The organism is Streptomyces sp. HP-A2021 (assembly GCF_022807935.1).
Lineage (GTDB): Bacteria > Actinomycetota > Actinomycetes > Streptomycetales > Streptomycetaceae > Streptomyces > Streptomyces afghaniensis.
Window position 1 is genome coordinate 1,304,875 of record NZ_CP094344.1, and the last position, 115,343, is coordinate 1,420,217.

At 69.9% G+C, this 115,343-nt stretch carries 75 protein-coding genes and 4 pseudogenes (2 of these 79 only partly in view); 33 read left to right on the forward strand and 46 right to left on the reverse strand.

What is annotated here, in order from left to right; genetic code table 11:
- Positions 1–196, forward strand: partial view of a PP2C family protein-serine/threonine phosphatase gene (locus tag MQE23_RS06095; protein ID WP_243378474.1) — the 3' portion only. The gene continues 986 nt to the left of window position 1, outside the view; the window shows 196 of its 1,182 coding nt (coding positions 987–1,182); the start codon falls outside the window, past its left edge; its stop codon occupies positions 194–196.
- A gap of 13 nt (positions 197–209) precedes the next feature.
- Here MQE23_RS06095 and MQE23_RS06100 read toward each other — a convergent pair whose 3' ends face one another.
- From MQE23_RS06100 to MQE23_RS06110, 3 genes are all read right to left on the reverse strand, one after another.
- Positions 210–1,073 (reverse strand): DNA-formamidopyrimidine glycosylase family protein, encoded by an 864-nt coding sequence (locus tag MQE23_RS06100; protein ID WP_020275823.1) that lies wholly within the window; start codon positions 1,071–1,073, stop codon positions 210–212.
- A 22-nt stretch (positions 1,074–1,095) separates the two neighbouring features.
- Positions 1,096–3,183: a SpoIIE family protein phosphatase gene (locus MQE23_RS06105; protein ID WP_243378475.1), complete on the reverse strand. Its 2,088-nt coding sequence runs from the start codon at positions 3,181–3,183 to the stop codon at positions 1,096–1,098.
- Between the two features lie 77 nt (positions 3,184–3,260).
- The gene (locus tag MQE23_RS06110; protein WP_243378476.1) at positions 3,261–4,406 is read right to left on the reverse strand and encodes a DUF6777 domain-containing protein; all 1,146 of its coding nucleotides are present in this window, start codon (positions 4,404–4,406) and stop codon (positions 3,261–3,263) included.
- A gap of 140 nt (positions 4,407–4,546) precedes the next feature.
- Between MQE23_RS06110 and MQE23_RS06115 the strand changes: the two genes are divergently transcribed.
- On the forward strand, positions 4,547–5,968 hold the full coding sequence (locus tag MQE23_RS06115; protein ID WP_243378477.1) for a lipase maturation factor family protein: 1,422 nt from the start codon (positions 4,547–4,549) through the stop codon (positions 5,966–5,968).
- Here the strand turns inward: MQE23_RS06115 and MQE23_RS06120 are convergent.
- The 8 genes from MQE23_RS06120 to MQE23_RS06155 are packed head-to-tail and all read right to left on the reverse strand — an operon-like array spanning position 5,956 to position 13,823.
- A complete protein-coding gene (locus MQE23_RS06120; RefSeq protein WP_243378478.1) occupies positions 5,956–6,783 on the reverse strand; it encodes an amidohydrolase family protein in 828 nt (275 codons plus the stop codon). The genes MQE23_RS06115 and MQE23_RS06120 overlap by 13 nt on opposite strands.
- The gene (locus MQE23_RS06125) at positions 6,780–7,097 is read right to left on the reverse strand and encodes an L-rhamnose mutarotase (RefSeq protein ID WP_020275818.1); all 318 of its coding nucleotides are present in this window, start codon (positions 7,095–7,097) and stop codon (positions 6,780–6,782) included. Before MQE23_RS06125 ends, MQE23_RS06120 begins: the two co-directional genes overlap by 4 nt.
- On the reverse strand, positions 7,094–8,113 hold the full coding sequence (locus MQE23_RS06130; RefSeq protein WP_243378479.1) for an aldo/keto reductase: 1,020 nt from the start codon (positions 8,111–8,113) through the stop codon (positions 7,094–7,096). The genes MQE23_RS06125 and MQE23_RS06130 overlap by 4 nt, the downstream gene beginning before the upstream one ends.
- The gene (locus MQE23_RS06135) at positions 8,110–8,865 is read right to left on the reverse strand and encodes an SDR family oxidoreductase (RefSeq protein ID WP_243378480.1); all 756 of its coding nucleotides are present in this window, start codon (positions 8,863–8,865) and stop codon (positions 8,110–8,112) included. Before MQE23_RS06135 ends, MQE23_RS06130 begins: the two co-directional genes overlap by 4 nt.
- The gene (locus MQE23_RS06140; RefSeq protein ID WP_020275815.1) at positions 8,862–10,205 is read right to left on the reverse strand and encodes an L-fuconate dehydratase; all 1,344 of its coding nucleotides are present in this window, start codon (positions 10,203–10,205) and stop codon (positions 8,862–8,864) included. Before MQE23_RS06140 ends, MQE23_RS06135 begins: the two co-directional genes overlap by 4 nt.
- A 36-nt stretch (positions 10,206–10,241) precedes the next feature.
- Positions 10,242–11,270, reverse strand: coding sequence for an ABC transporter permease (locus MQE23_RS06145; RefSeq protein WP_020275814.1), 1,029 nt, complete (start codon positions 11,268–11,270; stop codon positions 10,242–10,244).
- Entirely contained in the window at positions 11,263–12,753 is a 1,491-nt protein-coding gene (locus MQE23_RS06150) for a sugar ABC transporter ATP-binding protein (RefSeq protein WP_243378481.1), read from the reverse strand. Before MQE23_RS06150 ends, MQE23_RS06145 begins: the two co-directional genes overlap by 8 nt.
- Positions 12,750–13,823 (reverse strand): sugar ABC transporter substrate-binding protein, encoded by a 1,074-nt coding sequence (locus MQE23_RS06155; RefSeq protein WP_020275812.1) that lies wholly within the window; start codon positions 13,821–13,823, stop codon positions 12,750–12,752. Before MQE23_RS06155 ends, MQE23_RS06150 begins: the two co-directional genes overlap by 4 nt.
- A gap of 165 nt (positions 13,824–13,988) precedes the next feature.
- Between MQE23_RS06155 and MQE23_RS06160 the strand changes: the two genes are divergently transcribed.
- Positions 13,989–14,693 (forward strand): FadR/GntR family transcriptional regulator, encoded by a 705-nt coding sequence (locus MQE23_RS06160; protein WP_243378482.1) that lies wholly within the window; start codon positions 13,989–13,991, stop codon positions 14,691–14,693.
- Positions 14,694–14,724: 31 nt separating this feature from the next.
- On the opposite strand, the gene MQE23_RS06165 is transcribed toward MQE23_RS06160, so the two are convergent.
- Positions 14,725–15,198: a carboxymuconolactone decarboxylase family protein gene (locus tag MQE23_RS06165; protein WP_243378483.1), complete on the reverse strand. Its 474-nt coding sequence runs from the start codon at positions 15,196–15,198 to the stop codon at positions 14,725–14,727.
- A gap of 111 nt (positions 15,199–15,309) precedes the next feature.
- On the opposite strand from MQE23_RS06165, the gene MQE23_RS06170 reads away from it, so the two are divergent.
- From MQE23_RS06170 to MQE23_RS06180, 3 genes are all read left to right on the forward strand, one after another.
- The gene (locus tag MQE23_RS06170; RefSeq protein WP_243378484.1) at positions 15,310–16,335 is read left to right on the forward strand and encodes an alpha/beta fold hydrolase; all 1,026 of its coding nucleotides are present in this window, start codon (positions 15,310–15,312) and stop codon (positions 16,333–16,335) included.
- Between the two features lie 86 nt (positions 16,336–16,421).
- Positions 16,422–17,765 carry an amidase family protein gene (locus MQE23_RS06175; protein ID WP_243378485.1) on the forward strand — a complete coding sequence of 448 codons (1,344 nt, stop codon included), beginning with the start codon at positions 16,422–16,424 and terminating at the stop codon, positions 17,763–17,765.
- A gap of 210 nt (positions 17,766–17,975) precedes the next feature.
- A complete protein-coding gene (locus MQE23_RS06180) occupies positions 17,976–18,395 on the forward strand; it encodes a VOC family protein (RefSeq protein WP_243378486.1) in 420 nt (139 codons plus the stop codon).
- On the opposite strand, the gene MQE23_RS06185 is transcribed toward MQE23_RS06180, so the two are convergent.
- From MQE23_RS06185 to MQE23_RS06230, 10 genes are all read right to left on the reverse strand, one after another.
- On the reverse strand, positions 18,367–18,972 hold the full coding sequence (locus MQE23_RS06185) for a GNAT family N-acetyltransferase (RefSeq protein ID WP_243378487.1): 606 nt from the start codon (positions 18,970–18,972) through the stop codon (positions 18,367–18,369). The genes MQE23_RS06180 and MQE23_RS06185 overlap by 29 nt on opposite strands.
- Positions 18,973–18,996: 24 nt before the next feature.
- Positions 18,997–19,479, reverse strand: coding sequence for a GNAT family N-acetyltransferase (locus tag MQE23_RS06190; RefSeq protein WP_020275805.1), 483 nt, complete (start codon positions 19,477–19,479; stop codon positions 18,997–18,999).
- Positions 19,480–19,534: 55 nt separating this feature from the next.
- The gene (locus MQE23_RS06195) at positions 19,535–19,708 is read right to left on the reverse strand and encodes a hypothetical protein (RefSeq protein ID WP_010037330.1); all 174 of its coding nucleotides are present in this window, start codon (positions 19,706–19,708) and stop codon (positions 19,535–19,537) included.
- 409 nt (positions 19,709–20,117) lie between these two features.
- Positions 20,118–20,876, reverse strand: a complete 759-nt coding sequence (locus MQE23_RS06200; RefSeq protein ID WP_020275804.1) for a DUF899 family protein — start codon at positions 20,874–20,876, stop codon at positions 20,118–20,120.
- An 83-nt stretch (positions 20,877–20,959) separates the two neighbouring features.
- Positions 20,960–22,462, reverse strand: a complete 1,503-nt coding sequence (locus MQE23_RS06205) for an SDR family NAD(P)-dependent oxidoreductase (protein ID WP_020275803.1) — start codon at positions 22,460–22,462, stop codon at positions 20,960–20,962.
- Positions 22,463–22,567: 105 nt separating this feature from the next.
- Positions 22,568–23,911: a wax ester/triacylglycerol synthase family O-acyltransferase gene (locus tag MQE23_RS06210; RefSeq protein ID WP_243378488.1), complete on the reverse strand. Its 1,344-nt coding sequence runs from the start codon at positions 23,909–23,911 to the stop codon at positions 22,568–22,570.
- Positions 23,912–24,055: 144 nt separating this feature from the next.
- On the reverse strand, positions 24,056–26,668 hold the full coding sequence (locus tag MQE23_RS06215) for a PA14 domain-containing protein (protein WP_243378489.1): 2,613 nt from the start codon (positions 26,666–26,668) through the stop codon (positions 24,056–24,058).
- A gap of 103 nt (positions 26,669–26,771) precedes the next feature.
- Positions 26,772–27,992, reverse strand: a complete 1,221-nt coding sequence (gene glgC, locus MQE23_RS06220; RefSeq protein WP_243378490.1) for a glucose-1-phosphate adenylyltransferase — start codon at positions 27,990–27,992, stop codon at positions 26,772–26,774.
- Between the two features lie 51 nt (positions 27,993–28,043).
- A complete protein-coding gene (glgA, locus tag MQE23_RS06225) occupies positions 28,044–29,195 on the reverse strand; it encodes a glycogen synthase (protein ID WP_243378491.1) in 1,152 nt (383 codons plus the stop codon).
- Between the two features lie 39 nt (positions 29,196–29,234).
- Positions 29,235–29,972, reverse strand: a complete 738-nt coding sequence (locus tag MQE23_RS06230) for a (2Fe-2S)-binding protein (RefSeq protein ID WP_243378492.1) — start codon at positions 29,970–29,972, stop codon at positions 29,235–29,237.
- Between the two features lie 228 nt (positions 29,973–30,200).
- Here MQE23_RS06230 and MQE23_RS06235 point away from each other — a divergent pair, with 228 nt between their 5' ends.
- Positions 30,201–31,718 carry a DMT family transporter gene (locus tag MQE23_RS06235; protein ID WP_243378493.1) on the forward strand — a complete coding sequence of 506 codons (1,518 nt, stop codon included), beginning with the start codon at positions 30,201–30,203 and terminating at the stop codon, positions 31,716–31,718.
- On the opposite strand, the gene MQE23_RS06240 is transcribed toward MQE23_RS06235, so the two are convergent.
- Positions 31,708–32,973, reverse strand: coding sequence for a transglycosylase family protein (locus tag MQE23_RS06240; RefSeq protein ID WP_243378494.1), 1,266 nt, complete (start codon positions 32,971–32,973; stop codon positions 31,708–31,710). The two genes, MQE23_RS06235 and MQE23_RS06240, sit on opposite strands and share 11 nt — an antisense overlap.
- A 348-nt stretch (positions 32,974–33,321) precedes the next feature.
- Between MQE23_RS06240 and gndA the strand changes: the two genes are divergently transcribed.
- Positions 33,322–34,761 carry an NADP-dependent phosphogluconate dehydrogenase gene (gene gndA, locus MQE23_RS06245; protein WP_020270078.1) on the forward strand — a complete coding sequence of 480 codons (1,440 nt, stop codon included), beginning with the start codon at positions 33,322–33,324 and terminating at the stop codon, positions 34,759–34,761.
- A gap of 519 nt (positions 34,762–35,280) precedes the next feature.
- Here gndA and MQE23_RS06250 read toward each other — a convergent pair.
- The 10 genes from MQE23_RS06250 to brxD form a co-directional block, all read right to left on the reverse strand.
- Entirely contained in the window at positions 35,281–35,625 is a 345-nt protein-coding gene (locus MQE23_RS06250) for a GNAT family N-acetyltransferase (protein ID WP_020270080.1), read from the reverse strand.
- Positions 35,626–35,663: 38 nt separating this feature from the next.
- Positions 35,664–36,083, reverse strand: coding sequence for an aspartate 1-decarboxylase (gene panD, locus MQE23_RS06255; protein ID WP_037666997.1), 420 nt, complete (start codon positions 36,081–36,083; stop codon positions 35,664–35,666).
- 270 nt (positions 36,084–36,353) lie between these two features.
- Positions 36,354–38,114 (reverse strand): Hsp70 family protein, encoded by a 1,761-nt coding sequence (locus MQE23_RS06260; protein ID WP_243378495.1) that lies wholly within the window; start codon positions 38,112–38,114, stop codon positions 36,354–36,356.
- Positions 38,111–38,944: a hypothetical protein gene (locus MQE23_RS06265; RefSeq protein WP_243378496.1), complete on the reverse strand. Its 834-nt coding sequence runs from the start codon at positions 38,942–38,944 to the stop codon at positions 38,111–38,113. The genes MQE23_RS06260 and MQE23_RS06265 overlap by 4 nt, the downstream gene beginning before the upstream one ends.
- Positions 38,941–40,689: a hypothetical protein gene (locus MQE23_RS06270; RefSeq protein ID WP_243378497.1), complete on the reverse strand. Its 1,749-nt coding sequence runs from the start codon at positions 40,687–40,689 to the stop codon at positions 38,941–38,943. Before MQE23_RS06270 ends, MQE23_RS06265 begins: the two co-directional genes overlap by 4 nt.
- Positions 40,689–46,154, reverse strand: a complete 5,466-nt coding sequence (locus MQE23_RS06275) for a DEAD/DEAH box helicase (protein WP_243378498.1) — start codon at positions 46,152–46,154, stop codon at positions 40,689–40,691. Before MQE23_RS06275 ends, MQE23_RS06270 begins: the two co-directional genes overlap by 1 nt.
- Positions 46,151–47,131: a hypothetical protein gene (locus MQE23_RS06280; protein WP_243378499.1), complete on the reverse strand. Its 981-nt coding sequence runs from the start codon at positions 47,129–47,131 to the stop codon at positions 46,151–46,153. Before MQE23_RS06280 ends, MQE23_RS06275 begins: the two co-directional genes overlap by 4 nt.
- Positions 47,128–49,164, reverse strand: coding sequence for a hypothetical protein (locus MQE23_RS06285; protein ID WP_243378500.1), 2,037 nt, complete (start codon positions 49,162–49,164; stop codon positions 47,128–47,130). The genes MQE23_RS06280 and MQE23_RS06285 overlap by 4 nt, the downstream gene beginning before the upstream one ends.
- A gap of 443 nt (positions 49,165–49,607) precedes the next feature.
- Positions 49,608–51,821 (reverse strand): DEAD/DEAH box helicase, encoded by a 2,214-nt coding sequence (locus MQE23_RS06290; protein ID WP_243378501.1) that lies wholly within the window; start codon positions 51,819–51,821, stop codon positions 49,608–49,610.
- Positions 51,821–53,170, reverse strand: a complete 1,350-nt coding sequence (gene brxD / locus MQE23_RS06295; protein ID WP_243378502.1) for a BREX system ATP-binding protein BrxD — start codon at positions 53,168–53,170, stop codon at positions 51,821–51,823. The genes MQE23_RS06290 and brxD overlap by 1 nt, the downstream gene beginning before the upstream one ends.
- A 464-nt stretch (positions 53,171–53,634) precedes the next feature.
- On the opposite strand from brxD, the gene MQE23_RS06300 reads away from it, so the two are divergent.
- On the forward strand, positions 53,635–55,752 hold the full coding sequence (locus tag MQE23_RS06300) for an RNA-directed DNA polymerase (protein ID WP_243378503.1): 2,118 nt from the start codon (positions 53,635–53,637) through the stop codon (positions 55,750–55,752).
- A 151-nt stretch (positions 55,753–55,903) separates the two neighbouring features.
- On the opposite strand, the gene MQE23_RS06305 is transcribed toward MQE23_RS06300, so the two are convergent.
- Positions 55,904–56,875, reverse strand: coding sequence for an EcsC family protein (locus MQE23_RS06305; RefSeq protein WP_243378504.1), 972 nt, complete (start codon positions 56,873–56,875; stop codon positions 55,904–55,906).
- 612 nt (positions 56,876–57,487) lie between these two features.
- On the opposite strand from MQE23_RS06305, the gene MQE23_RS06310 reads away from it, so the two are divergent.
- The 3 genes from MQE23_RS06310 to MQE23_RS06320 all read left to right on the forward strand — a co-directional run bounded on the left by MQE23_RS06310 (position 57,488) and on the right by MQE23_RS06320 (position 60,782).
- Positions 57,488–57,703 (forward strand): hypothetical protein, encoded by a 216-nt coding sequence (locus tag MQE23_RS06310; protein ID WP_243378505.1) that lies wholly within the window; start codon positions 57,488–57,490, stop codon positions 57,701–57,703.
- A 221-nt stretch (positions 57,704–57,924) separates the two neighbouring features.
- On the forward strand, positions 57,925–59,742 hold the full coding sequence (locus tag MQE23_RS06315; RefSeq protein ID WP_243378506.1) for a DUF262 domain-containing protein: 1,818 nt from the start codon (positions 57,925–57,927) through the stop codon (positions 59,740–59,742).
- Entirely contained in the window at positions 59,739–60,782 is a 1,044-nt protein-coding gene (locus MQE23_RS06320) for a CBS domain-containing protein (RefSeq protein WP_243378507.1), read from the forward strand. The genes MQE23_RS06315 and MQE23_RS06320 overlap by 4 nt, the downstream gene beginning before the upstream one ends.
- A 27-nt stretch (positions 60,783–60,809) precedes the next feature.
- Here the strand turns inward: MQE23_RS06320 and MQE23_RS06325 are convergent, their stop codons facing one another.
- Positions 60,810–61,265 (reverse strand): ATP-binding protein, encoded by a 456-nt coding sequence (locus MQE23_RS06325; protein ID WP_243378508.1) that lies wholly within the window; start codon positions 61,263–61,265, stop codon positions 60,810–60,812.
- Positions 61,266–61,510: 245 nt separating this feature from the next.
- On the opposite strand from MQE23_RS06325, the gene MQE23_RS06330 reads away from it, so the two are divergent.
- Together MQE23_RS06330 and MQE23_RS06335 are read left to right on the forward strand one after the other, a co-directional pair.
- Positions 61,511–62,302 (forward strand): helix-turn-helix transcriptional regulator, encoded by a 792-nt coding sequence (locus tag MQE23_RS06330; protein WP_347710126.1) that lies wholly within the window; start codon positions 61,511–61,513, stop codon positions 62,300–62,302.
- Positions 62,299–62,508 (forward strand): DUF397 domain-containing protein, encoded by a 210-nt coding sequence (locus MQE23_RS06335; RefSeq protein WP_243378510.1) that lies wholly within the window; start codon positions 62,299–62,301, stop codon positions 62,506–62,508. Before MQE23_RS06330 ends, MQE23_RS06335 begins: the two co-directional genes overlap by 4 nt.
- Before the next feature lie 20 nt (positions 62,509–62,528).
- Here the strand turns inward: MQE23_RS06335 and pglZ are convergent, their stop codons facing one another.
- The 5 genes from pglZ to MQE23_RS06360 all read right to left on the reverse strand — a co-directional run bounded on the left by pglZ (position 62,529) and on the right by MQE23_RS06360 (position 78,531).
- Positions 62,529–65,453: a BREX-2 system phosphatase PglZ gene (pglZ, locus tag MQE23_RS06340; protein WP_243378511.1), complete on the reverse strand. Its 2,925-nt coding sequence runs from the start codon at positions 65,451–65,453 to the stop codon at positions 62,529–62,531.
- Complete coding sequence (locus MQE23_RS06345) at positions 65,453–69,352, reverse strand: phage resistance protein (RefSeq protein WP_243378512.1); 3,900 nt, start codon at positions 69,350–69,352, stop codon at positions 65,453–65,455. Before MQE23_RS06345 ends, pglZ begins: the two co-directional genes overlap by 1 nt.
- A 102-nt stretch (positions 69,353–69,454) precedes the next feature.
- A complete protein-coding gene (pglX, locus tag MQE23_RS06350) occupies positions 69,455–73,066 on the reverse strand; it encodes a BREX-2 system adenine-specific DNA-methyltransferase PglX (protein ID WP_243378513.1) in 3,612 nt (1,203 codons plus the stop codon).
- Positions 73,063–77,730 carry a BREX system serine/threonine kinase PglW gene (gene pglW / locus MQE23_RS06355; protein ID WP_243378514.1) on the reverse strand — a complete coding sequence of 1,556 codons (4,668 nt, stop codon included), beginning with the start codon at positions 77,728–77,730 and terminating at the stop codon, positions 73,063–73,065. The genes pglX and pglW overlap by 4 nt, the downstream gene beginning before the upstream one ends.
- Before the next feature lie 213 nt (positions 77,731–77,943).
- Positions 77,944–78,531 (reverse strand): hypothetical protein, encoded by a 588-nt coding sequence (locus MQE23_RS06360; RefSeq protein ID WP_243378515.1) that lies wholly within the window; start codon positions 78,529–78,531, stop codon positions 77,944–77,946.
- A 205-nt stretch (positions 78,532–78,736) separates the two neighbouring features.
- On the opposite strand from MQE23_RS06360, the gene MQE23_RS06365 reads away from it, so the two are divergent.
- Positions 78,737–81,769 carry an AAA domain-containing protein gene (locus MQE23_RS06365; protein WP_243378516.1) on the forward strand — a complete coding sequence of 1,011 codons (3,033 nt, stop codon included), beginning with the start codon at positions 78,737–78,739 and terminating at the stop codon, positions 81,767–81,769.
- A gap of 300 nt (positions 81,770–82,069) precedes the next feature.
- The gene (locus MQE23_RS06370) at positions 82,070–82,198 is read left to right on the forward strand and encodes a DUF6408 family protein (protein WP_243378517.1); all 129 of its coding nucleotides are present in this window, start codon (positions 82,070–82,072) and stop codon (positions 82,196–82,198) included.
- Between the two features lie 52 nt (positions 82,199–82,250).
- Here MQE23_RS06370 and MQE23_RS06375 read toward each other — a convergent pair whose 3' ends face one another.
- From MQE23_RS06375 to MQE23_RS06395, 5 genes and pseudogenes are all read right to left on the reverse strand, one after another.
- Positions 82,251–84,362, reverse strand: a complete 2,112-nt coding sequence (locus MQE23_RS06375) for a DUF2075 domain-containing protein (RefSeq protein WP_243382517.1) — start codon at positions 84,360–84,362, stop codon at positions 82,251–82,253.
- Between the two features lie 205 nt (positions 84,363–84,567).
- Positions 84,568–86,454 (reverse strand): DUF2075 domain-containing protein, encoded by a 1,887-nt coding sequence (locus MQE23_RS06380; RefSeq protein ID WP_243378518.1) that lies wholly within the window; start codon positions 86,452–86,454, stop codon positions 84,568–84,570.
- Positions 86,455–88,637: 2,183 nt separating this feature from the next.
- Positions 88,638–88,790, reverse strand: a pseudogene (locus MQE23_RS06385) (carboxylesterase family protein); the annotation flags it as partial.
- A gap of 412 nt (positions 88,791–89,202) precedes the next feature.
- Positions 89,203–90,065 (reverse strand): annotated as a pseudogene (locus MQE23_RS06390) (aldo/keto reductase); the annotation flags it as partial.
- Between the two features lie 436 nt (positions 90,066–90,501).
- Positions 90,502–91,155, reverse strand: a complete 654-nt coding sequence (locus tag MQE23_RS06395) for a TetR/AcrR family transcriptional regulator (protein ID WP_243378519.1) — start codon at positions 91,153–91,155, stop codon at positions 90,502–90,504.
- 155 nt (positions 91,156–91,310) lie between these two features.
- Between MQE23_RS06395 and MQE23_RS06400 the strand changes: the two genes are divergently transcribed.
- From MQE23_RS06400 to MQE23_RS06475, 16 genes and pseudogenes are all read left to right on the forward strand, one after another.
- The gene (locus MQE23_RS06400; protein WP_243378520.1) at positions 91,311–92,384 is read left to right on the forward strand and encodes an alpha/beta fold hydrolase; all 1,074 of its coding nucleotides are present in this window, start codon (positions 91,311–91,313) and stop codon (positions 92,382–92,384) included.
- Between the two features lie 1,295 nt (positions 92,385–93,679).
- Complete coding sequence (locus tag MQE23_RS06405) at positions 93,680–97,060, forward strand: S8 family serine peptidase (protein ID WP_243378521.1); 3,381 nt, start codon at positions 93,680–93,682, stop codon at positions 97,058–97,060.
- A 99-nt stretch (positions 97,061–97,159) separates the two neighbouring features.
- Positions 97,160–98,572, forward strand: a pseudogene (locus MQE23_RS06410) (rhamnogalacturonan lyase B N-terminal domain-containing protein); the annotation flags it as partial.
- Between the two features lie 16 nt (positions 98,573–98,588).
- Positions 98,589–99,409 (forward strand): annotated as a pseudogene (locus MQE23_RS06415) (helix-turn-helix domain-containing protein); the annotation flags it as partial.
- Between the two features lie 818 nt (positions 99,410–100,227).
- Complete coding sequence (locus MQE23_RS06420) at positions 100,228–101,319, forward strand: sigma-70 family RNA polymerase sigma factor (protein ID WP_243378522.1); 1,092 nt, start codon at positions 100,228–100,230, stop codon at positions 101,317–101,319.
- Positions 101,320–101,438: 119 nt separating this feature from the next.
- Positions 101,439–102,371 (forward strand): ABC transporter ATP-binding protein, encoded by a 933-nt coding sequence (locus tag MQE23_RS06425; protein WP_243378523.1) that lies wholly within the window; start codon positions 101,439–101,441, stop codon positions 102,369–102,371.
- Between the two features lie 47 nt (positions 102,372–102,418).
- A complete protein-coding gene (locus MQE23_RS06430; RefSeq protein ID WP_202458026.1) occupies positions 102,419–103,138 on the forward strand; it encodes an ABC transporter permease in 720 nt (239 codons plus the stop codon).
- 3 nt (positions 103,139–103,141) lie between these two features.
- Complete coding sequence (locus MQE23_RS06435; protein WP_020270085.1) at positions 103,142–103,957, forward strand: ABC transporter permease; 816 nt, start codon at positions 103,142–103,144, stop codon at positions 103,955–103,957.
- Between the two features lie 8 nt (positions 103,958–103,965).
- The gene (locus MQE23_RS06440) at positions 103,966–105,207 is read left to right on the forward strand and encodes an MCE family protein (protein ID WP_243378524.1); all 1,242 of its coding nucleotides are present in this window, start codon (positions 103,966–103,968) and stop codon (positions 105,205–105,207) included.
- Positions 105,204–106,241 carry an MlaD family protein gene (locus MQE23_RS06445; RefSeq protein ID WP_243378525.1) on the forward strand — a complete coding sequence of 346 codons (1,038 nt, stop codon included), beginning with the start codon at positions 105,204–105,206 and terminating at the stop codon, positions 106,239–106,241. The genes MQE23_RS06440 and MQE23_RS06445 overlap by 4 nt, the downstream gene beginning before the upstream one ends.
- Positions 106,238–107,404, forward strand: a complete 1,167-nt coding sequence (locus MQE23_RS06450; protein ID WP_020270088.1) for an MCE family protein — start codon at positions 106,238–106,240, stop codon at positions 107,402–107,404. Before MQE23_RS06445 ends, MQE23_RS06450 begins: the two co-directional genes overlap by 4 nt.
- On the forward strand, positions 107,401–108,516 hold the full coding sequence (locus tag MQE23_RS06455) for an MCE family protein (protein ID WP_243378526.1): 1,116 nt from the start codon (positions 107,401–107,403) through the stop codon (positions 108,514–108,516). Before MQE23_RS06450 ends, MQE23_RS06455 begins: the two co-directional genes overlap by 4 nt.
- Positions 108,513–109,817 (forward strand): MCE family protein, encoded by a 1,305-nt coding sequence (locus tag MQE23_RS06460; protein WP_243378527.1) that lies wholly within the window; start codon positions 108,513–108,515, stop codon positions 109,815–109,817. Before MQE23_RS06455 ends, MQE23_RS06460 begins: the two co-directional genes overlap by 4 nt.
- A complete protein-coding gene (locus tag MQE23_RS06465; protein ID WP_020270091.1) occupies positions 109,814–111,091 on the forward strand; it encodes an MlaD family protein in 1,278 nt (425 codons plus the stop codon). Before MQE23_RS06460 ends, MQE23_RS06465 begins: the two co-directional genes overlap by 4 nt.
- A gap of 20 nt (positions 111,092–111,111) precedes the next feature.
- Positions 111,112–111,576: a hypothetical protein gene (locus MQE23_RS06470; protein ID WP_082319732.1), complete on the forward strand. Its 465-nt coding sequence runs from the start codon at positions 111,112–111,114 to the stop codon at positions 111,574–111,576.
- Between the two features lie 57 nt (positions 111,577–111,633).
- Entirely contained in the window at positions 111,634–112,416 is a 783-nt protein-coding gene (locus MQE23_RS06475; protein ID WP_243378528.1) for a hypothetical protein, read from the forward strand.
- 80 nt (positions 112,417–112,496) lie between these two features.
- Here the strand turns inward: MQE23_RS06475 and MQE23_RS06480 are convergent, their stop codons facing one another.
- On the reverse strand, positions 112,497–114,398 hold the full coding sequence (locus MQE23_RS06480) for an NAD-binding protein (protein WP_243378529.1): 1,902 nt from the start codon (positions 114,396–114,398) through the stop codon (positions 112,497–112,499).
- Between the two features lie 291 nt (positions 114,399–114,689).
- On the opposite strand from MQE23_RS06480, the gene MQE23_RS06485 reads away from it, so the two are divergent.
- A protein-coding gene (locus MQE23_RS06485) for an FAD-dependent oxidoreductase (protein ID WP_243378530.1) crosses the window boundary here: on the forward strand, positions 114,690–115,343 show its start. The gene runs 1,341 nt beyond the window's last position; the window shows 654 of its 1,995 coding nt (coding positions 1–654); its start codon is at positions 114,690–114,692; its stop codon lies beyond the right edge, outside the window.

Genomic DNA, 115,343 nt, shown 5'->3' on the forward strand with positions numbered 1-115,343 from the left:
CGAGGCCAGGGGCGCCGACGGCGCGGAGTTCGGGCTGGAGCAGTTCGCGGACTACATCATCCGGGCGACGGCCGCGGGAGAGCTGGCGCCCGAGACGCTGCGGCGCCTCATCCACTCCATCCTCGACTCGTCCACCAGCCGGCTGCGGGACGACGCGACCATCCTCATGTTCGAGTGGTCGCGCCCGCCCCGCTGAGGGCGGGGCGGGGTCACTTCAGCAGCCGCGACATCCTGCGGTCCGCCAGCGGCTTGCCGCCCGTCTGGCAGGTCGGGCAGTACTGGAGCGAGGAGTCGCTGAAGGACACCTCGCGGATGGTGTCCCCGCACACCGGGCAGGGCTCGCCGGTGCGGCCGTGCACGCGCAGGCCGCTCTTCTTCTCGGCCTTCAGCCGGCCGGCCGCCACGCCCCGGGAGCGTTCGACCGCCTCGGTGAGCGTGTCGCGCAAGGCCGCGTACAGCCGCCCGGTCTCCTCCTCGCTCAAGGACGCGGCCAGCTTGAAGGGCGACATCTTCGCCGCGTGCAGGATCTCGTCGCTGTAGGCGTTGCCCACGCCCGCGATCAGCCCCTGGTCGCGCAACGCGCCCTTGAGCTGCCGCCGTTCACCGGCCAGGAGTTCCGTGAAGCGCCGCTCGTCGAAGTCGTCGGCCAGTGGGTCCGGGCCGAGCCGGGCGATGCCCTGGACCTCCTGCGGGTCCGCCACGACGTACACCGCGAGCCGCTTCTGGGTGCCCGCCTCGGTCAGGTCGAAGCCGGCGCCGGTCTCCAGGGCCACGCGCAGGGCGAGGGGGCCCTTGCCGGGGCGGGGCGGGCCGTCGGGCAGGCGGTCCTTCCAGTGCAGCCAGCCGGCGCGGGCCAGATGCGTCACGAAGTGCGGCCCGTCCGCGGTCCCGACGTCGAGGAACTTGCCGTACCGGCGCACGGCGGCGACCTCGTGGCCCTCCAGCGCGGACAGGGGCGGGTCGTACGTCTTCAGGACGCTGATCGCGACGGGCAGCACCCGTACGATCTCGTGGCCGACGAGGTGCTCGGTGAGGAAGTCCTTGAGCGCCTCGACCTCGGGGAGTTCCGGCATAGGTCCAGAGTGCCACGTGGGGTCATTCGTGGTCGGGCACCACGAACTCGCACCACACGGCCTTGCCGCCGCCGCGTGCCTCCACGCCCCACACGTCGGTGAGCAGCTCCACCAGCAGCAGGCCCCGTCCGGAGACGCCCGACTCGCCGGCCTCGCGGCGGCGTGGCAGGGCGCTGGAGGAGTCCTCGACCTCGACGCGCAGCCGGCGCTCGGAGCCGGTGAGGACCCGCAGGGTGACGATCGCGGAGCCCTCGGTGTGCATCAGGGCGTTGGTGATCAGCTCGTCGGCGACCAGTTCGATGTCGTCGGCGCGCTCCCGGGCTCCCCAGACGCCGACCGCGGTGCGGATCATGTGCCGGGCGTCGACGAGGGCCGCCGGGTCGCCGGGGGCGACGTGCCGCTGGAGCCGCCGGCCGGACCGCGGGCTGTCCGGGCCGCGCCGGCGCAGCAGGAGCAGCGCCACGTCGTCGTCGCCGCCGCGCTCGGCGGCCACGTCGATGAGCCGGTCCGCGAGGTCCCTTACGTCGTCGGGGCCGGTGGCGACGAGTGCGGTGAGGGTGCGCATCCCGTCGTCGAGGTCGGCGCCGGGCTGCTCCACCAGGCCGTCGGTGCACAGCAGCAGCGTCTCGCCCGGGTCCAGCTCCACGGTGCTCACCGGGTAGTCGAGGCGGCCGAACTCGGCGGACAGGCCGAGCGGCAGGCCGCCCGGGACGGTGACGCGGCGGCAGGAGCCGTCGGTGTGCCGCACGAGCGGATCGATGTGGCCGGCCCGGACCATCTGGAGCACGCCGGTGGACAGGTCGGCCTCCGCGTACAGGCAGGTCGCGGAGCGGTCGGTGTCGAGTTCGTGCAGGAAGACGGAGGCGCGGGCCATCACGGTCGCCGGGGTGTGCCCCTCGGCGGCGTAGGCGCGCAGCACGATGCGCAACTGGCCCATGACGGCCGCCGCGTGCGTGTCGTGGCCCTGGACGTCGCCGATGACGGCGCCGACCCGGCCGCCGGGCAGCGGGATCAGGTCGTACCAGTCGCCGCCGATGTCCCGGCCGACGGAGCCGCCGATGGTGGCGGCGCGGTAGCGGACGGCGACGTCGGCCCCGGGCACGCTCGGGATGGTCCGGGGCAGCATGGCCTGCTGGAGGCCCTGCGCCAGGTCCATCTCCTGCTCGTAGAACATGGCCCGCTGCAGGCTCTGCGCGATGCTGCTGCCGAGGGCGACGAGGATGTTGCGCTCCTCGGGGGTGAAGCCGCGCCGGTCGCTGTAGAGCAGCCCGATGGCGCCGATCGGCCGTGCCTGGACGATGAGCGGCAGATAGGCGGCCGAGGTGATGTTCAGGCCGGTGATGTGCGGCCAGAGGATCGGGTAGCGCTCGGCGAACTCCTCCGGCGACTCGATGAAGCAGGGGCTGAGGGTCCGTACGGCCTCGCTCATCGGGTAGGGCTCGTCGATCCGGGTGATGCGGGTGCCGGGCACGAAGCTGTCCGAGGGCCCCTCGGCGACCAGGCGGATGCGGCCGGCCTCGACCAGACCCATGACGAGGCTGGTGGCACCCAGGTGGGTGAGGCCGTGGGTGTCCTTGAGGACGTCGATGACGTCCTGGACGGTGCGTGCGTGGGCGAGGGCGGCCGTGGTGAGTTCGACGACGCTGGTCTGCTGCCGTCGGGCCTCGTCCTGGGCGGCCTCGTCGCTGCGGGCGTCGCTCTCGGCGAGTTCCCGGGTGGCGTCCCGGACGATGCCGATGATGCGGCGGGGCCGTCCGGTGTGGTCGCGGCGGATGTAGCCCTGGGTGTGGGTCCAGCGCAGGGAGCCGTCTCGGCGCCGGATGCGGAAGTAGGCGCCGTAGTTCTCGCTGCCGTCCTTCAGGGCCTGGGAGACCGCGGTGTCCAAGCGCCGGGCCTCGCCGGGCGGGACGCGCTTGGCGAGCGTCTCGGGGTGGTCGTCGTACTCGTCGGGGCGCACGTCGAAGATGTCGTGGGCCTGGGCGTCCATGTGCATCAGGCCGGTGTCCAGATCCCAGTCGAAGCTGCCCATCCGGTTGAGCGCGAGGATCGGGTCCGGGTGGGCGGGCCAGTCGTCCGGGAGGGACAGGGCGCTCGCTCCCCGATCAGCCATGGGCCCACCTTGCCAGGATTCGTCCGATTCTTCGACCGGATGTGCTGAGTTTACGGGCCACTCCGCCGAACCGGCCCTCAGTTACCGAAGACGTCCGTGGGGCTGCCGAGGATGCTCTCGACGGCCCGGTCGTCGGGAATCAGCCCGGCTCCGTCGGGCGGATCGGGACTGTCCGGCACGGCGTCGGGGCCGAACTCGTCGACCTCGTCGGCGTCGGGGCCGGCGATGTCCTCGGGGGACGGTTCGTCGGGCAGCGGGCCGGTGCCGTCGGCCGGTGGTGCGTCCGTGGCGGTGGCCTGGGGGCTCATGTCACTCGGGGAGCTCGTGTCCCAGGAGGATGTGCCTGCCGGGTCCGGTGGAGCGCTTGACTCGCGTGGGAGCCCGGACGGCACCGGCGCCGGCGGTGGCGGGTCCGACGCCCAGACCGGTGGCGGCAGGGCCCGGTCGTGGCGTACGTCGTGGCCGGTGCGCCGTTCGATCCAGGTGCGGGTGGTGACGTCGACGATCGTGAAGGTGGTGATCACCTGCGGGGCGGGGGTCACGACGATGACCCGGCCGGGCCGGTAGCCGGGCCAGGGGGTGCCCTTGGTGTCCGGCGTGCCGCGCAGCGCCACCGGCGGGCGGAGCGGGTTGCCGCAGGCGCACCGCACGCGCGGCACGCCCCGGTCGTCGACCAGGACGGCGGTGCCCGCCTGGAGGACGGCCTGGTGGCCGAGGGCCCGGCCGGCGCGGAAGCCGTGGCCGGTGACGCGGGTGTCGGCGCGCAGCACCACCGGGGTCAGTGCGCGCAGGTGGTCCGGGACGGACGCCGGGGAGACGCCGGCGACCCGGGCGAAGGCGTGCGTCCTGGCCCGGTCGCGGGTGAGGTGGCCGATCTGCCGGGCGACGTCACAGCTGCCGGTCCGCTCGATGCCGCCGTACAGGCCGGGTGTTCCGCCGGAGAGCGAGCGCAGGCCGTTCAGGCCGGCGGAGACCCGGGCTGCGTCGCCCGGGGGGACCGACTCCGGCGTTCGGGGGGTGGGGGACGGGGTAACCGTCGTGGTGGCCGTGGAGTCCGTGAAGGGGTTCGGCCCCGGGGCCGCGGCCGGCTGGAGGAAGAGTGCCCCGCCGGCGCCCGCGGCGTCGCCATCGCCGTCGCCGCCGCTGTCGCCCTCGCAGCCCGAGAGGAGGAGCGCCGCAAAGAGCGCGCAGGCCGTGACGAAGGTCCCGGTAGGTCTCCGCACCTCACCCTCCAGCCCACTTCGTCACGTATGTCACAGTCATCACTATTGTTTGCTTCACTCACTCGGGTCACGCAACCGGAACGGTGGCACACGGAGCGTGACAGCGAGGTCCGGCGCCGCACTGGGAGGAACGCACGGCCGTGGACTGGTTCACAGCATCCGACTACTGGCTGACCCGGCTGGTCTTCCAGCGGGCGCTGGCCGCCGTGTACCTGGTCGGGTTCCTGACGGCGGCGCTGCAGTTCCGCGCGCTGATCGGGCAGCGCGGCATGCTGCCGGTGCCGCGGTTCGTCGAGCGGGTGCCGTTCAAGCGGGCGCCGAGCCTGTTCCAGCTGCACTACTCGGACCCCTTCTTCGCCGTCTGCGCGTGGGCGGGCTGCGCGGTGTCGGCGGGGCTGCTGGCGGGTCTCGACTCGCTGCTGCCCCTGTGGGGCGGCATGCTGCTGTGGCTGGTGCCGTGGGTGCTGTACCTGTCGATCGTCAACGTCGGGCAGACCTGGTACTCGTTCGGCTGGGAGTCGCTGCTGCTGGAGGTCGGCTTCCTCGCCGTGTTCCTCGGCAACGACGAGGTGGCGCCGCCCGTCGTGGTGCTGTTCCTGCTGCGGTGGATCCTGTTCCGTGTGGAGTTCGGCGCGGGGCTGATCAAGATGCGCGGCGACGAGTGCTGGCGGAAGCTGACGTGCCTGGATCACCATCACGAGACGCAGCCGATGCCGGGCCCGCTGAGCTGGTTCTTCCACCATCTGCCCCGGCCCCTGCACCGGGTCGAGGTGGCCGCGAACCACGTCACACAACTCGTGGTGCCCTTCCTGCTGTTCACCCCGCAGCCGGTCGCGACGGCCGCCGCCGCGCTGATGATCGTCACCCAGTTGTGGCTGGTGCTGTCGGGCAACTTCTCCTGGCTGAACTGGATCACGATCGTGCTCGCCCTGTCGGCGGTGGAGTTCCCGAGCGATCCGCCGTCGGTGCCCGGCGCGCCGCTCTGGTACGAGGTCGTGGTCCTCGCGGTCGCCGCGCTGCTGGTGGGTCTCAGCTACCAGCCGGTCCGCAACATGATCTCCCGCCGGCAGGTCATGAACCGCTCGTTCGACCCGCTCCATCTGGTCAACACCTACGGCGCGTTCGGCAGCGTCAGCCGGGTCCGCTACGAGGTGGTCGTGGAGGGCACGGCCGACGACGTGCCCCGCGAGGACTCCGACTGGCGGGAGTACGAGTTCAAGGGCAAGCCGGGTGATCCCCGGCGCTGGCCGCGCCAGTTCGCGCCGTACCATCTGCGCCTCGACTGGATGATGTGGTTCGCGGCCCTCTCCCCCGCGTACGCCGGGTCGTGGTTCGGCGCCCTGGTGGAACGGCTGCTGGAGAACGACCGCGACACGCTGAAGCTGCTGCGCCGCTCCCCGTTCCCGCCCGACGCGCCGCCCCGTTTCGTCCGCGCCCGCCTCTTCCGCTACCGGTACACGACCTGGCGCGAGTTGCGGGAGACGGGCGCGTGCTGGGAGCGGACGTACGTACGGGAGTATCTGCCGCCGACGCGGCTGACCGGGGTGGCTCAGAGGTCGTAGACGCGGGTGGCGGTGCCCCCGAAGATCCAGGCGTGTTCGGAGGGGCCGGTCAGCCGGCGTGCGGTGTCGAGCACGTCGCTGAAGGTCGCCGCGAGGGTGCACACCGGCCAGTCCGAGCCGAACATCAGACGGTCCGGGCCGAAGGCTTCCAGTACGACGTCGGCGTACGGGCGCAGGTCGTCGATCGTCCAGGACACGAGGTCGGCCTCGGTGACCATGCCGGAGAGCTTGCAGACGGTGTGGGGCAGCGCGGCGAGGGCCCGGAGGTCGGACGCCCAGGGTTCGAGGGCGCCGGAGGCGATGGGCGGCTTGCCCAAGTGGTCGAGGACGAAGGTGAGCTGCGGGAGGGCGGCGGCCGCCTCGGTACAGGCCGGGAGCTGGTGGGGCAGCACGACCAGGTCGTACACCAGCCCCGCGTCGGCCACGGCGGTCAGGCCGCGGCGTACGTCCGGGCGCAGCAGCCACTGTGGATCCGGCTCGCCCTGGACCTGGTGCCGGATGCCCTTGAGGTACCGCCCGCCGGGCAGTTCGCGCAGCCGGGCCAGCTCGTCGGCGACGTCGGGGCGGGTGAGGTCGGTCCAGCCGACGACCCCGGCGATCAGCTCGTGCTCGTCGGCGAGGGCCAGGAACTCCGGGGTCTCCTCGGGGACGGTGACGGTCTGGACGAGGACGGTGCTGTCGACGCCCGCCGCGCGGGCCTCGGGTGCGAGATCCCGCACGGTGAAGTCGCGTCGGATCGGGCTGCCTTCCGCGATCCAGTCCTGGTCCCGCACGGACAGGTCCCACACGTGATGGTGCGCGTCGACCACGGTCATGACGGCAGCTCCCAGACGACGGGCAGACCGGCGTCCGCGCCCTCGCCGGAGTAGTCGTGCACCACGTCCAGCAGTTCGGCCATCCGCGCCTGCCAGGCGACGTTGACCGGCAGTTTCTCCAGCTCGGCGAGGAGACGGGCGTAGTCCTCGCACTCCAGGACGTGGAACAGGTCGGTGCCGCTGCGCCAGATCGTCCAGGAGGTGGCGCCGGCGGCGCGGATGGCGTCGGTGAGCTCCGCGGGCACCTCGCGGTGTGCGGCCTCGTAGTCGGCGATCCGGTCGGCGCGGACCTTGGTGTGCAGGGCGACTCTCATGACGGCTCCTTGGCCGAGGCCGTCGTCGAAGAGGACGGCTCCTCGCCGGGGACGGGGGCGTCGGCGGGCAGCAGGCCCTTGGCGCGCAGCTCCTGCCAGAACCCGGCGGGCACCCGGGCGGCGAACTGGTGGGCGCAGTCGCGCACTTCGTGCGCCGAGCGGGCTCCGACGAGGACGCTCGCGACGGCCGGGTGGGCGGCGCAGAAGGCCAGGGCGGCGGCACGCAGCGTGGTGCCGTGGCGGTGGGCGACGGACTTCAGGCGCAGCGCCCGCTGGACCAGGTCGGAGGGTGCGACGGTGTAGTTGTACTTCGCGCCGGGCTGCGGGTTCGCCAGCAGGCCGGAGTTGAAGGCGCCGCCGATGACGACGGACTTCCCGCGTTCGTGGGCGGCGGGCAGCAGGCCGGTGAGGGCGCTCTGGTCGAGCAGCGTGTAGCGGCCGGCGCACAGCACCACGTCGACGTCGGTGTCGCGGACGAAGCGGGTGAGCATCTCCGCCTGGTTCATGCCGGCGCCGATCGCCCCGACCACGCCCTGGGAGCGGAGCCTCTCCAGCGCCGGGTAGCCCTCGCGGAAGGCCCACTCGGCGTGCTCGTCCGGGTCGTGGAGGTAGACGACGTCGACCCGGTCGAGACCGAGGCGTTCCAGGCTGGACTCCAGGGTGCGGCGGATGCCGTCGGCGCTGAAGTCCCAGACGCGCCGGTGGGTGGCGGGCACGGCGAAGCCGCCGGCGAGGTCGTCGCCGGTGCCGTCCGAGGGCTCCAGGCGGCGGCCCACCTTGGTGGAGATCGTGTACTGCTCACGGGGGTGACCGCGCAGGGCGGCGCCGAGGCGGCGTTCGGACAGGCCGAGGCCGTAGTGCGGGGCGGTGTCGAAGTAGCGGATGCCGCGCTGCCAGGCGGCCTCCACGGCCTCGTGGGCCTGCTCCTCGCCGACCTCGGTGTACAGGTTGCCGATCGCGGCCGCGCCGAAGGACAGGGCGCTGACCTCGACGCCGCTGCCGCCGAGCCGGTTCACCGGGTCACCGGGCGCAGCCGCAGGCCCTGCATGCCGCCGTCGACGGCGAGCGAGGTGCCCGTGGTGGCGCCGGACAGGGGGCTCGCCAGGTAGGCGATGGCGCCCGCGACCTCGCCGGCGCCGACCAGGCGGCCGGTGGGCTGGCGGGCCTCCAGGGCGGCGCGTTCGGCGGCCGGGTCGGGGGCCGCGTCGAGGAGGCGGCCGACCCAGGGCGTGTCGACCGTGCCCGGGTTGACGCAGTTGACGCGGATGCCCTCGCGGACGTGGTCGGCGGCCATGGCGAGGGTCAGCGAGTACACGGCGCCCTTGGTGGCGCTGTACAGGGCGCGCTGCGGCAGGCCCGCGGTGGCCGCGATGGAGCAGGTGTTGACGATCGCCGCGTGCGCGGAGGCGCGCAGGTGGGGCAGGCAGGCGCGGGTGGTGCGGACCATGCCGACGACGTTGACGTCGTAGACGCGGTGCCAGTCGTCGTCGGAGTTGTCCTCGACGGTGCCCTGGGCGCCGATGCCCGCGTTGTTGACCAGGACGTCCAGTCCGCCGAGGTCGGCGACCGCCGCCGCGACGGCCTCGCGCACGGACGCGTCGTCGGTGACGTCCGCGCGGTAGGCCAGCAGGGGCTTGTCGACCGGCGACGGGTCCAGGTCGAGGACGGCGACCTGGGCGCCGCGCTCGGCCAGGAGTTCCGCGGTCGCCCGGCCGATGCCGGAGGCGCCGCCCGTCACCAGGGCCCTGATGCCCTCGAAGTCGCTCATGCAGCCCGACCCTTCTTCTGCTTGTCGAGGTCGGCGGCCCAGAACTCGCCGCCCGGGTAGGTGTACCGCGCCAGCGACTCGGGCCGCATGGCGGCCGAGAAGCCCGGCGCGGTGGGTGCCGTGTAACGACCTTCGCTGATGACGACCGGGTCGAGGAAGTGGGCGTGCAGATGGTCGACGTATTCGATGACCCGGTCCTCGGTGGTTCCGGTCAGGGCCACGTAGTCGAACATCGACAGGTGCTGGACGAGTTCGCACAGGCCGACGCCGCCCGCGTGCGGGCAGACCGGGACGCCGAACTTGGCCGCGAGCAGCAGGATCGCGAGGTTCTCCGGGACGCCGCCGACGCGGGCCGCGTCGATCTGCACGACGTCCAGCGCGCCGGCCTGGAGGAGCTGTTTGAAGACGATCCGGTTGTGCACGTGCTCGCCGGTGGCGACCTTCACGGGGGCGACGGCCCGGCGGATCGCCGCGTGGCCGAGGATGTCGTCGGGGCTGGTGGGCTCCTCGATCCAGTACGGGTCGAACTCGGCGAGGGCCTTGGTCCAGCGGATCGCCTCGTCGACGTCCCAGCGCTGGTTGGCGTCGACGGCCATGCGGACGTCCGGGCCGATGACGGACCGGGCGACCCGGCAGCGGCGGATGTCGTCGTCGAGGTCGGCGCCGACCTTGAGCTTGATCTGCCGGAAGCCGTCGGCGACGGCACGGGCCGCGAGCCGCGTGAGTTTCTCGTCGTCGTAGCCGAGCCAGCCGGGCGAGGTGGTGTAGGCCGGGTAGCCGCGCTCCAGCAGCCGGGCCGTGCGCTCCTCGGCGCCCTGTCTGCCCCGGCGCAGGAGAGTCAGGGCCTCCTCGGGGGTGAGGGCGTCGGTGAGGTAGCGGAAGTCGACCTGGCGGACCAGCCATTCGGGGTCGGCCTCGGCGAGCAGCCGCCACAGCGGCAGGCCGGCGCGCTTGGCGGCCAGGTCCCACACGGCGTTGACGACCGCGCCGATCGCCATGTGCATCACGCCCTTCTCGGGGCCGAGCCAGCGCAGCTGGCTGTCGCCGATCAGGTCGCGGTTCAGGGTGGACGGGTCCGCGCACAGGTCGTCGACGGAGCGGTCGATCAGGTGTCCGCGCAGCGCGTCGATCGCGGCGACCTGCACCTCGTTGCCCCGCCCGATGGTGAAGGCGAATCCGTGCCCCTCGTGCCCGTCGGCCGCGTCGGTGCGCAGGACGACGTAGGCCGCCGAGTAGTCGGGGTCCGGGTTCATCGCGTCGGAGCCGTCGAGCTCACGCGAGGTGGGGAAGCGGATGTCGTGGGTGTCGACCGCGATGATGCGGGCGGGCGTCGGGGACACAGGGGGCCTTTCGGGTCGGTTGCGGAGTCGGGCGGGTCAGTCCTGGGCGCGGCCCGTGGTGACCCGGGCGATCATGAGGGCGACCAGGATGATCCCGCCGTAGATGGCCTGGATCCAGAACGACGGCACCTGGGCCAGGGTGAGCAGGTTCTGGACGACGCCCAGAAGGAGTACGCCGGTCAGGGCGCCGAACATGGTGCCTTTGCCGCCGTCGAGGGCGATGCCGCCGATCACCGCGGCCGCGAACACGGTGAAGATCATGTTCTGGCCCTGGTTGGCGCTGATCGCGCCGACGTACCCGGTCTGCATGATGCCGCCGACGGCGGCGAGGACACCCGCGACGACGAACACGCCGAGCATGACGCGCTCCACGCGGATGCCCGCCGCCCGGGCCGCGTCCGCGTTGCCGCCGATGGCGTACAGGGCGCGGCCGACGCGGTGGTACTTCAGGACCAGCCCGGCGACGGCGAAGGAGATCGCGGCGAGCCACACGGACAGCGGCACGGTGAGGAAGGTGGTGGTCGCCAGCGAGTAGAAGCTGTCGGGCATCCCGAACAGCGTCTTGCCCTTGGTCGCGCCGACCAGCAGGCCGCGCAGCACGATCAGCATGGCGAGCGTCACGATGAACGCGTTGAGTTTGAACTTCACGACCAGGACGCCGTTGAAGGCACCGACGGCCGCGCCCGCGACCAGGATCGCCAACAGGGCGAGGGCGGCGGGGAGTTCGGTGCCCCAGCCGGACTGGGCGGCGGGCAGGACGAGCAGGGCGCCCACGGCGGGTGCGATGCCGACGACCGATTCCAGGGACAGGTCGAACTTGCCGGTGATGAGCACGAGGGACTCGGCGAGCACGACCATCGCGAGGGCGGCCGAGGCGCCGAGGATCGAGACGATGTTCCGCTCGGTGAGGAACGAGTCGTTGACCACCGCGCCGAGCACGAGGAGCAGCAACAGGGCGGGCACGAGGGCGAGTTCGCGGGCGCGGCGGAGGAGGACGGCCTTGGCGGCGCGCGGGTCGGTGACTCGCGCGGGCGCGAGCGGCGGGGCCGCCTTGGTCTCAGCCATGGTCCACTCCTTCGATGGAGGCGATGAGCTCGTGGTCGCGCCAGCCCGCCGGGTGCTCGGCGACGACACGGCCGTGGAAGAGGACGAGGACCCGGTCGCAGCGCCTGAGGTCGTCGAGTTCGTCGGAGACCACTAGCACGGCGGTGCCGTCCTCGCGGGCGCTGTCCACCCGGGCGAGCAGGGACTCCTTGGACTTCACGTCGACGCCCGCGGTCGGGTTGACGAGGACGAGGAGCCGTGGGTCGGAGGCGAGGGCCCGGGCCATGACGACCTTCTGCGCGTTGCCGCCGGACAGGTCCGAGACGGGCTGGTCGGGGCCCTGAGCGTGGATGTCGAGGCGTTCGATCAGCGCCGTGGCGACACCGCGCTTGCGGTCGGTGCCGACGAAACCGAACCGGCCGAGCCGGTCCAGGACGCTGAGGGTGGCGTTGTCGCCGATGGACATGCCGAAGACCAGGCCCTCGTCGTGCCGGTCGCGGGGGACGAAGCCGACACCGGCCTTCAGCGCCGCCTGGACGTCGCCGAACGGCAGCGGGGCGCCGTCGATCCGGGCCGTACCGCCGGTGGGGGTGTGCAGTCCGGTGAACGACTCGGCGAGTTCGATCTTGCCGCTGGCGCTGGATCCGGCGAGTCCGACGACCTCGCCGCGGCGGACGGTGAGGTCGACGTTCTCGTACGCGGGCGAGGTGAGGCCGCGGACGTCGAGGAGGACGGGCCCGGCGGCCGCTACGGTCCGCAGCCGCTCGGCCTGTTCGGCGATCGTCTCCCCCGCCATGGCCTCCACCAGGGCCTGGCGGGGCAGGTCGGCGACCGGCGCGGTCGTGATCCAGCGGGCGTCGCGCAGGACCGTGACGGTCTGGCAGACCTCGTACACCTCCTGGAGGTGGTGGGAGATGAACAGGAAGGTGACGCCCGAGTCCTGCAGGGCGCGCATGCGCGTGAACAGCCGCTCGATCTCGCGGTTGTCGAGCTGGGCGGTGGGTTCGTCGAGGATGATGAAGCGGGCGCCGAAGCTGAGGGCCCGGGCGATCTCCACCATCTGCCGGTCCTCGACCTTGAGGTCGGCGGTGCGGGCGCCGGGGTCGACGCGCACGTCCCAGGTGTCGAGGAGCCGGGACGCCTCGGTCTGCAGGCGCCGCCAGCTGATGAACCCGCGCCGGAGCGGCTGCCGGTTGATGAACAGGTTCTCGGCGACGGTCAGTTCGGGGACGACCGTCGGGTGCTGGTAGACGCAGGCGACCTTGCGGCGCCAGGCGTCGCGGTCGGTGAGCGGGGGCGCGGGGTCGCCGTCGAAGCGGACGGTGCCCTCGTCGGGGGCCTGAAGGCCGGTGAGGATCCTGACGAGGGTCGACTTGCCGGCGCCGTTGCGCCCGACGAGGGCGTGGGACTCGCCCGGCAGCACGGTGAGCTGCCCGTCGGCGAGGGCGGTGGTGGGGCCGTACCGCTTGACGACGCCCCGCGCTTCAGCCAGTGGGGTGCTCATTCGACCGTGTTGCCCCAGAGCTTGGGGTCGTCGACGTTGTCCTTCGTCACCAGCGGCGCGGGCAGCTGGTCCTCCAGGATGCCGCTGGGCAGCTTCACGATGGTCGAGTCGTGGTCCGTCGGGCCCGGCTTGAACGTCTTCCCCTGCATCGCCGCCTTGATGTAGTACATGCCGTACTTGGCGTAGGCGTCGGCGGGCTGCGAGACGGTCGCGTCGATCTCGCCCTTGCGGATCGCGTCGAACTCCTGCGGGATGCCGTCGTTGGAGACGATGGCGATGTGGCCCGGCTGCCCGGCCTTCTTCAGCATTCCCTTGGACTTGAGGGTCTGGAGGGTGGGCGCGAGGTAGACGCCGCCCGCCTGCATGTAGATGCCCTTGAGGTCGGGGTTGGCGTTGAGGAGGGTGTCGAGTTTCGAGGCCGCCGCGTCGGACTCCCACTTGGCGGGGATCTCCAGGACCTTCAGCTTCGGGAAGTTCTTCTTCACGCAGGCGCGGAACGCCTCGGAGCGGTCGCGGCCGTTGACCGAGGCGAGGTCGCCCATGATCTGCACGACCTTGCCGGAGGTGATGTGCTCGCCGAGGTACCGGCAGGCCTTCTCGCCGTACGCCACGTTGTTCGCCCGGACCACCATCGCGACCTTGCCCTTGTCGGGCGCCACGTCCACGGCGACGACCGGCACGCCCTTGCGCTCGGCCTGGTCGAGTCCCGCCTCGATGGCGGCGCTGTCCAGCGGCGCGACGACCAGGCCCTTGACGCCCTGGTTGAGCTGGTTGTTGATGTCGGTGATCTGCTGCGAGGGGTCGCTGTTGGAGTTGACGGTCTTCATCGCGTCCACGCCCTCGGACTTCGCCATCTTCGGCACGTAGTCGTTGTACGACTGCCAGAACGGCGAGGTCAGCAGGGGCAGGACGACCCCGACCTTGCCGCTGCCGTCGCCGCCGCCGGCGCTGGAGGCGCCGGTGTCCTTGGTGCTGCCGCACGCGGCGAGCAGGAGGGAGGCGCCGGCGGCCAGGGCCACCGTGCCGAGGATCCGGGACCTGTTCCGCTTGCGGGCTGTGCTTCCGGGCATCTGAGGCCCTCCCATCGACCGGTCTTCCAGCAGATGCCCGCATACTTATCAGACCACTCGCCCACCGGAACACCCTACGACGCCAGTTTTTCGCGCTTCTGGCGCATAGTGGTCCGACCACATCGGCGATTAGACTGCGCCGCAGCCGGTGATCGGAGGAATGGCGTGGACGACGAGACAGCCCCGCAGAAGGGCACCGTGACGCAGCGCGCCATCGAGCGGATCAAGGCGATGATCGGTGAGGGCCGGCTGGAGCCGGGCCAGCGGCTGCCGACCGAACGTGATCTGGCCGCCCAGCTCGGCATGTCCCGCAGCTCGATGCGGGAGGCGATCCGCGCGCTCACGGTGCTGGGCGTGCTGGAGGCGCGGCACGGATCGGGCATCTACGTCACGCAGTTGGAGGCCGGCGACCTGCTGGAGACCTTCGGGGTCGTGGCGGACCTGTCGCGCGGCCCGCGTCTGGTGGAGCTGCTGGAGATCCGGCGGATCCTGGAGTCGACGGCGACGGCACTGGCCGCCGCCCGGATCACCGCGGACCAGCTGGCCGAGGTCGAGAAGCACCTGGCGGCGATGAACGCCACGGACGATCCGGAGGAGATCCTCGCCCACGACCTGGCCTTCCACCGCGAGATCGCGCTGGCCGCGGGCAACGAGACCATGGCCGCGATCCTGGAGGGGCTGTCGTCGCGGACGTTCCGCGCCCGTGTCTGGCGCGGCTACCAGGAGGAGGGCGCCTTCGCCCGCACCCGCCGCGAACACGCCGCGATCCACCGCGCCCTGGCCGCCCACGACCCGGAGGCGGCCCGCACGGCGGCGGCCGCGCACGTGGGCGAGGTGGAGGAGTGGCTGCGGGCACAGCTCGGGCCCTGAGGAACAGTCCCCAGGGCCCGAGGTGGCGCCGCTACTTGAACTGACCGGGCTGGTAGTCGCCCGCCGGCTGCTGGAGGACGACGTTCAGCCGGTTCGCCGTGTTCATGAAGGCGATCAGGGTCACCAGCGCGACGAGCTGCTCCTCGTCGTAGTGCTTGGCGGCCCGTTCCCACACCTCGTCCGGCACCCCGCCGGCGCCGTCCGCGATCCGGGTCGCCTGCTCGGCCAGCTCGAGCGCGGCCCGCTCGGCGTCGGTGTAGACCGTGGCCTCCCGCCACGCGGCGACCAGGTTGATGCGCACGGAGGTCTCACCCGCCGCCGCGGCCTCCTTGGTGTGCATGTCGATGCAGACCGCGCAGCCGTTGATCTGGCTCACCCGGAGCGAGACCAGCTCCCGGGTGGCGGCCGGCAGCGGAGACTCCACGACCAGCCGCCCCAGGGACATGAACTGCTTCATGACCTTGCCGGCGCTCGGGATGGCGAAGACGTCCAGACGCGCGTTCATGGTGAACTCCTGTGTCGTTGTCGATGCTTACGCCCTTATGAGTCGGCGGCCCGGCCCGATGTGACATCGCGGAATGTGACGTGCGTCTCCCGCAGGGCGAGAATGGGCCGTATGCGGCTGCGGGGCACGGCCTGGGTCACCGCCGGACTGCTGGCGGCCGTCGCGATCGGCTGTACCGGCGGCGGGGTCGAAAGCGCGCCCGAGGTCTCTCCGACGTCCACCCGGGCCACGAGCGAGCGCCCCCGCACCACGCCCTCCCCCGCCCCGGCCGACCCCGTCTCCCTCCCCGCGCTGATGCGGCGCGAGCACACCGGATCCGGGCTGCGGCTCGGGAACGTGCTCGACCGGACCCCGGCCTACACGCGGTACGCGGTGACCTACGAGGCGAACGGTCTGACCGTCTCCGGGATCATGAACATCCCGGAGGGCAAGGGCCCGTTCCCGGCGCTCGTGCTGGCGCACGGGTACATCGCCCCGGACGTCTACGTCAGCGGCCAGGGCATGCCCCGGGAGCAGGACCGCCTGGCCCGCGGCGGCTACGTCGTCCTGCACACCGACTACCGCAACCACGCCCGCTCCGACGACGACCCGGACAACGACGTCGACCTCCGCCTCGGCTACACCGAGGACGTCATCGGCGCGGCCCTGGCTCTGCGGGACTCCGGGCGCCCGGAGATCGACGGCGACCGGATCGGCCTGTTCGGCCGGTCGATGGGCGGCGGGGTCGTGTACAACACGCTGGTCGTGGCGCCCGGCCTGTTCGACGCCGCGGTGGCGTACGCGCCGGTGAGCGCCCGACCGGAGGAGAACATCGACCACTTCCAGCGGCCCGACGGCGATCCCGTCGTGGCCCAGATCGAGGAGAGGCACGGCACACCCGAGAAGAACCCGGCGTTCTGGCGCGCCGTGTCGCCCCTGACGTACGTCGACCGTGTCACCGAACCGCTGCTGATCCAGCACGGCACGGCGGACGACACCTGCCCTCCCCGCTGGTCACAGCAGGTCGCCGCCGCGTTCGAGAAGGCGGGCAAGGACGTGGAACTGCGCACCCACGCCGGTGAGGGACACACCTTCGGGCCGAGGTGGCCGGCCTCGATGGACCTCACCGAGGCCTTCTTCGCACGCCACCTGCGCTGAGGGCCTCGACGTGCGCCTCCGGCCGGTGCACAGTTCTCCCTACGTACTCGCCAGTAAGCCCGTCCCTTCCATGCCGAGGAGCCTCCGTGACCAGCTGGGCCGGCCGCACCGCCGCCGAGATATCCGCCGCCGTACGCGAGAAGCGGGTCACCCCGCGCGAGGTGGCCGCCGAGCACCTCGCGCGGATCGAGCGGCTCGACGGCCGTGTCGGGGCTTTCCGCGCCGTGCGCGCCGAGGCGGCGCTCGCCGAGGCCGACGAGGTGGCCGCACGCGGCTACTTCGACCGTCTGCCCCTGGCCGGTGTGCCCGTGGCCGTCAAGGACAACCTCGCCGTGCGCGGCGAGTCCACCCGCGTCGGCTCGGCCGCGACACCGGACACCCCGGCCGACCGGGACCATGTGACGGTGGCCAGACTGCGGGCGGCGGGCGCGGTGGTCGTGGGGCTGACGAACGTGCCCGAGCTGTGTGTCTTCGGCACGACGGACGGTGTGCTGGGCACCGCCCGCAACCCCTGGGACCCGACGCGCTCGGCGGGCGGTTCGTCGGGCGGCAGCGCCGCCGCGGTCGCCGCCGGGATGGTGCCGATCGCGCTCGGCAACGACGGCATGGGTTCCCTGCGCATACCGGCCGCCAACTGCGGCCTCGTCACCATCAAGCCGGGACACGGAGTGGTCCCGACGGGTGCCGGGGACAGCGACTGGTTCGGTATGTCGGAGAACGGACCGCTCGCCACGACCGTCGAGGACGCCCGCCTGATGCTCTCGGTGCTCGCCGGCGACGAGCCCGCCCTCCGCTCCGAGGCCGGCCCCCTGAGGGTCGCCGTGTCGCTGCGCAGTCCGCTGGCCGGCGTCACCGTCAGCCGGCCGTACACGGCGGCCGCGCGGGAGGCGGCCGGGGTGCTGATGAAGGCGGGTCACCAGGTCCGGCGCGCCGACCCGCCCTACCCGATGTCGCTCGCCGTGACCTCACTCGTCCACTGGACGGCGGGCACCGCCGCGGACGCCCGGCACCTCGACGCACATCTGCTGACCCGGCGTACCCGGGTCCACGCCGGACTCGGCCGGCTCTTCCTGGACAGGGCGCGCTCCGGGGCTGCCCGGGAGCAGCTGCGCCGGCGACTGGAGCCGTTCTTCGCCGACCACGACGTGCTGCTCACGCCCGCGCTCGCCCGCCGCTCCCCGAAGGCCGGGCCCTGGCACGAGCGGGGCTGGCTGAGCAATGTCCTGGCGAACACGAACTACTCGCCCCTGACGCCCCCGTGGAACCTGACCGGCTGGCCCGCGATGTCGGTCCCCTGCGGAACCCTCCCCTCCGGCGCCCCCTGTGCCGTACAGCTGGTGGGACGCCCCGGCACGGAGTACCAACTCCTGGAAGTGGCCGAGCAGTTGCAGGAACGCAATCCGTGGCGGCGTACGGCGCCGATGAACTAGAGTCGGCCGGGTGACTGCCGGGTCGGCCGTAGGCCATGCACGAGTGAGGCGCCCGGCCTCGGCGTGAGCGCGGCGGGGGCGACCCCGCGCGGGCCCCGCCGAGAGCCGGAGAGGGTACGAGCCCCGCCTCCCGTCTCCGTGTTTCCTCATCCCCCTTGCGCCACTGCGGCGTTTCATCAAGGACCCGAGAACCGGAGACGTTTCACACTCATGTCCCACGCACCGCACGCACCCGAACCGCCGGCCACTGTCGCCCGCCTCGACCACACCGCCGTCTACGCCTCGGACCGCCGGCTGTCGGCGGAGTTCCTGGCGGCGGTCCTGGGCTTGGAGGTGGGCGCCCCCTTCGGGCCGTTCCTGCCCGTCGACCTGGGCAACGGCGTGACCCTCGACTACTACGAGAAGTCCGACGAGCCGATCCAGGGGCAGCACTACGCGTTCCTCGTGCCCGAGGAGCAGTTCGACACCATGATCGCCCGGCTGGAGGCGCTGGGGGTCACCTACTACGCCGACCCGAGCCACACCGAGCCGGGCAGGGTCAACGACCTCTTCGGCGGCCGGGGCGCCTACTTCGACGACCCGGACGGCCACAACATGGAGATCATGACGCGGCCGTACGTCCGTCCCTGACCTCCGCCCGGGGGACCGTCCTGCCGACCACCCAGTGGTGCTTGCCGAGGCGCCGGTTCCGCTCGAAGCCGTGGCTCTCGAACAGGGTCACCGTGCCGGTGTAGAGGAACGACGCGGAGACCGACCGGCCCTCGGCGTCCTCGGGGTAGCCCTCCACGGTTCCGCCGCCGAGGCGTGCGATCTCCTGGAGGGCTCCGTCGAGGGCTGCGGCGGCCACGCCCTGGCGGCGGTGGGCGCGATCGACGAAGAAGCAGGTGATCCGCCAGTCCGGAAGGGCGCCGAGGTCCTTCTCGTAGGCCCGCCGGTGCTTGATGCGGGGCAGTTCGGGCGCCGGCCCGAACTGGCACCAGCCGACGCAGACCCGGCCGTCGTAGACGAGGGCGGCGTGCGCGCCGCCCTCGCGGACCCGGCTCTCCTTCCGGGCGCGGTTCTCTTCGGGATCCTTGGTGCGGCTCAGGCCCTCGGGGTGGAAGGCCATGCACCAGCAGCCGCCCCACACGCCGTTGTGCCGCTCGACCAGACCGGCGAAGTCCGGCCAGCTGCCCGCGTCCAGGGGCCTCACCCGAAACCCGGCCATGGAACCCTCCGATGTCCTGATGCTTTAGAGCGCCCGGTACATGATGTGCAGCCCCACCAGGCCGTGCCGGGGGTGTTCGAACGCGTCGGGCACCGTACCGAGGATCGTGAAGCCGAGGGAGGTCCACAGCTTCACGGCCGGGTTGGTCTCGACGACGGCGTTGAACACCATGCCCCGGTAGCCGGCGGCCCCGGCCTCGGTCAGGAGGTGTTCGGCGAGGGCACGGCCGTAGCCCCGGCCGCCCTGGTCCGGGTCGACCATGAAGCCGGCGTTGGCGATGCGGGCGGCGGGGCCACCGTAGTTCGGGGTGAGGTAAGCGGAGGCGACGACACTGCCGCTGTCGTCCTCGACGACGTAGACGGTTTTCGCCGGATTCATCCACAGGACCCGGGCCTCCTCCTCGGAGGTTCCCGGGTCCCATGCGTAGGTCTCGCCCGCGGCGACGATGCGGTGCCAGAACGGCCAGATGCACGGCCAGTCGTCAGCCGTCGCTTCCCTGATCAGCATGGGCGTGAGTCTGGCACGCCCATGCGCCCGGAGAACGTGGAGGGGCCGCGCCCGCTCAGTCGACGCTGGGCAGGATGTGGGGCTCGGCGAGGTCCTCCTCGTAGCCCGCGAGGCGGATGGGGGCCGAGCGGGCCCACACGTCGAGGCTGCCGAGCTCGTCGGACCGGCGGCCCTTGCGCTCGGTGCGTTCCTTGGGGCGTTGCTCGCGATTCGTCTTCTCCGGTGTCACCGCGCACTCCTTATGTGTCGGTCACCCTCGGGACGTGTGCGCCGTCCTGCTCTGCGCCTGACGCCCGCTCGGGTCTGATGCCAAATGCAGTTCGGACGCGGTGGCGCCGGTAACTCGCGGGAGCGCAGGCCGTGGTGTACCGGCTTGTCCCATGACGGACCGTGGGTGTGGGTCCCGTCCTGCTGCCCGTCCGCCTCAGACTAACCAAATGAGCGGCCCCCCGCTCGATGGGGCTGAAAACAAGCGGTAACGATCGCGCGTCATCCCGTGTTCAGCTCGGGTTTACGCTCCGATTTGCCCGCGGAAGGACGCTTTTACGGATCACCCGAACGGTGTACGTCCGCACCGGCGGTTTCCAGACGGTTGCGCAGACCGCGACCGCCCGCCGACGGGCGGTCGCGGTCCGGCTTCAGGAGCAGCAGCCCGAGCTGCCCGGGCCGGACTGTCCGTCGGTGAGGCCGTCGTCGTGCCCGGCGGCGATCCGTGCCCATTGCGCGGTCGGCCGCCCGTCCTCGCGGAACTGCTGACCGCGGGTCTCGTAGGGCTGCGGCCGGCCCGGCGGGCAGTCCTCCCAGGTCTCCTGCCGCCCGTAGACGGTCATGTCCAGGATGCCGTACGACGGCGCCATGGGTTCGACGCCGCGGCCGGTGGTCCAGTACGTCTCGTAGACACGGTCCCCGTCCCGGAGGTAGCACGCCTTCATCCCGAAGTGGCGACCGGCGACGAGCCGTTCGTGAGACTCGGCGGGTACGGAGTACCAGGGCAGCTCCCAGCCCATGAACCGGCGGTAGCGGTCCGACTCCTCGTAGGGCCCCTGGCAGAAGACGGCGAAAGTGACGTCCCGCTGGTGCAGATAGGACAGTTCACGGACCTGGCCGGTGAAGAAGGTGCACCCCTCACACTGCTCGGCGGCGGGGCGGCCGTCATGCCACATGTGATACGACACGAACAGCTGGGTGCGGCCCTCGAAGACGTCGGTCAAGGGGACGGGCCCCTTGGCTCCGACGAGCGGGGTCGAGGGGTCCACCTCGGTCATGGGCAGGCGGCGCCGGGCGGCGGCGATGGCGTCGCCCTCCCGGGTGTGCGCCTTCTCCCGGGTGCGCAGGGTGTCGATCGCGGCCAGCCACTCCCGACGGGAGACGACAGGCGGCGTGTTCGTTGCAGTCATGTCCGTACTGACCCGGCAGCCCGCAAGAACTCATCGTTCCACCGATCAGGACTGCCGCCCCCCTCAGCCCACAGCCGCAGCCCCTACCACTTCCCCGGCGCGTAGTCCTTCAGGAAGACCCCGTACAGATCCTCCCCGGCCTCACCCCGCACGATCGGGTCGTAGACCCGGGCCGCACCGTCGACCAGATCGAGCGGCGCGTGGAACCCCGCCTCGGCCAGCCGCAGCTTGTCGTAGTGAGGCCGCTCGTCCGTGATCCACCCCGTGTCGACCGAGGTCATCAGGATCCCGTCGGTCTGGAACATCTCCTGCGCGCTGGTCCGCGTCACCATGTTCATCGCGGCCTTCGCGGCGTTCGTGTTCGGGTGCCCCGCGCCCTTGTAGCCGCGGCCGAACACGCCCTCCATCGCCGAGACGTTCACGACGTACGCGCGTCCGCTCGCCGCCTTCTTCGCGGCCTCGGCCATCACCGGACGGAGCCGGCTGATCAGGATGAACGGCGCCGTGTAGTTGCACAGCTGGGTCTCCAGCAGCTCCACCGGGGAGATCTGCTCGATCGTCTGCACCCAGGTGTTGGAGTCGACGACGTCGGGCACCAGCCCGCCCGCGTCGATCGCCGTGCCGTCGAGGTGCCGCTCGACGCTGGCGTTGCCCGCGACCAGGGCGAGATCGGCGACCTGCTGGGCGTCGAGGCCGCTGGTACCGAGGGGCAGCGCGGCCAGGCCGTCGACCGCGCCGGAGTTGAACGCGCCGATGACGTGGTGGGCGGGCAGCTCGCCGGCGGGCAGCGGGGCGCTCTCGCCCTCGACCAGCGCCGCGTAGGCGGAGGGCAGGCGGCGGACGGTCTGGGTCGCGTTGTTGACGAGGATGTCGAGCGGGCCCGCCTCGGCGACCTGCTCCGCGAGGGCCACGGCCTGGGCCGGGTCGCGCAGGTCGATGCCGACGACCTCCAGGCGGTGCATCCAGTCCGCGGAGTCGTCCATCGCCTTGAAGCGGCGGATGGCGTCCTTCGGGAAGCGCGTGGTGATCGTGGTGTGCGCGCCGTCGCGCAGCAGCCGGAGCGCGATGTACATGCCGATCTTGGCGCGGCCGCCGGTGAGCAGGGCGCGCTTGCCGCTGAGGTCGGCCCGGACGTCGCGCTTCTCGCGGTTCACGCGGGCGCAGTCCGGACAGAGCTGGTGGTAGAAGTAGTCGACTTCCACATAGCGGGTCTTACAGGTGTAGCAGGAGCGCGGGCGCTGGAGTATCCCCGCGATCCTGCCTTCCTCCGTGCGCGAGGAGGGCAGCAGGCCCTCGGTCTCGTCGTCGATGCGCTGGGCGGAGCCGGTCGCCGTGGCCTCCGTGACCGCCTTGTCGTGGGCGGTCTTGGCGGCCCGGCGCTCCTGGCGGCGGCGCTGCTTGACCGTGCGGTAGACGCCCGCGGTGGCCCGGCGCACGGCGACGGCGTCCGGGTGGTCGATCTCCAGCTTGTCGAGTTCCTCGAGCACGCTGAGGCAGACGGCCAGCCGCTCCGGGTCGATGCCGGGTCCGTACGAGAGCCCGCTCGCCTCGTCCATGGCCTGCGGGCCGTCCTCTGTCACCGTCATCGCCGCTGTCGTTCCCTGCTCTGCTGTGGTGGCGCGCCGGTCGCGCCCGCTTTCGAAGGGCGAATTTTACGCGAGCGGCGGGCCACACCGCCAAACCCACCCGATTCAGGACCGGCAGGCGGCGATCAGCGTGCGCACCTCCTCCGTGACGGCCGCCGCGAGCCGGTCGAGGTCCGGCACGGCATGGCCGTCGGCGACGAGCCCGTAGTGGACGCTCCCCCGGTACGTGGAGACCGCCACCGCCAGGGAGTGGCCGGGGGCCAGCGGGGCGAACGGGAAGACGGCGGTGAGCGGGTTGCCGCCGAGCTTCAGGCCGAGGCTGGGCAGGGGCACGCTGGTGACCAGGATGTCGAACCAGAGCCGGGCCGCCTGGCCGACCAGGGGCCCGCCCAGCCGGTGGGCCAGGGCCGGGACGTGGTCGGCGAGCAGGGCGACGGCGCCCGCGCCCCGGTTGGGGCCGGCGTCCTTGTTGCGGTCCATGGCGGTGCGGACCGAGGCGAGGCGGGCCAGCGGGTCCGGGTCGTCCACCGGAAGCCGTATCAGGTAACCGGAGAGCCGGTTGCCCTGTGGGTACGCGGTGCGCGGGCGGCGCTTGGAGACGGGGATCAGGGCGCGGGGCGCGACGTGCTCGCTGCCGTCGCCACGCTCGTCCAGCCAGCGGCGCAGCGCGCCCGCGACGACCGCGATCAGGACGTCGTTGACGGTGCCGCCGACGGTCTTGCGGACGCGGTGCACGTCGTCGATGTCGAGCAGCACTCCGGCGGTGCGGCGGGTGCCGCTCGGCTCGCAGGTGAGGGCGGGGGTGGAGCGCACGTCGAGGGAGGAGCGGGCGACGGAGGCGCCGATGTCCAGGGCCCGGCCCACGTCGGACAGGGCGCCGCGCACCATCCCGGGCAGGTCGCGCACGTCCGGCAGCAGGCCGCGCGGGGGCTCGGCGGGGCGGGGCCGGGGCGCGGGCATGTCCATCGGGTCCATGACACCCGCGGCGAGGGTCAGCGCCCGCAGCCCGTCGGCCAGGGCGTGGTGGAACTTGAACAGCACCGCGAAGGAGACCCCGTCCTCGCCGGGCAGCACATGGGCCTCCCACGGCGGCCGGCCCCGCCTCAGCGGACGTCCCATGAGCCGGCCCGCGACGGTGTGGAAGTCGGCGGTCGGGGCGTGCAGTCGCACATGGTTGAGGGGGTCGAAGTCCGGGTCGGGTTCGCGGGCCGCGCCGCCGAAGGCCAGGGGCCGGCGCAGCGCGGAGGGCAGCGGCTGCCACACGTCGCGGATCCTCATCCGCAGTCCGGGCACGCCGGCGGCCCGGGCCGCGAGCAGGTCGGCCGCGTGGGCGCCGGCGGCGGGCGAGTGGGCCGAGAAGATCCCGAGCGCGCCGAGGTGCATCGGGTGGTCCGCGGACTCGATGTTCCAGAACGCCAGGTCGAGAGGAGCGAGCAGGTCAGCAGTCAAGGGCTTGCCTCGCGTCGACGACGGGTGGGCCAGCAGTCAATCGCTCCCAGCCGATTACGGTCAAGTACGATCACGCTACGTACAGTTAACAGCAGATTAAGTCCCGCCCCGGTGAGAGGGGCGGGACTTATGGTGCATGTGAGGTCAGTCCAGCACAGGTTGCGGCGCCGGGCACCCCGCAGGAGTCACCCGGGAGGCGTCATGGATCAGCGCCCGGTGGGCTGCCTTCAGCCGGGCCGTGTCCGGTTTCAGCACGGCCCGGTCGTACGTGAGGAAGCCGTTCAGCTCGCCCTCGACGTCCGCGATCTGGGTGTACACGGCCCCGTTACCGCCCCGGCAGACCAGCGCGCGGACCTCGTCCAGCTTCGCCAGGTAGTCGTCCGTGTAGGTGGCCGGGTCGACGTCGACGTACGACTGCTGGACCGACCAGGCGTGGCCGGGCACCGCGAGGCCCAGGCCGCCGTACTCGCCGCTGACCAGGGCGCGCTCGCCGTCGGGCCGGGGCGGCAGGGCCGGACTCGGGTAGCCGTGCTCGTCCATGATGTCGCCGGTGCCGCCGTCGGCTCCTAGGTTCAGCCCGGACTGGCCGTTGACGAGCCGGGTGGGGTCCCACGCCTTGGCCTGCTCGGCTATCCGGCCCACGTCGTACTGGCCCCAGCCCTCGTTGAAGGTCACCCACATGACGACCGACGGGCTGCTGGCGTGCTCGTCGATCATCTCCTTCAGCTCGCGCTCGTAGCGGGCGCGGGAGGTGGCGCTCGGGTTCACCCCGGCCGTCATCGCGGGCATGTCCTGCCACACCAGCAGCCCGAGCCGGTCGGCCCAGTAGAACCAGCGGTCCGGCTCGACCTTGATGTGCTTGCGGACGGAGTTGAAGCCGAGCCGCTTGTGCGCCTTGAGGTCGTAGGCGAGGGCCTCGTCGGTGGGCGCGGTGTGCAGGCCGTCCGGCCAGAAGCCCTGGTCGAGGGTGGCCATCATGAAGACGGGCTCGCCGTTGAGGACGGTGCGCGGGACGCCGTTCACCTTCTCGACGGCGATGGAGCGCATCCCGAAGTAGCTGCCGACCCGGTCGGCGCCGACCTTCACCTTCAGGCCGTAGAGGAACGGGTCGTCGGGCGACCACAGGTGCGGGTCGCGGACGGTCAGGGTCAGCGGGCTGCCGGTGCGGCCGCTCGCGGTGGCCACCTCGCGCCGGCCGTCGTACGCCGTCGCCGTGATCGGTACGCCGTCCCGCACGCCCCGGGCCTCCACGGTGACCTTCTCGCCGGCCACGTCGGGGATGAGCTTCAGGGAGTCCACGTGGTCGCGGGCCACCGGCTCCATCCAGACCGTCTGCCAGATGCCGGAGGACGGGGTGTACCAGATGCCGCTGGGGTCCAGGCGCTGCTTGCCGAGCGGCGGGTTCTCCCCGGAGGCGGCGTCGGTCGGGTCGTAGACGATCAGCTCCTGGGTGCGGCCGGGCTTGAGCGCGTCGGTGATGTCGGCGCTGAACTTGTCGTAGCCGCCCTCGTGCTCGGCGACCTTCGTGCCGTTGACGTACACCTCGGAGCGCCAGTCGACGGCGCCGAAGTTGAGCTTGAGCCGCTGGCCGGAGCCGATCCGCCAGTCGGAGGGGACGGTGAAGGTGCGGCGGTACCACATGCGGTCCTCGTGCCGTTCGATGCCGGAGAGCTGGGACTCCACCGGGTACGGGACGAGGATGCGCTCCTTCAGGGTCCTGCCGACGGGCGGTTGCTCGCCCGGCTCGGCGGCGGCGAACTGCCAGCGGCCGTTGAGGCCCTGCCAGGCATCCCGGGTCAGCTGCGGGCGCGGGTACTCGGGCAGGGCGTTGCCGGGTCCTACCTCGTCGGCCCAGCGGGTGCGCAGCTGGTAGGTCGAGCGGTTGGGACCGCTGCTCCAGAACTCCTTGACAACGTTGCCGTCGGTGTCGGTGAGGCCGCCCTGCCCGTCGTAGCGGACGTCGGCGCTGCCGCGGGCCGTGCCGGTCTTGTTGCCGACGACCGGTTCGTCGAGGGTCACCAGGAGCGAGGTGGGATCGGACGGGTCCGGCCGTGCCGCGCCCAGGGGCCATGCGGCGCCGCCGATCACCGCGCGCAGGTGGTCGGTGAAGCCCGGCTGGGGTACGGCGAGGGGCTGGGCGAAGTCGAGCTTGAGGGTGCGGCCGGTGGACTGGACCGTGGCCGCGAGGGCGCCGTCGTAGGCGAAGCCGTCGGGGAGGCGGAACGCCGACTGCGGGACGGGTTCCTTGCCGCCGCCGGGCTGCGTCCAGCGCAGGTGCAGGTTGGAGCCGCCGTAGTGCTCGAAGTACTCGACCTTGATGTCGTAGGGCGTGCCTGCGGTCAGGTCGACGGGCTGCGCGGTCTGTTCGCGGTCCCAGTCGTCGATCCAGTGGTCGATGGCGAGCTGCCCGTCGATCCAGAGACGGAAGCCGTTGTCGCCGATGATCGAGAAGGTGTGGGGGCCGGTCTCCTCCGGGACGATCCTGCCGGTCCAGCGGACGCTGACGTCGTCGGACTGTCCGGTGGTGAAGGTCAGGCGCGGCTCCAGGTTGTCGAAGTCGAGGTCCTGGTCGAAGGTCGTCGCCTTGAGGGTGTGGAAGTCGAAGGCGCCGGGGGCGGAGTGCGTGTAGTACTCGCCCTTGAGGCCGTGGATCTCGGCCGGGTCGTCCGCGAGGGCGGGTGCCGCGGTCAGGCCGGTGAGGGCGAGGAGCGCGGCGAGGAGTAACGCGAGTCGGGCTCTGAGGCGTCCGGTACGCACGGAACCTCCATAACAACGTTGTCATGGACAGGAGTTGGCATGACAACATCACGGATTCCGTTCTTCGTCCAGAGGCAGGACAAAGTCCCCCGGGCCCTCCTCGTCAGGTGACGAGCTGCCCCTTCCCGAGGGCGATGACGCCGCCCTTGGACACCGTGTACAGCTCCGCGTCGCGCTCCGGGTTGACGCCGATCGTCGCGCCCGGCGGCACCTCGACGTTCTTGTCCAGCACGGCGCCGCGCACCACCGCGCCCCGGCCGATGTGCACGTTGTCGTGCAGCACCGACCCCTGCACGACGGCCCCCGGGTCGACCACCACACCCGGCGACAGCACGGACCGCGTGACCTGCCCGCGGATGAGGCAGCCGGCGCTGATGATGGACTCGCTGGCGATGCCCCCGGCGTTGAAGCGGGCCGGCGAGAGCTGGTACGAGTGCGTGTAGATGGGCCAGCTGCGGTTGTACAGGTTGAAGGCCGGGCGCTCGGCGATCAGGTCCATGTGGGCCTCGTAGTAGGCGTCCAGCGTGCCGACGTCCCGCCAGTAGCCCTGGTCGCGGGTGGTCTCACCGGGCACGTGGTTGGCGCTGAAGTCGTACAGCGCGGCCTCGCCCCGGTCGGTGAGCTGGGGCAGGATCGAGCCGCCCATGTCGTGCACGGAGTGCTCGTCCTCCGCGTCCCGCTGGAGCGCCTCGATGAGGGCCTTCGTGGTGAAGATGTAGTTGCCCATGGAGGCGAAGACCATCTCGGGATCGTCGGCCAGGCCGGGCGGGTCCGTCGGCTTCTCCAGGAAGCGCTCCACCGTCTGGCCGTCCGAGCCCGGCGTGATCACGCCGAACGCCGAGGACTCGGTGCGCGGCACCCGGATCCCGGCCACCGTGACGCCCGCTCCGCTGTCGATGTGCTGGGTGAGCATCTGGCGGGGGTCCATGCGGTAGACGTGATCGGCGCCGAAGACGGCCACGTACTCGGGGCGCTCGTCGTAGATCAGGTTCAGCGACTGGAGGATCGCGTCGGCGCTGCCCAGGTACCAGCGGGGGCCCAGGCGCTGCTGGGCGGGCACGGGTGTGACGTAGTTGCCGAGCAGGCTGGACATCCGCCAGGTGGTGGTGATGTGCCGGTCCAGCGAGTGCGACTTGTACTGCGTCAGCACGCAGATGCGCAGCACGTCGGCGTTCACCAGGTTGGACAGGACGAAGTCGACCAGGCGGTACGTACCGCCGAAGGTCACCGCGGGTTTCGCCCGGTCCGCGGTCAGGGGCATCAGACGCTTGCCCTCTCCGCCCGCCAGCACGATTCCCAGGACCGAAGGACCACCACGACGCATGGCCGCTCCCCTCACGCAGATTTCCCGATGCCTGCCCCTGAGCAGCTCGTACTAAGCCTGTTTCAGGATCTCCTCGTAGAGCCGGACCGTGCGGCGGGCCACCGCGTCCCAGCCGAACTCGCCGACCGCGCGTTCCCGCCCGGCCTCGCCCATCCGCCGGGCGGCCTCCGGGTCGCCCAGTACGGAGTCCATGGCCCCGGCGAGTCCCGCCTCGAAGCCGTCGCCGGCCGGGACGAGCAGGCCCGTCCTGCCGTCGTCCACGACCTCGGGGATGCCGCCGACCGCCGAGGCCACCACGGGCGTGCCACAGGCCATCGCCTCCAGGTTCACGATGCCGAGCGGCTCGTACACCGAGGGGCAGACGAACAGGGCGGCGTGTGTGAGGAGCTGGATCACCTCCGGGCGCGGCAGCATCCTCGGGATCCAGAAGACGCCGTCGCGGACCCGGCTCAGCTCCCCGAACAGCTCGCGGAACTCCTGGTCGATCTCCGGCGTGTCCGGCGCGCCCGCGCACAGCACGACCTGCGCGGCGGGGTCGATGTCGCGCACCGCGCGCAGCAGGTGGGGCACGCCCTTCTGCCGGGTGATGCGGCCGACGAACAGCACGTACGGACGGGAGCGGTCGAGGCCGATCCGGTCCAGGGCGTCCGTGCCGTGGTCGGGCCGGTACAGGCTCGTGTCGATGCCGTTGTGAATGACGTGGACCTTCTCCGGGTCCAGGGCCGGATAGCAGCCGAGGATGTCCTCGCGCATGGCACCCGACACGGCGATCACCGCGTCGGCGGCCTCGATGGCGGTGCGCTCGGCCCAGCTCGACAGCTCGTAGCCGCCGCCGAGCTGCTCGGCCTTCCAGGGGCGCAGGGGCTCCAGGGAGTGCGCGGTCATCACGTGCGGGATGCCGTAGAGCATCTTGGCGAGGTGGCCACCGAGGTTGGCGTACCAAGTATGGGTGTGGACCAGCTCGCGGCCTTCCAGGGCGGCGGCCATGGCCAGGTCGACGGAGAAGGTGCGCAACGCGTCGTTGGCGCCGTCGAGCGTGGACCAGGGGCGGTGGCGCAGCACGCCGTCGGCGCGGCCCTCGCCCCAGCAGTGCACGTCGAGGTCGACCAGTGGTCTGAGCTCCCGGGCGAGGAACTCCACATGGACACCTGCGCCGCCGTACACATCCGGCGGGTACTCCCGGGTCAGCAGTCCGACGCGCACCCGCAACTCCCTGCTCTCAGCGGCCGTTCCCTTTCATGGTCACCCAGATGGGGCGTGTGGGGAAGAGCGAGGCGGCCGTGTGAAGCAACAGTCACCACACAGGCCCCCGCCGGGCACGCGGTAGTACAGACAGCAGCTGCGGCGCCGGAAGGCCGTACCGGTGAGGGTTCCGGCGCCTTCGAGCAGGGGGTGCGCGAGGAGTTCGGCGGCCAGGGAACGGGCCCGGGCGGCGGTGTCCGTACGGCCGTGCCGCCGGGCCCAGCGGTCGAGTTCCCGGGCGGCGCCCGCCAGGGCGGAGGCGGCGTTGCCCCGCAGCAGGCCCGGGGCGAGGCGGTGGTGGGCGCGCAGGGCCGCCGAGAGGGGTTCGAGGTGGCCGTGGAGGACGGCGTCTGCCAGGGCCGGCGCGTCCCCGGGGAGCGGTCGTACGTCCGACAGCCACAGGTCGTCGGGGGCGGCGGCGTCGGCGTCCCAGTGCAGCAGCCGCGGGTCGAGGTCGGGGACCCGGCCGTAGAGCGCGGCACAGCCGAGCGCCACGGACCAGAGGCGGGCCGCGAGTCCCAGGTGGGCCACCGACGCCGCCACGCGCAACTCCGGGACGCGCAGGGCGTTCGCGACTTTGCCGACACGGAAAATCAGGGGATTTCCGTACACATCCGGTGCCGCGGCGGCGTAGGCCTGTGCGAGAGTGGGAAGAGGCCCCGCCGCCGCTTCTCCCGTGCGCAGTACGAAGTAGCCGCCGAGCGGGCGGAGCGCGGCAAGGCCGGGGTCGAGGTCCACGGAGAGCAGTAGTACCAAGACCCCTAAGGGATGCGACCCGGTGCCCCCCGACCAAGGTCGCCCACCCTGGGGATGATGGGGGTCCCCTCGTACTCCATCGGCAGTAGGACCCAATGAGTGCTCAGGGACGACGACGGGAAGACCCGGACACGGCAGGGTGTTGGTCATGAAAGCCGACCTTTCGCCGCGCCGGGCCGAGCGCCCCCGCCTGACGCTGAGGAGCAGCCGATGAGCGCCCTCGCGTTGTCCGTCCTGCTGTCTCTGGTGTCCGCGTTCGCCTACGCGGGCGGGGCGATCGTGCAGGAGCGGGTGGCGGAGTCCTCGCCGGGCGAGCAGTACGCGCCGCTGCGGCGGCCGGGCTGGTGGGCGGCGGTCGCGCTGAACGGCCTCGGTGGTCTGCTGCACGTGGTGGCGCTGGCGTACGGTCCGCTCAGTCTGGTGCAGCCGCTCGGCGCACTGACCATCGTGGTGGCCCTGCCGATGGCGGCGCTGTTCGTCGGCCGCAAGGCGGGTGCCACGGCGTGGCGGGGCGCGATCATGGCGACGGTGGGGCTCGCCGGTCTGCTGTCCCTGGTCGCCGCGTCCGACGCGCAGTCGCTCGACACGGCGGAGCGGGTGGCCGTGGCCCTGGTCACCGCGAGTGTGGTCGTGGCGCTGATGATCGCCGGCCGGGCCGCGCACCGGCACCCGGCGGTCCGCAGCACGCTGCTGGCGACCGCCTCCGGTATCGCGTTCGGCATGTCCTCGGTGTTCACCAAGACCGTCGCGGTCGACTGGACCGGCGGCGTGTCGGCGGCGGACGTGCCGTCCCTCGCGGTGATCGGCGTCCTCGCCACGGCCGGCATGCTGCTGTCGCAGGCCTCCTACCGGGGCGCCGGCCTCGCGGCGCCGCTGGCCACGCTGACGGTGGTGAACCCGGTGGTGGCGGCCGCGGTCGGCATCACGATGTTCGGTGAAACCTTCCGCTACGGCACGACGGGCACGGCGCTCGCCCTGAGCTGCGGCGTGGTGGCGGCGGGCGGCCTGATCCTGCTGACGACGGAACGGCTCACCCACGCCCAGCCGGAACGTGCGGGAGCCGCCGGGCCGGAGGTCGCCGGGCTGGAGGTCGCCGGGACGGGGCTGGTTCCCGCGGACACGGCGCTCGGGGCGACGGGGATGCTGCCCGGGCCCGCGGGGGAGCCGGCCGGGAGCGTGCGGGGCCCGCTGGAGACGGTGGGTGCCGAGTCGGGGCGCGTGGGCGCCTTGACGGAGACGGTGGGTGCCGAGTCGGGGCGCGTGGGCACCTTGACGGAGACGGTGAGTGCCGGGTCCGGGCGCGTGGGCACCTTGGCCGGGGCTGTGGGCGGCCCGCCCGGAAGCGGAGGCGAGCTGTCCGGGTCGGTGGACTCGCTGCTTCCCGAGACGGTGGAATCGCTGCTTCCCGAGACGGTGGACTCGCTGTTTCCAGAGCCCGTTGGTGCGTCGCTGCCCGAGACCGTGGGTGAGCCGCCCGTCGCCGTGGCGGCGCCGTCCAGGGCGACGGGCGGCGGGGCCGGTGATCCTGGCGGGGCCGGCCGAGGTGCGTCAGGGGACGTGCCGGTGACCGTGCCTGCGGTTGCCGGTGCCGTTGCCGGTGAAGCCGAGGCCGGACCGGACGGCGCGTACGAGAGCGGGGAGCGCCCGCTCTCCTACGCGGCCTTCTACGGCATCCCGTATGTGGCGATGCCCACCGTGGACCGGCACCGCAGGCGCATCAGATCCTGACGCCGCCGGCCCTCAGGTAGGCGATGGGGTCGACGTCCGAGCCGAAACCGGGCCCCGTCCGCACCTCGAAGTGCAGATGCGGGCCCGAGCTGTTCCCCGTGGAGCCGGAGCGGCCGATGCGCTGGCCCGCGCTCACCGTCTGCCCGTCCCGCACGGAGATCGCCGACAGGTGGGCGTACTGGCTGTAGCGACCGTCGCCGTGCCGGATCACGACCTGGTAGCCGAACGAACCGCCCCACCCCGCGCTGACGACGCTGCCCGAGGCGACCGACTTGACGGACGTGCCCGTGGGCACGGGGAAGTCGACGCCGGTGTGGTAGCCCTTCGACCAGGACGAGCCCGCCTTGCGGTAGGGCGTCCCCAGGGAGGCGCTGACGGGGGCGACCAGGCCCTGCCGGGTCGTCGTGGACCGTGCGGCGCGCTCCTTGCTCTGGCCGTCGGACCGGTCCTTGGCACGTTCCTCGGCGCGGTCCGGGGCCTTCGACGACGGTTTCTTCGCCGACGGCTTCTTCGCCGACGGCTTCTTCGTCGACGGCTCGGCCGACGGGGCCCGCTCGGGCGCGGGACGCGTCTTCGTGGCGCCCTCGCCGCGCAGTGCGAGCCGCTGGCCGGGCACGATCAGGTCGGGGTCGCCCCCTATGGCCGAGCGGTTGGCGGCGTACAGGCCTCGCCAGCCGCCCCGCACCTCCCGCTCCTGCGCTATGCCGGAGAGCGTGTCGCCCCGCACCACCGTGTACATCTCGGCGCTGCCCGCCCGGGACTGCGGCGTGGACTGCGGTCGCACGTCCTCGATGGAGGTCTTGGGCCTCTGCTTCCGGTCTGCCTTCTCACTCTTGCGCGTGCTCTCGGAGGCCGGCCGGATGTCGGGCTCGGCTCCGCCCCGGGTCAGTCCGGCCCGTAAGGAGCACACCGGCCAGGCGCCCGGGCCCTGCCCGTCGAGCACCTTCTCGGCGACGGCGATCTGCTGGTTCTTGGTGGCCAGGTCCGCGCGCGCCGCGTAGGCCCGGCCGCCGTACGCCTCCCAGGTGGACTGGGTGAACTGGAGCCCGCCGTAGAAGCCGTTGCCGGTGTTGATGTTCCAGTCGTTGCTCGACTCGCAGGCGGCGACCTTGTTCCAGGTGTCCACGTCCGCCGCCTGGGCGGTTCCGGCGCCCATGAACGGGAGCGCCATGCCCGCGCCGCCCGCCGTGACGGTGAGTGAGGCGCGGTTGATCCTGTTCGGCTGATACCGGCGATGCCGGCCGCGTACGGCCATCGAGAGCCCCCCTAGACATGCGTCAGGAGGGGCAAAAGTAAGCGCTGCGAACCGGCCAGGACAAGGCGGCTATCGGCCGCCCGGTTGCCCAAATGGCCGGGATGAGGCCCCTGTTGCGCGACGTGCGCCACTGCGGTGCACCGCGTACGGCACCCGGTGCGCGTGTGCGGCGCGCGCGGGGACGCGTACGTCGGCTGAGTGCGACGGGGGCTCTTGTGCGTATCTGCCTGCGCGACGTCGTACGACCCGCGCGTGCGGACGAAGTAGCGGCACGTCAGGATGGTCGACGGGGCATGCTGGTGGACAGCACCGCAGCACCGAATACCGAGGTCTTTAGGAGCCAACCGAATGAGCAGTACAGCGCAGATCGGCGTCACGGGTCTCGCGGTCATGGGCCGCAACCTCGCCCGCAACTTCGCCCGCAACGGCTACACGGTGGCGGTGCACAACCGGACCCCCGCGCGCACGCGCGCCCTGGTCGACGAGTTCGGCGGTGAGGGAGAGTTCATCGCGTGCGAGTCCGCGAAGGACTTCGTGGCCGCGCTGGAGCGGCCGCGGCGGCTGGTCGTGATGGTGAAGGCCGGTGAGCCGACGGACGCTGTGATCCAGGAGTTCGCGCCACTGCTGGAGCCCGGCGACATGATCATCGACGGCGGCAACGCGCACTTCGCGGACACCCGGCGCCGGGAGCGCGACCTGCGCGAGCAGGGCATCCACTTCGTCGGCATGGGGGTCTCCGGCGGCGAGGAGGGCGCGCTCAACGGGCCGAGCATCATGCCGGGCGGCCCGAAGGAGTCGTACGACTCGCTGGGCCCGATGCTGGAGAAGATCTCGGCGAAGGCGGCCGACGGTTCGCCGTGCGTCTCGCATGTCGGTCCGGACGGCGCCGGGCACTTCGTGAAGATGGTGCACAACGGCATCGAGTACGCGGACATGCAGCTCATCGGCGAGGCGTACCAGCTGCTGCGCGACGTCGCCGGGTACTCCCCCGCCCAGATCGCGGAGATCTTCCGCACCTGGAACCAGGGCCGCCTGGACTCCTACCTGATCGAGATCACGGCCGAGGTGCTCTCGCACGTGGACGCGGAGACGGGCAAGCCGTTCGTGGACGTGGTGGTGGACCAGGCCGAGCAGAAGGGCACCGGCCGCTGGACCGTGCAGATCGCGCTCGACCTGGGTGTGCCGGTGTCCGGCATCGCCGAGGCGGTCTTCGCCCGTTCGCTGTCGGGGCACGCGGAGCTGCGGGAGGCCTCGCGCGGCCTGGCCGGCCCGAAGGCGCAGCCGATGGGCGAGGCGGAGGCCGCGGCCTTCGCCGACCGGGTGGAGCAGGCGCTGTACGCGTCGAAGATCGTGTCGTACACGCAGGGCTTCCACGAGATCGACGCGGCCCGCGACGAGTACGGCTGGGACATCGACCTCGGCGCGGTCTCCGCGCTGTGGCGGGGCGGCTGCATCATCCGCGCGGCCTTCCTGGACCGGATCCGCTCCGCCTACGACACCCGGCCCGACCTGCCGAGCCTGCTGGCGGACGCGACGTTCGCGCAGGAGATCGCGGACGCCCAGGACGACTGGCGCGAGGTGCTGGTCGCGGCCACCCGCCAGGGCGTGCCGACGCCCGGTTTCGCCGCGGCGCTCGCCTACTACGACGCCCTGCGCGCGGAGCGGCTGCCGGCGGCGCTGACACAGGGGCAGCGGGACTACTTCGGTGCGCACACCTACCGGAGGGTTGACCGGGACGGGGCGTTCCACACGCTGTGGGGCGGGGACCGGTCGGAGGTCTCCGCGTAGGCGCTCCGCGCTGGCGCTGACGCTGACGCTGACGCTGACGGTACGGGGCCGGTGGACGGCTGCGACAGCTGTCCACCGGCCCCGTTTTCGTGCCGCCGTCAGGACAGCGGCGGGCCCGGCTCGGGGTTCGGTACGGGTTCCGGTCCCGGCGGGATCGGGGACGGGTCGGGTCCCGGCACCGGGCCCGGGGGTGCCGGCGGGGTCGGACCCGGGGGCGGGGTCGGGGCCGGGGGCGGCGGGGTCGGCTCCGGGCCCGGCGGCGGCTGCGGATTCGGCACCGGATCGGGGTGCGGCTCCGGGGGCTGTGGCTCGGGGCCCGGTGTCGGCCCCGGTGGCACGGGGTCGGGATACGGATTCGTCATGAGGTCCTCCAGCCAGTCGCTCGACTCCGGCTCTGGACTACTCCCCCGCCTACCCGTCGGCTCCTTCCCCAGTCACCCCCGCGCAGGACGGGGAGGGGCCAGGTGGAGGCAGGGGGCCGGACACCGCGTGTCCCGGCTCGGGAGACAGATCCGGGTGTCAGAAACGGCCGGGGTGTTCGGCCAGCCAGTCCTTCGCCGCCGTCAGCAGGGTCTGGCCGGCCGGTGGGGCCTCGTCGGGGTGGCGTTCGGCCCACTTGACGACGTAGGGACAGAGGGGAGCGACGGCGCTCTGCTCGCGGGCGGCGATGCCGTAGAGCTCTCGTGCCAGCGCGCCCGCGATGCCCTGGCCCTCGTGGGCCGGTTCGACGATCGTGTGCACCGGCACGAGCGCGCGTTCGGGGCTGTCGAGGACGAAGTACTCGATGCGGCCGACGACTTCACCGCCGGACAGCGCCTCCAGCCGGCCCGCCGCACGGTCGTCGCGGATCACCAGGTCCCTCATATGGACACGCTCCTGTCCCCTGTACTTCTGTACGTCGTTCAGGCCCGGACGGCCTGCGGGCTGCGCTGCTGGTCCGAGCCCGGTACCGGCTCGGACGGGTCGGCGCCGAAGCCCACGATCCTGTTGTCGCGGTCCACGTGCACGACCCGCGGGGCGAGTGCCCGGGCCTCGGCGTCCGTCACCTGGGCGTAGCTGATGATGATCACCAGATCGCCGGGGTGGACGAGGTGGGCGGCGGCCCCGTTGATCCCGACGACGCCGGACCCGCGCTCGCCCTCGATGACGTAGGTCTCCAGCCGGGCGCCGTTGGTGATGTCCACGATGTGCACGAGCTCGCCGGGCAGCAGGTCGGCGGCGTCGAGCAGGTCGGCGTCGATGGTCACCGATCCCACGTAGTGCAGGTCGGCCTGGGTGACGGTGGCGCGGTGGATCTTGGACTTGAACATGGTACGAAGCATGGTCAAACTCCCGGTTCGTCTGCTCCCTGCCTGCCTTTGCAGGTCAAGGGCGGTCTCCGGAGACTACAAGGAATCGCATGTTCGGTCAGCTGCCCACAAGTGTCTCAGGACTCACACTGACCCTTCGCTGACTTTCCCGATGACCAATCATGCCGAGATCAAACTGACCCATGCCCTCGGTTCCGAACACAAGAAGGGTCGCAAGGCAAACGCCTGCTTGCCATGCAGTCGCGCTCACGACTGGCGGCGGATGGTTGGGCATAAACACCCCTAAAGTCCCCGCGTCACCACTCCCTGTGGCTCGCCATTGACCGTTACCGCGGGGTCGGCCTCCACCACGCGCACGGACATGTCGATCGGTGCGGGTCGAGTGTTGGCGGTCTCGGCTGCGGAGAGGTGTCGGACATTGGAGGAGCCGTCGGCAAAGGGCCGGATCGTATGGGCCAGGAGACGGGTTAGTTCCCCCTCGAGACCTTGCTGCAGCGGGGTGCCATCGGGGCCAAAGGAGTCAATCTCGCGCTCAGCGAGCACTACGCCGGTGGCCACGTGGGTGGCGGTGAAGTGCAGAATGCCGCTCTCGTTGTAGCGGAACTTAACCTCGATCTTGTTCCGCTGGACGTCCTGCTCCCGCTTAGGGAGCTGCACCTCGATGTTGGCCAGCGGATAGGCCCTGTCGCTGTCGGCCGAGTAGCCAACCTCGCCCTCGATCACCGGGACGCGCACATAGGACGCTCCCGGCTTGCTGGGGTGGAAGGTTTTCGTGCCCTCCGCGGGGAGCGTGGCGTTGCGATAAATGATCGCCTGAAACCCCCTCTGCTCACCTGCAGTCACAGCCGTGCCCAGGTCGTAGCTGGTCACCAGAGAGAAGTCGCTGTCGTCTCCGAGTTCCCCGTCGAGAGAGGCCGCGTAGATGGCCGCACCCCGGGCAACGGCCGTCATGGGCCGACATAGGCCGCCGTCGACGATGCGGTCGTGGCCGAGCAGCTCGCCCAGGGCGTGACGCACTTGGGGGATCTGCGAGGTTCCACCGATCATCAGAACCGAGTCGATGTCGTCCGGGGTGATGGCCACGTCTTCCAGCGCCTGCTGGACCGGCTCCAGGGCACGGATGATGAGCGGGGTAATCGCCTCGGTGTACTCGGCCGCTGTGATCCTGACCTCGCGCTTCGAGATCGAAGGGACGAGCCCGACCGGGAGGTCGAAGAAGAGCGCGCCATCCATCGGCACCGAGGACAGGGCGATCTTCGTCAGCTCGACCGAACGGCGCCACCGGCGTCGCTCGGCCTTGGTGAGGCGGTCTGCGGTCAAGCCGATCTTCTGCTGGATCAGCTTGGCCAGCGCATTGTCGAACTCCAGGCCGCCGAGGGCGGTGATGCCGCGGGAGGTCTGCTCTTCGAAAAGGCCGTCTTCGTATTCGAGGACTGTGACGTCGATGGTTCCACCGCCCCAGTCGAAGACGAGGAAACGGCCGGGGATCGGGACGTCGTGGGCGTACGAGATCGCTGCTGCCGTTGGCTCGTTGAGCAGGGCCCGGACCTTCAAACCACCGAGCGCTGCCGCGGCGCGGGTGCGGTAGCGGGCGCCGCCCGTCGCGTTGGCGGGGACGGTGACGACCGCGTCGGAGAGGTCGAGCAGCTGGGCGGAGACGCCTTCCTTCATGCGGCTGAAGAGAGAGGCGGCCGCGACCGTGCTGTGGAACTTCTCCGAGCCGACCCAGACGTGGTGCTCCTCGAGCTGGGCCGCGACCTCGAGGCCGTCGATATCGCCGTCCTTCTCGGCGCTGGAGCGCGTGCCGAGCATGCGCTTGACGGCGTCGAGCGGCTCGCTGGTGCCGGTCTTCGCCTCCCAGCCGAAGCAAAGTGTGCGTTGCAGGTCTCGGACGGACAGCACGGAGGGGAAGAGCTGCTCGAACTCCGACATCTGCCACTGGGCGGGCACGTTGTCGCCGTCGACCGGCAAAACTTCGGTGGTGTGCCCGTTCCAGTGAGCGACCACGGAGTTGCTGGTGCCGAAGTCAATACCGAAACTCATCGCGTTCCCCTCCGCGTCATTCCGATCCGCCGGCTGACCGCAGCGCGCAGCGTCTGCCTGTAGGTCAGCGCCGGAGCCGTGCTCTCTGTGCTTGCCGCAGCACCGGGATGGTCTGCTTGCTCTGCGCCGGGATCGCTGATCCCCAGCGCAGGAATCTGTTGCCCGGCAACAGCCCTCAGCCAGCCGCGTTCAACGAGCTTCCCTGACTCCTTGTCGACGTAGGCCGGCACCATGAGCTCGAACGTGACCGGGCCTTGCTGCATCACGCCGGACTGATCCTCCACGACATTGAACAGCGACAGGTCGCCCGTGTCGCCGACGATCTGCAGACCTGCCTTCGCCACCTCGTGATCTATGCGGGTCAGCACCACCTTCAAGGTCTTCGCGTCCAACGCCTGCCGGTGCAGGACGACCAGCTGTGCCAGGTGCATCTGGCGCGTGCGGATGCTCTCCAGCACGCCCCTGCGTACCGCTTCAGTGAACTGGGGAAGCACTCGGCGCATCAGTTCGGCCCGGAAGGTAGAGACCAGATCGACCTCGGTCTCTTTGCCGGCCAGAGCGGCGCCCAGCTCCTCCGTCGCCTCCTGCAGCTCCTTCTCCACCACGGGCAGGAGCATCTCGTTGACCGACTTCAGGATCGCGGCCGCGTCCAAGGTTCTCGGAGCAAACTCGGGAATGCCGCTGTCAGCACGCCTCCAAGGCTTCTTCTTCGCAGCCCTGGTCTCGCCGAGGCTCCGTACGCTCCCATCCGTCGATTCATGTTCCTGGTTCTGCTGGGCGTCGCCACGGGGACCAGAACCACTGTCGCCTTCACCGGCTCGGTTGCTCACGATGTGCTGCTCTCTGGGTCTTCAGGGGCTGCGGTGTCTTCAGCAGCCGGGGAAAGGCGTTCTGCCGCCTTGATGATTATTTCTCGGGCAGCCTCGGTGCGAGACCACTCGCGGTCGCTGTCCGTGGGCGGCTTGGTGAGTCTCTGTAGGGGCTCGGGCGGGAGCTCCAGCCGGTAGCTTGTGCCGGTGGATGCTTCCCAGCGGTGCGGGGCGAGCGGTACCACGAACCGGGGCAGTTCCTGCTGCTCCCGCTCGGCCTTCTCGATCATGTCCTTGGCCCGGTTGATCTGGACGCGGCCACCGTCGTCGAGTTCCTTCCTCAGGACTCGCCAGGCCTTCTTCCAGTCGTCCGCCCCGTCGGGTACGTCGAACACAAGGTACGGGTTGAGCGGCTGGTCGCGGTCCCTGAGCGGCCGGTCCTCCAGGAAGCTCCGGTTCGTCCGCAGCGCAGCCACGGTGGCTCCGCCCAGCTGTTCCTTCACCGGGGGACGGCCTTCGGCGTCCTGCCCCAAGAGCTTGAGAGACTCCGTCATCTCTTGGCCGGCGCGCAGATAGGCCTGGATGTTCTGGGCCTCCCAGCGCACCGGCTGTGACTGGTGCCGGAGCCTCGAAGCCACAGTGAGCGCCGTCTTCCTCCGCTGCTCCGCAGTGACGTCGTCCCCACGGAGGAGGGCACGGTGCATCTGCCGCACGGCCCTGATCAGGAGCCGTACGCCGATCCAGCCGTTGAACTTCCTGCTGCTCACGCTGCGCACCTGGGGGTTGATCCGCTCCAGGAGGACCCACAGCCGCTCGTCGCCGATGAGGTCGTCCGGGACCTCCCCGGTCCGCTGCACCTCGCGCAGGGCGTCGAGGAGCTTCTGCGTCGGTGGCAGGAGGTCGGTCCACTCCTCGGCAATGACGCGGGCGTCGTTGGCCTGCAGTCTCACCAGCAGTTGCCAGTCCTGCGGCCAGTGACGGCCAGGTTCCGCTTCCGGGCCGGCCTCCCGGCGCTCTCGCTCCAGGGGCCAGGCCAGCAGGTCCATCTCTTCATCGGTGAGGGATGCCGGGTCCAGGCGGGCACGGAAGTAGGCCGCCCGGGGGGTGCCATCGTGATCGGGGACCGCACCGATCCACTCCTCGTCGATGTAGTCGTCGAGGAGCGGCCGAGGAAGCTTCGCCAGGAGAGCCTTCTGCCGCGGGGCAGGCAGGTTGGTCTCCGTCAGGCGGCGGTCGTCCTGATAGATCTGCCACATACTGCCCGGCTCCCCAGGGAGCGGCAGTGGCTTGTCCTCCAGCAGGGCGCGGGCCCGGTCGTCGAGCTGGCCGTTGAAGACGTCCAGTCCGTGGTCCTGGGCCATGACGAGCAGTGAGACGCCTTCGACCGGGCCGTCCTTCCGGGACGCTGTATCGACCGCGGCCCAGGCCAGTTTCTGTGCGGAGAGCCTTCCTGTCTCCGCCTTCAGTGCGTCAGGCAGCATGAGTTCGGCGAAGGAGCGGGCACGCTCCCAGGCCTCTTGGTCGGCGAATCCTTCGGGAACCGGCTGGGGCACGACCGGTTCGGGCTGCTTCTGCGGCCGAACAACCGGGGCAGGACTGCTTCCAGTTGCCGGGGCTTCCCTAGTGGTGACGGCCTCGACGGGAGCGGTCCGGCCCTTGGTGCGAGCCTGACGGAGGGCGAGGCGGCGGGCGATCTCGCGCTGCCGCAACTCTTCCAGGCGGGGCTGCTCGTCCTGGCCTGCTCCCAGCGGGATTCCCGGCGTCATCAGAAGTCCTCCGCGAAGCTGCGCACCTGCTCGATCACCGCGGCAGGAGTGCGGTCTAAGCCGTGAGAGTCGGCGAAGGCCATCCTGGTGGCGAAGCCACGGGAGCGGACCTCGTCACGCAGGGCCTGGAGGCGTTCGTTCGGGCACTCCTCGTTGACGGACTCCAACGGATGCTTGACGGCGACTGCGACTGGCTCGCCAGTGAAGTCCGAGGTGAAGAGCGCCACCGGTCCGGCTGCTGTCTCCGCCAGGCGGACCGAAGTCTCCTCGTCCGCCCAGCCCTTCAGCAGAACCGCATGCTCATCAGGGTCGATCTGCAGTTTCCGGCCCCGCAGGGCGTCGGTCAGGTCGCGGGCGAGCCGCCAATCGTACAGCGGGTGCAGGCGCATGTTGGAGTAGTCGCGCAAGCAGGCGTAGCAGGAGCTGCGGCAGTTCTGCGCATGGTGGTCGGCCTCCAGGTCGTGCACGTACTGGTCGACCGCCTGGAGGAACTCCTCGATATGTTCTTCCGAGCCGAGGTAGGTGCTGAAGCCTGCGCCGTTGTCGAGAGTGTCCGCCAGATACGCCATGACGGGAGCGGCCACCGGGGCGTCCGAGCCGTGGATGCCGCTGAGGAGTTCCTCCGGCTGCACGTCCAGGTGCGGAGCGGCGGCACGGCGCAGGAGGGCCGCCAGCGAGTACCAGGCGGCACGCCGGCCGTGGTACGGCTCGGGGAAGCCGTCGGTCTGCTGAGACTTCGAGATGTCGAAGCGGAGACCCCGGCTCGTGTCGAAGGCGCCCTTGGCCCCGATGAACAGCATGTCGGTGTGCTGGGTGGCGCCGAGGGCAATCTCCAGGTCGGCTTCCACCCGGGGGCTATCCACGGCTTTGTACCCGCCCCAGGCCCCGTGGTTCTTGACGAACCGGAAGAGCTTGCCGGCGTTGGTGTTGACGATGTAGCGGTCGCCGCTGCCGGTGTGGACGACCATCCAGTCGTCGGCGGCGCGGTGGATGCGCGGGGCGGTCTTCTCCAGGTCGGTGGCAGTCCGTGCGCTGGTGGCGTTGGAGCCGACTTCTCGGTAGCCGTCGTAGTCGCGTGCTTCGGGGGCGGCCCGGAAGCCTGCAGGCTCCCGGAAGGGGACGGCTTTGTAGTACTTGCTCTCCGCACCGCAGGCGGGGCAAGTTCCGGCGCTTCCGGTCTCCGGGTCGACAACGGCCTGCGGGTCCACATGGGAGCAGATCCTGCACATGGCGACCAGCTGTTCCGGGCCGAAGGGATCCTCGGCGGCCTGAACGCCGCGGCCGCTTGGGACGAGGGACACCACGCCCATGGAACGGAGCAGACGGCCGTCCTGCGGACTCTCGCTGCCCGGCGCGAACTTGCTGAGAGCGACGGCCAGATCGCGGCTGACGGAGTCGGCCGGCGGCCAGGGGAAGGTCTTCTGCGGAATGCTCCGATAGAGGAGGCGGGAGCGGGTCGGGAACCCGAACATGGGCAGGAGGCCGGCCTCCGCCAGACGCTGGCTGAAGTCGGAGTGGCCAACGGTTCGGGCTGCCACCTCGTCGACCTGGTCGAGGAGTTCGTCAATGGCGGCCACCGGGTCGATGGCGGAAATGCTCTCCGGCGTCCCGGCCTGGAGGGCGGTGGCAGCGGCCCTGATGCGGCCCGGGTGCTCGGCGATCCAGCGGCGGACGGAACTACGGTGCATCGGCCAATCGGCGGCGAGGCCGAACTGTCCGTGGACGTTCGTCGTCATGTCCGCCCCCTTCCTGGGTTCGTCCGGCTGCAGGGGCTCGAAGGCCTGGCGCAGGACTTCTCCCAGCAGGACCCGCCGGAAGACGGAGACCATGCCGAGGACTAGGTAGGGCGGCGGGGTCGGGTCGTTGGTGATGGCTTCCGGGCGGGCGAAGTAGTGCTCGTCGTGGCTGCGGCCACGGCAGACGGTGAGTGCCACGGCGACCGGGCTGTTGCGTCGGCCTGCGCGGCCCACCCGCTGCTGGTAGTTGAAACGGGTGGGCGGCATGTTGGCCATGATCACGGTGTTGAGGGGGCCGATGTCGACACCGGCCTCCATGGTCGTGGTCACGGAGAGCAGTTCCAAGCTGTCCGCCTGCGGCACGTCGTTGTCGCCTAGGAAGACATCCTGGAAGAGGCTCTGCCGGCGCTGGGCCTCCAGCCGGTCCGTCTGGCCGGTCAGCTCCGCGGTGCGCAGGGGGAAGTCGCCGGTGCTGTGGGCCGCCTTCCAGGCGTAGTAGTCGCCTTCAAGGACGCCGCTGTACTGCTGGGGTATGGCAGGCAGCGGGGTCAGACACTTGGTGCACAACCCCGCACCCGGGTGCAGGTGCGGACGGTGGCAGGAGAGACACGTCCAGGCTTTGTTCTCGCCGGGGCGGAGCGCCACCTTCTCCGGCTTGATCACGTAGTCGACGACGGCGTCCTTCCAGACGCCCAACACCCGGTCCGTGATCGTCTTCAGATCGGTTCCCTGGCCTTCGGCGACCTGCTTCCAGAAACGCTTCAGGGGCGCGGGAGGTCCCTGAAGAGAACCGCGCATCCTGGTAAAGCGCCGCATCAGGCCGAGGATCCGCAGGCTGGCCCGCGCCACGGTCTGATCGCTGTCCGGGCCGATCTGTATCGGTGACCGGTCGTCGCGCAGGCAGAGCCAGCCAAGACCGAGTGATTCGAAGTCTCGGCCTCCGCTGGAAAAGAGGCTGCCCACGGTCTCGAGGCGGAGACGAGAACGGAGACGGTCGAGCAGTTCCTCCTGGGTCTGGGTATCCACCACCGCTTCGCGGTCCCGTTCCCAGTTGTAGAGCGTGGTCCAAGGCTGTCCGGCTGAGGTCTGCTGGAGCGAGGCCGCGGGCCCCGCGGGGTTGGTGCCGTACTTCAGCAGCATGCCTTCGAGGTCGGAGGCGAGGTCGTCCAGCGACGGCAGTTCGGAGAACTTCCGCTCCAGGTCAGGCAGAAGCTCCGGTTCCGCATCGAGGTCATCGGTGAGGAGCGCCTTCAGGCGCCCCCAGTCGGCCGGGTTGCGGCCCCGCAGCCGTCGCATGGCGGCACGGACGCCGTCACGTTCAACCGGTTCCCCCGCGTAATGGGCCTTCACCAGCTGAAGGTCTCCGAACGGATCTCCCTGGCTCTCGACGGCCTGAGCACTAAGCAGACGGAGAAGGTCCTGGTAGTGGCGGAGGGCAAGACCGCTGGCGAGCTCGGAGGCGTCATCGCGGCTGTCGGAGAAGGCGATCGCTTTGCGCTGGCCGTCAGGGAGGTGGCCGAGGGCTTCCGTCACCAGAACCTGGTTGATCTTGTAGAAACCCGTGCGCATCCGCCGGACCGGCGCGTTGCGCAATCGATCAGGGGATTCGAGCGGGATGAAACGGCCGTCCCGGTCACGTTTGATCTCCCAGTCGTCGCCGCAGGCCGGACAACGGGTGGGGAAGGCCTGCAACCGGGCCGGGTCGTAGGCCGGCTTCTTGCTCTCCTTGTCCAGGGGCACGGAGATGTGGAACGACCATCCTGTGTGGTGGACGTCCCGGTTCTCCAGGCGGCCGGTCGCGGGCTGGTAGGCGCTGCGTCGGAACCCGAACTCGACCTGCGGTCCCCCGTCGGACAGGCCCGCGTGCCAGCTGGGGTCGTCAAGGCCGAGGCCCTTGGTACGCGGCCAGTACACGACGTAGTTCGCCGCGGTGGGCACCCCACTGGCCTCGTCTGGAAGCAGGTCCAGGTCCGGGAAGTCGGTGTGTAGGGCACCGGTGAACTTGCGCTTGTGGGTGTCCTTGGGACTGGCGTAGCCGCCGAGCATGAGATCACCACATGCCTGGCAGGAGAGAAGCTCCAGTACACGGGCGCCGCAGGTGCAGCGGGAGGTGGGCTCGGCGAAGAGCCGGCCGACCCGGCGTTCGGAGCCGTGCTCCACGGGGATGTCGGGGCACTGCGGGTCGGAGCAGGCCCAGACGCCCTCGATGTTCCGGAAGAAGAAGTGGGCGCGGAGCTGGGGAAGTTCGGGATCCTGGGCGGAGCCGAGTGTGCGCAGGACCCCATGGAGGGCGTCCTGGCGCTGCTCCTCGGGGACGGCCGGGAAGAGGTTCTTCGCCAGTTCGGGGGCGGGCAGGGCGCGGGGTTTGCCACCGGGGGTGAGCGCGCGCTGGAGCGCCGGACCGAGGCCGGTCTCCCGGGCCAGAGCGACGGCATCGTGCCGGGAGATGGGGGCCTTCGCGGCTCTGACGAGGCGTTCGGTGTGGACGGCCAAGTCGCCCTCGCTGTGATTCTCCTTCGCCCTGCCGGGGATGATCACTCGCCGAGAGCCGGGCAGGGCGAAGAACCCATCGAGGAATTCGTCGTCCCGTCCGGCCTCCAGGGAGGCGGAGGCGGCGAACACACGGAACTTTTCAGGGCTCTTGTCGAGGCCGAGACGGTGGCGCAGGTTGCGCAGTAGGTAGGCCACCTCGGTGCCGGCCGTGCCGCGGTACATGTGGAGCTCGTCGAGAATCAGGGTGAAGCAGGCGCCTGGCGTCTCCTCCAGCCACTTCCGGGTGGCGCTGAAGATGTGCTTCTCCTGCTTGCGGAGCAGCATGATGTTCAGCATCGAGTAGTTGGTGACCATGATGTCCGGCGGAGCAGCCTGCATGTCCCAGCGGGCGTGCATCTCCGCCCCGCCGAGGCGCGGGATGAAGGCTCGCACCTCCTTGCCGAGTTTCTCGTCGGCCTTACGCTGCCGTTCCTGGACCTCCCGCAGGTACTGCCGGAGACGGGAGTTCGCAGGTCTGGAATCGCGGCTGCCGGAGACGGGGGTGGCTCCGGTGTAGCGGCCGAAGTAGTAGCGGTGTCCGTTGCGCTTCCGGTCCAGCCACTCATGCGCCTCGCTGCTGTCCAGCGATTTCCGGAGTCGGACCACCTGGTCGTCGGCGAGGGCGTTGGTGGGGTAGAGGATCAGCACGCGCATAGCGGCAGGGTGGCCGTGCTCACCCTGCCGGCTGGGCACGTAGTCACCGTCGCCCTGCCACCATTCCCGCTGCGCCACACGCGTGCCCTGCCAGTGGACGGACTCAGCGACCAGGTCGGCCAGGACCGGCAGCAGGAAGGACTCCGTCTTGCCGGAGCCTGTACCGGCGGTGACCACGAGGTCCTTGCCCTCGCAGGCGGTGACCAGGGCATCGTGCTGGTGCTGGTAGAGGCTGGTCACGCCGTCGGGGAGCGCGAACCGGGCGAACTCGGCCGCGTCGGGGTGCGCCCCTGCCTCGGCAAAGGAGTCCGCGATGCTGATGCCCCGGGAGGCGTACTGCGGGCGCAGCTCGATCAGCGGGTCGCGCCAGGCCCCGTTGTCCCGGTCCAGCAGGGTGCGCCGCTCCGCCATCACGGAACGGTCGTCGACGCCGAACGGGGTGTCGTAGTAGCGGAAGAGCGCGCTGCGCAGATCGCCGAAGGTGCCCATGACATCCTGGACATCGGTGTTCGTCACCGCCGCTGTCTGCTGTTCGGTGCTCACTTGGCCCTCCCGCCGGTGGACCTCACCGGTCGCGGCATGATCTCCAGATTCTGCTGCAGCGAGACGGCGATCGCCTCAGCCAGCCCCCTCGGCACGTTGTCGTACGTGCGGGTGTGCACCTGCTTGCCCACCGAGGGCGGGAAGCCGCTGCACAGGACGGCGGCGCGCTCGTGCAGGGCGGGCAGGGGCGCGTGCCGGTCGACGAAGAGCCGGCCGATGCCGACTCGGCCCTTGCCGGCTTCCGGCCTCCATCGCGTCGCGCCGGTGCGGTGACGGGCGAGCTCGAGGTAGATGCCCGTCTCGCGTTCCACCGCGTAGAAGACGCCGTTGCGGCGGACACGGGTCAGGCGTGCGTAGTCGGCTCCGCGCCAGCGGTACAGGCCGTCCTCGTTGTCCGTCTCCACTGGGACGAACCGCTGGAGGCGCAGCTCGTACTTCTCCAGCGTGTTAGCGGTGCTCCCGCCGGGCGGCGCGGACTCGGGCCCTGGAGTCGCCTGCGGAAACAGGTCCATCAACTGCAGGGCTACACAGGGTACATAGCGGGCCCCAAGCAGGTCGGCGGCTTCCTGAAGGGCCCGCAGGTCCTCATACTGGAACAGGAGGGTGTCGGGCAGCGGCGCCTCACCGGCCTCAAGCCGATGGGGGACAGTGATCAGCTCCATCCACTCCTGCGCCGCCTCGTCGACGCGCGCGCTGATCCGCGCGGTGCGTGCGCCGGTCAGCAGCGCCAGGCCGTCTGCGTGAGGCAGCCGGGTCAGTACCGGCGGCGCCACCGACCAGCGGTCGGCGCGCAGGTCCACGTCGATGAAGCCGAGGGCCGCGACCTTGCGCATCCAGTCCCAGTCGGCGTACTCCTTCAGCTCCAGGCCCCATGCCTGGGCTTGGCTGCGGACGCCGTCACGCAGTGCGGACGCCTTGCCGCTGCGGCTCTCGCTCAGCCACCGCAGGAGGATCTCGCCGAACTCGTTACTGCTCATCGTTCCAGCTCCTTCGCGGCCTGCACGTACTCGACCCACGAGGGCTCGGTGGACGCCTGCTGGGCGTTGAGGACGGCGCGAGCCCATGCCCGCGGGTTGGCGGCAGTCTTCGGCTTCGGCGTTCCGGGGTTCACCGGGCGGCCCTTCCAGCGTCCGCTCCGGCGCTCCAGGAGCCAGCCGCCGATGCCGTGGAAGTCGGCCTCGAAGCGGAGCGGGGCGGGGGTGTCGGGGAGGCGCTCCGTCCACCAGTCCGGCTGCTCCGGGGCCTCCAGCGTCCACAGCCGTCCGTCGGCTGCCGCGAACAGCACCTCGTCCGCGTCCCGCCGGCACAGCTCCATGACGGCTGCAGTGTTCTGGAGTGTGGCACCCGTGCAGTCGGCTCCGGTGATGCCGGTCGGCAGGGTCTGCTCGGCGAGGAGGGAGGGCGACTCCGACGCCGTGCCGTCCGCGACCGTGAAGCCGCAGACCTTGGTCATCTTCGGCTCGACGACGGCCTGGTCCGCCGTCGCAAAGTCGATCTCCACGCCTGCGTAGTTCACCGTGTGGCGGCCCGGCTCCAGCCGGAGCACGGCCAGGGGAACGGGACGACCAGCGGCGATCGCCTTCTTGAGCTCGGGCCGCTCCTTCCCGTCGACCAGCAGCGTGCCGTCAATGGCGTCTGGCAGGACCACATGGGGCTCACCACCCCGCAGATAGAGGTGAGGGTCGAGCGAGGGCGCGAGCTTCAGCCCGCCCTCGAGGCGGAGCTTGAACTGCGCCGGGGGCTGCAGGAGGCTGATCGCGCCCTGGACCTCCTGCAGCGCCCGGCGCAGGGTGACGGCGTCGTCGAAGTTGACGGGGCGGTGCATGGACCAGCCCTGCGGCACCCATGTCAGCCTGCTGGTGTCGCTGTTCCTACCCGTCGTCGCGGCCTTGTCCAGCAGCCGCTGCACGTCCCGCTGCGCCGTCGGGGAGGCGAGCACCACGTGTGTCTCTCCCGGGCGGAAACCGTCGGTGCTGGCCCAGACGCCGAGCACGTCGTCCCGTACGAGCACCAGGACGGAGGAGGAAGGGCGGCTGAGCACCAGATTGTCCCCGTCGCGACGGATACCCCTGACGAGGGTGTCCGCGCTCGGGACGGGCAGGCCCGTCACCTCGTAGTAGGCGGTGTCGCCAAGCTGCTCGAGCACGACGCCGCCCTTGAGCTCGATGCGGTCCTTCTGCTCCGCGGACCGCAGGCGCGCCACCCAACCGAGACGGCCGGCGTCCAGCCGCACTAGAAGCTCCGCGCGGGTGACACCGGTGGGCACCAGCTCGTCCGAACCATCCCAGGAAGCGGCGTAGTTGCCGATCAGGCTGGCGAGGAAGGGGCGGAACTCCTCCTCCTGCAGGGCGTTGCGGAAACCCTTGGAGAAGTGCCGCTCCATGCCTTGGATCTCGATCTGGGCCAGCAGTGTCTTCCCCGGGAGCGGCCAAGTCGTGCCGTGCTCCCTCAACGACCGGAAGAAGTTCGGCATGAAGGACCGGTCCGCGCCGCTGAGCAGCGCCTGGGACTGGGCGAACCCGATCATACTGCGGTTCGAGGGCAGGTCGGCGGGTGCGGGAATGGTGCAGAGACCCCGCGCGCCTCGCTGGCTGAGCTGCCAGGAGGCCAGCACCTGCCACATGCGGGAGATGGGCTCGTAATGCTGGCTGCCCAGCTGCTTCGCGTCGCCGGTCAGCAGTTCGGAGAAGCGGGCGTGGTAAGCGGTGGCCCGGTGGTTCTGGTCGTTCATCATCCGGGACGCGGCCATCACCGAGCAGGCCAGCAGCGGCAGGAAGGCGGGCACGCCGTTCTTGTCCTGTTGCCGCTTGCGCCAGCGGTAGTCCTCCAGCGCGCTGTACGGTTCCGCGGTCCCCAGCCGAAGGAACTTGCCCACGCACGGGACGAGGGGTTCGTCTATGCCGTAACCGCGCCTGAGTTCCTGCTCCACGTCGTCGTCGACGTAGAACAGCGTCGGGTGGCCGGCGTGCTGCCGACCGAAGAACTCTTCGGCCAGCGCTTCCTGCCACACCTCATAAGAATGATCCACTCTGTCCCCAAAAGAGAGGTTCCGATGCCCTGTTCGTAAAGTCCCCCTGGGCATGGAACGATTCCGCGTCACCCTAGAGCCCGCCACTGACAACGGGCCGCCATCGAACGCCCCCTCGGGCGCAGCTCCCGTCTGCCGCGCAGCCCTCGACCGTCACCGGTCGGCGCAACTTACGGCGCGCAACACCCAACGACGTACCCAGTCCTTCCCCCACCACATTCATAAGCGACCCATCGCAGAGCCTGCACAGCCAGCCGGAAGGACTCACCAGAACCTTTTACCGAAGGTGGCGCCCGCAATAATCGCAGCATTCACCACAGTTGCACAAAACCCTCATCGCCCCGCAACCAAAGCTACTTGTGCCGGAGATGTGATCGAGATATAGGGGCGACCATCCGAACTCCCGTCCGGACGACTCTCGGCTCTCAGCCGGAACAGCTTCGGCCGACAAGACGCACAGGCTCCGACAACACCGCGCGAGCGCTCTCGAAGTCGGCCAGACGGGCCGCGACCGTGGCGACGGCGAGGCGTTCCGGGAGGGCGGCAGAGAACTTGAGGCCTCGTACGGCACGCTGGTCAACGTCGGGTAGGACCAGGCTCTCGCCGACACTCTCGCGAGCCGCACGCCAGTCGGCCGGGGTGAGGTCTTCGCGCAGGCGCAGCCAGCAGTCGGTGGGGCGTTGCAAGGGGTCCGTGACCGACTGGACGGTGGCCCCGAGGGTGGCGTTGGCGCGGTAGCCGGCCCAGGTCCACCAGCGCACGTCGCTGCCGACGCGCGTGATCAGTGTGCCGTCTGGGTGCACGGTGTCGGGGGCGTCGCTCTCGCGCTGTTCGGCCAGGCACGCCTCGGCGCGACGGGTGAGCGACACGGGCGGGTCCGCACCGAGCAGCACCTCGCGCATGGCGCGGGTGAGTGCGTAGGACAGTCCAGCGATGCCGCCGTTCATCCACTTGGCGATACCGCCGCCGTCTGCGGGTTCGACGAAGACCCTTTTGCGCAGCCAGTCGATGTAGGTGACCTGCCAACTGCGTCCGCCGAGCAGCAGGCGTCGGGGCCCGGGTCGTTCCTCGGTGAGCACGCTCGGGTCGGTGCGGCCGATCTCCGTGCGTCCGGACAGCACGGTGAACTGGGGCGGCGCCGTGAAGGACGCGGTGAGTTCGATGAAGTGCCGCCTGCCGAAGCGACGTTCTGCCTCCGGCCCGACGAACAGCAGGCCGCTGTCGTCGTCGAGGAAGCCCTCTTCTGTGAGGTGGCGCAGGATGGGGGCGGCGGACCGGTCGAAGGGGGCGAGTCCGTTCCACTGTCGGTCCCACAAATGGTCGCCGAGCTTGTGCTGTTGGAGGGTGACGGCGAGGAGTTGCTGGGCGACGAGGTGGCGCGGCTCGGGCGGCGGGAGGACCGGTTCGACCCAGCCGCGCGACCACAGCAGCAACAGGCCGGCCGCCTGCAGCAGTGTGTCTTTGCGGGTGGTGAGGAACAGGCAGTTGCGTACGGTGCCGGAGCGTCGGCCGGTGCGGCCGATGCGCTGCAGGAACGAGGCGACGGAGGCCGGTGAGTCGATCTGGATGACGCGGTCCAGGTCGCCGACGTCGATGCCGAGTTCGAGGGTGGAGGTGGAGACGATGACGCAGTCGCGGGCTTCGGCGAAGGCCTGTTCGGAGCGGGTGCGTTCGTCGACGGAGAGGGAGGCGTGCGACAGGAAGACGGTCACCTCGCGGGCCCGGAGCGCAGCGCCCAGTTGTTCGACCTGGGCCCGCGAATCGCAGAAGACGAGCCGTTTCTCTCCCCTGTGCAGGGCCGCGATGAGTTTGGCGGCGTTGTCCAGGGAGCCCACGTAGTCGAGCTCCACCTCCCCCGCGGGCTTGGGGAGTTGGCTGGCCGGGGCAGTGCCGTCGTGTCCGGCTGCGCCGGGAGCGGGCGGCAGTTGCACTCCGGGGGCGACGACCTGCCCGGTACGGCTTCCGGCGCCCGCGCCCTGCAACCAGTGCAGCAACTGCTCGGGGTTGCCGACGGTCGCCGAGAGTCCGATCCGCTGGATGGGGCGGCCGGTGACCCGCTCCAGTCGTTCGAGCACGGCCAGCAGGTGCCAGCCCCGGTCGTCGCCTGCGAAGGCGTGCACCTCGTCGACGACGACGGCCCGTACGCCGCCCAGCAACCGGGCGTGATCGGTCTTGACGCCGATCAGCATCGCCTCGAGCGACTCGGGCGTGGTGAGGAGGATGTCCGGCGCCTCGGTGCGGATGCGCTGCCGCTGGGACTCCTTCGTGTCGCCGTGCCAGAGCGCGGCGCGCCGCCCCAGCCACTGGGCGTACGCGTCGACGCGGCCGACGAGATTGTTGAGGAGCGCCTTGAGCGGGCACAGGTACAGGACCGAGGTGCCGGTCCACTTCTGCTCGGTCATGGCCGACAGCAGGGGGAAGCAGGCCGCCTCGGTCTTGCCGCCGGCCGTGGGCGCGAGCAGTACGGCGTCCTCGCCGCCCATGAGCGGCGTGATCGCCGCCCGCTGAAGGGGACGCAGGTCGGGCCAGCCGAGGGTGTTGACGATGTGGTGCAGGACGACGGGGTCGAGCCGGTCCAGTACGTCGGCCGAGCCGTCGCCGTTCGCGGTGTCGCCGACCAGGTCGCCGTCCTCCGACATCACAGCTCCAGGTCGAAGTCGTCGGCTGATGCGGGACCACCGGAGACGGAGGCGGCCAGGTTCCTCTCGACGTCGGTGAGTTCGCTGCTCGCGACCGTCAGCCGGTAGTGCTGCCGGGGATCGAAGTCGTCGAACTGGTCCACCCGGTCCAGGACGTCACCGACGAGCTTCTTCAGGAACAGCCGGGGTGCCACCCCGACCTTCCCGCCCAGTGCTCCGCCGACGGCCCGCGCGAGGTCGGCGACGTAGGCCTCATCGACGACCGTCTTCACGCGCTCGGGCGCCTCAGCGGCGTCCGAGTACAGGTCGCGGATGGTGCTGCCGAGGCCGACCAGGGACTCCTGGCTGAAGCCGGGCAGCCGGATCTGCACGGCGCGGGGGTTGTCGAAGCGCGGATCGGTGGTGAAGTCGGTGGCGAGCCGCTGAGCAAGCGGAGCGAGGCGCTGAACGCCCTGCTGACCGTCGTAGAAGGCCGGCGTGCCGGTGATCACCAGGTACAGGCCGGGGAAGCGCCCCGAGTGGACCTCGTCGATGAGCTGCCGCAGCGCGTTGAGCGCCTTGTCGCGGGCGTCCGACCGGACCCGCTGCAGGGTCTCCACCTCGTCGAGGACGACGAAGAGGCCGGTGTGCCCGGAGTCGCGGAGCACGGTGAGCAGGCCCTGCAGGAAGCCGAGCGCGCCGAAGTGGTCGAGGTCGCCGCGCACACCCGCGGACCGGCGTGCGGCGGCGGCCACGTGCGGCTGGCCGCCCAGCCAGGCGAGCACGGCTGCGGCAGTGGCCTCGTCTCCCTCGGCGAGTGCCGTCCGGTAGCCGCGCAGCGCGGTGGCGAAGGACGGCGCGTGCCGGGACACCTCGGCGAGCCGGGCGACGAGGAGCTTCTCCACCTCTTCTGGCAGTTCGTCCTCGGTCGCGCCGGCGGCTAGGGCGTCCTCCTCCAGCGCGTAGAACCAGGCGTCCACGACCGGCCGCAGCGCGCTGGGCGGGAAGCTCGGCGTGGTGAGCCGTTCGGTGAGCCGCCGGTAGACGGTCTCCAGCTTGTGCAGCGGGGTTTCGTTCTCCGAGATCTGGATCTCGGCCACGGCGAAGTTGCGCCGCTTGGCCCGCTCCCCCAGCCACCGGGTGAAGAACGTCTTGCCGGACCCGTACTCACCGCGCACCGCCTTGAACACGGACCCGCCGGACGCGACGACGTCCAGTTCCACGTCCAGAGCCGCCTCAAAACGGTCGAGTCCGGTGGCGAGCAGGTCGAGCCCGCTCTCGGGCACGGCCCCGCGGCGCAGGGCGTCGATGACGGTACGGCGGCGGGCGGCGCTGACCTGGGCGGGGCGCCTCGATCCGGTGGTGCTCACGGGGACCAGTGTTCCATCTCTCTGCGCACCAGGGCCTAAGCAAGAGAGCACGACGTCCGGTTTGTACGCATATGAGCTCGAGGGCGTCACCGTACACGCCCCCACCCTCACCGTTCGGGACGATCACGTGCAGGTCGACGCCGCAGCCGTGTCGTGCTGCCAAAGCAGTGTGAGAAGCAGCGTAGTTCGGTGTGTCATCAGGCGACCTGCCTGTGAGTTCGACTTGTGGGGAGGCTACGATCCGGCTCAACGCAGTCGGCGGGTCTCAGGAACCCATCCCTTGCGATGGGCCCTCCGGTCTGGGGCACCTTGGTGCTGATCACACCTAGTGCTGGGGACCGGTCCCTGTGCTTGCACAGGGCGGCGGAGGGATACAGCGGACCGCCCGCCTGTCGGGCTTGGAAAAACCACACTCAAGGTGAGGCTCGCCGACTGCGTCTCACAGGCAGGGACGAGGCGGTTCGGTGACGACCACAGACGACTTCGCGGATCTCACCCCGGACCAGTTCCTTGAGGCGGTCGTCAGCGGCTCGATCTACGCCTACACCGAGCACCGAATACCCAAGCGTCGCGGCGGACTGCGGACCTTGCACGCCCCCGTCCCGCGGTTGGCCGAGATGCAGCAGGAAATCCTGGCCCGCCTGGAGACTCTTCCAGTCGGCTTTCAGCCACACCCGGCAGCGTTCGCCTATCGACGTGGCCGCTCGGTCGTGGACTGCGCTGCCGCCCATCTGCGAGCCCACACCGTGATCCGCCTGGACATCGCCGACTTCTTCGGGAGTATCCGGGAACGGCACGTCCACGCCGCTCTGAAGGACGCCTGGACTCACCCGGCGGAACGCGGATACCGGATCGATCTTGCGGAAAACGACCAGGGGCGCCGGGAAATCGTCCTGCGTCGTACCGGTCGCACCCTGGGCACGTACACCACGGCCCGGCTGGTCACCGTGTCACCGCCTGAGCCGAACCACACCTGGACGAACCGTGGCACCGGGCGTCGCACCGTGTGCCTGGAGGCGACCGGACAGGACTTTTCCGCCCGCCGGCCCGGCCTGGTCCACAAGCGCACCCGCGAGGGGTTCCTGCCGCAGGGCGCTCCCACGAGCGGGTACCTGTCGAATATCGTCATGCGTGACGTCGACGAGGTCGTCACCCACCAGGCCGAATCTTTAGGGTTGCGCTACACCCGCTACAGCGACGACATGTACTTCTCAAGCCGTGCGCTCCTTCACCACGACGACGTCGACCGTCTCGTGGCCGGAGTGAAGCAGGCCCTGGAACCGCTCGGCATGAGGCTCAACACGAAGAAGACCTATGTGGCTCGTCCTGGTGCGCGCCGCAGCGTGCTGGGCATCCTCGTCGACAGTCCTGCTCCTCGCCTGACGCGCGAGTACAAGCGCCGCATCACCAAGCATGTGCGAGGGGCGGCGTCGTTCGGTATCGAGCAGCATCGCCGTCACCAGAAGTTCAAGGATCTGGCCGAGCTGGACGCCCATGTGACCGGGCTGCTGTCGTTCGCGCACATGGTCGAGCCCGGCTGGGCCGATATACAACTCGCGGACTGGAAGCGGCTGCGCGAGATTCCCCTCGACCACGAAGAGCCGGTGATCGTGCAGCACGGGCTCGATCTGCCCTGGGACGAGGAGGTCGAGGTCTCCCAGGCAGACCTGGCCAAGGCCTCGATCGACGACCTCGTCCGCGGCGCCCAGCGCTATCGCTCGTCCTCGGACTACCTGCAGATGCTTGAGTTCGTCGGCCGGTTCAAGCGGTATGCACCGTTCAACGCCATGGTGGTCCACATACAGAAGCCGGGGGCACGCTACGTCCTACCTTCCTCGGAGTGGATGTCGAAGTACCGGCGGGTGCTCAAGCCCGGTGCCCAGCCCCTGCTGATCTTCCAGCCCCGTGGGCCCTACATGCTCGTGTACGACGTCGGGGACACCGAAGCCCTGCCCGGGGCCCGGCCCCTGCCCAAGGGGATCACCGCCCCGGTATCGGTGTCCTCTCGAGCCGGCGAGAAGGAAGTCGCCGAGGTCTGGCACCACACCGAGACGAACCTCGCCCCCCTGGGGATCCGGCTCACCCTGGTCGACCACGGGGCCTCCTCCTGCGGACGCACGTACCGCAGCAGGTCCGGCAGTTCTGTCGAGCGTCCCGGCAGCAGGCCTGGAGACCGACCGGAGACTTACCCGACGTTGTTCGAGATCGAGGTCAACCGGAATTTGCCTCTGCTGGACCGGTACGCCACGCTCGCCCACGAGCTCGGCCATCTGTTGTGCGGACACCTCGGCGCAGGCCCTGGGGAAACCTGGCCCGACCGGTCCGTGCGGCCCCTCTCGGACGAGGATGCAGTGAAAGTCCACGCACGCAACGAGGTTGAGGCCGAGTCCATCGCCTACATGGTCCTCAAGCGTCTGGACCCGGATGTCCGGATGGGCGACTACATCACTGGACACCTTGGCCCCGACCAGCAGGTTCCCGAGACCGTCGCACTCAACGTCACGTTCAAGGCCGCCGGCCTGATCATCGAGATGGGCAAGAAGCGCATCCCTGCCGCCAAACTCCAGAAGCCCAAGAAGTGATCAGGGTCCTCGACCTGTACGACGACGTGGGAAGACGGACCGCTCAATGTCCTGATCCTCCGGGACGTCGAAGCACGACCTGGCGGGGCGCGGGGGCTCGCCCGCAAGTGGGAACCCGCAGAGCCAGCATTGTGGACCCGGCGGCCATTACTTACGGGGCGTCGGTCTGGGGGTCGTCGTCCCAGTCGGTCGCCAGTGCGGCCGGCAGCGGCAGCCCGTACTTGTCGCACAGGAAGCGGGTCTGGCAGTACCGCTGGGCGTCGGCGGCCACCCTGCCGAGGACCGCGGCATTCATGCCGGCACCGATGAGGACACCCACGAACGGCACGACCTTGGCGACGTTTTTGACTGGCACCCTGGAGCCGGCCGGGCCCAACTGCTGCATCAGCTTCTCAAGGGCGGCCAGGAGGCGGTGGTCCTGACGGAGCTTCTGTGACCACTTCAGGCGTCCTTTCACCGCATTCGCCGCCTGTGCGGTCTCACGCAACGGCTTGGCTTTGGCCGCCTGCGCCATGAAGGACCGCTGTACCAGGCGTTGGATGAATTCCTGCTCCTTGGGGTCCTTGGCGTCGTAGCCGTAGGAGTACGCGATGCGCGATGCGATCGACGTGCTCAGGACCTGGATGACGAGGATGTCCGCTGTCATCGCGACGGGGATGCCAGCGACGGGGACCATGGCCAGCAGGCCCATGGCACCACCTTCGAACGCGCCGGCGGTGCGCCACCTGAGGGTATTGCGGGACAGCAGCCGGTCGCAGACCTTGAGATCCTGCTGCCGTAGTTCGGTGAAACTGTCGAGATCGAAACCTTGCTTGCGGGCGAGCTTCTCGACGTTCTTCGGGTCGTTGAGCTCCATGGCCCAGTCGCTGACCAGCTCGAGCAGCGCTGCTGCGCCTGCGAGCGCCGGTCGCATGGCCTTGTCGGCGACCGCGTCGCTTGCGCGACGGATCGGTTCCGTGACCGCCTCCGGCACAGCGTCCGTAACCCGTCTCACGGCGTTTCCCGCGACCTCACCGGTGCGACCGAGGGCGGCGCTCGCCCAGTTCGGCAGACCACGGCGGTTGTTGCGGCGCTGCCAGTGCTCGTTGAGCGTGTCCCACACCTGCCCCTCGTACTCGCTCATCGGAGTTGCACCGTCGACGAGTGGGTCGGCGTATGTGCTCATTGAGGTTCTCCATTTTCGACTGTGATCGCCGGGTCCACGATGCCTGCCAGCCGACACGTGGGTGAAGCCGCAGTGTGGGGGTCGGTGTGCGAAGCGCGGGTGACTGAGATGCAAGATCTCCTTCAAGGAAGGCCGGTCACCACACACTGAATCGCATGATCTAGGAGCTCGGACGCATCGCGCAGTAAAACGGCCACATACGCCGGGAGTATGTCTACGCGGGCGACGAGGTAAAGCGGGATGTGCTGGCCGACGCTGCCCGCACCGGCAACTGGCCCCGTGCGGCTGAGTACCGCTCAGGCGGAGGTCGCAGTCGGACAACACACGGGTGGTTTTCGGCCATGCATCTTGGACTGTCCGCGCAGTAACACTGAGGGCGGCACAATGGCTCCGCAGACCGACACCGCGTTCCCGGGGGACTCATTGACTCGCTCTTCATGCGCGCACCCACCAGCTACCTGCTGGTTGCGGGCTCCTTAGAGCTCGTACGCGCATCGCTGGGAAGGACCACTCACCTCGGTGAGACGTGCCCTCTTCCCGCAAGCGAGCCAACATGTCAATGGAGGAACGGTGTCGACCCACTCGACCCATCAGGCGTGCCACCACCCGGCGCGTGACATCACCATCGTCACTCTCGTCTCCAGTGTGGTCTCTCTCGGCACTGCCGTCACGACGATGGCCTTCGGTGTCAGCCCGTTGGCGACTCTCACGAGCAGCGGCGGTGCGTTCATCGCCGTCCTGAGCGCGGGCATGAACGTGCTCAACCACGTGAAGCGCAACGCGTAGCGCCTTCAGGGGCGGCCTGCCGGAAAGCGGGCCGCCCCTCTCCGCAGCATTCGCCACCGGCAGCAGCGAGCCCGCTGCTGCTCTCCTCGAAGCCGTGAGCGCGAAACCTCAGCTGAACGGTGCTCGCGGTGATCTCGTTCTTCGGTGAACCGGTTGACGGTCACCGGAGAGCACTGCTGGAATCACTCTCCGTACGCGCGGCAGGGTGAGAAGAGAGAAACATGGCGGCACTGGACAATCTGAAGCTCAGGGACGTACTTGCGGATGTCGCCTCCGGGGCATTACAACTGCCCGACTTCCAGCGGAACTGGAAGTGGGACGACGATCGGATCAGGGCGATCATCGCGACGGTGACGCTGGACTACCCCCTCGGTGTGGTGATGACGCTGCAGACCGGCGGCGCCACCCGCTTCCGTTCTCGCACGCTCACCGGGGCTCGCCCCGAGGGCGATCCGAAGGCGGACCTCCTGCTGCTGGACGGACAGCAGCGCCTCACCTCCCTCTTCCAGGCGCTGTGGCTGGACGCCCCGGTGGAGACGTCGGACTCCCGCGGCAAGCCCATCGAGCGGTGGTACTACGTCGACATCGAGAAGGCCGTCGGACCGTCCGCCGACCGCGACGAGGCGATCCTGTCCGTCCCGGCGGACAAGGTCCTCCGCACCGACTTCAACCGCACCGTGGTCCTGGATCTGAGGACCGAGGAGGCCGAGTGCGCGGCGGGCCTCTTCCCGCTGCACCTCGTCTTCGACGCCCAGCGCGTCAACCAGTGGAAGAAGGGCTACATCAAGGCGGACGAGGAGCGGAACTGGGACCGCTGGGGCCAGTTCGACGACCTGGTCCTGCAGCAGGTCCGCGCCTTCCAAGTCCCGATGATCCGGCTGGCCGCCTCCACTTCCATGGACGCCGTCTGCGCGGTGTTCGAGCGGGTCAACACCGGCGGTGTGCCCCTGAACGTCTTCGAACTGCTCACCGCCACCTACGCCGGCGACCCCGAGTACGTGGAACGGACCGGCGACTACTACCAGCTTCCCGAAGTGTGGCGGGAGATCAAGCAGGCGCTGGCGTCGAAGTACCCGGTCTTCGGCCGGTTGGACAGCGGCCTGGAGAACGGCCTGAGCAGCATCGACTTTCTGCAGGCCATCGCCCTGGTACGCACCTGGGAGCGCAAGGAGGCAGGTGTTGGGGCCGCGGTGTCGTGCAAGCGGCGCGATCTGCTGGACCTCCCGCTGGCCGACTTCGTCCGCCTGGCGCCCGAACTGGCCGAGGCCTTCGCCTGGGTGGGCGATTTCCTGGAGCGGCAGTGCATCGTCCGGCACAACGACCTTCCGTACAGGACGCAGCTCGTCCCGCTCGCCGCCGTCCGCGCCATTCTCGGCGACGAAACGGAGGGCCTGAGCCCGGAGGAGAAGATCGAGCAGTGGTACTGGTGCGGGGTGCTGGGCGAGATGTACGGCGGCTCGACCGAGACGCGCTTCACCCGGGACGTCGAGCAGCTCGTCGACTGGGTCCGGCAGGAGGACCGCGCGCCCGACACGGTCGCGGACGCTTTCTTCTTCGCCGAGCGGCTCGACAGCCTGACCACCCGCAACAGCGCCGCCTACAAGGGAATCTACGCACTGCTGATCAAGCAGGGCGCGGTCGACTGGCACTACACGGACGCTCCGCTCAGTCCCGGGCGGCTCGACGAGTACAGCGTGGACGTCCGGCAGATCTTCCCCAAGGCCTGGTTCCGCCGTGGCAACAGCCAGGGTCTTCCGACGAACTCGATCGTGAACAAGACCCCGTTGTCCTACCGTGCCACGATGGACATGGTGGGAGCGCCCTCGTCCTACCTCTCCACCCTGGTCGCCGCCTCCGACATGCGCCCCGAGTGGTTCGACGACGTGGTGGCCACCCACCTGATCGATCCGGAGACGCTGCGCGAGAGCGACTACAAGCGCTTCTACACGAACCGCTCCCTGCATTTGCAGGACCTGGTGCAGTCCGCCATGGGCAAGCGCACCATGCTCCGTGACCTCGCGGAGGGCGACGCGCGATGACCACCAGGCCGAGCGAGAAGGACCTCGCAGCCCTCAAGGGCAGCACCGTGCCCGTGCAGGGAATTCTCGACCTGTTCCAGGTACGGGTCCGCGACCACCGCACGGTGCACCTGATCTCGCAGGCGCTGGCGGACTCCGGACTGACGACGCTGCCGGACTTCGCGGTCTGCGGACTGCGCAGCAGTGTCGACGTGGTCCCCATCGCCTCCGTCCCCTCGCAGGCCGGGCCCGTCGAGAGCGACGCCGGGGAGGAGGCGGACGAGGCACTCCCCTCACTTCCCCAGCGGCTGCTGCTCGGTGACATTCCGTCGGCCAAGCGGGGAGTGCGCGGCGTCACTCTTGGCAACTCCCTGGCACACGCCACCTTCTTGATGCGTACCGAGAGTTTCTCCCAGGTGCCGGTGACTACCGGCATGGCGCAGATCCACGGCGTGATCACCTGGGGTTCGGTGGCCAGGATGTACGAGGCGGGCAAGGCCGCCACGCTGGAGAACGCCATGGAGAAGGACTCCCTGCCGGTCGCGGACGCGCGCCAGGAGCTCTTCGCCGCCCTCCCGGTGGTCAAGGAGCACGGTTACCTGCTCGTGCGCGGCGACGACGGCTGCCTGTCAGGCATTGTCACCGCCGCGGACGTCACGGAGCGCTTCGAGGGGTCGGCGCGGCCCTTCTTCATCGTCGGGGAGATCGAGTCCCTGTTGCGCCGTTGTCTGGGCGCGGCCCTGGACGAAGAGTCCGTCAAGGCCGTCCAGACGAACAAGAAGCCCGAACACCGCACCGGCCAGGTGTCGGATTTGATGTTCGGCGACTACCTGAGGCTCCTGGACGGCGACCAGACGAAGCAGTCGCTGGCCGAGCGGGCCGATCTCAACTGGGAAGCCTTGAAGTGGCCGAACATGCCCCGTGAGCAGTTCATCGGCCGTCTGAAGCGGGTGAAGGACATCCGTAACCGGATCGCCCACTTCGACGAGAAGCCGCTCCCGGCGAAGATGATCGAGGAGCTGACCGCCTTCGCCGCGCTGCTGCGGGCGTTCGTCTCCTGATCGCCCAGTCCCCGCAGGACATCCGGCTCACGACGGGTGCGTGATCTCCGCCCACACGGTCTTCGTGTGGGCGTCTCGCGCCTGGCAGCCCCACTTGGCGGCGTACGCGGCAACGAGGAGCAGGCCCCGGCCTGTCTCCGCCTCCAGTGCGTCGAGGGCGGTGGGCGGCGTGGCTGCCGCCTTCGGGAGGCGTTCCGGGCGGGTGTCCGTGACCTCGATACGGACTGCGCCCGGGAGCCGTGCCAGCGACAGCAGGAAGTCCCGGCCTGGCAGTCGGCCGTGCGTGATTGCGTTCGCTGTCAGTTCCGCCGTGACGGCCGCGGCGGCGTGGGATGCCTCCGAGTCGTACGGGATTCCCCAAGCGGCGAGCCGCTCGGCGGTGAGGCGGCGGGCGAGTCGGGCGCCGCGTCTGGTGCTGCTGAGGCGGACGGTGAACTGCTCGGTAGAGGCGGAGGGTTCGGGGGCGGCGTCGGCCAGTTTCATGCGGTGACCGTCTCGTCACGGCCACCGTCCTTGCCAGGTCGGAGGGTGGTAGCCGATCACGGGTACGGCTCCGGTACGGGTTTGTACGGCCGTTGTACGGGTCCGCACCGCGCATCGGCTGGACCGAGGTGTCGTTGATCAGGTCGCACCAGGACTGTGACAGATCAGGGGGCGACATGGGCAGGGCAGCGGAGCGCACGTGCCAGACCACGGGCCGACGCAGGCCGGAGAAGGAACGGCCGACCGTGTGGAGCGCCTACGGCAAGCTGCTGCGCCTGTTCCGCGAACGAGCGGGGCTGACGCAACAGGGGCTCGCGGACGCCATCGGGTACTCGGTGGAGCAGGTGGCTTCGGTGGAGCAGGGGCGGCGCGCAGCGAAGTCCATCCTCACCGAGGCGGCAGAACAGGTGCTGGGTGCAGGCGGTGCTCTACGGGTTCTTCAGGATGATGTAGACCAGGCGAAACTGCCCGCGTTCTTCCAGGATTTCGCCTCCATCGAGGTTGAGGCGGTCAGCCGTCTCTCGTACGACCCGCTACTCATTCCTGGACTGCTGCAGACGGAGGCTTACGCCCGTGGTCTCTTCACTGCTCACTGCCCGGCCCTGGAAGAGGAGGTAGTCGACCTGCACACCGAAGCCCGTCTCCATCGACAGCAGTTGCTTACTCGGACGCCTATCGTCGAGTTGTCGTTCATCATCGGCGAGGCGGCACTCACCAACCCCATCGGTGGTGATGAGGTGATGGCCGAGCAGCTTGTGCGCCTGGTGGACAGGGCAAAGCTCCGCAACGTGACCGTTCAAGTCATGCCTGCCGCATACGGCTTCCACCCCGGCCTCAACGGCGGCTTCGTCGTGCTGGAGACAGCAGAGCACCGTCAGGTCGGCTACGTCGAGTCCCAGGAAGTGGGGACCGTGGTCACCGATCCCATCCAGGTCAGCGCCTTCAGCTCTCGGTATGGGAAGCTGCGCTCGCAGGCGTTGAACCCCGAGGAATCCGTACGCTTCCTCGGGGGACTGGCAGGGGAGACCACAGCATGAACGTTGATACTCACACCGGCGGCGGCGAGGGCCAGCTCCACTGGCGCAAGAGCAGCCACAGCGGCTCGGGGGGTGGCGACTGCGTAGAGGTCGCCGCCACACCCGCCGCCGTCCACGTCCGGGACTCGAAGAGGCCCCTGGCGGCCTCTCTCACCTTCTCCGCAGAGCAGTGGAGCGCGTTCGCCGCCTACGCCGGGCAGGCATAAGCGAACGAACCGCCTCACCCCTACCCCAGCTCGAACTGGTCCCTCAGCAGAGCCGTGTGCAGCCGAAGCGTGCGGCCGTCGGGGAGGGTCTCCAGGACCTGGACTCCGTCGTAGTTGAGGAGCTGCCGTAGGACGGCAGCGAAGCCGTCGCCCCGTGTGGGCGGCAGACCGATGCGCTGGGCGAGGGCCGTGACCGGGAGGGTGCCCGCGTCGACGAGGGTCGCGAGCGCCTTCCTGATCTGTTCCTGCGGCGGCTTGCGGGCCAGGAGTCCGAGCTGGGCCAGGTAGGTCTCCGAGGCGAGGAGGCCGTTGACCAAGATCTCGTCCGGGGAGACCAGGGTGGGAGTGACGAGGGTGTCGTCGCCGCCCGCAGTGACGGCCACGTCGAAGAGGGCGTCGTGGGTCTTCGCGAGTTCGGCCTGTTCCTTCTTCGGCTTAGCCGCCGTCCTCTTCGCCGGGACAGCAGCCTGGGCCACTGGACGGGCCGCGACAGGATCAGGGGTCCGCGTGCCGGTGGACCACCACTCCGGCCGCTGCTCCCCCAACTCCCGCCACCCCTGCGGTGGTTCCGCGCCGAACGGCAGAAACGCGAGCACCGGGATGGTGAACTCGGCGAGCGACGCGCCGCCGTGGTAGCCGGCCTTGAGCGAGGTGTAGCGGGAGTCGGTGTCCCACAGGGCGACGATGGTCGCGCCAGGCTCGGGCCAGACGACCCGGGGACCGGACAGCGTGATCTCCTGCTCGGCGAGCGGGCCACCGCCGGGGAGGCGGTGCCGGGCGGACGGCGGTTCCGCCGCCTCCACCCGCACACCGTGCCGGTCGACGACGTGCCCGTGGTCGCTGGTGAGGACGACCGCCATGCCCTGGGCGGCGGCCACCCGCAACAAGTCGCGCAGCCCGGCGACATGATCGACGTGCCAGGCGCCGTCGCCGAGCTTCTGCTCCTTGGCGAGCCGGTCGTCGATGGTGTTGAGGACGACCGCGACGTGCGACTTGCCGTCGGTGAGCGCCTCGGTCAGTGCGGGACCGAAGGTGTCCCCGGCCTGCTCGGCGCGCAGGTCGTCCTTGTGGAAGACGGCGGCCGGAGCGCCGCCCCACAGCTTGTGCGCCGGGAACAACCGCTTCTCGTCGGCCTGGGTGCCCTTCATCAGCCGACCCGCGAACAGAGAGGTGCGGGACACGGTGGTCAGGGTGGGCAGTGCGGCAGCCATGGCGCGACGCTGCGGCCCGCCATGGGTCAGCGGGTCGAACTCGGCCCAGGTGCGGCGCAGTTCCTCACCAAGTTCGTTGCCGATGGCGGCGCTCATGCCGTCGAGGACGAGGAGCAGCACGCGCCGTCCCTCGCCGTGGTGGACGACGGGCTTCACGACCTGGTCGAGGAAGGTCTCCACGGTCAGCATCGAGCCGGGCTGGGTGCCGGACTCGGTCCAGACGGCGAGTGCGCGGGCGAAGGAGGCGTCGATGGCGCGGCGCCGTTCACGGACCCGCGTGCCGAGCGCGTCGTACGCGGCCTTCAGCACCGGGTCGGGGTCGCCGCCGGCCTCGATGTGTTCGAGGGCCATGTCGACCCAGCCGGTCTCGGTGACATGTCGCTTTATGGCGTCGCCCACGGTGTGTGATTCGGCGGGCGGTTCGGTGGCCAGCCAGCGGGCGAGCCGCTGGCCCATCCGGGCACGTTCGATACGCGCGGACTCCTCCGGGTCACCGGCGAGTTCGTGATTAGCCAGGTGCCGTACGGCGTCCGTCACCGCGTCCGTGTCGGCGGCAGCGGCGAGGGCATGTCCCACGGCGGTGAACCGGGCCTCCAGCCCACCGGTCATCACCGGGCTGGACTCGACGGCCTTTTCCGCGCCGAACTGCCGGGCCAAGGCCGCCGCCCGGTCGAGGACGATCCCGGTCAGGCGGCGGGCCTCGCGCGCCCGGTCCGGGTCCGTCGTGCCGGCGGTCCGGTGGCCGGTGGCGAGCAGAGCGACGACGTACTTCTCGGCGGCCCGGCCGAAGACGGACACCAGCGTGTCGAGCTGGTCACCGGTGGCCGGGGGCCGGTCTCCGAAGTAGCGCTCGGCTCGGCCGCGGGCCTGATATGTCTCGGGCGCTGGCTCGGCGTGCTCCCACAGGGCAGCGCACACCAGGCCGAAGGCGACCGCGTCGGCTCCGCGTTCGGCGTCGACGAGGGCGAGCAGTGCGCGCCCGGCGAGTCCGGCCTGGTCGTCCTCGGCGAGGAAGGCGGCAAGCCCGGTTCGTTCGGGGCCGCGCAACCCGAGGAGCCGTTCGGGGCCGCCCGCGCGTGTGGACCAGTCCAGTAGGGCCTGCGCGTCGAGCCGTTCGTCACCGGCCCGCTGCGCGGGGGCGACGGCGCTGTCGGTGTCGTAGCGGCCAAGGCGCAGACGGCGCTGGGCGAGCGCGGTAAGGGCGTACTGCCGGGAGAGCCAGCCGCCGGAGACGGGTGGCCAGCCGCCGGGCGGGGTGGCGTCGAGCAGGGCCTCGGCGGCCCAGTTGGCGTCCTTCAGACGCGGATCGATCTGCCGGGCGCCGAATGCCTCCCGCACCACGTCCCAGCTGTCGACGGTTTCGATGGCCTTCTTGTGGACGCGGGCGAGGATCGCGGGGTCGAGTTCGTGCTGTTCGCGGTCGGTGAGGACGACGAGGACGGCGGGGCCGGGGGTGCGACCCGCGAAGTGGTCGAGGACCAGTTCGTGGACGGCGAGCGGGGACAGCGCGGCTGCGACGCGCGCGGTGCGCCCCTCGGCCCAGGCGGGCTCAGCAGGTCCGTCCCACTGGGGCGCGGAGCGCAGCAGCACGACCCTGCGTCGGTCCTCCCGTCCCGGCCGGAGGGAGGCGGCGAGCTGCGGCTGGGAGGAGAGGTACTGGGTGACGGTCGCGGTGTTCAGCCGGACCGCGCCCGGTACGGCGGCGGAGTCGGAGGAGGGAGCGGTGGTCGTCATCAGTCGACAACCCGCCAGGTGATCTCGATGGTGGCTTCCGGGTTGCTCTTCGCCAGCTCGGTCAGCTCCGACTCCAGCGCCTTGACCGCCTGACGGGCGGTGGTGGTGCGGCGGCCACCTGCGGACTGCCCTGCCGTGCCGGTCCCTTGTTGGGCGCCGGGCTGCTGGGTGAAGTCGATACGCGGGTCGCTGGTCACCGTGTTCAGGGACAGGTCGTCGGCCTTCGCCGGGTCCGTGTCCGTCGTCGGCGCGACGGGGGCGGGCGGCGGGGTGGCCGCCGCCTGGTTGCGCTTGATCAGGGCGAGGATTTCCCGCTCGGTGCGCTTAAGTGCCTCGCGCAGGTCGGCGGTGCGCTGGTCGCCGCGGGCCACGTTGCGCAGCGAGTCGAGCAAGGCCGCGCCCTCCGCGCCGAGCCCGATGCCGAGTTCCAGGGTGTGCCAGGACGCCTCGGTCACGGCGCGGGCGACGCTGCCGGCCTGCTTGACGGAGGTGCCGTACCGGTCGGCGCTGACCTCGCCCAGGTCGAACCCAGCGAGGGCCTCCACGGTCTTCTTGGCCCCCGCTCCGCCCTGCGCCGCGCCGCCGGTGAGCGTCGCCAGGAACTGGAGGGAGCGCCGGGCGAGGGCGAGGCGTCCGGTGTCGTCGGTCTCGTCGAGCCCGAGGAAGGTGGCGTGCTCCTCCAGCCGTCGGACGAGTTCGGCTGCGTCCTCCTTGAGGGAGCGGGCGGACTCGGTGATCTGGCGGGCGAACTGGTTGACCATGCGCCCGCGGCGCAGGGTGGGCGCCTTCTGCCCGAAGATCGTCTCGTAGCGCTGCCGTGCCGTGGTCCAGTCGTCCTCGCTGGGCAGGGGCTGGCTGCGCAGGGCGTCGTGGTCCTTGATCGCGGAGAGTTCCGGCGCGGGGTCGAGGACGGTGCCCCCGCGCACCCACACCCGGTCGTCCATCTCGGCGAACGAGGCGACGACGAGTCGGGCGAGGAAGTCGGGCAGACCGCGCGGCTCGGGCTGGTCGGTCCAGTCGGTGAGCGTGATCAGCGTGAGGTCGCCGGTGGCGCCCTGGGCGCTGGCGAGCTGCCGGAAGTGGTCGGCCCAGTAGCGGGACAGCTCGAAGTACGCCTCCTTCTGCTGTCCGAGGCGCAGCGGCCCGGCGACGCGTTGCATCAGCTTGCGGTCGCCCGCCGGGACCTCGACGCGTCCGTCGCGCGCCTCGGCGGCGGCCCGTACGTGGGTGAACACCTTGCGCGCGTCGAGAGGCTTGACGGCGGTGCCGGAAGCGTCGGGGTCGAGGTTGGGGTGGGCCGGGTACTGGTGGGCGAGCAGCTTGCCCGCCACGTGTCGGATGCCGTCGTAGAGGGACTGCCCGAAGGACAGGGTGAGGTCGTCGACGTCGGGCAGGGCCACCAGGTGGTCGTCGAAGTCGACCACCACGTCGGCGGCCTGCTTCTGCGCGAGCCCGTACGCCTGCTTGAACGCGCCCTTGACTTGCTTGAGCAGGGCGTCCCGCTGGGTCTCCAGCAGGCCCTTGGCGCGGCTGCGATTGTCGGCGTTGAGGTGGCCTGCGTACTGGGTGTCGAAGCGGTGCTCGTCGGCGAGGGCCTTGTCGATGACGACGAGCCGCCTGAAGTCGGTGAGGCGCTGCGCGGACAGGTGCGCGGGCAGCCAGGCGATGCTGCGGGAACGCTCGCCCTGCTGGCGTTCACGCAGGCGCTGCATGCGGTTGGCGTCCTCGACGGGCCCCCACTCGCCCTCGTCGAAGGGAAGGTCTATGGCGATCCGCCAGCAGCCGTCCTGCTGCGGCATCAGGTCGTGGTCGGGCAGCTCGTCCTCGTCGGCGACGTTGCCGAAGACGACCTCGGCGGTGCGGGCGGTGCCGCGCCAGACGAAGCTCAGCTCGTCCGCGAACTGGCCGTGTTCGACGCCGAGTTCCTTCGACAGCAGTCGCCGGGCGAGGGCGACGCGGTTGCCGGGATTGTCGTTGACCTGCGCGTTGGCGATGACGGAGTCGACGTCGACGCCGGACAGTTCCAGCCGGACACCGGGGTTGGTGTCGGTGCCGGTCTCCTTGATCTCGGGGAACCGGGCCGCCCACTCGGCGACCTTGTTCTTGATGATGCCGACTTCGCTGCCCGGGATCGGCGCCATGACCGACCCGTGGTTCAGCGCCCCGAGCCGGCGGATCGTCAGCTCGGACAGGGCGGGCACGCTGGGGGCGAGCGCGGACAGCAGCAGCGTGCACACGAGCCGGTTGTCGCCGACGAACAGGCGGCAGCGGTTGGCCAGTTGCGGGTTGCCGAGGGTGTCGGGCCGGTTCAGGTACTGCTCGACGTCGTCCTCGGTGATGTCGTACGAGCTGAGCAGGTACGGCCGCAGCTTCGTCTTGTACAGCTTGTCGGCGGCCTCGAAGACCACCTTGAGGCTGTCGGTGAACGGCTTGTCGCCGCCCTCCGCGATCACCGGGTACAGGTCGCCGACTGGGATGAGCTGGCCGAGCCGGATCTCGTCGCGGTGGTCGGCGAGGAGCTGACCCATCAGCTTCAGACCGGTACGGGAGCGCTGCAGCGCGGACGAGATATGGACGAGAGTGTCCATGAACGCCGGCGAGAACGGGTACGTCAGCCGGAACGACTCCGCGTCCGCACCGGTCGTGCCCTTGTCGGAGCCGAGCAGGGTGTCCCACACCTGGGTGCCGACCCGCTTGGTCTGCTCGAAGGCCGCGTCGATGAGGCGCTCCGCCTCGGCGTTCTTCGGCTTGAGGAGACGGGCGTGGGCGATCTGCGGGAGGTTGCGGTCTTCGAGAGTGATCTTGTCGAACCGCCCGGAGGCCAGGTTCAGGGTGTCCTGGATGGACGACTCGGCCGCACCGGAGACCTCCTCTCCGACCAGCTCGCGCAGATCGCGCTGGCGGGCGATGAACGACACGACGGGGATGGCACGGCGAGCGTCGCCGCCCTCCACGAAGTTCGTGATCTTGCTGGCCTCGCGGGCCACGAACTTCTCGTCGTGGATGAGGGTGGCGAGCCAGAGGATCAGCTCGTCCATGAAGAGGATCAGGCCGTCATAACCGAGCGACTTGGCGTGCTCGGCGATGACGGAGAGACCGGCGTCGAGGGAGACGAACCCGTGCTCGTCCTCGGCGGCGTTCTTGGCGAAGCTGGGCGAGAGGCGCGTGATCGCGTCTTGAACGAGGCGTGCGCGCAGCTCAGAGGGAGTGGAGGGGTTCACCAGATTCAGGACCTCGCCGTCCTCGTGCACCTCTTCTGCGGTCAACGCCGTGTCGAGGAGGTCCGGGGTCCAAGTGAAGCTTTCGCCCCACTCGTCCTCATCGCCGTCGTCGGACTCCCCGGAGCTGAGGCGCTGGATGACGGCCGCATCGCCGTAGCTGGCGCGGTCGGCCCGGATGTCGTCGAACAGGCCGTCCGTCCGGTACACCTGCGGAGTGGGCGCATCGGGGTGCAGCCGCTTGACGTGGCGTACATAGCCACCGAGCACGCGCTGTTCGAGGGCCTTGGCACCGAGCATGTGGTACGGCACCAGCAGGAACTTCTTGCCGTCCGTGCCGAGCCACTCGTGTTTGGTGAGTACGGAATCGAATTCGGTGCGGGCACGGGCGGCCGGGTTGCCGCTCAGCAGCGCGTAGAGCACGGCCATGAAGTGCGACTTACCGGAACCGAAGGAACCGTGCAGGTAGGCCGCCTTCGAGCGGTCCCCGTCCAGAGCGGCCTTGATGAGGTCAAGCGCCTCGTCGAAGTTCTCCAGCAGCCGCTCCGTGACGACGTAGTCCTTGAGCGCGTGCTCGGCGCCGTCCGGTGTCGTGGCCTCGGCGAGGGACAGCACGAAGTCCGAGGTGGAGATGGACTCCTTGATGTCGATGACATCGCGGAGGAGCGGCTGCTGGGCCATGGTGTGTCTCGCTCTCCTTACGGGTGCGGCACGGGACGGGGCTGCGGACGGGCGGGTTGGCGGGAGGCGGCGGCCGAGGCTCGGTGGCCGCCGCCTCCTGGGCTACTTCTTCGTGGCGGCGCCGCGACCTCGGGTTGCGGCCGGGGGACGCCAGGCGCGCAGGTCGTCGTCAGTGAGACCGTGCTCGCCCTGCAACTGCTGGCGGTAACCGGCGAAGAAGTCAGCCGGGGAGCCGCTGTACAGCATGTCGAACTCGTTGTGCCACTGGTACAGCCAGGGCTGCAGTTCCAGCAGGCCGGCGAGGAACGGCGTGATCTCTTCAGTGGTCAGCGCGGTGTTGGTGAAGTACGTCGCCAAGGCCTGCGCCTGCTCACGGTGGTCCCAGCCAGCCCAGCCGTACAGCTCGGGGGTGGCAGCGTTGGTCTGCCCGTAGGAGATGAACCGCTCCTTGGGCACGTCCAGCTTGCCGCGCGCCTTCCAGTAGGAGGCGCGCAGGAAGTCCGCCGAGGTGTACTTCGGCGGCACGGGGATGGAGTCCCGGATCTTCCGCTTGGCCGGCTCGTCGGGTGCGGCGTCCTCCTTGCGCTGGAGGTCCCACACCTCCTCCCAGTCCACGCGCTTCTTGAGCCCGGAGGGCTTGTAGCGCAGGGCGGAGAGGAATGGGACGTGCTCGTCCGTGATCAGCTCGGCGACGACCTTCGGGAGATCCTTGCGGGGCGCGTAGAGCTTGGCCACGGAGACGAAGTCCTCGTCGCGGGACAGGGCGTCGGTGAGGCGGGAGAGTGTGAGGATGCTCGGCTGACCGTTCTCGTCGAACCAGTGGTCGCGGTTCTCCATACGGTCGAGCAGCCAGGAGCGGAGGGCCTTCTCCTGGAGGGCGTCCCATCCTTCGGTGGCCCAGCGGCGCTTGTACTCGGGGCGCTCGACCATGCCGATAGCCCGGTTCGACTCGATAGCGTCGATGCGCTTCTGGACGACCTCACGGTAGGGGGCGGGCCAGTGAGCGGGGATCTCTGTGATGGGGGTGGAGTTGTGCCGCTTGAACCACTCGTCGCTGGCCTCGCCTGCGGTTACGCGGCGGGCTAGGACGATCTCGAAGGCACGCTCGCCGAGGGCGAGTTCGGGGACGTTGGGGTCGTCGGGGTTCTCCGAGACGCGGAGGTCTTCGCGGTGGAGGTTGTATAGGGCGTAGACCTGCCAGTCCAGCTCCTCCTGGAGGGCGATCATGCGGGCATGGGAGGCATGCCAACAGACTTTGGCACTTTGGAGTGCAGCGACAGTGGGAGTCGTCTCGCCAGCTACGGTTGCAGGGCTGGACGCGGCAAGTTGCTGAGCCAAAGAGTCGAGAGCAGCGGCAAGCTTGACAGGACTTCCAGCCGGAAGCGGGAATTCTTCCAGCTTAGTACCAGTGAAATCGTATCGATGCTCCCAAAGCTCATCAGAAATGCCGCCACCAATACCCCCATTACCCTTCGAATGATTCACCATTTTCAGCCAGAACCCAGCAGTTGAGCTGTTCAAGAGTCCGAGCAGATGCAGATATTCCTCCTCGCGCGACCCTTCGGGCAACTTAATCACCGGGGCAGACTGCTTGAAAATTTTTCCTCCACGATCCAGTGCAAACTGGTTATGAGTGGACACGATCACAAAGGAAATAGACAAGGGAGTTTTATAACGCCCAGCAAAAAACATCGAGTATTCGAACCAGGCGAGCCCACGTTCAAGCTGAGTCTTACCGAATGCGACACGCCCTCGCAGATGCCCCTTGTACGGCCAGAGCAGTCGCTCGATTGGATTGGAAATCTCTGCCGCCAAGTCTACCTCTGAATACGGCCAGAGGGACACCTCTGGCTGCCAGGTAAGGTAGTCACGTACATCAACGCCAGCCACGATGGGTCGTTGATAACGATGAGGAATACCATGCCGCTTCAGCGCCCCAGCACCGAGTTCATAGGCTTCATGCTCACGAGGCACGGCGGTAGCACCGATGGTCTGGACGACTTCGCGGAGCTTCCTCTGTCCTGCAAACTCGATTTCCTGAACCATCTCTAGGCCGCCGCTGGAAAGAATCCACGGATGCTTAGAAAGATACCGAGCACGGTCCAGGTCATCCACGGAAACCCATCGACTGGACGACCCAGGGTCATCAATTTGACTGGCAATCGCCGACCAGACAAGACCGTTCTCACCACGTTCGGGCGCAACGGGTTCACCTTGAACTCCACGAACTGTACGAACCAAGGATGAACGGCTCGCCCCCCCTCGACGCTTGCCTACGAGGATCACTGTTGGTGTTCCATGACCGGGAATATAGGCACCAGAAGTGTCGATTACTTCTGTAAGTTCAACCTCGTTGGCGAAATATCGCTCGACCAGGTTGGTACCGAATTCACGCTTCATGAACGAATTCGACGTGATCTGCCCGACCATGCCAACGCCACTACCGTCCGGCTTCCCTCTTTTCGCCAACTCGAAGAAGCGCTGCATAAAAGGAACAGACAAGGCGTACGCGCCCACACATGTGTCGTACAACTCCCTGTACAGCTCGTTTAGCCCTTTATCCCGCACAGTGATATAGGGAGGATTCCCCACCACCAGGTGGTACCGTCCCTGCTGCAAGATTCCCGGATGCCCGTGCACGTCCTCCGTGGCGTACGCGAACGAGGCAAGCGCGTCGTCTTCACTCTCCTCATCTCCGCCCAACGTTAGCTCCAGCTGCCGAGCCTTGATGAGGGAGTCCCCTACCGCCAAATGGATCGGCCACTCGTACGTGGCCGCCTCCCCCAGCGTCCGCACACCACCAGCTGCCATAGCCGCAACCAACAACCGGAACCGAGCAATAGCCACCGCGAACGGGTTGATATCCACCCCGTGCACCGAGTCCAGCGCTTCCCGCACCCGCTCATGCACATCCCGCCCCGGTTGCCCCTCCGCCCACAGCCGCACCAGCCGCCGAAACGCCCCCAGCACAAAGTGTCCCGACCCACACGTGGGATCGATCATCTTCAGGCCCTCGTACCCGAACTCCCGAACCGCCGGGTTCATCGTTCGGTCGAGGATGAACTCCTCCACAAACTCCGGCGTCTGGAGCAGCGCATACGTCTTACGCGCGGCCTCGCTCAAGTCCTGATACAGGTCACCCAGAAACCGCGTGTCCCAGCCTTCGGTCCCGTCCTCGTTCAGCGGGTCCGTGAAGTCGTGGACAAGCACACCCGCCTCGTCCCGCTGCCGCCAGAACTCCACCAATTCCCGCGCACCATCATGCGACAGCGGAATCTGGTACAGCGGGTTGTGCCGCTTGTCGAACAACAGCCGGCCCGCCTGGCCCGCGCCCAGCTCCTCGAACGCCTTCTCCAGCCACCCGCGGTAGGTCGGATCCTCCTCCGCCTCCACATACGCGTCGTACCGCGCCTCCGCTAGCTCCCGCCGGTCACCATCCGCACCCGTCAGGTACGGCTCCGGGATCAGCCGGTTGTCCTCGCAGAAGCGCACGAACACCGTGCCCAGCACCCACGCCACTGCAACCTGCGTAACCCGCTCGTCCAGCCACGAGTTCCACGTCGCCGCCGTACGCCCCAGCTTGCGCGCCTGGTCGTACTCGGCGCGCAGCCTCGCCCCGACGTCCCCCAGCGCCTTCACCTGCTTGCCGAGGTCGGTCTCGACCGCCTTGACCTGCTGCTTCAGGTCGTCCAACAGAGCCTTGCGGTCGATCACTTCGCGTCTCCCTCGACACTACGCACCACTACCTTGCCGGACCCGCGATGGACGTTGTCCACCCACGTGTCCGGAAGCTGAATCCACTCCCCCAGGCCGGCCTGGTACGGCACGGCCACCTGCCCGAGCCTCGGCTCGCGCGCGGGGTCACTCTGGGGAACCAGCAACCACAGTCCACGGCCACCCCGCCGAGCAGCCGAAGCGAGCCGATGCAGAACACCCATCGCGTCGTACCGGGCGAACACGCCGGCCTCCGTCAGCAGCACCGGGCCGGTCCCGCACCCAGCGCCGAGCCGTTCCTCGATGCGCGGCGCAACCGCACCCCACGCCGTCTGCGCGTAATCGGCGAACCGCAGCGCACCCGTCGAGCCCGGCTTGGCGACGTCCGCCTTGAGCAGGGTCTCCCACGTCGGCTTGGTGCCCGGCGTGACCTGGGCGTGCAGGGCCTCGATGAACAGCTCGGTCACCGAGACGGCCTCGGCGCCCAGCCGTTCGGCGCCCAGTTCTCGTATGGCGTCCCGCACGAGCCGCTGGCTCACGGTCAGCACCCGGTAGCCATCCCGCCGCGCGGACGCGACCAGCCGCTCCTCCGCGCGCACCGCGCTCGCGAGCAGCGGGTCGTCGGCGTACCGCGTCACCGCGCCCGTACGCGTGGACTGCCGCCAGGCCCCCGTCGTCAGGTAGCTGGACGTGTCATCCACCCGCGTCGGCAAGTAGCGGAGCGTCTTCGTGTCCTCGCGCGTGCCGAGCGACAACTCAAAGCCGGCCTCGCGCAGCGCCTTGGTCAGCGGGCCGGCGGTCGGCAGGTCCTGGGTCAGCCCGCCGCGACCGTCGGGCACCGCTAGCTCGGGAAAGCGCGCCCGCAGCCGCTCGTGCACGTCCTCGCCGGTCAGACCCGGCTGGCGGCCCTCCGGGACGCCCGGGATCCAGCGCACGAGACCAGCCTGAGTCAACCGCAGCGCCCGCACCAGCGACAGGTCGCGCGGGTAGATCTCCAGGCGCGGGGTCGCCGCCGCGTTCACGGAGGCCGCTGCGGCCAGTTCGACCATGCGGCGCTCGTCCCAGTCGACGGTGCCGGGCGGCATCTCCAGCGCGCCCAGCTCCGCCAGTACGGTGGCAGCCGTCGGCAGGGTGTCCAGCCGGGCCAGCCGGTCCGCCGTACGGCCGAGACGGCTCGCGTAGTCCAAAAGGCCCGGCGCGGTCGGGGTGTCCGGGGCATCGTCCTCGCGGACGTCCAGGGCCAGCAGGCCCGCCCCCAGCGACTCCTCCGTCGCCTTGCGGTTGGGCTGATGCTGGAACTCGGCCTCGTCCGGGACGAGTTGCTCGACCTCGACGACGGCCCGTACCGCCGCCAGCGCCAGCGCACGGCGCTGCTCACGCCCAGCGAGCTGGCTGCCGCGCCGGACTGCGAGGGCGTCCGCGATCTCGACAGCGGACGCGACCCGGCCCATGCCCGCGAGCAGTTCGAGGATCTCGGAGCGCAGGGCCTGGACGGCCCGGTCGGCCTTCCAGCGCTTGCGCTCCTCCTTGAGCATCTGCGGGATGCGGCCCGCGCTCAGGTTCAGAGCCGCGGCGACGTCCTTCTGCTTCGGCCAGACGCCGATCTCCGGCAGAAGGCCGTGCTCGTCGGGCAGGCGCAGCAGCAACCGGACCATCTCGGCCTTGTTGCGGTTGGAGCCGTTGTTGTTGACGACCGGGACGAAGATCGTGGCGAGGGCGTCGAGGCTGATGGAGCGCAGGGCGCGCGCCGACAGGCCGCCGGCCGCGTCGCTCGTCGCCAGGGTGTCGGCGAGGGCTGACTCGGCGGCGGTGAGCTGGTCCAGTTCCTCCTGGGCCTCGGCCCGGCCCTCGGGTGTGAGCGGCGAGGCGGGCGTCTCGCGCAGTTTCTCGCCCCACTCTCGCTGGCGCTTCTGCACCTCGTTGCGGGTCTTGGCGCCTAGGCCGGGGGCGTTGACGAGCTTGCGGCGGCTGTAGTCCAGGAGCCCGCCGACCGTGGTGATGCCGAGGCCGTAGAGGAAGGACTGGGCGGCGCCCGTGAGGCCGGAAACGCTCAGCGGGGTGTCGAGGGCGACCTCGGCGGCCAGGCGGTCGCGCTGCTGCTCGGCGGTCTCCGGCTCGGCGTCCGCGATGACGCCGCGCTGTACGGCCTCGCCGTCGGCTCCCGCCTCGGAGGACGTCGCCGTGTGGCGCGTGCGGTGGCTGGAGGGGACGGTCTGCGAGGCGTCGAGGAAGATCTTGCGCCAGGCGTCCCGCATGGGCTTCAGCTCGGGGAACCGCTTGCTCGCGTCCCGGTGCAGTGCCTTCTGGAAGAAGGCGATGAGCCCGTCCCGTACGGCCGGGTCGAACGCCTCGGCGGCGATCGTCGGGTACGGCCACTCCTTCGCGTCCGTCATCCGGGGCAGGACGCTGCCGTCGCCCCACTTGGGCAGTTCGCGGCTGGCCATCTGGTGCAGGGTGACGGCTACGGCGTACCGCTCGGCGTGGGAGTCGTAGGAGCCGCGGGTGATGACGTCGACGAACGGGTCGAGGTAGCCCTCGGTGCCCGCGTCGGTGCTCTTGGCGGGGTAGCCGGCGAGCGAGAAGTCGATCAGGACCAGTTCGCGGGTGCGGTTGGGGCGGATGCGGATGGCGATGTTGTCCGGCTTGATGTCGCGGTGCCAGACGCCCTCGCCCTCCAGGAAGTCGACGGCGCCGAAGAGGTAGTCGCCGTACGCCTCCAGCTGGTCGACCGGGAGCCGGCCGTCGTCGCGGAGCTGGCGGGCCACCGTCTCCTCGCGGCGGCGCGGGGCCTTCCGCTCGCCCGCCGCGTCCGCGCTGTCGTCGCGCTCGTCGCCGACGTACTCCAGCGCGAGGACGGTACGGCCCGCGATGCTCAGCGGTTCCGGTTCGACGAGGCGGATGATGCCCGAGTGAGGGCGCAGGCGGCCCATCACGTCGGCCTCGCGGATGAGGATGTCGCCGCGGTTGTCGGACAGGGCGACCTTCAGCACGGCCAGCGGGCGCGTCCTGCGTGCCTCCGCCTCCAGGTCGCGGACGAGGAAGGCGCGGCTGGTGGAGCCGGTGCCGAGGCGCCGGCGGACCTCCCAGCGGCCGGCGAGCACGTCACCGGGGACGGCGTCCAGCGGGTCCTTCTCCGGGGCGTCGGCCGCGTCGGCGGCGGTCTCGGCGGCCGGGGCGGTGAGGGAGTCCTCGACGACTTCCAGCATCTCCAGGAAGTCGTCGACGCTGTGGAGGCGCTGGTCCGGGTTGTAGGCGGTGGCGGCCTGCACCAGTTCGTCGACGTCCTCGGACAGGCCGTCCACCAGGGAGCTGGGGCGCAGTCCCTCCCCCGCTTCCAGGCGGGCGCGCAGCTCGGCCTGGCTGGCGGCCGGGGCCTTGCCGGTGGCCAGAAGGTAGGTGAGGACGCCGAGGCCGTACACGTCGAGGGAGACGGGGTCGGGGCGCAGGGCGGTCAGCTCGGGGGCGAGGTAGGGGTCCTCGTCGTCGGCGAGGTGCATCGCGGACAGCGCGGTCGGCGCGAGCCGTGTCGCGCCCTGCCCCTGGGAGGAGTCCCCGGTGCGCTGGGTGGCGATCTGCCAGTCGGAGATCTTCAGCCTGGGGCTGAGCCAGGCGGCCTCCTCGCCGACGGCCTTGCCGGGGCCTCCGTCGGGGCGGGGCAGGACGTGGATGGAGCGGGCGGCCAGGGCACGATGGTGGATGCGGCGGGCGTGCGCGGAGCGCATGGTCTCGGCGAGCTGGCGGACCAGCGCCATCCGTCCGAGGATGTCGAGCTTCTCCCCGTACTGGACCAGGTACTCGTCCAGCTTCATGGTGCGGTCGTCGTAGTCGAAGACGAGGGCGGGGCCGGAGGGGTGGCCGGTCGGGAAGTACTGCCGGTAGGAGACGGCCCCGGGATGGCGGAAGCGCTGCAGGACGGCCGCCTCGCGGCGGGCGGCGTTCTCCACGGACTGGCGCAAGGAGGCGTCCGAGCCGCGCTCGCTGAGGTAGACACGGACGCGGGCACGCTCGGGCAGCTCGGTGTGGGCCGCCTTGTAGTCGGCCCAGGTCTGGCCGGAGTCGAAGGGGGTGCGCTCCAGCTCGTAGGGGCCGACCTTGTACTGGGCCTCGCTGCGGCGGATGCCGATGCGGTCCAGCGCGGTCTTGATCTCGCGGGAGTCGATCGCGGTGATGCGGCGCCGTTCGTCGCGCGGGGGCTGCTTGAGCATGTCGACCAGCTCGGCGACGGTGTGGACGCCGTTCTGGTCGTGGGCGGGCAGGCGTACGCGCAGGGCGTCATCGGTGAAGCAGACGGCCTCGCCGACCCACACCCGGCGGGCGCCGTGGCCCTGGCCGAGCAGGCTCGCCAGCTCCTTGGCCTTCTTGTTGACCAGGTGCAGGGGGTTGCCGTGGGTGCGCCGACGGCCGCTGGGGGTGGTCTGCACCCAGGTCCCGTTCTCGGACGTGACCGAGCCGTGCCAGTCCTTCAGCTCGATCATGTACATTCCGCCTGGCGCGACGACCAGCAGGTCGACCTCGCGGACGTGCCCCGTGTTCGCGGTGAACGTGAAGTTCGACCAGGCCCGCCAGGGGTCGGAGTCCGGCAGCTTCTCCCGGATCGCCTCCAGGCCGCGGTGTTCATGATCGAACTCGGACTCGGTGACCGTGACCCACCGGCCTTGCCGCATGCCTGACCCCACTCGTTCCGTTCCTCTCAGGCCCGCCGTTCCCCGAGGTCGAGCCTGTCGCAGATCCTAGTGGTTGCCTGGTACATGGGAAGAGTCCGTGAAAGACGGGACTATAGGATATTCAGCCCACGTGGGCTGGATGCTCGTGCCGCCTCCTGCCGAAGCAGGCGACAGAAGCCGCCCGATCAATGACATACAAGAGTAAAACACCCTTCACGTGGCGTCATAAGCGAGTTCAGCCAGGGCGAGAGCCTGCTTCAGAGTGTTTTCGTCACGAATCTGAATGTTCACCCTGTATCGGCGGTGGCCAGTTGCGAGCGGATAGGCGTCCGGCGCCAGCTCCGCGATCTCATCGCTGTGCAGCAGACGAAAGTTGACCACGCCCGTGGACGCGAAGGCATAGGCGAAACCGCCGAACTGGCTGCCCTTGCGGCGGAGGCGGAGGTACCCGGAATAGTCGAGCGGATCGCCCTCCTGCCACGTCTTGCGCTTGATGCCGTGCACTCCGACACTCTCCCAGGAGCCGGCTTCCGCCATGAAGTCGATGAACTGCTGCGCAGCGGGGTTGAAGGCGAGCTGCGCCTTCACCGTCTCCTGCCCCTCGTCCGCCACCCCCGGCACGTCGCCCTCTACTTGCCATCCGAAGTCCACGACGTCGTCACTGTCGGGGTCAGCGACCACCCGAGGTGTCGGGCGAGCGGTGTCGACCGTGCCGGGCAGCTGCTGGACGAGCTCGCGAACCACCTCGGACGCGTCGAGTTCCTCCGGCGTGCCCTCGAAGCGGAGATAGGTGAGCTTCACGGGTCCCCCTCCCGTTCTACGAACCGTGTCGGAGCGGACACATTAGCGCTCAGCAACGTCGGTGACTGCAGGGCCGGAGAACTCCCCGGAACCAGTGCTGACCGGAAACACGCTTGCCTCACCTCGGTGTACATAGGCTCGCCCTGGCATGTGCCCTGGCCTGGGCGCATGCCAGGGCGATGAGCCGATCACCTCGGGGGTGGAGATGGCGCAGGAGTCACACCGGCCGTATCCGGTGGACGAGCTGCTGGCCGCGGTCCGACTGGAGATCGCTGCCGAGCTGCGCAGCGACGGCAAGGACAATCAGAAGGTTCCCTTGTCCAAGGGGCGACGGACCTCGTCCGCCGAGGGCCGGTACGAGTACCTGTTCCAGTGCCACAAGTGGCAGGACGGCCTCGACGGCAAGCCCGTGCTGGTCCGGCCGTCCCGCTCCACCGGTGATTGGGCGCAAGCCGAGGCCAAGCGGCTTCCCGACGGCAGCGTGCGGCTGGCCACCGCCATGGACCTGGGGAACGCTCCGTCGAACGTGCAGATCCGTGAGGACGACGCGGCCGGGTGGCGCACGCTCGCCGAACGCCTCGAAGCAGTGGGCCAGCCCGAACATCCGGTGCGGCTGGAGAGCGCCGGGTGGATGGTCGGCCGGGGCAGCCCGCGGCTGGGCAGTGAACGGTCGATGGCCCGGTGGGTGGCGAACTGGGCTTCCCTGCAGCTCAATTCCGGACAACGTCAGGCGGTCTCCCAAGCTCTCGCCGGCGAGGTCACCTTCCTGTGGGGGCCACCGGGCACCGGCAAGACCGATGTTGTCGGTCACATCATCGAGGGCAGTTATCGGCAGGGCCTCACGGTCCTCTTCCTGGCACCGACCAAGGTCGCCGTCGATCAGGCACTGGAACGCGTCTGCGACCTTCTCTCAGCCGAGACCCGCTTCCCGGACGGGCTTGTGCAGCGTGCCGGGGACATCACGGTCCCCTCGCTTCGGGACAGGTACGGGGAGCAGGTCGATCCCGACCGGATCGCCGCGCGGCTCTCCGCCACTCTGGACGCCGCGCTCACCGAACGAGCCGCTGAGCTGCGCACCACGCAGGCGGGCATCGCCGCGCACGACAAGGTGGACGTCCTCCGCACTGACCTCGCGACGGCGCAACAGCAGGACGCACAGGCGACGCAGAGCCGCGAAGCGGCGAACTCCGCCCAGGCCGGCGCTCGCAGGGAGATCGTGGAACAAACGACCCTGATCGAGAAGATCGGCGTCCCACGCGGCCTGTTCGCCGACCGGAAGCAGAAGCAATTGGACGAAGCACGCGCGGTCGTCGTCAGTGCCCGCGCACGACTGGAGTCGATCGCGTCGAACCTCGCCGCTGCCGAGCGTGCCTGGCGGCATGCCATGACCGAGGTGACCCGACTGCGATCCGCCCTGTCTGCCGAAGAGGTCAAGGTGTCCGGCCTTCCTGGCCGGGCATCGCTGGTGTCGCAGGCCGACCGACTCCAACAGGAGATCAACACGCTGGAGGAGCAGCGGCGGAAGATGAAGGACACGGTCCGCTCGAAGTGCCGGGTACTCGGCGCGACCGTCGCCAAAGCCGTCCAGTCACGCAAGCTGCTCGACCAGGTCGACGTGGTCGTCATTGACGAGGCGGGGATGGTCGACCTTCCCTCCGCCTGGTATGCGGCAGGCCTCGCCGGAAAGCGGGTCGTCGTAGCGGGCGACTTCCGTCAACTGCCGGCGGTGACCAAGGGCAGCGGCGACCGCAAGGCGACGCCGGAGGAACGCGACCACGCGCTGCGGTGGTGCGCGCGGGACGTCTTCCACGCCGCGGGCCTGGTCGGAGAGTCCGGGTCCGTCCGGCCGGACAACCGGCTCGTGACGCTGAACACCCAGTACCGGATGCGCAGTCCGATCTGCGACCTGGTCAACACCGTCGCCTATCCCGACGCGCCCCTGTCCACAGGACGGGGAGGCAACTCACGCATTCCGTTCAATCCCCTGGTCGACGCACCGGTGATCCTCATCGACACCTCGAAGCAGCGGATCACCGGGCGCGACCACCTCACCAACACGGTGCATGAGGCCGCCGTCCACGAACTCGTCCGCGGCCTTCAGTACGAGGGCGTCCTGCCCGGCCGAAAGGCGGAGGACGTACCCGTCGGCGAGCAGGCCACGGACCGGTTGGCGGTGATCGCCCCGTACCGCGCGCAGGTACAGGCCCTCAAGAACAGCCTGGCGTACCGTTTCGGGAAGCCGTACGAAGGGCTCGTGGACACCGTCCACCGGTTCCAAGGGAGCCAGCGGCCGATCGTCATCCTCGATACGACAGCCGGGTCGGGCAAGTCACCGGGGTACTTCTTCAACGGCAGTGGCCTGTCCTCGCACACCTGCCGACTGCTCAACGTCGCGCTGAGCCGGGCGCAGGACCATCTCGTCGTCCTCGCGGACATCGAGCACCTGCGTGAGCATCTGGCTGCCGGCAGCGAGGCGCTGCGCATGCTCGACCACCTCGATGCGAACGCGCAGTGCATGTCCGTGGACCAGCTCATCCCGATCCGCGACGCCGCCCAGTTGTCCGCCCTGTCCGACGAGGAACTGGCCCGGCCCGCATTCTTCCCCGCTGATGAAGTGCCCGCGGCCATCCAGTGGGACATCGCGAGGGCCGCACGCACCATCGAGTTGTACTCACCGTTCCTGGACCGCCAGCCGGTCCGCACCTGGTCGGCGCATCTTGCGAAGCGGATCGTGGACGGCGTGCAGGTGACGGTCACCACCAGGAATCCGCAGGAGCAGACGACTGATGCCGCGGCGGAACGTGTCCAGGTCCTCGTCGACGAACTGCGTGCAGTGGGCTGCCGGGTCGAGTTCCGCGAGCGGATGCACGAGAAGGTACTGATCCTGGACGGCAGCGTGCTGTGGCACGGCTCATTGAACCTCCTCGCCAACAAAGGACCCACCGATCTGATGATGCGGCTCACCGACCCGGTGGCGTGCGAGCGAGTGGGGCGAGTCATCGAGCGTGCCCGCAAGGAGAGGGCAGCTTGGAACCCGCGAGCGACAGGCGTGAGGAAGGCCGGCGGAGCGGGCCGCACCGACGGAGAGCGCCTCTATCTCGAAGTCCCCTACGCGGACCGGAACGAGGCGAAGAAGCAGCTCGGCGCCCGGTGGGATCCCGGCCGCCGGAAGTGGTACGTGGACGCCGCCAAGGTCAGCCGCGAGCAGGCTGCACGCTGGCTGCCGCCGACCTCCTGACGTCCGCCGGACTGCCGCACGCACGGCTGGGTTGAGCGCGCACGTCGTCCGTCGAAGGCAGACCTGCTGCCGACACCCACGGACGCGGTTCTTCGCTCATGCGACTGCACAAGGGCGTGTGCAGTAAGGTGACTTGTGCTGTGCATTGTCCCGGAGGGGTACAAGTGCGGAGTTCATGCGCCAGTCGGCGGCATGTGAGCAGTGGTGGTGAATCGCCGTGCCGATGCGCGCGGTGTGTGAGCGGATGCCCGGTGGGCCGTCCCCCCACCATTCCTGCTCACCGCCAAGGAGTGGTCACGTATGGACCCTGTCGAGTACCAGCCTGCACGTTTCGTCCGGCTCCGTAAGGTGCTTGCGGACGTCGCCATCAATGTTGTCGCCAACCTGTTGGTGACGGCCATGATGTCGGCAGCGCACCTGCTCTTCTGAAGCAGGCGAGTGGCGGGCACCGGGGCCCGCCACTCCACCTTGAGCGCAGGGCTCAGAACAACATCATTTCGTTCTTCAACTTGGCTTTGTACTGCGCTCGTCGGGCCCTGCGGCTCCGTGCGGCCCCACTGCGCCGCGCGATCCTCAGCTCGGGAGGGATGGTCGACTGAGTCGGCCGAAGCCCCTGCACGTCGGTCTCCCCGACCAGCTTCCTGAGGTGACGCCGGGTCTCCGCGTCGGTGGAGTAGAGGACAGTCGCCCGGCTCGCTCTGGTCAGCAGGACGTGGTAGGCGTGACGCACGCAGCGCGCGAATTCGTCGTCGTCGAGGGTGCTGATCCGGACCTTGGGATCGAGCGACCCAGGCTCTGCGACCCGCATCACGCCGGCTTTCGGGTCCTTGCGCTGCTTTCCTCGCCGGAAGACCCAGTGGTCGGTACGCCAGACCATGTCATCGCCCATGATCACCCCGCACCAGTCCCACTCGAGTCCTTGTGCGGTGTAGACGCAGCCGATCTGTCCGATGCCGGCATCGTGCACGGGCCAGATTTTCGACGGTGGCTCGCCGTTGGCGCAGAAGGACTCACTGGACGCGTTCCACGAGCGGTGCCAGCCACCGATGCGCACGTCCCTCTCGAGGTTCTTGTTCTCGTCCGGCTTGCTCCAGGGCCAGCAGTATCCAGCCACCATCCGGGCGGTCGCTCCTGCCTCGAACTCGGTGCGGACTATGTGCTCCATCTCGTCGGGCGTATCGACGACCTCGATGTGCATGAGTCCGTCCGGGACCCATGCGTGGGGCTCCTGTGTAGAAACGCCGAGGAACGCCCGGACCCAGCGGAGGTAGGCATCACTGCCTCCGCAACGGTACTGCTCCGTCAGATGGTAGCGACGGACGACCGCATCGCGGCGTCGCGCGGCGTCCTCGATGAGTTCCACGGTGCCGACCTCTTGCGGGCGCACGGTCTGGCCGGCGTCCAGGAAGAAGACGGTCAGACGTGACGCGTCGAGCAACTCGTCCACCTGTGCCTTGGTGCCCTGCTTCTCCGCGGGGAGGCGGTAGTTGGTGGTCTTGTCCCGTAGCCGGTGCGCCTCGTCGCAAATCAACACGTCCAGCGGCGGACTCGGCACTTTCACGAAACTGCTGAAATAGGCGAAGCGCTGCCGAAACTCTGCCTCGGTGTACCCTACGTTCTCCTTGATCGCGGCGTTGAAGGCCCGCGAACCACTCGCGTACTTCACCGTTCGACCGGCGGCTTCGAGATCGGCTCGTAGTTGTAGCCCGATGGCGCTTTTTCCGGTGCCGGGCCCTCCGCTGACCAGGAAGACGGCGTGCTGCGGACGGGGAACGATCGCCTCTCGGTCCGGGCCGTCCAGAATCAGCTCCGAAGCCTTGAGTACGTCACCGGCCACCTTTCCCTGGCGTCCCCGCAAGGTGAAGACCGTGTCCTCTCCGCACGAGTTGACCATGGCGTCGAGAAGCGGCGTGTTCCGGAGGTTCATCCGGTGCAGTATGTACTCGGCCGCTGAGTAGTCGTCCTCGGCGGTGAAGTGGTGCCGGAGGTCGTCGAGAAGCCTGTCCCGGGTGTCACTCGTGTACGTGTGCGCGTAGGGACCTGTAGGCGCGTCGACACTGAGCAGTGGCCGGACGGATTCATCCGTGGCGTTGTGCAGATACGCGAACCCACCACACTCGAACTGCAGCCCGCTCAGCGGACCTGTGGGGCCGGTGAACAGTGCGTGGTATTCACTGAGCTGAAGGGCAGGGTGCTTGACGGGATCGTCGATCCCGTCGACGTAGACGAGATCAGCTGTCGCAGCCTCCACCCTCGTCACTGCCGACCACTGCTTCAACTCGACGAGTTGCACGGAAAGGGTGCCTTCCGCGGGGTGCCTGCCCACGAGAACCACGTCGATCTGCCCGCCTTCGGCTGGACCTTCGGATTCGTCCACGGTCGGCGAGCATTCGACGATCATCTCGACGTGGCCCCGCTCTGCGGCCACCAGGTCCTCGGCGAGGGAGACAAGGCTCCTGGCCCACGCGGAGCGCTCGCCGTCAGAGGACTCACCTCGCCCGAAGTGCACCCAGCGGGCGGCCAGGTGCGGCACCAGGCGGCGCCGTGCGTGCAGAGCCAGCAAGTCCCGTGCCGACAATCGCAGCAGGAGCATGGACACGAGGAGGTTCCCCCAGGGCACGAGTAACTCGTGCGGGTGGGGGCGTGTCCACGTAGGAAGCCCGTCGGGCCGCGACCGGTGTCAGTGATCTTAGACAGGCACCGACTCGTCCCGGAAACAACGAACGCCTTTCAGCCAGTTCAATGGAATGGCTTCGCCGACTCACGACAACCGCGCTGTCCTGCCGTGCACTCCGCTGTCACACCCGAGCCGATTCCCGCGCTGAACCACCCACGAGCTCCCTCAGCTTCGCGCGCGTCTCCGAGTCGGTCGAGTACACGACTGTGCCGACCATGCCCCGGGTGAGCAGCACCTTGTAGGTGTTGCGGATCAGCCGGTCCACGTCGGCGTCGGAGGTGGATCGCCTGAACACCGGGTCCTTGGACTCCGTGCGATCGGTGACCCAGCGGTCACCGCGCCAGAGCAGGTCGGGGCCGATGATGACCCCGGACCAGTCGTACTCGAAGCCCTGCGAGGTGTAGACGCAGCCGACCTGGCCGAAGCCGGCCGGGTCGGTGGCCCACAGGGCGGCCGGAGGCGCGCCGGAGACGGAGCGGTCGCCGCGCAGGTTCCAGGGGCGGGCCCAGTCGCCGATGACGACATCGGGCGGCAGCGGCTCGCCGGGCCTGGGCTCCGGGGACCAGCGCCAGCAGTAGCCGGCGGACATGCGGGCACCGTAGCCCTGGGCTCGCCGGGCCTCCAGGAACGCCTCCATCTCCTGAGGGCTCTCGGCAACCAGGAGCTGCATGCGGCCGTCGGGCTCCCAGGTGACCGGTCCGCCGGGCTCCAGTCCGAGGAGTCGGACCACCCAGCGCAGGTAGGCGTCGCTGCCGCCGCAGCGGAACTGGCTGTCCAGGGGTACGACGTGGCACGGGATGTCCCGCTTCGCCGCCGCCTCCTTGATGTCGGCGACGGTGCCCATCTCGCCCGGGCGCACGACCTGGTGCTCGTCGAGAAAGAAGACGGGCACGTAGGCGACGTCGATGAGTTCGTCGATCTGGGCCCTGCCGGTCCGGTGCTCGGCGCGGGTATAACGGTTGGCAGAGGTCTCCCGGATGCGGTGGGCCTCATCGCAGATCAGGGCACCCAGGCTGTTCTTCTCGGCGGTCATGAAGCTGTTGAAGTACTTGAACAGGTCCTGCACTTCCCGCTTGCGGGCCCCGGCGATCTTCCGCATCGTCTTGGTGAAGGACTGGGAGCCGGTGGCGTGCAGCGCCGGTACGCCACGCCGGTAAAGCTCTCCGAGCAGTTGGAGGGCGATCACGCTCTTTCCGGTGCCGGGTCCTCCCGTGACGATGACGACTTCCTTACGGTCGGCGTTCTTCGCCTTCTGCACCGCGTTGAGCACCATGCGGTACGCGACCTGCTGCTCGTCGAGGAGCACGAACTGCGTCCGCTCCCTTACTTCTTCGGCGGCCACGGACATCAGTTGCTTCGACGGCACGGCGACGCCTGCGCAGAGTTCGTCCGCCGCCCCTGACCCCGGCTGCTTGTCGCTCAGCCTCGTACGGAGGTGGTCGAGGAAGGCGCCTCGGCGCTCCCCGGTGAAGAGCAGGCCGTGACCGTCGCGTTCGATCTCCCTCAGCCCGGTCACACCGAACTCGGTAGCGTTGTGCAGGAACGCCACCCCGTTGACCCGGTGGCCGTGTTCGGCCACCGCCCCGTTGAAGTTGACGAGGTACTCGCAGTAGCGGCGCACCTGCTCGATCGGGTTGAGGACCGGGTGTGCGTAGGCGTCGACATGGCAGAGGGTGGGGTCGTCCTCGTGGGGAAGGGCCTGGCTCCACTGCTTGAGTTCCACCACGACGTACGACGGCTCCCCTGTGGCCGGGTGAACTCCGGCGAGGACGACGTCGGCGCGTTTGCTGTTCAGCGGGAGCGCGTACTCCAGCATGACCTCCACGTCACCCAGGCCCGCGTCGTTGAGCGCGGTGGCAAGGACGGGGATGCTGCGCTCCCAGGAGCGCAGCTCCGAGGTACCGGGCCGGTAGCCGTGCATGTGGACGAAATTGTCGGTGAGGTGCAGGAACAGCGAACCGTCGAGCGCCATGACGGCGACCGTTTTCGCGGACGCGCGGAACAGCAAGGACTTCCCCCGGGCAGCACGAAGAGACTCGTGCGGGTGGGGGCATGTCCTTCGAAACTCCACCGGGGTGGAGCGGAAGCCCGTCGGGCCGCATTGGCTATGAGTCGAGGGTACCTGGCAGCACTGACAGCCTTGTTGGGGGGCGCATTTGGCGTCGTACCGCTACACCATCGGCTTGTGGGCAGTGCGATGCCAGACCAGTAAAAGTCGCCGTCGTAGACGGACCTGCGGTCGGCCAGCGTCACCGTGTACAGAATGTGGTTAGGCCGACCGTCGGCACGCCATCCGAGACGCAGCTCAGGGGCGCCGTACTGCTCGCCGGAACCGACGGCAGCCTCGGTCACACGGGGGTTCTCCCAGACGTGGACCCGGGTGCGAGGTGGTATCTCCAGATGCAGGCCACGCAGTTTGCGCAAAATCAAGGTGGGCTTCCACATGGTGGTGGGCCCACCCTGCAAGGCCGCCTCGCGCCAGGTGTCGCCGGTCGGGCGCAGGTAGGTGAGCACCGTGCTGGAGATCTCGTCGACATTGACCAAGGCCATGCGTGACGGGGCCCGCGGGCCGGGGGCACGAACCGATGCCGGGGAAGAGCCTCGCCAGGTGCGGATCGCCTGACTGACGACGGTGTTCGCGGCGAGCAGGTTCTGGCGGGCGAGTGCGCCGCCGCGGCGTGCTCCCTCCAGGCCTTGGGCAGCCCAGGAGTGAGTGGACAGTGGTGCGGCTTCCAGCTCTCGACCGTACGCGGGCTCATTCGGCCGGCGGATCGTGTCAGTGAGGCCGGTGATCGGTCTGACCAGGAAGGAGCAGGGGAAATGCCTCGCACCTCTGCTTGTACAGGGGTTTGAGTGTAATCGTGCTGGACGGTTGCAGGCCGCCTCCCGACGGGCCCACTCGGCAGGCTCGTAGTCGGTTCGGCCCGCGCAGCGGCCGTCGACCGCGGGCAGGTTTCACGCTCACCCGCGCCACAGCCGCTGCGTCCCCTGCCCTAGACCGACCAAGGCCAGGCGGATCCGTCTCGTGTGCGGGCCGGGTCCTCCGCAGAGAGCTCCTGGGCACTCGCCGGCACCTCGGCTCACGCCTGGTGGCAACCCCGCAGGCCCACGACTGCTGCGCCACACGGGCGGCCGTGGCCGCCAGTCCGCCGAGGGATTCGGCCGCGCTCGGCCTCGGCCGTACGGGGCCACGCATCCGTCAGCCCAAGTCCCGAAGGTGGTCGGCGCAAGAGGTCGCCCTGGCCACGGCGTTCGGTGAGACCGCGCAGACCGAGCCAGCGCTCCGCTACCTCACGGCTCCACTCGGCGGCCCGCTTGGCATGGCAGCTACGGGCAACGCCGAGCCTCTACGAGCCGTCGGCGCCGACCGTGGTGTGCGACTCCGCGTTCGCCATAGCGTCGTCGCCGTCCGGGACTGCGTCCCGATCAGGGCGAATCTCTCCAGCGGGCACTCGGAGTGCTTCCCCGTCACTCTGGTGTCCGGCAACCCGGCTGCTGGCGGGGTCTGGGCTGGGTGACCATTCGCGTGCAGCAGCCGCAGGCACGCTACCCTCTTCCGCGGGCGGCACGCCGTAGCTGGCCAGTAAGCCGGGACGTCTCCGCGTCTCATGCTGAGCACTTGCTGACCCGAGCGACTCCATCGCGCTTCTGACCTGCACAGATACCGAAGCGCTAGATGTTGGACTTGAACAAAGTACGCGGCACTTTGGACTCCTGGAAGACGGCTCCCTGCCTGCTTTGTGCAGGTCAAGGGCGGTCTTCGCTGCACAACCGGCGCGCGCTTGACTCGAAGATTGTGAGGAACATCGCTTCACTCCAACAAGGAGGCTCCTGACTGGGCTTCCGTGCGAACCTGGCTGTTGTGACGCTGCCCACGAGGGTCTGTTCGGGCAGGCTTCTCGGAACGCGCGAGGACTGGTGCTGATCAGATGCCGACTTACCTGACGACACATCAGGTGCATCAGGGGCACGCGACGACTCGCTGCCTGAGAGCTCCTACTGCAGCCCGGAGGAATCCGCGACGAACTCACGCAGGCGATGTCGGGCGCACGGCCTTCGAGTCGTCCCCGTTTCCCCCGGGGCGCCTGTGGTAGCGCCCCGACCTGGAGGGCCCACCGTGGTGGAATGCGGCAACGGTTGCTGTGGGACACGGGATTGTGGGCGGTGTGGGTGGCGTCCGGCGAGGAGGGCGCTCTGCTGGATCGCCTTGCGGAAGAGGCCGATCAGGGCTCCGATGGAGAGGGCACCGGCGACCGTCCCCGCCACGGTGATGTTGCCGGGGTCACCGCCGAAGTAGGGGATGTTGTCCCTTACCCGGCGCAGTGCGGCGCTCTGGTCCTGGAGGGCAAGATTGGTCGACCGGGCCCACTGGCTGCCGAGGTCGGCCGGGTGTGGGAAACCAAGTGCTCCGCGCCAATCGATCTTGCCGCCCCTCTGCCTGCCGGGCCGTTCTGCTCGCGGCGATCGACGTCGGTCCGGCCCCTCCACGTCCGCGGCCGGACCGGCGGCAGGATCGCGAACAGGTCAGTGGACGACGGTGATCCGGCGGCGGACTGCCTCGTTCTTCTCCAGCTCGTCGAACAGAGCCACGGCGTAATCCTGGCACTGATGAGGCTACGACCATTCGCGTCACTCGTATCGGGTGGAGATGTACCGGTCGAATGCGCCCTGCGGCCGCCCAGGCCGGCACCGCAGGGCGTGTCTCTCCGGCCCGCAGACCGTGACTGCGCCCGACACACTCAGACGGCGTCGACCAGGACTGATAAGCGCTGTCGGAGAGCCGGATCCGAGCCGCGCCGATGTTCTCCTCCACGTGGGCCACCGAGGACGTGCCGGGGATTGGCAGCAGCGCCGGCGAGCGGCGCAGCAGCCAGGCCAGCGCGAGCTGGGACGGCGTCGCGTCGTACTCCTTGGCAACGGCGTCGAGAGGGCCGCCCGGCCTGGCCAGCTGTCCGGTGGCGATGGGGAACCACGGGATGAACCCGATGCCGTTTGCCTCCGCGTATTCCAGGACGTCCTCGGATTTACGCTCGGCGAGGTTGTACATGTTCTGCACCGACACGATCTCGGTGATGGCCCGGGCCTCCTCCAGTTCGGCCAGGGAGACCTCCGACAGGCCGATGTGCCGGATCTTGCCGGCCTCCCGCAGCTCGGCCAGCGCGCCGAGCTGGTCGGCGAGGGGCACCTGCGGGTCGATCCTGTGCAGCTGGTAAAGGTCGATCCGCTCCAGGCCGAGGTGACGCAGGCTCAGTTCGACCTGCTGGCGCAAGTACTCCGGGCGGCCCACCGGCAGCCACTGGCCGGGGCCCTGCCGGGTCAGGCCGCCCTTGGTGGCGATGACCAGGTCGTCCGCGTAGGGGTGCAGGGCCTCGCGGATGAGCTGCTCGGCGGTGAACGGGCCGTAGGAGTCGGCGGTGTCGATGAAGGTGACACCCAGCTCGACCGCACGGCGCAGGACGCGTACGGCCTCGGCGCGGTCAGCGGGCTCCCCCCAGACCCCGGGGGGCCGGTCAGGCGCATGGTGCCGAAGCCGAGGCGGTGGACCGGCAGGTCGCCGCCGATGCGGAAGACACCGCTTTCACCTGCGGGACGGACGGCGGTTCCGGTCGTGTTCGTGATCAGGCGCGGGTCCTCTCAAGGCTGAACTGGATGCGAAAGTGAAGTGTTCATGTCTGCCGAAAAAGCCGGAGCCTGCTCCGACTTGACGAAGGCAGCTGATGGGCGTTGCAGATACGGAGGGATCAGAGGGCGCTTGTCGGCCAGTGGCGCCGGTGATCCTGGATCATTTATAGCGCCGCCAGTGCATCCATGCACTGGCAGTGCACATTCTTTTGCCCGGCCTTGGTCGTGCGGGCGCGCATCACTGGCCCAAGGGAAAGTGAACAGTGCGCAGCAGTCGCTCGCCCCCAAAGCCCGGACCAGCAGTCGCACCGGCATGAGGCCATCGTGCACACCTGAGCCTTCGCCGAGGTCCCGCCCGGCCGACATGCCAGCCGCGGCGGGAGGCGGATGCGGCGCGTCGTCGGCCTGAGGTGCCCCCAGTCCCGGGGTGCCGTCAGCCCTGGGGTGCCGTCAGGCCGTCAAGAAGGAGGTCGAGTTTCGCCTGAAGGGCCGGGCCGAGAGGGAACGACTGATCGGTGTGCTGATGCGCCTGGAGCCAGCGATGGAGGGTTTCGGTGTACACCGCGCTGAGGATTTCCGCGACGGTTTCCGGGGTCACGGAGGGACGGAAGTCGCCGCTCTCCTGGCCGCGGCGGACGCTGTCGCGGAACGTATCGAAGACCGGGAAGGGGCTCTCGAAAGTCCCCAGTTCGCTCAGCCAGCCCAGCGAGAGAACTCGGGCCATCCTGGGGTTTTCCTCGTTCACCCTGGCCAGGACTTCCATCTGGAGTTCGAGCTGACGGCGGGCCGGGGCTCGGTGGACACCTCCATCACCCAGCCGGGCGGCCACGAGCTCCCGGCGCTCGACCCTCCAGGCATCCAGCATGTCCCGCTTGCGGGGGAAGTGGTTGAAGACGGTTCGGCGGGCAAGGTCGGCACGTTCCGCGATCTGGCCGATGGTCGTTGCGGCATAGCCCTGTTCAGCGAACAGCTCCAAGGCGGCATCCAGGATCGCGGAACGGATTCTCTGTCGCTGCCGCTCCCTGCGGCCCATCGGCCGCTCGGTCGGGTCTGCCGGGCCTTCGGCTGCCGCGGGTGAACGGGGCACGTGTGTTCCCTCGCCTCGGAAGTCACGGTCGGTGTACTCGGTTCGCGCTGTCCTCATTCTATAGATGCATTAGAGATGCATAGGTGCACCGTAGTGCATACTTAGGCGGGTGGAGACTCGCCGTCTCGCCGTCTCACCCTCTGGAGGGCCGCACCATGCCGTTCACCTTCGCCGTAGACCCCGCCGAACTCATCGAGGAGCGCGCGCCCCAGTGGCGATTCGGGGGTACCGAGGACGCTGTCATGGAGGAGATGGCCCGTCGCATCAGCGACCTGTGGGCCGAGGGCCCCGGGGGCTGGGCGCACGAGTGGTCCCTTTTTGCCGAGCAGGCCGAGAAGGACGGTGATCTGCTGAAGGCCAGCCACCTGTTCGGGATCGCCAAGTTCCCGGTCCTGGGCGGCAACGCGGCACACACCCGGGCTTACGAGAACCACCTGCGCACCTTCCTGGAGGCCTCGTCGGACTTCGAGGTGCCCTTCGAGCGTCACGTGATCGACGTGGACTTCCGCGGAGAGACCGTGCAGGTCCCCACTCACCTCTACGTCCCCGAGAACCTGCCTGCCGACGCCCCGATCGTGCTGGTCTTCAGCGGTGTGGACACCTGGAAGGTCGAGGTGCACGCCACCGCGCTCGCGACGGCTCGTCTGGTCGGCGCGCGGGTGGCCACCGTCGACATGGCCGGCACCGGCGAATCGCCGGTCGCCAACGGCCCCGACGGAGAGCTGTACGTCGGTGACGTCCTCGCCTGGCTGCGCCACCGCTTTCCCGAGGCGCGCAAGGTGGGCACCGTAGGCTTCAGCTTCGGCGGCCACTGGACGATCAAGCTGGCCCTGCGCCGGATGGTCGACGCCGCGGTGAGCATCGGCGGGCTCATCGACACCGCCTTCTCCCCCGAGGCCGCCGCCCGGCTCCGCTATGGCATGCCCGGCATCTTCGGCAACTCCCTGCGGCTTGACGCCGAGCTGAGCCTCGCCGACCTCCAGGCCGCCATGGCCGCCTTCTCACTGCGTACGCAAGGGCTCCTGGACGGCTGGGGCAGCGACCCCGTGCCGCTGCTGTACGTCAACGGAGACAAGGACCAGCACGTCCCGGCCGACGACTCCAGGCCGCTGGAGTCCCGCCCGAACACCGTCGTCCGGCTCGTCCCGAACGCCACCCACTGCGCCATGCAGAAGGCCCAGGAGATCGTCCCCTGGAGCCTGCAGTGGCTCCGCGACCAACTGGCCTGATCGCGCCCACCACGCCGTCGAGCCCCGAGGCGGTCTTCAGGCTGCCAGCGCCACCGACGACCAGACGGCGCCTGCCGCCCTGACACATCTCCCTCGATGAGGGAATGGTAGACAGCCAGGCGCGGGGCGGTCGGGTGGCGCTGGTGGTCGGCGACGAACTGAAAGCGGTTCACCAGCGCGTCTCCCCGGCGAAAGACATCGCCGCTCGGGTTGCTGGAAGAACCCGACTACTATGCCTGCGTCGCCTCCGGTGCTTCCGTTGGCTCGGCCCGCACCCCGGGCACCGACCGGAACCGCGGCCCCCACGCCACGGCCCCGGGTCGGCGACCGGGATCGCATCTGATACCGCAGCTTGGCGCTCGGAAACCTGGGCGCGGTACTCACCGACTTACGCCGGTACGACGAGGCGTCCGACGCGCACACTCAAGCAGCAGACGTCTGCCGAGAGACAGGCGACGCCCTCAACGAATGCACTGCTTCGGTGCCCATCCTGCGGGTCGGGAAATCGGCGCGCCACAGCCAGTCGAGGTGGTCGCCCACGTAGAGGTGCGTTGGCGCGGCAAGTGCGGCTCGTCGGTCGCCGCGCCGACGAAGCGGGTCTTCACGCCCGTTGCCGGGGTCAGCATGCCGTCCGTGCCCCGTGCGACGGCCGCGCTGCCCACCTCGACCCCGGTCGGCGGGTTCCGCCGGTGGCGAGCTGGTTGTCGATGCGGGCGTCGTGCAACTTGCCTTTGCCGGTGCGCTCGCCGGGGGCGATCTCGTCGGCCGGAGAGACATACGTCCAGTCCGGGTCGGCGCCCACCTCGGCGCGCGGCAGGCTACGGAAGGTACTCGCCGCAGGGCTCACTCTCCACGCCGGCGAGGTGACCGGGGCTCCCTCCCCGCGGTTCGGCTCTTTCAGGCCGTTGGTCACCGGACTTGGCGGCCTTTCCCGTTCCGGTGCCCAGTGCGAGCCCGACTGCCTCGATCATGAACTGATCGGTTGACAGGCGGCGACCGCGGCGCCGTGCCGGGACCGACGCGCATCAGCCGACGTTCCGCATTTTTCAGTACTGGTCAGGGCCTACTTAACAACTCCCCGCCCCTGCAGAGTCGGTGCGGGCCGGTGGCAAACCCCCCGCCACCGGCCCTCTGGCAAGCGGCCCCGGGCCCCATTCCCCTCGGTGACTCGGGGCCGCTCCGCCAATCGCGTACGCGGCTGCGTACAACCCATGCACCGACCACGGGGAAAGGGAACTTCTTTGCGGAACAAGCGCCAATGGACCAGCGGGAGACCGCGCGGGCACGCCAGGACGGTGTGCGGCATCGCTGCCGTGCTGGCCCTGGCCGGCCTCACCGCGACCGCGACGGTCACCTCCGCCGCACCGATCAGGCCGGCCGGACCGTCCACCGTGCCCCCGGGCGGCCTGACCAAGCCGGCCGCGCGCGTGACGCTGCTGACCGGTGACACCGTCCGCGTGGACGGCAACGGCCGGGTGGTCGAGGTCCGGCCGGGCAAGGGCCGTAGCGGCATCGGGTACTCGGTACGGCGCGTCGCCGGCCACACCTATGTCGTTCCGCTCGACGCGACGAGGCTGCTGGGCAGCGGCAGGCTGGACCGCCGACTGTTCGACGTCACGCAGCTGGTCAAGGACGGCTACGACGACGCCCATCGCAAGCAGGTGCCGCTGATCGTCTCCTACGACGGCTCGAGCGCTGTTCAGAAGGAAGCCAGGGAATCCCTCTCCGCCGGCCCGGCGGAGGTCACGCACCGGCTGTCGGCCATCCACGGCGACGCGCTGACCGCCGACAAGCCGGACGCGGGCAAGGTGTGGCAGGCGCTGACCGACTCCACCGGTGGCCGCTCCGCCGTGACCGCTGCCCCCGGTATCGACCGCGTGTGGCTGGACGGGCGGGTCAAGATCAGCGCGCGGGACGCCGTCGCTCCCGACCCGCACGGAGGGGTCGCGCAGATCGGTGCCCCGACGGCCTGGAAGGCGGGCTACGACGGCAAGGGCGTCAAGGTCGCCGTCCTGGACACCGGCATCGACGCCACCCACCCGGACCTCAAGGGCAAGATCCTCAAGGCCAAGGACTTCAGCGGCTCCGGCTCCACCGACGACAGGCAGGGCCACGGCACCCACGTCGCCTCCACCGTTGTGGGCTCCGGCGCGAAGAGCGGCGGGAAGTACGAGGGCGTGGCTCCCGGCGCGGAGTTGCTGGTCGGCAAGGTCCTGGACGACACCGGCTTCGGTGACAACTCGGACATCATCGCCGGTATGCAGTGGGCCGTGGCGCAGGGGGCCAGGGTCGTCAACATGAGCCTCGGCGAGGTCGACACCCCGGGCGTCGACCCCCTGGAGAAGGCCGTGAACGACCTGTCGGCCTCCTCCGGCGCCCTGTTCGTGATCGCCGCCGGCAACTCCGGCCCCTCGGACACCACCGTCGGCTCCCCGGGAGCGGCCGCGGCCGCCCTGACGGTGGCCGCCGTCGACCGCCACGAGAAGATCGCCTCCTGGTCCAGCCGCGGCCCCACCGCCGACGGCCGCCTCAAGCCGGACATCGCCGCGCCCGGCGTCGACATCATCGCCGCGAAGGCCGCCCACGGTATCGAGGGCAACGACGAGGCGCCCGGCTATGTGTCGATGTCCGGCACCTCGATGGCCACCCCGCACACCGCGGGCGCCGCCGCCATCCTGGCCCAGGAGCACCCGCGCTGGACCGGCGAGCGGCTCAAGTCCGCCCTCACGGCCTCGGCCAGGACGCTGAGCGGCGTGACTCCGTACGACGTCGGCGTCGGCCGGGCCGACCTGCCCCGGGCGATCGGCACCACCGTCGGCAGCGAGCCGTCCTCGGTCGACTTCGGCACCCCGGACCCCTGGCCGCACGACGACGACACCCCCGTCACCAGGACTCTCACCTACCGCAACGACGGCACCCGGCCGGTCACCCTGGACCTGGGCATCACTGCGGCCGGCCCCGACGGCAAGGCCGCGCCCACCGGCATGGTCACCGTCTCCCCCGCCCGGCTGACCGTCCCCGCCGGCGGCACCGCAAAGGCGACGGTCACGGCCGACACCCGCCTCGGCAGCGCCGACGGCGTCTACTCCGGGGCGGTCACCGCGAGCGGTGACGGACAGAGCGTCCGCACCGCCCTTGCGGTCAACCGCGAGGTGGAGACGCACACGCTGACCCTGGTCACCACCCGCCGGGACGGCAAGCGCGACAACGAGCCCGACGTCACCGTGGCGGGCCTGGACACGGGCAAGCAGTTCACGCCCTATGACGACGGAAAGCCACGCAACGGCACGGTCACCCTGCGGCTGCCCCGAGGGCGCTACGCGATCAGCGCGACGACCATCACCCCGGCAGGCCGGTCCGCCCAGTTGGTCGCTCCCCACCTCGTGCTCGACCACGACACCACCGTCGCCCTCGACGGGCGCAAGGCCAAGCCGGTGAAGGTGACCGCTCCGGACCGCCGGGCCACCCTCCGCGACGGCCAGGTCGTCTTCGCCGCCCGCGGCGCCAAGCCGGCCTACGACCTCGCCATCGGCACCGACCTCGACGCAAGGACCAGCTTCCTCGGCCAGGTCGGCCCGAACGCCCCCGCGGACTCCTTCATCGCCCAGGCCGGCGGCGTCTGGCAGCGCACCGCGACATCACCGGCGTACAACCTGGTGACCACGCGCACCGGCGGCTTCTTCGACGGCCTCACCCGTACCTTCGCCTCCACCCGGGGCATGGCCAGGGTCGACACCTCCGTCGCTACGGCCCTGACCAAGGCGCAGACCGCGCAGAACAACGCGTGGACCACGCCGGGCTGGCCGGCGCTCGACCAGGCCACGTCCACCCTCGAAGGGCCACTGCGTGCGGCACCGACCGCCAAGATCGTGCAGTACTTGTCGACCGACCACGGCGTGCGCTGGATCCTCGGTGGCCGGACGCAGAACGGTACGGACGGGGAGGGTCTGACCGCCTTCACCGCCTCGCGCCGCTTCGCACCGGACCGTACCTACCGGGTCACTCTCGACGGCGGGGTCCACGGCCCGATCGTGACACCGACGAAGGTCGTGGGCGGTCTGCGGATCGGACGGTACTACGCACTGTGCGTGCCCATGTTCTCGGACGGACCCGGCGACTTCTCGTACTCCGCGCAGAACAGTGTCCACACACGGCTCACTTCCGGCAGCAAGGTCATAGGCGACTTCACCGAGGACACCTGCCCGAACACCTACTTCAACCTGCGGGCCGGGACGGCGCGCTACAAGCTGTCCATCACCGCCGACCGCAGCAAGGGCTACAAGATCAGTGACCACGTCGAGGGCGTGTGGACGTTCACCTCGGCGAACACGCCCGAGACCCGGACTGTCGCCTGGCCGCTCTCCGTCGTCCGATTCCATCCCAAGCTGAGCCTGACCGGCACGGCGAAGGCGGGCGCCCGGATCACCGTCCCGTTGTCCCTGCAGGGCCCGGCGGCGGCCAAGGGGCGTCTGAAGTCGCTGACGGTGAAGGCGTCGTACGACGGCGGCCGCACCTGGAAGCCGGTCACCGTGCACAGCGCGGCGAGCGGCAAGCCTTACCTGGTCATTACCAACCCGAGGAAGCCCGGCACCGTCTCCTTCAGGACAGCCCTCGCCGACACCGCCGGAAACACCTACACCGGCACGATCCACAACGCCTACCGCACCGTCCTGTAACCGGAAGGCACCTGCGGCGGTGGTGGCCCGGCTCGGCCCGGCCACCACCGCCGCACGCACCACAGCTCGATCAGCTTCCCGCTCACGAACGGAACAACCATGGCCCAACACAGTCGCCGGCGCCTGACCCGCCGCGATGTCCTGCTCAGAACCGCCGCCGGCGGGGGCGCCGCGGTCGCCGGTCCTCTGCTCGACTCCGCCGACGCGGCGCCCAGTGCCTTCGGGTACCGCAACGACGGACGGGCCTACGTCATCACCTCCGGCGCCGACCTGGTCTTCAAGGTCGACCACCGCAACGGCGACCTGACCTCCCTGGTCTACAAGGGCACCGAGTACCAGGGCTACGGCAACCGGAACTCACACGTCGAGACGGGGCTCGGCACCTCGTCCGTGAGCATCCGCAAGTCCGGCGACACGATCCTGGTCACCGTCGTCCACGGCACGATGCACCACTACTACGCCGCCCGCCGCGGCAAGAACAACGTCTACATGTGGACGAACAAGGCGGACGCCTCCATCACCGCCACCCGCTACATCGTCCGCGTCAAGCCGGGCCTGTTCCCCAACAACGACCCCGACTCCTGGGACGCCCGCACCGACACCCTCATCGAGGCCCAGGACATCCGCCGCAAACCGAACGGCACGACCCGCTCCAAGCACTACTCGAACCAGCGCGTCGTCGACTGCGACCACGTCGGCTGGAGCGACGGCAAGGTCGGCATGTGGATGGTCCACAGCAACCACGAGAAGGCGTCCGGCGGACCGTTCTACCGCTAACTGATGCGCCACCACTACGAGGACGGCGCGGGGCTGTACGAGATCCTCTACTACGGGGAGAACCAGACCGAACCGATGCGGTTCGGCCTCCAGGGGCCCTACGTCCTCGCCTTCACCGACTGCGGCGCACCCGCCCGCTCGCTCACCCACGACGTCATCGACACCTCGTGGGTCGACGGCCTGGGCCTGGTCGGCTGGGTCGGCCGCGGCGGTCGCGGACGGGTCGCCGGCGTCGGCATCAGCGGCCGAGGCGACGGCCACGTCTACACCGTGGGCTTGGCGAACGCCACCGCCCAGTACTGGGCGAAGGCCGACGCGGCCACCGGGCACTTCGTCTCCCCCTACATGCTGCCGGGCACCTACAAGCTCACCGTGTACAAGGACGAACTCGCCGTCCACACCACGTCCGTCACCGTCACGGCCGGGAAGACGACGGCTCTGCACACGCTGAAGATCACCGCCGACCCGAGCCGGAACACCGCGATCTGGCGCATCGGCGACTGGACCGGCACCCCCGCCGGCTTCAAGAACGCCTCCCTGATGACCACCATGCACCCCTCCGACGCACGGGCCAGGCCCTGGGCCACCGGTGTCCACACGGTGGGCTCCTCCTCCCCGGCGGACTTCCCCTGCTACCAGTGGGCGGACATCAACAACAAGCTGAAGATCCGCTTCAGGATGACGCAGCAGCAGCTGGCCTCAGGTCACACGCTCAACATCGGCATCACCACCGCGTGAAAGGTGCCACCAGGTGGGTCGACGCGAGAAACCGGTGGACCCCAACGCCGGTCCGGTGCAGCGTCTCGCGCACGACCTGCGCCTGCTGAGGGAGAAGGCCGGGAAACCGCCGTACCGGGAGATGTCGGAGCGGGCGGGCTACTCCACGACCGCGCTGTCGCAGGCGGCGGCCGGCGACCAGTTGCCGACTCTGGCGGTGGTCCGCGCGTACGCGGAGGTGCTCGACGCCGACCCGGACGAGTGGGAGGCCCGCTGGCGGGAGGCGGACGCTGAGCTGCGTGCACCCGCGGCCGACGAGCGGGCTCCGTACCGTGGGCTTGCCCGCTTCGAACCGGCTGCCAGCGACCTGTTCTTCGGCCGGGAGGCACTGGCCCGCGAACTCCTGCACCTGGCGCGCACACCGGTTCACGGCGGTGTTCGGGCCCTCCGGCAGCGGCAAGTCCTCGCTGCTGCGGGCCGGCCTCATTCCGCTGCTGCGGGGAGGGCACGGGCGCCGACCGGCCGGCGGTGATCCGGGTCCTCACCCCCGGGGAGCGGCCCGCCCACGCACACGGGAAGGCGCTCGTTCCCCAGGACGGTGAGCTGGACACCTGGGTGATCGTCGACCAGTTCGAGGAGCTGTTCACCCTCTGCCACGACCGGCAGGAGCGGGACCGCTTCCTGGACCTGTTGCTCGGCGCGCGGGAGCCGGAGAGCTGCCTGCGGGTGCTGGTCGTGGTGCGCGGCGACTTTTACGGCCACTGTGCCGAGCACCGGGAGCTGGCGGAGGCGGTCAGTCACGCGAACCTGCCGGTCGGGCCGATGAGCGGGGACGAGCTGCGGGAGGTCGTGTCGTAGCCGGCCTCTTCACGCTGCTTGCCGAGAGCGTCCCGGAACCGAATCGTGTACGGGTGCGGGCAACGGGTCGGCCTGGAACAACCGCACTCATTGAAGAACGACCCCATCCCACGAGCGAGCTGTCGAGCCACGCATCAAGCCTTCCGAGCAGGGCACCGGGCGGCACAGCAGGCCCTGCCACGGGTGCAGGTCAGCAAGCCGGACATCGTCCAGCCCGATGCTGACCTTTTGCTGACCCCGTGGCGGCGGCCAGGGCTCTGACCTGTGGAAATACCCAAACGCTAGATCTAGGACTTGAACATGGTACGAAGCATGGTCAAACTCCCGGTTCGTCTGCTCCCTGCCTGCCTTTGCAGGTCAAGGGCTGTTTCCGGCATCGGGAGGAGTGGTCGGGGTCGTCCTCACTCCCCGGGGCGCCCCTCACGAACGGCCGCGATCAGGGTACGCAACAGCCCTCGAAGACTCCCGTGACGATCGCCACAGCAGGGCTCGACCACCCGACCATCAGGACGACCAAGATCCGTCGTCTGATCCGGCGGCGCGCAACATAGCCGCGCATCGCCGGTGAGCCAAACCGGTAATTCCTCTGATCATTGTTTTGCCCCCGGCGACGCTTGGCCGTGGCACGCGACGGGCGCCGCCCGACCCGGACTTGGAGCTCCCTGCCCCCGGCCTGCTGCCCAGCGGCGCCCCCGCTCGCCAGTAACAGCGCGGACTCGATGACCGTCTCCCCCTCCACAACCGCCGATACTGGGCGGTAATGTCGCCCACCGCCGGACGGCACGAGACCGGTGGGTGAGCGCGAAGGGGCCCTCATGGCGACGGACATGCCTGCGGACATGCCCGCAGAGACACCTGCGGAGGTGACCGCGGCCGACGAGCGGTGGCGGCGTATGTGGAGCCACCGCGAGCACCTGCTCAAGGTGGCCCGGCGCAGGTCGATGAGCCCGGAGGACGCCGAGGACGCGGTGCACGAGGCGATGCTGCGCGCCGCCGAGCGGCCCGACCTGGACGAGGAGCGGCTCGCGGCCTGGCTGACGACGGTGACGATGCGGCTGTGCGTCGACCGCTACCGGCAGGTGAACCGCGAGGCCGAGGTGCGGACCAGCCCGACGCTCATCGCCCCCGGCCCGGTGCCCGTCGAGGAGGCGGTGTGCGACCGGGCCGAGGCGAAGTGGCTGGCGGTACGCAGTGGTGAGCTGCCCGCCCGGCAGGCCGAGGCGCTGCGGCTCAAGTCGGAGGACCTGGACGTCGGCCAGGTCGCCGTCCGGATGGGGCTGAGCTACCGGACCGTCGAGTCGCTGCTGGCCCGCGCCCGGCGGACGCTGCGGCAGTCGCTGGCCGCCACGCTCGGGTTCGCGCTGTTCCTGATCGGGTGGGGACGGCCGCGCGGAGTCGGCAGGGCCCAGGCCGTGGCGGTCGCCTCGACGGCGGCGTCCCTCGCGGTGGCGGGGTTCGTGCTGCCGTACGCCCTCGACGGCAGCGGAGACGGGGGCGGGGGTGGTAGGCCGCTTCGGCCCGCCGTTGCCTCTCCGGGTGCCGAGGCGGTCCGGCCGGACAACGGTGGAGGGGATCGTACGCCTCGGGGGAATGGGCCCACGGCTGCGGCAGCCGAGCGCGGAGCGGCCGAATCTCCCGTGGGCGAATCGTTCCTTCCGCTGTCCGTGCCGTCGGTGCCGTCACTGCCGCAGGTCCCGGACATTCCGGACGTTCCTGAGGTCCCGGTGTCGCCGCTGCCCGCGTTGTCCGCGCCGGAGGTCCCGCAGGTGCCCGACGTCCCCGACTTGCCGGTGGAGCCCCCTGCCGTGCCGACCGGCACAGCGGTCCCTGCGGTACCGGAAGTTCCGGAGGCTCCCGCCGTACCGTCCGCCTCGCTTCCCGTGCCCACGCCGAGCCCGCTTCCGTAGCGCCCGGGAACCCGCCCGGAAACCCGCTCGAAAAAAAGACGCCACTCGAGCGACGGACGCCCCGCCCCTCCCCGTAGAGCAGATGTCAGAGCTGCTCCATGGGCTGAAGGGTGGACCGGATGGGTGTCGAGATCTGTGTGGAAGGGCTGACCAAGTCCTTCGGTCACCAGGTCATCTGGCAGGACGTCTCGCTGACGCTGCCCGCCGGGGAGGTCTCGGTCATGCTCGGCCCCTCCGGCACGGGCAAGTCGGTGTTCCTCAAGACGCTCGTCGGCCTGCTCAAGCCGGAGCGCGGCTCCATCACGATCCAGGGCCGGGACATCACCAAGCTCCGCGAGCACGACCTGTACGAGGTGCGCAAGCTCTTCGGCGTGCTGTTCCAGGACGGGGCGCTGTTCGGCTCGATGAACCTGTACGACAACATCGCCTTCCCGCTGCGCGAGCACACCCGTAAGTCCGAGAGCGACATCCGGCGCATCGTGCTGGAGAAGATGGACATGGTCGGGCTGATCGGCGCGGAGGGCAAGCTGCCCGGCGAGATCTCCGGCGGGATGCGCAAGCGTGCCGGGCTGGCCCGGGCCCTCGTCCTCGACCCGGAGATCATCCTCTTCGACGAACCCGACTCGGGCCTCGACCCGGTCCGCGTCGCCTACCTCAACCAGCTCATCGTCGACCTCAACGCCCAGATCGACGCGACCTTCCTGATCGTCACGCACGACATCGCCTCGGCCCGCCAGGTGCCGGACAACATCGGGCTGCTGTTCCGCCGCGAGCTGGTGATGTTCGGGCCGCGCGAAGAGCTGCTGGCCAGCGACGAACCCGTCGTACGGCAGTTCCTGAACGGCCGGATGCAGGGCCCGATCGGCATGGCGGAGGAGAAGGACGCGGCGCAGGTCGAGCAGGAGCTCGCGCAGATCGACGACACCGCGCGCCTTCACGAGCCGCCGGCTCCACGCCTTCTGCCGGGGCCGGGTATCTCCCGGTCACCCCGCTGGGAGGCCATCGCCCGACGCGAGGCGGCGCTGCTCCAGAAGGAGGTGGCCGGCGCGTGAGCCTGTCACCGGTGGGAGCGCTGCGGCACTCGGGCAGCCTCTTCGCGATGGCGCTGGACGTCGTCCGCACGATCCCCCGACGGCCCTTCCAGGCCCGGGAGTTCATCCAGCAGACGTGGTTCGTCGCGAGCGTCACCATCCTGCCGACGGCCCTGGTGTCGATCCCCTTCGGAGCGGTGATCGCACTCCAGATCGGCAGCCTGACCCGGCAGCTCGGCGCCCAGTCCTTCTCGGGCGCCGCCTCCGTGCTCGCCGTGCTGCGCGAGGCCTCGCCGATCGTCACCGCGCTGCTGATCGCGGGCGCCGGCGGCACGGCGATCTGTGCCGACCTCGGGGCGCGGAAGATCCGCGACGAGATCGACGCGATGCAGGTGCTGGGCATCGACCCCATCCACCGGCTGGTCGTGCCGCGCGTGCTGGCGTCGATGCTGGTGGCGGTGCTGCTCAACGGCCTGGTGTCGGTGGTGGGCGTGGCGGGCGGCTACTTCTTCAACGTCGTTCTCCAGAACGGCACCCCGGGCGCCTACCTGGCCTCCTTCACCACGCTCGCCCAGCTCTCCGACCTGTGGGCGGCCGAGGTCAAGGCACTGGTGTTCGGCGCGATCGCCGGGATCGTCGCCTCCTACAAGGGACTGACCGCGAAGGGCGGACCCAAGGGTGTGGGCGACGCGGTGAACCAGTCGGTGGTGATCACCTTCATGTTGCTGTTCGTGACCAACTTCGTGATGACCGCGGTGTACTTCCAGGTCGTCCCCCAGAGGGGTTAGCCGATGAGACTCATCGACCGCCCACTGAAGTCCCTAGAGGCGCTGGGCACCCAACTCTCCTTCTACGGCCGCTCCCTGGCGTGGACGGGGCGCACCCTGCGCCGCTACAAGAAGGAGATCCTGCGGCTGCTGGCCGAGGTGAGCTTCGGCCGGGGCGCGCTCGCCGTCGTGGGCGGCACGGTCGGCGTGATCGCCTTCCTGTCGTTCTTCACCGGCACGGAGGTCGGACTGCAGGGATACGCGGCCCTGAACCAGCTCGGCACCTCCAACTTCGTGGCGTTCCTCTCGGCGTACTTCAACACCCGTGAGATCGCCCCGCTGGTGGCAGGGCTCGCGCTCTCCGCGACCGTCGGCGCCGGCTTCACCGCCCAGCTCGGCGCGATGCGCATCAGCGAGGAGACCGACGCGCTGGAGGTCATGGGCGTGCCCTCGTTGCCGTTCCTCGTGACGACCCGGATGATCGCCGGGTTCGTGGCCGTCATCCCGCTGTACGTGATCGGGCTGCTGTCCTCGTATCTGGCCGCTCGTACCATCACCACCGGCTACTACGGGCAGTCCACGGGCACCTACGACCACTACTTCCAGCAGTACCTGCCTCCGGTGGACGTGCTGTGGTCCTTCGGCAAGGTGCTGGTATTCGCCGTCCTGATCATCCTGGTGCACTGCTTCTACGGCTACTACGCGAGCGGCGGCCCGGCGGGCGTCGGCGTCGCGGTGGGCCGCGCGGTACGGACCTCGATCGTCGCGATCAACGTCCTGGACTTCTTCCTGTCGCTGGCGATCTGGGGCGCCAGCACGACCGTACGGATCGCGGGGTGAGCCGCCGGATGAGGGTGCTGAGACTGCGGTTGTACGGCGTCGTCTTCATCGCCGTGCTCGCGTTGCTGCTGTCCCTGTCCGTCGCCGTCTACCGGCAGGTGTTCACGCCGGTCGTGCGGATCACGCTGGAGGCCGACAGCCTCGGCAACCAGCTCGATCCGCGCGCCGACGTCAAGCTGCGCGGGCTGCTGGTCGGCGAGGTGCGCGAGGTGCGGGCCGACGGGACGAAGGCGACGCTCGACATCGCGCTGAAGCCGGAGCACGTCGCCCAGATCCCGTCCGACGTGCACGCGCGCCTGCTGCCCAAGACGCTGTTCGGCGAGAAGTACGTCGACCTGGTCGCACCGCGCGGCTCATCGGGCCGGCCCATTCGCGCCGGTGACGTCATCACCCAGGACCGCACCCGCGTCGGCATCGAGGTCCAGCAGTTGATGAACGACCTGCTGCCCCTGCTGCGGACGGTCCAGCCCGGCAAGCTCAACGCCACGCTCTCCGCGTTCGCCACCGCCCTGGAGGGACGCGGCGACCGGATCGGCGACAACCTCACGCGAGTGGAGGCCTACCTGCGCCGCCTCAATCCGCACCTGCCGTCCCTGAAAGAGGACATCGCACGCTTCGCCGACGTCGCCGAGGTCTACGGCGACGCCGCGCCCGACCTGATGGAGATCCTGCGCAACACCGTCACCACCAGCCGCACGATCGTCGAGGAGAAGGACCGGCTGGCCACGGCGCTGAAGTCCACGGCCACCGTCGCGGGCACCGCCGAGGACTTCCTCGATGCCAACGGCGACCGGCTGATCACCCTCGGCCGGGTCTCCCGCCCCACGCTGGAGCTGTTCGCCCGCTACTCACCCCAGTACCCCTGTCTGCTGGCCGGACTGGTCCGGCAGGAGAAGGCGTCCGAGGAGGCGTTCCGGGGCGGAAAGATGCACATCACGCTGGAGGTCGTACGGCCGCAGGGTGCGTACGAACCGGGTGAGGAACCGCGCTACGGCGAGCGGTCGGGCCCGAACTGCCGTGATCTGCCGCACCCTCCGGTGCCGGCGCCCGGCGCCCACCTCGACGACGGTTCCAAGAAGGCGAGTCCGTCCTCGGGCGGTCCGCTCGGCGTCTCCGCCACCCGGGCCGAGCAGCGGGCCGTCGGCTCGCTCGTGGCGCCGGCGCTGGGCGTGCCCGCGGACGAGGTGCCGCCGGTCGCGACGCTGTTGTTCGGGCCGATGGCGCGCGGGACGGCGGTGAGCGTCGCATGAGCACCACAAGTGCCCGGCAGACCGCCGCCCCGCTGATCAAGTTCAGTCTCTTCGCGCTGGTGACGATGGTGGCGACGGCCCTGCTCGCCGCCACCATCGTGAACATCTCCTTCACCCCCGAGCACGAGTACCGCGCGGTCTTCAGCGACGTCACCGGCCTGGAGGAGGGCGACGACATCCGGGTGGCCGGAGTGCGGGTCGGCGAGGTCGCGGGCATCCGGATCAAGGACCGGACGCTGGCCGAGGTCACCTTCACGGTCAGCCAGGACCGGCCGCTGCTCACCAGCACCGGCGCCGTCATCCGCTACCGCAACCTGGTCGGGCAGCGGTACGTCGCGCTGACCGAGGGCGCCGGCGACGGCAGGCGGCTGCGCCCCGGCGGCACGATCCCGCTCGCGCGCACCCAGCCCGCCCTCGACCTGAACGCGCTGCTGAACGGCTTCAAGCCGCTGTTCGCCGCGCTCAGCCCGGAGGACGTCAACCAGCTCGCCACCGAGATCATCAAGACCCTCCAGGGCGAGGGCGGCACCGTCAACAGCCTGCTGACGCACACGGCGTCGCTCACCACGACGCTGGCCGGCCGCGACAAGCTGATCGGCTCGGTGATCGACAACCTCAACACCGTGCTGAAGACGCTCGACAAGCGCGGCGCCCGCTTCTCCGGACTGCTCAAGCAACTGCGCCGGGTCATCTCGGGCCTGTCCGCCGACCGCAAGCCCATCGGGCAGTCGCTGGTGAGCATCGGCGATCTGACGGACGCCACCTCGGGCCTGCTGAAGGACGCGCGCCCGCCGCTGAAGGACGACATCACGGAACTGACAGACCTCACCGGGACGCTGAACGACAACGAGAAGACCGTGGAGGGCGTGCTGAAGAGGCTGCCGAACAAGCTCAACGAGCTGACGGGGACGGCGTCCTACGGCTCGTGGTTCAACTTCTACCTGTGCGACTTCGACGGCCGGATCGTGCTGCCGAAGACGAAGCAGGTGCTCACGCCCGAGATGCACGTGGCCAGGGCGAGGTGTGGGGCATGACCCGCAAGCGCCGCCCGCAGCCGCTGATCAAGGTGCGCATCGACCCGCCGAAGCTGCCGAGAGTACGGCTGCCGAGGATACGGCTCCTGCCGCGCCGCAAGCCGCGTCCGCAGCCGCTGGTCAAGGTCCGTGTCGACCCGCCGAAGCTGCCGAAGATACGGCTCCGGCGCCCCCGTCTCGGCCCCTTCCGCGAGCGCAACCCCATCGTCATCGGCGCCGTCGGACTCACCGTCCTCGCGCTGCTGACCGTGGCCGCGTTCAACGCCGACCGTCTGCCGGTGATCGGCGACGGTGAGACGTACAGCGCCGCCTTCGCGGAGGCGGGCGGTCTCAAGCCGGGCGACGAGGTGCGGATCGCCGGGGTCAAGGTCGGCAAGGTCGAGGAGGTCGACCTGGACGGCGACCACGTCAAGGTCACCTTCAAGATCAAGGACGAGCCGGCGTTCGGCACCGAGACGGGCGCGTCGATCCGGGTCAAGACGATCCTCGGCGCCAAGTACCTCGCCCTGCACCCCAAGGGACGGGGCCGGCTGGAGCCCGGCAGCGAGATCCCGCTGGAGCGGACCGTCCCCGCGTACGACGTCGTACAGGCGTTCAGCGATCTCACCACCACGACGGAGAAGGTCGACACCGAGCAGCTGGCCAAGGCCCTGGACACCATCTCCACCACCTTCGAGGACTCACCGGAAGAGGTACGGGCGTCCATCAAGGGCCTGTCGAAGATCTCCCGGACGGTGGCCTCGCGCGACAAGGCCCTCGGGGAGCTCCTCGACCACGCGAACGGCGTGACGGGCGTACTCGCCGACCGGTCGGGCGACTTCACCGCCCTGGTCGAGGACGGCGACAAGCTGTTCAAGGAGATCAGCAAGCGGCGGGCGGCGATCCACAAACTGCTGAAGACCTCCGCCGCGCTCGGCATCCAGCTCTCCGGCCTGGTCCAGGACAACGAGAAGGAGATCGGGCCCGCGCTCAAGGGCCTCAACACCGTGGTGAAGATGCTCGAACGGAACCAAGCCGGCCTGGAGCGGAGCATCAAGCTCCTGGCCCCCTATGTGCGGGTCTTCACCAACACCCTCGGCAACGGCCGCTGGTTCGACTCCTACGTCCAGAACCTGGTCGCCGCCCCGGTGGTGCCGCGGACGCGGACGGGAGGCACGCAGTGAGCAACCGCTGGAAGAAGAGCCTGGCCCTGCTGACCGCCCTGGCCCTGGTCGCCGCCCTCACCTACGTCCTGTGGCCGCGGACCGAGCCGGCCCGCGTCACGGCGTACTTCCCGCGCACCGTCGGCATCTACCCCGGCTCGGATGTCCGCGTGCTGGGCGTGCGGATCGGCGAGGTCAAGAAGATCACGCCGGAGGGCGGCCGGGTGCGGGTGGAGCTGGAGTACGACGCGGACCGCAAGGTCCCGGCGGACGCGCAGGCCGCGATCATCAACTCCTCGGTGGTCAGCGACCGTTACGTGCAGCTGCTGCCGGTGTACCGGAGCGGTCCGGTGCTGCGGGACGGGGACGAGATCCCCGAGTCGCGTACGGCCGTGCCGGTCGAACTGGACCGCGTCTTCGACAGCCTGCACACCACGGCCGAGGCGCTCGGCCCCGAGGGCGCCAACAAGGACGGCGCCCTGTCACGGCTGCTCGGCGTCAGCGCCGACAACCTCGACGGCCAGGGGAAGAACATCCACCGGACGGTCGAGGACCTCTCGGAGGCGGTCACGACTCTCTCCGACGGCCGCACGGACCTGTTCGGCACGGTCCGCAACCTCCAGGTGTTCACGGCGGCGCTGGCGGCGGACGACAAGAGCGTGCGCTCGTTCAACAGCAGCCTCGCCAAGGTCGCCGAGCAACTCGCGGGCGAGCGCAAGGACCTGGCGGCCGCCCTGAAACACCTCGGCACGGCCCTCGGTGACGTGTCCGCCTTCGTGAAGAAGAACAAGAAGTCGCTGACGTCGAACGTGGAGGGCCTGAGCAAGGTGACCAAGGTGCTCGTCACCCAACGTGCGGCGCTGGAGGAGCTGCTGGAGGTCGCGCCGACGGGCATGTCGAACCTGAACAACGCCTACAACCCCTCCGCAGGCACCCTCGACACCCGCAACAACCCCGACCATCCGCAGGATCCGGCCGCCCTGTTGTGCTCGATCCTGAAGACGACCGGGGAGAAGACCGACTGCGGGGACCTCAGGGACCTCTTCGACTCCCTGCCTGAAATTCCCCGGAGCGCTTCGGGCACCGGCACGGTCGACCGCACCCTCGGCGGAATCCTGGGGGCACGCGCATGAGGCCACCTCACAAGGGCGGGGCCGTCGCGTGGGCGGCCGTCGGGACGCTGCTGCTGTCCGGCTGCGAGTTCAACGGCTGGTACGACGTCCCGCTCCCGGGCGGAGCCGCCGCCGACGGCCGCGCCTACCACGTCACCGTCGAGTTCCGCGACGTCCTGGACCTGGTGCCGCAGTCGGCGGTCAAGGTCGACAACGTCACCGTGGGCGCGGTGGAGAAGGTGGAGCTGGCGGGCTGGCACGCGAGGGTCCGCCTCCGGGTCGCCGACTCGGTGAAGCTGCCCGCCAACGCCGTCGCCGGGCTGCGGCAGACCAGCATGCTCGGCGAGAAGTACGTGGCGCTGGCCGCGCCGCCGGAAGGCACGCCGGTCGGCCGGCTCCGCGACGGTGACGTGATCCCCCTGTCCCGCAGCGGCCGCAACCCGGAGGTCGAGGAGGTGCTGTCCGCGCTGTCCGCGCTGCTCAACGGCGGTGGTGTGGCCCAGCTCAAGACGATCACCACGGAGCTGAACAAGGCCCTGGAAGGCCGGGAGAACCGGGTCAAGTCCCTGCTCAAGGAGCTCGACACCTTCATCGGCGGCCTGGACGACCAGCGCCGGGACATCGTCCGCGCGCTGAAGGCCGTGGACCGCCTGGCCAAACGGCTGGGCAGGGAGAAGAGGACGATCGCCGACGCCGTCGACGCGATGCCGCCCGCCCTGAAGGTCCTGGCCGACCAGCGCCGCGACCTGACGAGGATGCTCACCGCCCTGTCCAAGCTGGGCAGGACCGGCACCAAGGTGGTCAACGCCTCGCACGACGACACGGTCGCCAACCTCAAGCGGCTGCGGCCGATCCTGCGACAGCTCAACAAGGCGGGCAGCGACCTGCCCAACTCCCTGGAGCTGCTGACGACATACCCGTTCCCGCGCAACGTGGTGGACGCCATCAAGGGCGACTACGTCAACCTGCACATCACGTCGGACCTCGACCTGCCCGGGATCTACGGCAACCTGACGGACGAGCCGGGCGGCGGGAACGGCGGGGACACTCAGGTACCGGAGCTTCCCGAGGCCCCGGACCTGCCGGACGTACCGGATCTCCCGGAGGCACCGGATCTGCCGGACGTGCCGAAGCCCACCGCGCTGCCGAGCGGTCCGAGTGTGCCGTCGCGCCCGTCGGCCCCCTCGGGCGGCGACGACCCGCTGTGCCCACCGGTGTGCACCGCCGGCTTCGGCTCCGGCGGCCATCGCACCCGGGGCGACTGGCCCGAGGGGATCGACCTCGAACTCGCCGAGCTGATGCTGAAGGGGGTCCAGCCGTGATCACCCATACGGTCAAGGTGCAACTGATCGCCTTCGCCACCCTCACCGCCGTAGGGGTGTCGTACGTCGGCGCCGAGTACACGGGCCTGGTGGACGAGGTCCTGGACCGCGGCTACACCGTGCGGGCCGACTTCGCCGACTCCGGGGGCGTCTTCCCCGGCGCCGAGGTCACCTACCGCGGGGTGCCGGTGGGCAAGGTGGGCGCACTGCGCCTGACCGGCCCGGACGGGGTCTCGGTCGCGCTCGACATCGAGGACGGGGCGCCGCGCATCCCGGCGGACACGCTGGCCGTGGTGGCGAACCGTTCGGCGGTGGGCGAGCAGTACGTCGACCTCCAGCCCCGCACCTCCCGGGGCCCGTACCTGCTGGACGGAAGCACGATCCCGCGTGGGAGCACGCGGGTGCCGCTGTCGACGACGGACATGGTCCTCAGCCTGGACCGCCTGGTGAACTCGGTCGGCAAGGACGACCTGGGCGTCACGGTCGACGAGTTGGGCCAGGCGTTCGCCGGTACCGGCCCGAACCTGAGCCGCCTGGTGGACTCGGGCAACACCCTGGTCGAGTCGGCGTCCGAGGCGCTGCCCGAGACGATCGCCCTGATCGAGGACTCACGCAAGGTCCTGAAGACGCAGGCCGACCAGGGCTCGTCGATCAAGTCGTTCTCGCGTGATCTGGCGGCGCTCTCGGCCCAGTTGAAGGCCAGCGACGGGGACCTGCGCAAGCTGATCGGCAACGCGCGGCCGGCGGGGCAGGAACTGAACTCGCTGCTGAAGTCGGCCGGGCCGGAGCTGTCGGTCCTGCTGGCCAACCTGATCAGCGGCGGCCAGGTCACGCTGGCCCGTCTCCCCGGCGTGGAGCAGGCCCTGGTCACCTTCCCACTGATGGTCGCGGGCAGCTACACGGTCGTCCCGGGCGACGGCACCACCCACTTCGGCCTGGTCCTGAACGCCGACGACCCGCCGGCCTGCACCCAGGGGTACGGCACGGCACGCCGCGACCCCGCGGACACCAGCACACGCGAGGCGAACACCGGCGCCCGCTGCACGCTCCCGCGCGGCAGCCAGTCGTCGGTACGGGGCGCGCAGAACGCCCCGGGCGCGTCGAGCACCGACGGCGGCGCGAACCAGGCGACGTACGTCACCCCGTACGACCCGGAGACCGGTACCACCACCGGTCCGGACGGAAGGAACGTCGAGATCGGCTCGACGGGCGGCCAGCAGGCCGTGTTCGGAAAGGAGTCGTGGCAATGGCTGCTCGTTGGCCCCGTGGCCTGAGGCCGGTGCGACCCGGAGTGATGACGGCAGGGCTCGTCGCGGCGACCGTCGTCACCACGGCACTGTCACTCTGGATGGCCTTCGGCCTCTACCAGCAGCGCGAGGCGGATCAGCGACGCCAGGGCATTCTGGCCGCCGCCCGCCAGTCGGCGCTGAACTTCACCTCCCTCGACTACCGGCACTACGACCGCGACAGCGCCAACGTACTGGCGGGCGCGACCGGCGAGTTCAAGAAGCAGTTCACCGCGCAGACGGACCAGCTGACGAAGCTGGTGGCCCAGAACAAGTCCGTGTCGCAGGGCCAGGTCCTGGAGGCGGGCATCGTCCGCTCCGACGAGGACTCGGCCCGGGTACTGGTGGTCGCCGACAGCAAGGTGGCCAACACCGCCGCGCCCGAGGGGGAGGCGCGCACCTACCGGCTCCAGCTCGACCTCGTGCACAAGGACGGCCGCTGGCTGACGTCCGACGTCGAGTTCGTCGGCTGACCCACGGGCCGATCCGCCGACCGGCAAGCACCGACGAGGAGTACGAGGAGTACCACCATGCCGAAGACGACCACCGGCCGCGCCCCCGGCCCCGGCACCCGCCGCACCATGACGGCGGCCGCCCGCGCGGCGGCGAAGCGCGCGGAGCGCGGCCACCGTGAGGCGGGCGCGGCGACGGCCGGCGACGAGGAGTCCCCGAGCCGGGCCGAGCGGCCACGCGCCGGACGCACCGTCCTCGTCGAGGCCCCGAAGGACGGCTGGGACGACCCGCCGGAGCCGTCACCGGAGTCGTTCGAGGAGGACGGGCCAGAGGAGCGGAGCGAGCCCGACCCCGGCGACCGTCGGAGGCCGCTCACCTTGCTCCTGGCCGTCCTGCTCGTCGTCGGCCTGGTCGCGCTCGCCGCCCTGGGGTGGCAGTACCGCGACGGCCGCCTGACGGAGAGCGCCCGGACCGAGGCGCTCGCGGCCGCGCGAAAGGCGGCGCCGGCCGTCCTGTCGTACGACTACCGCCGCCTGGACAAGGACTTCTCCAGGGCCCGCGCCCACCTGACCGGCGACTTCCGCGACGAGTACGGCAAGACCACGAAGACCGTGGTCGCCCCGACGGCCGAGAAGTACCACGGCGTGGTGAAGGCCACGGTCGCCGCCCCCGGCTCCGGCGGCACCCCGGCAGCCTCCGTCGTCTCAGCCTCCCCCGACAAGGTCGTGGTCCTGCTCTTCGTCAACCAGGTCACCGAGAGCACCCAGGTGTCGGGTGCCCGGGTGGACCAGAACCGGGTGCGGATGACGATGGACCGCACGGGCGACGGGTGGAAGGTGAGCGCGGTGGACGCCCTGTGACGGGAAGTTCCGGCCTCGGGTGCGATCACGATGTAGCTCCGCAACTGGACACCGCCCCCACCTCCTGCCGGGGCCTTCCGTCAGTTCTCGCCGACGACGACCACCGCGTCCTGGACCGACCAGCGGCGCCGCTCCGCTTTGGGAGGGTTGATCCGCACGCCGTAGCCGGGACTCGTCGACGAGTCGTCGTGGCTTCGGTAACCGATGGCGCATTCGCCACGATGACGTGCCGCTGCCACGACTGTGGCGAAGGACGTCTCACAGCCGGGCAGCACGTAGTCGGTGGCCGGCCGCAGGCGAACCCCGGTGCCGTCGGCGGAGAAGAGTTCCTCGAACACCGCTGCCAAGTGCCGGTTCTGGGAGATCTGCGCCATGAGCAGGCCGATGAGTTTGCCACTGATGATCACGTCGGCTCCGGGGCTGATGGGGGCCAGCGCCCGGTTGCGGTCGTCGATCAGTTCGGTGACAACCGGCAGCTCGCGCCCGGTGGCTTCCTCCAGTTGGCGTAGAAGGAGCAGCGTGACGAGCGTGTGGTTGTCGGGGTCGTCCTGCGCCTGTCCGGGAGCGGGGTCCTGGCCGAGCACGATCACGCTGTCGTAGGAGTGCACGTCCAGACGCTTCAGGATCTCGGGACGGGTGATGTCCCCGTGGTGCAGTGTCAAGGTCAGGTCGGAGCCGCTGTGCGTGTCGGCCTCGCTCACCTGCCGGACTGTCACTTCACGACTGTCCGCCACCACGTCGACGGCTGATCCGGGCCGAGCGCGGCGGCGCAACTGGTCGACTATGAGCGGCGCTCGGCGATTCCAGCCCAGCAGGAGAACCCGCTCCGGTCGCAACGCGGGCGTCGAAGGACCGGATGCCATCGCCGCCTTCTCGACCAACTCCGCGCAGTCGGCCGGCCATGCCGTGTCGTCGTCACGGGAGATGACGATGAGCACGTCGTCGGGGGCTATGGGCGTCTGCTGTGGCGGGTTGAGCAGGGGGGTGCCTTCTCGCATCATCCCGACGACGCTCGACGTCGGGTAGGACAGCAGCGCGTCGCCGAACGGCCGGCCGGCCAGTGCCGGCTCGGCGATCAGGTAGAACTCGTCGCCGGCGAAGTCCAGCAGTTCCTGGTGGACGAGGGAGAGCCCGGGCCGGCGGGCGGCCTGGACGATCAGCCGGGCGGTGACGGTGTCGCTCTCCAGGACGATGCCGCCCGGTCCGGCGGCCAGACAGGCGGCCAGGCGGTAGCGGTCGTCCCGGACTGCGGCGATGACCGGCGGACGGGTTCCCTCCCCGGCCAGGGCCGCCCTGAGCGCCAGCAGCGTCTTGACCACCTCGGCGTCGGCGTCCGGCTCGTCGTGGGGCAGGACCAGCACGACACCGGCCGTGGCCGGGCTGGTCAGAGTGAGCACGGCCGGGTCGGTGGTCGGGCCGCTGCGGCAGATCAGCCGCGTACGGCCGAGGGGACCCACCTTCGTGCTCAGGGCCTCCTCCATGGCGGTCTTGTCCCGGTCGGCCAGGACGGCCACCGCCGCCCGCCGCTGGTTGGCGTTGGCGGCCACCAGCTCGCTCACCACCGTGAAGACCTGTTCCGACCATCCCAGGACGACGACGTGCTCTTGTTCGAGCACGGTGGAACGGCCCCGTCGCAACTCGGTGAGCCGCTCCGTGAGCGCCGTCGTGATCAGGCCGACGAGCGTCGAGACGTACAGCAGCGCGACCAGTGCGAGCAGCACCGACATCGTCACTCGCAACGGCGCCCCCGTGGCACCGCCCAGCCGCAGTGTCTCCCCGGTGAGGCGCCATACCTCCGCCAGCCGGTCCGCCACGGCCGCCGGCGCCTCGGGGTCGGTCCACACCAGCACCGCACTGGCCGGGACGACGATGGCCAGACATAACAACGCCATCCAGCCGACGAGAGCGGGAGCACCGCGGGCCAGCGTGCTGTCGAACCAGTAACGGGCTCTGTCACCGAACGGAGTGCGCCGCTGCGCCACCCTTCCCCCTCCACCGACCCGCACTCTCGTGAGGCCTGCGCGGCACGTCGCGTACGTGACGCGACCGCAGACCCGCCGAGGAGCACGGATGTGAATACGCACGTGGCAGTGTGGGGGACCGATCACGGCGGCAGATGGAGATTGCTCCGCGTTCATCCCTTCGGGTTTCCCGAGCCGTCCACGTCGGCGGACCTGCTGTGACGTCAGGGTTTGTCGCCGTCTTCGCTCCTTCGAGTCAACGCCGGAGCGAAGGGCGGGCACCTGGTCACGGCCACCAGTACAAAGGCCGCCATGACTGAAGATCACGCGGTGGTGCACTCAGGCGGCGGCTTCTCCCGGCGGAGCTTCGCGGCGGTGGCCGGCACGGCCACGGCCGCGACGGCCCTGACCGGCGGTGTCTCCACGGCCCTGCCCGCGCCTGCCGCCCCCAGCGCCGACCGTGGCGCCGACTTCGACCGGTGCCTGGCCGTCGCTCGCGCACTGCTCGTACTGGACTCCGACAACCGCCCCCTCGTCCCGCGCTACCAGCGCGTCCTCGAAAAGGGCCTGCCGGCTCAGCGGCGGACACGTCCGAAGAACGTCCTGGTCATCGGCGCCGGTCCGGCCGGTCTTGTGACTGCCTGGCTGCTGAAGAAGGCAGGTCACCGGGTGACGGTACTGGAGGCCAACGGCAACCGCGCGGGCGGACGCATCAAGACGTTCCGCAACGGCGGCCACGAACACGCCGAGCAGCCCTTCGCCGATCCCCGTCAGTACGCCGAAGCGGGTGCGATGCGCATCCCCGGCAGCCATCCCCTGGTGATGGAGCTGATCGACCAGTTCGGCCTGAAGAAGCGGCGTTTCCACTATGTGGACGTCGACAACGAGGGACGTCCCGCCGGCCGCACCTGGATCCACGTCAACGGGATCCGGATGCGGCGCGCCGACTACGCCCGCGCGCCCCGG

What these genes read in the sequence shown, in the direction of transcription:
- MQE23_RS06100 (WP_020275823.1), bottom strand. Translation starts at nt 1,073, where the DNA reads ATGCCGGAACTCCCCGAGGTCGAGGCGCTCAAGGACTTCCTCACCGAG.
- MQE23_RS06105 (WP_243378475.1), bottom strand. Translation starts at nt 3,183, where the DNA reads ATGGCTGATCGGGGAGCGAGCGCCCTGTCCCTCCCGGACGACTGGCCC.
- MQE23_RS06120 (WP_243378478.1), bottom strand. Translation starts at nt 6,783, where the DNA reads ATGACCGTGGTCGACGCGCACCATCACGTGTGGGACCTGTCCGTGCGG.
- MQE23_RS06125 (WP_020275818.1), bottom strand. Translation starts at nt 7,097, where the DNA reads ATGAGAGTCGCCCTGCACACCAAGGTCCGCGCCGACCGGATCGCCGAC.
- MQE23_RS06135 (WP_243378480.1), bottom strand. Translation starts at nt 8,865, where the DNA reads ATGAGCGACTTCGAGGGCATCAGGGCCCTGGTGACGGGCGGCGCCTCC.
- MQE23_RS06145 (WP_020275814.1), bottom strand. Translation starts at nt 11,270, where the DNA reads ATGGCTGAGACCAAGGCGGCCCCGCCGCTCGCGCCCGCGCGAGTCACC.
- MQE23_RS06150 (WP_243378481.1), bottom strand. Translation starts at nt 12,753, where the DNA reads ATGAGCACCCCACTGGCTGAAGCGCGGGGCGTCGTCAAGCGGTACGGC.
- MQE23_RS06155 (WP_020275812.1), bottom strand. Translation starts at nt 13,823, where the DNA reads ATGCCCGGAAGCACAGCCCGCAAGCGGAACAGGTCCCGGATCCTCGGC.
- MQE23_RS06165 (WP_243378483.1), bottom strand. Translation starts at nt 15,198, where the DNA reads ATGAACGCGCGTCTGGACGTCTTCGCCATCCCGAGCGCCGGCAAGGTC.
- MQE23_RS06170 (WP_243378484.1), top strand. Translation starts at nt 15,310, where the DNA reads ATGCGGCTGCGGGGCACGGCCTGGGTCACCGCCGGACTGCTGGCGGCC.
- MQE23_RS06180 (WP_243378486.1), top strand. Translation starts at nt 17,976, where the DNA reads ATGTCCCACGCACCGCACGCACCCGAACCGCCGGCCACTGTCGCCCGC.
- MQE23_RS06185 (WP_243378487.1), bottom strand. Translation starts at nt 18,972, where the DNA reads ATGGCCGGGTTTCGGGTGAGGCCCCTGGACGCGGGCAGCTGGCCGGAC.
- MQE23_RS06190 (WP_020275805.1), bottom strand. Translation starts at nt 19,479, where the DNA reads ATGCTGATCAGGGAAGCGACGGCTGACGACTGGCCGTGCATCTGGCCG.
- MQE23_RS06200 (WP_020275804.1), bottom strand. Translation starts at nt 20,876, where the DNA reads ATGACTGCAACGAACACGCCGCCTGTCGTCTCCCGTCGGGAGTGGCTG.
- MQE23_RS06205 (WP_020275803.1), bottom strand. Translation starts at nt 22,462, where the DNA reads ATGACGGTGACAGAGGACGGCCCGCAGGCCATGGACGAGGCGAGCGGG.
- glgC (WP_243378490.1), bottom strand. Translation starts at nt 27,992, where the DNA reads ATGCGTCGTGGTGGTCCTTCGGTCCTGGGAATCGTGCTGGCGGGCGGA.
- MQE23_RS06235 (WP_243378493.1), top strand. Translation starts at nt 30,201, where the DNA reads ATGAGCGCCCTCGCGTTGTCCGTCCTGCTGTCTCTGGTGTCCGCGTTC.
- MQE23_RS06240 (WP_243378494.1), bottom strand. Translation starts at nt 32,973, where the DNA reads ATGGCCGTACGCGGCCGGCATCGCCGGTATCAGCCGAACAGGATCAAC.
- gndA (WP_020270078.1), top strand. Translation starts at nt 33,322, where the DNA reads ATGAGCAGTACAGCGCAGATCGGCGTCACGGGTCTCGCGGTCATGGGC.
- MQE23_RS06250 (WP_020270080.1), bottom strand. Translation starts at nt 35,625, where the DNA reads ATGAGGGACCTGGTGATCCGCGACGACCGTGCGGCGGGCCGGCTGGAG.
- panD (WP_037666997.1), bottom strand. Translation starts at nt 36,083, where the DNA reads ATGCTTCGTACCATGTTCAAGTCCAAGATCCACCGCGCCACCGTCACC.
- MQE23_RS06260 (WP_243378495.1), bottom strand. Translation starts at nt 38,114, where the DNA reads ATGAGTTTCGGTATTGACTTCGGCACCAGCAACTCCGTGGTCGCTCAC.
- MQE23_RS06270 (WP_243378497.1), bottom strand. Translation starts at nt 40,689, where the DNA reads ATGACGCCGGGAATCCCGCTGGGAGCAGGCCAGGACGAGCAGCCCCGC.
- MQE23_RS06280 (WP_243378499.1), bottom strand. Translation starts at nt 47,131, where the DNA reads ATGAGCAGTAACGAGTTCGGCGAGATCCTCCTGCGGTGGCTGAGCGAG.
- MQE23_RS06290 (WP_243378501.1), bottom strand. Translation starts at nt 51,821, where the DNA reads ATGTCGGAGGACGGCGACCTGGTCGGCGACACCGCGAACGGCGACGGC.
- MQE23_RS06305 (WP_243378504.1), bottom strand. Translation starts at nt 56,875, where the DNA reads ATGAGCGAGTACGAGGGGCAGGTGTGGGACACGCTCAACGAGCACTGG.
- MQE23_RS06315 (WP_243378506.1), top strand. Translation starts at nt 57,925, where the DNA reads ATGGCGGCACTGGACAATCTGAAGCTCAGGGACGTACTTGCGGATGTC.
- MQE23_RS06320 (WP_243378507.1), top strand. Translation starts at nt 59,739, where the DNA reads ATGACCACCAGGCCGAGCGAGAAGGACCTCGCAGCCCTCAAGGGCAGC.
- MQE23_RS06325 (WP_243378508.1), bottom strand. Translation starts at nt 61,265, where the DNA reads ATGAAACTGGCCGACGCCGCCCCCGAACCCTCCGCCTCTACCGAGCAG.
- MQE23_RS06335 (WP_243378510.1), top strand. Translation starts at nt 62,299, where the DNA reads ATGAACGTTGATACTCACACCGGCGGCGGCGAGGGCCAGCTCCACTGG.
- pglZ (WP_243378511.1), bottom strand. Translation starts at nt 65,453, where the DNA reads ATGACGACCACCGCTCCCTCCTCCGACTCCGCCGCCGTACCGGGCGCG.
- MQE23_RS06345 (WP_243378512.1), bottom strand. Translation starts at nt 69,352, where the DNA reads ATGGCCCAGCAGCCGCTCCTCCGCGATGTCATCGACATCAAGGAGTCC.
- pglW (WP_243378514.1), bottom strand. Translation starts at nt 77,730, where the DNA reads ATGCGGCAAGGCCGGTGGGTCACGGTCACCGAGTCCGAGTTCGATCAT.
- MQE23_RS06365 (WP_243378516.1), top strand. Translation starts at nt 78,737, where the DNA reads ATGGCGCAGGAGTCACACCGGCCGTATCCGGTGGACGAGCTGCTGGCC.
- MQE23_RS06370 (WP_243378517.1), top strand. Translation starts at nt 82,070, where the DNA reads ATGGACCCTGTCGAGTACCAGCCTGCACGTTTCGTCCGGCTCCGTAAG.
- MQE23_RS06375 (WP_243382517.1), bottom strand. Translation starts at nt 84,362, where the DNA reads ATGCTCCTGCTGCGATTGTCGGCACGGGACTTGCTGGCTCTGCACGCA.
- MQE23_RS06400 (WP_243378520.1), top strand. Translation starts at nt 91,311, where the DNA reads ATGCCGTTCACCTTCGCCGTAGACCCCGCCGAACTCATCGAGGAGCGC.
- MQE23_RS06420 (WP_243378522.1), top strand. Translation starts at nt 100,228, where the DNA reads ATGGCGACGGACATGCCTGCGGACATGCCCGCAGAGACACCTGCGGAG.
- MQE23_RS06425 (WP_243378523.1), top strand. Translation starts at nt 101,439, where the DNA reads ATGGGTGTCGAGATCTGTGTGGAAGGGCTGACCAAGTCCTTCGGTCAC.
- MQE23_RS06430 (WP_202458026.1), top strand. Translation starts at nt 102,419, where the DNA reads ATGGCGCTGGACGTCGTCCGCACGATCCCCCGACGGCCCTTCCAGGCC.
- MQE23_RS06435 (WP_020270085.1), top strand. Translation starts at nt 103,142, where the DNA reads ATGAGACTCATCGACCGCCCACTGAAGTCCCTAGAGGCGCTGGGCACC.
- MQE23_RS06440 (WP_243378524.1), top strand. Translation starts at nt 103,966, where the DNA reads ATGAGGGTGCTGAGACTGCGGTTGTACGGCGTCGTCTTCATCGCCGTG.
- MQE23_RS06445 (WP_243378525.1), top strand. Translation starts at nt 105,204, where the DNA reads ATGAGCACCACAAGTGCCCGGCAGACCGCCGCCCCGCTGATCAAGTTC.
- MQE23_RS06450 (WP_020270088.1), top strand. Translation starts at nt 106,238, where the DNA reads ATGACCCGCAAGCGCCGCCCGCAGCCGCTGATCAAGGTGCGCATCGAC.
- MQE23_RS06460 (WP_243378527.1), top strand. Translation starts at nt 108,513, where the DNA reads ATGAGGCCACCTCACAAGGGCGGGGCCGTCGCGTGGGCGGCCGTCGGG.
- MQE23_RS06470 (WP_082319732.1), top strand. Translation starts at nt 111,112, where the DNA reads ATGACGGCAGGGCTCGTCGCGGCGACCGTCGTCACCACGGCACTGTCA.
- MQE23_RS06475 (WP_243378528.1), top strand. Translation starts at nt 111,634, where the DNA reads ATGCCGAAGACGACCACCGGCCGCGCCCCCGGCCCCGGCACCCGCCGC.